This window comes from Chryseomicrobium aureum (assembly GCF_016909155.1).
Lineage (GTDB): Bacteria > Bacillota > Bacilli > Bacillales_A > Planococcaceae > Chryseomicrobium > Chryseomicrobium aureum.
On record NZ_JAFBFG010000003.1, the window covers coordinates 1 to 115,343 of the forward strand.

At 42.2% G+C, this 115,343-nt stretch carries 120 protein-coding genes, 6 pseudogenes and 1 riboswitch; of the genes and pseudogenes, 31 read left to right on the forward strand and 95 right to left on the reverse strand.

The features are described from left to right. Positions 1–107: 107 nt before the first annotated feature. The 5 genes and pseudogenes from JOD03_RS04185 to JOD03_RS04200 all read right to left on the reverse strand — a co-directional run bounded on the left by JOD03_RS04185 (position 108) and on the right by JOD03_RS04200 (position 5,838). The gene (locus JOD03_RS04185; RefSeq protein WP_204589585.1) at positions 108–1,721 is read right to left on the reverse strand and encodes a M20/M25/M40 family metallo-hydrolase; all 1,614 of its coding nucleotides are present in this window, start codon (positions 1,719–1,721) and stop codon (positions 108–110) included. 197 nt (positions 1,722–1,918) lie between these two features. Then, positions 1,919–2,677, reverse strand: a pseudogene (locus JOD03_RS13745) (endonuclease I family protein); the annotation flags it as partial. A 159-nt stretch (positions 2,678–2,836) separates the two neighbouring features. Further along, positions 2,837–3,247, reverse strand: a pseudogene (locus JOD03_RS13750) (lamin tail domain-containing protein); the annotation flags it as partial. Between the two features lie 248 nt (positions 3,248–3,495). Next, complete coding sequence (locus tag JOD03_RS04195) at positions 3,496–4,470, reverse strand: ornithine cyclodeaminase family protein (protein WP_204589587.1); 975 nt, start codon at positions 4,468–4,470, stop codon at positions 3,496–3,498. Positions 4,471–4,560: 90 nt separating this feature from the next. Beyond that, on the reverse strand, positions 4,561–5,838 hold the full coding sequence (locus JOD03_RS04200; RefSeq protein ID WP_204589588.1) for an MFS transporter: 1,278 nt from the start codon (positions 5,836–5,838) through the stop codon (positions 4,561–4,563). Between the two features lie 136 nt (positions 5,839–5,974). Here JOD03_RS04200 and JOD03_RS04205 point away from each other — a divergent pair, with 136 nt between their 5' ends. After that, positions 5,975–6,463, forward strand: coding sequence for a helix-turn-helix domain-containing protein (locus JOD03_RS04205; RefSeq protein WP_275580366.1), 489 nt, complete (start codon positions 5,975–5,977; stop codon positions 6,461–6,463). A gap of 823 nt (positions 6,464–7,286) precedes the next feature. Here JOD03_RS04205 and JOD03_RS04210 read toward each other — a convergent pair. The 3 genes and pseudogenes from JOD03_RS04210 to JOD03_RS04220 form a co-directional block, all read right to left on the reverse strand. After that, on the reverse strand, positions 7,287–8,234 hold the full coding sequence (locus tag JOD03_RS04210) for a coiled-coil domain-containing protein (RefSeq protein WP_204589589.1): 948 nt from the start codon (positions 8,232–8,234) through the stop codon (positions 7,287–7,289). A gap of 97 nt (positions 8,235–8,331) precedes the next feature. After that, entirely contained in the window at positions 8,332–9,462 is a 1,131-nt protein-coding gene (locus tag JOD03_RS04215) for an SEC-C metal-binding domain-containing protein (RefSeq protein ID WP_204589590.1), read from the reverse strand. Between the two features lie 126 nt (positions 9,463–9,588). Beyond that, a pseudogene (locus JOD03_RS04220) lies at positions 9,589–10,725 on the reverse strand (DegT/DnrJ/EryC1/StrS family aminotransferase); the annotation flags it as partial. A gap of 310 nt (positions 10,726–11,035) precedes the next feature. Between JOD03_RS04220 and JOD03_RS04225 the strand changes: the two are divergent. Next, positions 11,036–11,377 carry a hypothetical protein gene (locus JOD03_RS04225; RefSeq protein WP_204589592.1) on the forward strand — a complete coding sequence of 114 codons (342 nt, stop codon included), beginning with the start codon at positions 11,036–11,038 and terminating at the stop codon, positions 11,375–11,377. A 253-nt stretch (positions 11,378–11,630) separates the two neighbouring features. Here the strand turns inward: JOD03_RS04225 and JOD03_RS04230 are convergent, their stop codons facing one another. The 27 genes and pseudogenes from JOD03_RS04230 to flgB form a co-directional block, all read right to left on the reverse strand. Next, positions 11,631–12,263 carry a response regulator gene (locus JOD03_RS04230; RefSeq protein WP_204589593.1) on the reverse strand — a complete coding sequence of 211 codons (633 nt, stop codon included), beginning with the start codon at positions 12,261–12,263 and terminating at the stop codon, positions 11,631–11,633. A gap of 299 nt (positions 12,264–12,562) precedes the next feature. Continuing rightward, positions 12,563–12,922 carry a PilZ domain-containing protein gene (locus JOD03_RS04235; RefSeq protein ID WP_204589594.1) on the reverse strand — a complete coding sequence of 120 codons (360 nt, stop codon included), beginning with the start codon at positions 12,920–12,922 and terminating at the stop codon, positions 12,563–12,565. 2 nt (positions 12,923–12,924) lie between these two features. Beyond that, the gene (locus JOD03_RS04240) at positions 12,925–13,353 is read right to left on the reverse strand and encodes a YaaR family protein (protein ID WP_204589595.1); all 429 of its coding nucleotides are present in this window, start codon (positions 13,351–13,353) and stop codon (positions 12,925–12,927) included. Further along, positions 13,350–13,718, reverse strand: coding sequence for a hypothetical protein (locus JOD03_RS04245; protein WP_204589596.1), 369 nt, complete (start codon positions 13,716–13,718; stop codon positions 13,350–13,352). The genes JOD03_RS04240 and JOD03_RS04245 overlap by 4 nt, the downstream gene beginning before the upstream one ends. A gap of 15 nt (positions 13,719–13,733) precedes the next feature. Continuing rightward, the gene (locus JOD03_RS04250; RefSeq protein WP_239584830.1) at positions 13,734–14,480 is read right to left on the reverse strand and encodes a FliA/WhiG family RNA polymerase sigma factor; all 747 of its coding nucleotides are present in this window, start codon (positions 14,478–14,480) and stop codon (positions 13,734–13,736) included. A gap of 12 nt (positions 14,481–14,492) precedes the next feature. After that, a complete protein-coding gene (locus JOD03_RS04255) occupies positions 14,493–15,344 on the reverse strand; it encodes a MinD/ParA family protein (RefSeq protein ID WP_204589598.1) in 852 nt (283 codons plus the stop codon). After that, entirely contained in the window at positions 15,319–16,437 is a 1,119-nt protein-coding gene (flhF, locus tag JOD03_RS04260; RefSeq protein WP_204589599.1) for a flagellar biosynthesis GTPase FlhF, read from the reverse strand. The genes JOD03_RS04255 and flhF overlap by 26 nt, the downstream gene beginning before the upstream one ends. Then, a complete protein-coding gene (gene flhA / locus JOD03_RS04265; protein WP_204589600.1) occupies positions 16,438–18,486 on the reverse strand; it encodes a flagellar biosynthesis protein FlhA in 2,049 nt (682 codons plus the stop codon). Between the two features lie 4 nt (positions 18,487–18,490). Next, positions 18,491–19,585, reverse strand: a complete 1,095-nt coding sequence (gene flhB, locus JOD03_RS04270; protein ID WP_204589601.1) for a flagellar biosynthesis protein FlhB — start codon at positions 19,583–19,585, stop codon at positions 18,491–18,493. A 4-nt stretch (positions 19,586–19,589) separates the two neighbouring features. Then, a complete protein-coding gene (fliR, locus tag JOD03_RS04275; protein WP_204589602.1) occupies positions 19,590–20,372 on the reverse strand; it encodes a flagellar biosynthetic protein FliR in 783 nt (260 codons plus the stop codon). Further along, complete coding sequence (gene fliQ, locus JOD03_RS04280; RefSeq protein ID WP_204589603.1) at positions 20,369–20,638, reverse strand: flagellar biosynthesis protein FliQ; 270 nt, start codon at positions 20,636–20,638, stop codon at positions 20,369–20,371. The genes fliR and fliQ overlap by 4 nt, the downstream gene beginning before the upstream one ends. 14 nt (positions 20,639–20,652) lie before the next feature. Continuing rightward, a complete protein-coding gene (fliP, locus tag JOD03_RS04285) occupies positions 20,653–21,333 on the reverse strand; it encodes a flagellar type III secretion system pore protein FliP (RefSeq protein WP_338032434.1) in 681 nt (226 codons plus the stop codon). After that, positions 21,333–21,878 (reverse strand): flagellar biosynthetic protein FliO, encoded by a 546-nt coding sequence (locus tag JOD03_RS04290; protein WP_204589605.1) that lies wholly within the window; start codon positions 21,876–21,878, stop codon positions 21,333–21,335. The genes fliP and JOD03_RS04290 overlap by 1 nt, the downstream gene beginning before the upstream one ends. 16 nt (positions 21,879–21,894) lie before the next feature. After that, a pseudogene (gene fliN, locus JOD03_RS04295) lies at positions 21,895–22,209 on the reverse strand (flagellar motor switch protein FliN); the annotation flags it as partial. 554 nt (positions 22,210–22,763) lie between these two features. Further along, on the reverse strand, positions 22,764–23,654 hold the full coding sequence (locus JOD03_RS04300) for a flagellar motor switch protein FliM (RefSeq protein ID WP_204589606.1): 891 nt from the start codon (positions 23,652–23,654) through the stop codon (positions 22,764–22,766). 18 nt (positions 23,655–23,672) lie between these two features. After that, positions 23,673–23,882, reverse strand: coding sequence for a flagellar FlbD family protein (locus JOD03_RS04305; protein ID WP_204589607.1), 210 nt, complete (start codon positions 23,880–23,882; stop codon positions 23,673–23,675). Between the two features lie 9 nt (positions 23,883–23,891). Then, positions 23,892–24,710, reverse strand: a complete 819-nt coding sequence (locus JOD03_RS04310; RefSeq protein ID WP_204589608.1) for a flagellar hook-basal body complex protein — start codon at positions 24,708–24,710, stop codon at positions 23,892–23,894. A gap of 15 nt (positions 24,711–24,725) precedes the next feature. After that, complete coding sequence (locus JOD03_RS04315) at positions 24,726–25,175, reverse strand: flagellar hook capping FlgD N-terminal domain-containing protein (protein ID WP_204589609.1); 450 nt, start codon at positions 25,173–25,175, stop codon at positions 24,726–24,728. Between the two features lie 12 nt (positions 25,176–25,187). After that, positions 25,188–26,453 carry a flagellar hook-length control protein FliK gene (locus JOD03_RS04320; RefSeq protein ID WP_204589610.1) on the reverse strand — a complete coding sequence of 422 codons (1,266 nt, stop codon included), beginning with the start codon at positions 26,451–26,453 and terminating at the stop codon, positions 25,188–25,190. Then, complete coding sequence (locus tag JOD03_RS04325; protein WP_204589611.1) at positions 26,410–26,856, reverse strand: flagellar FliJ family protein; 447 nt, start codon at positions 26,854–26,856, stop codon at positions 26,410–26,412. Before JOD03_RS04325 ends, JOD03_RS04320 begins: the two co-directional genes overlap by 44 nt. Before the next feature lie 2 nt (positions 26,857–26,858). Further along, on the reverse strand, positions 26,859–28,178 hold the full coding sequence (locus JOD03_RS04330) for a FliI/YscN family ATPase (RefSeq protein ID WP_204589612.1): 1,320 nt from the start codon (positions 28,176–28,178) through the stop codon (positions 26,859–26,861). Next, positions 28,147–28,887 (reverse strand): FliH/SctL family protein, encoded by a 741-nt coding sequence (locus tag JOD03_RS04335; protein ID WP_204589613.1) that lies wholly within the window; start codon positions 28,885–28,887, stop codon positions 28,147–28,149. The genes JOD03_RS04330 and JOD03_RS04335 overlap by 32 nt, the downstream gene beginning before the upstream one ends. Next, positions 28,880–29,902 (reverse strand): flagellar motor switch protein FliG, encoded by a 1,023-nt coding sequence (gene fliG, locus JOD03_RS04340; RefSeq protein WP_204589614.1) that lies wholly within the window; start codon positions 29,900–29,902, stop codon positions 28,880–28,882. The genes JOD03_RS04335 and fliG overlap by 8 nt, the downstream gene beginning before the upstream one ends. A gap of 11 nt (positions 29,903–29,913) precedes the next feature. Continuing rightward, on the reverse strand, positions 29,914–31,530 hold the full coding sequence (fliF, locus tag JOD03_RS04345; RefSeq protein ID WP_204589615.1) for a flagellar basal-body MS-ring/collar protein FliF: 1,617 nt from the start codon (positions 31,528–31,530) through the stop codon (positions 29,914–29,916). Between the two features lie 24 nt (positions 31,531–31,554). Next, entirely contained in the window at positions 31,555–31,854 is a 300-nt protein-coding gene (gene fliE / locus JOD03_RS04350; protein ID WP_204589616.1) for a flagellar hook-basal body complex protein FliE, read from the reverse strand. Positions 31,855–31,866: 12 nt separating this feature from the next. Next, positions 31,867–32,304: a flagellar basal body rod protein FlgC gene (gene flgC / locus JOD03_RS04355; RefSeq protein WP_204589617.1), complete on the reverse strand. Its 438-nt coding sequence runs from the start codon at positions 32,302–32,304 to the stop codon at positions 31,867–31,869. 5 nt (positions 32,305–32,309) lie between these two features. Then, positions 32,310–32,708: a flagellar basal body rod protein FlgB gene (flgB, locus tag JOD03_RS04360; RefSeq protein WP_204589618.1), complete on the reverse strand. Its 399-nt coding sequence runs from the start codon at positions 32,706–32,708 to the stop codon at positions 32,310–32,312. Positions 32,709–32,957: 249 nt separating this feature from the next. Between flgB and JOD03_RS04365 the strand changes: the two genes are divergently transcribed. Continuing rightward, positions 32,958–33,782, forward strand: a complete 825-nt coding sequence (locus JOD03_RS04365) for a flagellar hook-basal body protein (protein ID WP_204589619.1) — start codon at positions 32,958–32,960, stop codon at positions 33,780–33,782. A 15-nt stretch (positions 33,783–33,797) separates the two neighbouring features. Beyond that, the gene (locus tag JOD03_RS04370; protein WP_204589620.1) at positions 33,798–34,625 is read left to right on the forward strand and encodes a flagellar hook-basal body protein; all 828 of its coding nucleotides are present in this window, start codon (positions 33,798–33,800) and stop codon (positions 34,623–34,625) included. A gap of 45 nt (positions 34,626–34,670) precedes the next feature. On the opposite strand, the gene JOD03_RS04375 is transcribed toward JOD03_RS04370, so the two are convergent. The 23 genes and pseudogenes from JOD03_RS04375 to JOD03_RS04480 all read right to left on the reverse strand — a co-directional run bounded on the left by JOD03_RS04375 (position 34,671) and on the right by JOD03_RS04480 (position 51,309). Then, positions 34,671–35,474, reverse strand: coding sequence for a flagellin N-terminal helical domain-containing protein (locus tag JOD03_RS04375; protein ID WP_204589621.1), 804 nt, complete (start codon positions 35,472–35,474; stop codon positions 34,671–34,673). Between the two features lie 15 nt (positions 35,475–35,489). Continuing rightward, positions 35,490–35,642: pseudogene (locus JOD03_RS13905) on the reverse strand (flagellar basal body rod C-terminal domain-containing protein); the annotation flags it as partial. Between the two features lie 234 nt (positions 35,643–35,876). Then, positions 35,877–36,650, reverse strand: a pseudogene (flgK, locus tag JOD03_RS13755) (flagellar hook-associated protein FlgK); the annotation flags it as partial. A gap of 14 nt (positions 36,651–36,664) precedes the next feature. Next, complete coding sequence (locus JOD03_RS04385; protein ID WP_204589622.1) at positions 36,665–37,045, reverse strand: hypothetical protein; 381 nt, start codon at positions 37,043–37,045, stop codon at positions 36,665–36,667. Further along, a complete protein-coding gene (flgM, locus tag JOD03_RS04390; protein WP_204589623.1) occupies positions 37,042–37,326 on the reverse strand; it encodes a flagellar biosynthesis anti-sigma factor FlgM in 285 nt (94 codons plus the stop codon). Before flgM ends, JOD03_RS04385 begins: the two co-directional genes overlap by 4 nt. Before the next feature lie 53 nt (positions 37,327–37,379). Beyond that, on the reverse strand, positions 37,380–37,796 hold the full coding sequence (locus JOD03_RS04395; protein ID WP_204589624.1) for a flagellar basal body-associated FliL family protein: 417 nt from the start codon (positions 37,794–37,796) through the stop codon (positions 37,380–37,382). 4 nt (positions 37,797–37,800) lie between these two features. Beyond that, positions 37,801–38,637 (reverse strand): flagellar motor protein MotB, encoded by an 837-nt coding sequence (locus tag JOD03_RS04400; protein ID WP_338032429.1) that lies wholly within the window; start codon positions 38,635–38,637, stop codon positions 37,801–37,803. After that, positions 38,618–39,421, reverse strand: a complete 804-nt coding sequence (gene motA, locus JOD03_RS04405) for a flagellar motor stator protein MotA (protein WP_204589626.1) — start codon at positions 39,419–39,421, stop codon at positions 38,618–38,620. The genes JOD03_RS04400 and motA overlap by 20 nt, the downstream gene beginning before the upstream one ends. A 16-nt stretch (positions 39,422–39,437) precedes the next feature. Then, the gene (fliS, locus tag JOD03_RS04410; protein WP_204589627.1) at positions 39,438–39,809 is read right to left on the reverse strand and encodes a flagellar export chaperone FliS; all 372 of its coding nucleotides are present in this window, start codon (positions 39,807–39,809) and stop codon (positions 39,438–39,440) included. A 15-nt stretch (positions 39,810–39,824) separates the two neighbouring features. Beyond that, a complete protein-coding gene (locus tag JOD03_RS04415; RefSeq protein ID WP_204589628.1) occupies positions 39,825–40,184 on the reverse strand; it encodes a hypothetical protein in 360 nt (119 codons plus the stop codon). A gap of 1 nt (position 40,185) precedes the next feature. Beyond that, positions 40,186–41,679, reverse strand: coding sequence for a flagellar filament capping protein FliD (gene fliD / locus JOD03_RS04420; protein ID WP_204589629.1), 1,494 nt, complete (start codon positions 41,677–41,679; stop codon positions 40,186–40,188). A gap of 16 nt (positions 41,680–41,695) precedes the next feature. After that, positions 41,696–42,022: a flagellar protein FlaG gene (locus JOD03_RS04425; RefSeq protein ID WP_204589630.1), complete on the reverse strand. Its 327-nt coding sequence runs from the start codon at positions 42,020–42,022 to the stop codon at positions 41,696–41,698. Between the two features lie 98 nt (positions 42,023–42,120). Continuing rightward, complete coding sequence (locus JOD03_RS04430) at positions 42,121–42,813, reverse strand: glucosaminidase domain-containing protein (RefSeq protein ID WP_204589631.1); 693 nt, start codon at positions 42,811–42,813, stop codon at positions 42,121–42,123. Positions 42,814–42,928: 115 nt separating this feature from the next. Continuing rightward, positions 42,929–43,777, reverse strand: a complete 849-nt coding sequence (locus JOD03_RS04435) for a flagellin N-terminal helical domain-containing protein (RefSeq protein WP_204589632.1) — start codon at positions 43,775–43,777, stop codon at positions 42,929–42,931. A gap of 107 nt (positions 43,778–43,884) precedes the next feature. Next, positions 43,885–44,097 carry a carbon storage regulator CsrA gene (gene csrA / locus JOD03_RS04440; RefSeq protein WP_204589633.1) on the reverse strand — a complete coding sequence of 71 codons (213 nt, stop codon included), beginning with the start codon at positions 44,095–44,097 and terminating at the stop codon, positions 43,885–43,887. Further along, positions 44,098–44,487, reverse strand: coding sequence for a flagellar assembly protein FliW (fliW, locus tag JOD03_RS04445; protein ID WP_204589634.1), 390 nt, complete (start codon positions 44,485–44,487; stop codon positions 44,098–44,100). Between the two features lie 11 nt (positions 44,488–44,498). Then, positions 44,499–45,497: an HD-GYP domain-containing protein gene (locus JOD03_RS04450; protein ID WP_204589635.1), complete on the reverse strand. Its 999-nt coding sequence runs from the start codon at positions 45,495–45,497 to the stop codon at positions 44,499–44,501. Positions 45,498–45,686: 189 nt separating this feature from the next. Beyond that, positions 45,687–46,610 (reverse strand): ribose ABC transporter substrate-binding protein RbsB, encoded by a 924-nt coding sequence (gene rbsB / locus JOD03_RS04455; protein WP_204589636.1) that lies wholly within the window; start codon positions 46,608–46,610, stop codon positions 45,687–45,689. 14 nt (positions 46,611–46,624) lie between these two features. Then, complete coding sequence (locus JOD03_RS04460; protein ID WP_338032430.1) at positions 46,625–47,572, reverse strand: ABC transporter permease subunit; 948 nt, start codon at positions 47,570–47,572, stop codon at positions 46,625–46,627. Further along, a complete protein-coding gene (locus tag JOD03_RS04465; RefSeq protein WP_204589638.1) occupies positions 47,565–49,055 on the reverse strand; it encodes a sugar ABC transporter ATP-binding protein in 1,491 nt (496 codons plus the stop codon). The genes JOD03_RS04460 and JOD03_RS04465 overlap by 8 nt, the downstream gene beginning before the upstream one ends. 15 nt (positions 49,056–49,070) lie before the next feature. Continuing rightward, the gene (gene rbsD, locus JOD03_RS04470; protein WP_204589639.1) at positions 49,071–49,457 is read right to left on the reverse strand and encodes a D-ribose pyranase; all 387 of its coding nucleotides are present in this window, start codon (positions 49,455–49,457) and stop codon (positions 49,071–49,073) included. Beyond that, positions 49,454–50,326 carry a ribokinase gene (gene rbsK / locus JOD03_RS04475; protein WP_204589640.1) on the reverse strand — a complete coding sequence of 291 codons (873 nt, stop codon included), beginning with the start codon at positions 50,324–50,326 and terminating at the stop codon, positions 49,454–49,456. The genes rbsD and rbsK overlap by 4 nt, the downstream gene beginning before the upstream one ends. Beyond that, a complete protein-coding gene (locus JOD03_RS04480; protein WP_204589641.1) occupies positions 50,323–51,309 on the reverse strand; it encodes a LacI family DNA-binding transcriptional regulator in 987 nt (328 codons plus the stop codon). Before JOD03_RS04480 ends, rbsK begins: the two co-directional genes overlap by 4 nt. 161 nt (positions 51,310–51,470) lie before the next feature. On the opposite strand from JOD03_RS04480, the gene JOD03_RS04485 reads away from it, so the two are divergent. Next, positions 51,471–52,007: a histidine phosphatase family protein gene (locus tag JOD03_RS04485; RefSeq protein ID WP_204589642.1), complete on the forward strand. Its 537-nt coding sequence runs from the start codon at positions 51,471–51,473 to the stop codon at positions 52,005–52,007. Positions 52,008–52,034: 27 nt separating this feature from the next. Here the strand turns inward: JOD03_RS04485 and JOD03_RS04490 are convergent, their stop codons facing one another. From JOD03_RS04490 to JOD03_RS04505, 4 genes are all read right to left on the reverse strand, one after another. Further along, positions 52,035–52,724: a MerR family transcriptional regulator gene (locus JOD03_RS04490; RefSeq protein WP_204589643.1), complete on the reverse strand. Its 690-nt coding sequence runs from the start codon at positions 52,722–52,724 to the stop codon at positions 52,035–52,037. Between the two features lie 202 nt (positions 52,725–52,926). Further along, a complete protein-coding gene (locus JOD03_RS04495; protein WP_204589644.1) occupies positions 52,927–53,733 on the reverse strand; it encodes a nitrilase-related carbon-nitrogen hydrolase in 807 nt (268 codons plus the stop codon). An 80-nt stretch (positions 53,734–53,813) separates the two neighbouring features. Then, a complete protein-coding gene (locus tag JOD03_RS04500) occupies positions 53,814–54,047 on the reverse strand; it encodes a hypothetical protein (protein WP_204589645.1) in 234 nt (77 codons plus the stop codon). Between the two features lie 51 nt (positions 54,048–54,098). After that, complete coding sequence (locus JOD03_RS04505; protein WP_204589646.1) at positions 54,099–54,260, reverse strand: cupin domain-containing protein; 162 nt, start codon at positions 54,258–54,260, stop codon at positions 54,099–54,101. Between the two features lie 128 nt (positions 54,261–54,388). Here JOD03_RS04505 and JOD03_RS04510 point away from each other — a divergent pair, with 128 nt between their 5' ends. The 3 genes from JOD03_RS04510 (at position 54,389) to JOD03_RS04520 (ending at position 56,967) form a co-directional block, all read left to right on the forward strand. Continuing rightward, positions 54,389–55,060, forward strand: a complete 672-nt coding sequence (locus JOD03_RS04510) for a serine/threonine protein kinase (RefSeq protein WP_204589647.1) — start codon at positions 54,389–54,391, stop codon at positions 55,058–55,060. Between the two features lie 119 nt (positions 55,061–55,179). Further along, positions 55,180–55,358, forward strand: a riboswitch (cobalamin riboswitch). Positions 55,359–55,492: 134 nt separating this feature from the next. Then, positions 55,493–56,023 (forward strand): hypothetical protein, encoded by a 531-nt coding sequence (locus JOD03_RS04515; RefSeq protein WP_239584833.1) that lies wholly within the window; start codon positions 55,493–55,495, stop codon positions 56,021–56,023. 8 nt (positions 56,024–56,031) lie between these two features. Further along, positions 56,032–56,967, forward strand: a complete 936-nt coding sequence (locus JOD03_RS04520) for an ABC transporter substrate-binding protein (protein ID WP_204589649.1) — start codon at positions 56,032–56,034, stop codon at positions 56,965–56,967. Here JOD03_RS04520 and JOD03_RS04525 read toward each other — a convergent pair. Next, the gene (locus JOD03_RS04525) at positions 56,885–58,336 is read right to left on the reverse strand and encodes a bifunctional metallophosphatase/5'-nucleotidase (protein WP_204589650.1); all 1,452 of its coding nucleotides are present in this window, start codon (positions 58,334–58,336) and stop codon (positions 56,885–56,887) included. The two genes, JOD03_RS04520 and JOD03_RS04525, sit on opposite strands and share 83 nt — an antisense overlap. 49 nt (positions 58,337–58,385) lie before the next feature. Here JOD03_RS04525 and JOD03_RS04530 point away from each other — a divergent pair, with 49 nt between their 5' ends. From JOD03_RS04530 to JOD03_RS04555, 6 genes are read left to right on the forward strand one after another with little or no spacing between them, the layout of a single operon-like run. Next, entirely contained in the window at positions 58,386–58,964 is a 579-nt protein-coding gene (locus JOD03_RS04530; RefSeq protein ID WP_204589651.1) for a bifunctional adenosylcobinamide kinase/adenosylcobinamide-phosphate guanylyltransferase, read from the forward strand. Further along, positions 58,918–59,664 (forward strand): adenosylcobinamide-GDP ribazoletransferase, encoded by a 747-nt coding sequence (cobS, locus tag JOD03_RS04535; protein WP_204589652.1) that lies wholly within the window; start codon positions 58,918–58,920, stop codon positions 59,662–59,664. The genes JOD03_RS04530 and cobS overlap by 47 nt, the downstream gene beginning before the upstream one ends. Continuing rightward, positions 59,637–60,245, forward strand: a complete 609-nt coding sequence (locus tag JOD03_RS04540; RefSeq protein ID WP_204589653.1) for a histidine phosphatase family protein — start codon at positions 59,637–59,639, stop codon at positions 60,243–60,245. Before cobS ends, JOD03_RS04540 begins: the two co-directional genes overlap by 28 nt. Next, positions 60,170–60,574 (forward strand): bifunctional adenosylcobinamide kinase/adenosylcobinamide-phosphate guanylyltransferase, encoded by a 405-nt coding sequence (locus JOD03_RS04545; RefSeq protein ID WP_204589654.1) that lies wholly within the window; start codon positions 60,170–60,172, stop codon positions 60,572–60,574. The genes JOD03_RS04540 and JOD03_RS04545 overlap by 76 nt, the downstream gene beginning before the upstream one ends. Next, positions 60,565–61,047: an ECF transporter S component gene (locus JOD03_RS04550; RefSeq protein ID WP_204589655.1), complete on the forward strand. Its 483-nt coding sequence runs from the start codon at positions 60,565–60,567 to the stop codon at positions 61,045–61,047. Before JOD03_RS04545 ends, JOD03_RS04550 begins: the two co-directional genes overlap by 10 nt. Next, positions 61,044–61,727, forward strand: coding sequence for a hypothetical protein (locus JOD03_RS04555; RefSeq protein ID WP_204589656.1), 684 nt, complete (start codon positions 61,044–61,046; stop codon positions 61,725–61,727). The genes JOD03_RS04550 and JOD03_RS04555 overlap by 4 nt, the downstream gene beginning before the upstream one ends. A gap of 49 nt (positions 61,728–61,776) precedes the next feature. Here JOD03_RS04555 and pdxT read toward each other — a convergent pair whose 3' ends face one another. Continuing rightward, positions 61,777–62,361 carry a pyridoxal 5'-phosphate synthase glutaminase subunit PdxT gene (gene pdxT, locus JOD03_RS04560; protein WP_275580368.1) on the reverse strand — a complete coding sequence of 195 codons (585 nt, stop codon included), beginning with the start codon at positions 62,359–62,361 and terminating at the stop codon, positions 61,777–61,779. 4 nt (positions 62,362–62,365) lie between these two features. Beyond that, positions 62,366–63,256, reverse strand: a complete 891-nt coding sequence (gene pdxS / locus JOD03_RS04565) for a pyridoxal 5'-phosphate synthase lyase subunit PdxS (protein ID WP_204589658.1) — start codon at positions 63,254–63,256, stop codon at positions 62,366–62,368. Positions 63,257–63,621: 365 nt separating this feature from the next. Between pdxS and JOD03_RS04570 the strand changes: the two genes are divergently transcribed. Genes JOD03_RS04570 through JOD03_RS04605 form a run of 8 tightly spaced genes read left to right on the forward strand, consistent with a single transcriptional unit; the run spans position 63,622 to position 75,414 of the window. Then, positions 63,622–66,048: a hypothetical protein gene (locus JOD03_RS04570; protein ID WP_204589659.1), complete on the forward strand. Its 2,427-nt coding sequence runs from the start codon at positions 63,622–63,624 to the stop codon at positions 66,046–66,048. Next, on the forward strand, positions 66,045–66,980 hold the full coding sequence (locus JOD03_RS04575; protein WP_204589660.1) for an ABC transporter ATP-binding protein: 936 nt from the start codon (positions 66,045–66,047) through the stop codon (positions 66,978–66,980). The genes JOD03_RS04570 and JOD03_RS04575 overlap by 4 nt, the downstream gene beginning before the upstream one ends. After that, a complete protein-coding gene (locus JOD03_RS04580; protein WP_204589661.1) occupies positions 66,977–67,822 on the forward strand; it encodes an ABC transporter permease in 846 nt (281 codons plus the stop codon). Before JOD03_RS04575 ends, JOD03_RS04580 begins: the two co-directional genes overlap by 4 nt. Before the next feature lie 12 nt (positions 67,823–67,834). Continuing rightward, positions 67,835–69,196, forward strand: coding sequence for a hypothetical protein (locus JOD03_RS04585; RefSeq protein WP_204589662.1), 1,362 nt, complete (start codon positions 67,835–67,837; stop codon positions 69,194–69,196). Positions 69,197–69,206: 10 nt separating this feature from the next. Then, positions 69,207–70,190, forward strand: coding sequence for an AAA family ATPase (locus tag JOD03_RS04590; protein WP_204589663.1), 984 nt, complete (start codon positions 69,207–69,209; stop codon positions 70,188–70,190). Positions 70,191–70,202: 12 nt separating this feature from the next. Beyond that, positions 70,203–71,069, forward strand: a complete 867-nt coding sequence (locus JOD03_RS04595; protein ID WP_204589664.1) for a DUF58 domain-containing protein — start codon at positions 70,203–70,205, stop codon at positions 71,067–71,069. A gap of 9 nt (positions 71,070–71,078) precedes the next feature. Continuing rightward, positions 71,079–72,827: a vWA domain-containing protein gene (locus JOD03_RS04600; RefSeq protein WP_204589665.1), complete on the forward strand. Its 1,749-nt coding sequence runs from the start codon at positions 71,079–71,081 to the stop codon at positions 72,825–72,827. Continuing rightward, positions 72,811–75,414 (forward strand): VWA domain-containing protein, encoded by a 2,604-nt coding sequence (locus JOD03_RS04605; protein WP_204589666.1) that lies wholly within the window; start codon positions 72,811–72,813, stop codon positions 75,412–75,414. The genes JOD03_RS04600 and JOD03_RS04605 overlap by 17 nt, the downstream gene beginning before the upstream one ends. Before the next feature lie 75 nt (positions 75,415–75,489). On the opposite strand, the gene JOD03_RS04610 is transcribed toward JOD03_RS04605, so the two are convergent. The 3 genes from JOD03_RS04610 to JOD03_RS04620 all read right to left on the reverse strand — a co-directional run bounded on the left by JOD03_RS04610 (position 75,490) and on the right by JOD03_RS04620 (position 79,145). Next, complete coding sequence (locus JOD03_RS04610; RefSeq protein ID WP_204589667.1) at positions 75,490–76,803, reverse strand: CitMHS family transporter; 1,314 nt, start codon at positions 76,801–76,803, stop codon at positions 75,490–75,492. 94 nt (positions 76,804–76,897) lie between these two features. Beyond that, positions 76,898–77,587 (reverse strand): response regulator, encoded by a 690-nt coding sequence (locus JOD03_RS04615; protein WP_204589668.1) that lies wholly within the window; start codon positions 77,585–77,587, stop codon positions 76,898–76,900. 4 nt (positions 77,588–77,591) lie between these two features. After that, positions 77,592–79,145 (reverse strand): ATP-binding protein, encoded by a 1,554-nt coding sequence (locus JOD03_RS04620; RefSeq protein WP_338032431.1) that lies wholly within the window; start codon positions 79,143–79,145, stop codon positions 77,592–77,594. 296 nt (positions 79,146–79,441) lie between these two features. Between JOD03_RS04620 and arr the strand changes: the two genes are divergently transcribed. Together arr and JOD03_RS04630 are read left to right on the forward strand one after the other, a co-directional pair. Beyond that, positions 79,442–79,855: an NAD(+)--rifampin ADP-ribosyltransferase gene (arr, locus tag JOD03_RS04625; protein ID WP_204589669.1), complete on the forward strand. Its 414-nt coding sequence runs from the start codon at positions 79,442–79,444 to the stop codon at positions 79,853–79,855. A gap of 163 nt (positions 79,856–80,018) precedes the next feature. Then, positions 80,019–80,324, forward strand: a complete 306-nt coding sequence (locus tag JOD03_RS04630) for a hypothetical protein (protein WP_204589670.1) — start codon at positions 80,019–80,021, stop codon at positions 80,322–80,324. Between the two features lie 9 nt (positions 80,325–80,333). Here the strand turns inward: JOD03_RS04630 and JOD03_RS04635 are convergent, their stop codons facing one another. Further along, positions 80,334–80,879: a GNAT family N-acetyltransferase gene (locus tag JOD03_RS04635; protein WP_204589671.1), complete on the reverse strand. Its 546-nt coding sequence runs from the start codon at positions 80,877–80,879 to the stop codon at positions 80,334–80,336. A 280-nt stretch (positions 80,880–81,159) separates the two neighbouring features. On the opposite strand from JOD03_RS04635, the gene JOD03_RS04640 reads away from it, so the two are divergent. From JOD03_RS04640 to JOD03_RS04650, 3 genes are all read left to right on the forward strand, one after another. After that, positions 81,160–81,747 carry an HRDC domain-containing protein gene (locus JOD03_RS04640; RefSeq protein ID WP_204589672.1) on the forward strand — a complete coding sequence of 196 codons (588 nt, stop codon included), beginning with the start codon at positions 81,160–81,162 and terminating at the stop codon, positions 81,745–81,747. A 197-nt stretch (positions 81,748–81,944) separates the two neighbouring features. Next, positions 81,945–82,583: a transposase gene (locus tag JOD03_RS04645; protein ID WP_239584834.1), complete on the forward strand. Its 639-nt coding sequence runs from the start codon at positions 81,945–81,947 to the stop codon at positions 82,581–82,583. Positions 82,584–82,784: 201 nt separating this feature from the next. Beyond that, positions 82,785–83,795, forward strand: a complete 1,011-nt coding sequence (locus JOD03_RS04650) for a diguanylate cyclase domain-containing protein (protein WP_204589673.1) — start codon at positions 82,785–82,787, stop codon at positions 83,793–83,795. Positions 83,796–83,959: 164 nt separating this feature from the next. On the opposite strand, the gene JOD03_RS04655 is transcribed toward JOD03_RS04650, so the two are convergent. After that, entirely contained in the window at positions 83,960–84,409 is a 450-nt protein-coding gene (locus tag JOD03_RS04655; protein ID WP_204589674.1) for a HEAT repeat domain-containing protein, read from the reverse strand. A 241-nt stretch (positions 84,410–84,650) separates the two neighbouring features. Beyond that, the gene (locus JOD03_RS04660) at positions 84,651–85,832 is read right to left on the reverse strand and encodes a M20 family metallopeptidase (protein WP_204589675.1); all 1,182 of its coding nucleotides are present in this window, start codon (positions 85,830–85,832) and stop codon (positions 84,651–84,653) included. Positions 85,833–86,086: 254 nt separating this feature from the next. On the opposite strand from JOD03_RS04660, the gene JOD03_RS04665 reads away from it, so the two are divergent. Beyond that, positions 86,087–86,923, forward strand: coding sequence for an STAS domain-containing protein (locus JOD03_RS04665; RefSeq protein WP_204589676.1), 837 nt, complete (start codon positions 86,087–86,089; stop codon positions 86,921–86,923). Between the two features lie 303 nt (positions 86,924–87,226). On the opposite strand, the gene hxlA is transcribed toward JOD03_RS04665, so the two are convergent. The 15 genes from hxlA to JOD03_RS04740 all read right to left on the reverse strand — a co-directional run bounded on the left by hxlA (position 87,227) and on the right by JOD03_RS04740 (position 102,153). After that, positions 87,227–87,859 (reverse strand): 3-hexulose-6-phosphate synthase, encoded by a 633-nt coding sequence (hxlA, locus tag JOD03_RS04670; protein ID WP_204589677.1) that lies wholly within the window; start codon positions 87,857–87,859, stop codon positions 87,227–87,229. Between the two features lie 2 nt (positions 87,860–87,861). Beyond that, positions 87,862–88,695: an SDR family oxidoreductase gene (locus JOD03_RS04675; protein WP_204589678.1), complete on the reverse strand. Its 834-nt coding sequence runs from the start codon at positions 88,693–88,695 to the stop codon at positions 87,862–87,864. A gap of 5 nt (positions 88,696–88,700) precedes the next feature. Beyond that, positions 88,701–89,771 carry a mannonate dehydratase gene (gene uxuA / locus JOD03_RS04680; protein WP_204589679.1) on the reverse strand — a complete coding sequence of 357 codons (1,071 nt, stop codon included), beginning with the start codon at positions 89,769–89,771 and terminating at the stop codon, positions 88,701–88,703. A gap of 4 nt (positions 89,772–89,775) precedes the next feature. Further along, positions 89,776–90,408, reverse strand: coding sequence for a bifunctional 2-keto-4-hydroxyglutarate aldolase/2-keto-3-deoxy-6-phosphogluconate aldolase (locus JOD03_RS04685; protein ID WP_204589680.1), 633 nt, complete (start codon positions 90,406–90,408; stop codon positions 89,776–89,778). 15 nt (positions 90,409–90,423) lie between these two features. After that, positions 90,424–91,443: a zinc-binding alcohol dehydrogenase family protein gene (locus tag JOD03_RS04690; protein WP_204589681.1), complete on the reverse strand. Its 1,020-nt coding sequence runs from the start codon at positions 91,441–91,443 to the stop codon at positions 90,424–90,426. Positions 91,444–91,458: 15 nt separating this feature from the next. Beyond that, on the reverse strand, positions 91,459–92,730 hold the full coding sequence (locus JOD03_RS04695) for a TRAP transporter large permease (protein WP_204589682.1): 1,272 nt from the start codon (positions 92,728–92,730) through the stop codon (positions 91,459–91,461). Then, the gene (locus JOD03_RS04700; protein WP_204589683.1) at positions 92,730–93,224 is read right to left on the reverse strand and encodes a TRAP transporter small permease; all 495 of its coding nucleotides are present in this window, start codon (positions 93,222–93,224) and stop codon (positions 92,730–92,732) included. Before JOD03_RS04700 ends, JOD03_RS04695 begins: the two co-directional genes overlap by 1 nt. Positions 93,225–93,295: 71 nt before the next feature. Then, a complete protein-coding gene (locus JOD03_RS04705) occupies positions 93,296–94,294 on the reverse strand; it encodes a TRAP transporter substrate-binding protein (RefSeq protein ID WP_204589684.1) in 999 nt (332 codons plus the stop codon). Between the two features lie 54 nt (positions 94,295–94,348). Continuing rightward, on the reverse strand, positions 94,349–95,362 hold the full coding sequence (gene allD / locus JOD03_RS04710; RefSeq protein ID WP_204589685.1) for an ureidoglycolate dehydrogenase: 1,014 nt from the start codon (positions 95,360–95,362) through the stop codon (positions 94,349–94,351). 12 nt (positions 95,363–95,374) lie between these two features. Next, positions 95,375–95,917: a 6-phospho-3-hexuloisomerase gene (gene hxlB / locus JOD03_RS04715; protein WP_204589686.1), complete on the reverse strand. Its 543-nt coding sequence runs from the start codon at positions 95,915–95,917 to the stop codon at positions 95,375–95,377. An 8-nt stretch (positions 95,918–95,925) separates the two neighbouring features. Further along, positions 95,926–96,882, reverse strand: coding sequence for a sugar kinase (locus JOD03_RS04720; RefSeq protein ID WP_204589687.1), 957 nt, complete (start codon positions 96,880–96,882; stop codon positions 95,926–95,928). Continuing rightward, on the reverse strand, positions 96,883–97,902 hold the full coding sequence (locus JOD03_RS04725) for a LacI family DNA-binding transcriptional regulator (RefSeq protein ID WP_204589688.1): 1,020 nt from the start codon (positions 97,900–97,902) through the stop codon (positions 96,883–96,885). Between the two features lie 214 nt (positions 97,903–98,116). Next, complete coding sequence (locus JOD03_RS04730) at positions 98,117–100,360, reverse strand: DEAD/DEAH box helicase (protein ID WP_204589689.1); 2,244 nt, start codon at positions 100,358–100,360, stop codon at positions 98,117–98,119. A gap of 211 nt (positions 100,361–100,571) precedes the next feature. After that, the gene (locus JOD03_RS04735) at positions 100,572–101,003 is read right to left on the reverse strand and encodes a hypothetical protein (RefSeq protein ID WP_204589690.1); all 432 of its coding nucleotides are present in this window, start codon (positions 101,001–101,003) and stop codon (positions 100,572–100,574) included. Beyond that, positions 100,972–102,153 carry a phospholipase D family protein gene (locus tag JOD03_RS04740; RefSeq protein ID WP_204589691.1) on the reverse strand — a complete coding sequence of 394 codons (1,182 nt, stop codon included), beginning with the start codon at positions 102,151–102,153 and terminating at the stop codon, positions 100,972–100,974. The genes JOD03_RS04735 and JOD03_RS04740 overlap by 32 nt, the downstream gene beginning before the upstream one ends. A gap of 390 nt (positions 102,154–102,543) precedes the next feature. On the opposite strand from JOD03_RS04740, the gene JOD03_RS04745 reads away from it, so the two are divergent. Continuing rightward, positions 102,544–103,266: a DUF6904 family protein gene (locus JOD03_RS04745; RefSeq protein WP_204589692.1), complete on the forward strand. Its 723-nt coding sequence runs from the start codon at positions 102,544–102,546 to the stop codon at positions 103,264–103,266. 229 nt (positions 103,267–103,495) lie between these two features. Here JOD03_RS04745 and JOD03_RS04750 read toward each other — a convergent pair whose 3' ends face one another. Next, positions 103,496–103,876, reverse strand: a complete 381-nt coding sequence (locus JOD03_RS04750; protein WP_204589693.1) for a Fic family protein — start codon at positions 103,874–103,876, stop codon at positions 103,496–103,498. Beyond that, positions 103,873–105,414 carry a YifB family Mg chelatase-like AAA ATPase gene (locus JOD03_RS04755; protein ID WP_204589694.1) on the reverse strand — a complete coding sequence of 514 codons (1,542 nt, stop codon included), beginning with the start codon at positions 105,412–105,414 and terminating at the stop codon, positions 103,873–103,875. The genes JOD03_RS04750 and JOD03_RS04755 overlap by 4 nt, the downstream gene beginning before the upstream one ends. Positions 105,415–105,915: 501 nt before the next feature. Here JOD03_RS04755 and JOD03_RS04760 point away from each other — a divergent pair. Beyond that, the gene (locus JOD03_RS04760; protein WP_239584835.1) at positions 105,916–106,596 is read left to right on the forward strand and encodes a transposase; all 681 of its coding nucleotides are present in this window, start codon (positions 105,916–105,918) and stop codon (positions 106,594–106,596) included. Positions 106,597–107,174: 578 nt separating this feature from the next. On the opposite strand, the gene JOD03_RS04765 is transcribed toward JOD03_RS04760, so the two are convergent. The 6 genes from JOD03_RS04765 to JOD03_RS04790 form a co-directional block, all read right to left on the reverse strand. Beyond that, entirely contained in the window at positions 107,175–108,344 is a 1,170-nt protein-coding gene (locus JOD03_RS04765) for a type I restriction enzyme HsdR N-terminal domain-containing protein (protein ID WP_204589695.1), read from the reverse strand. After that, the gene (locus JOD03_RS04770) at positions 108,331–108,630 is read right to left on the reverse strand and encodes a hypothetical protein (RefSeq protein WP_204589696.1); all 300 of its coding nucleotides are present in this window, start codon (positions 108,628–108,630) and stop codon (positions 108,331–108,333) included. The genes JOD03_RS04765 and JOD03_RS04770 overlap by 14 nt, the downstream gene beginning before the upstream one ends. 196 nt (positions 108,631–108,826) lie before the next feature. Beyond that, positions 108,827–109,066, reverse strand: a complete 240-nt coding sequence (locus JOD03_RS04775; protein WP_204589697.1) for a hypothetical protein — start codon at positions 109,064–109,066, stop codon at positions 108,827–108,829. Positions 109,067–109,270: 204 nt separating this feature from the next. Continuing rightward, positions 109,271–110,629, reverse strand: a complete 1,359-nt coding sequence (locus tag JOD03_RS04780; RefSeq protein WP_204589698.1) for a hypothetical protein — start codon at positions 110,627–110,629, stop codon at positions 109,271–109,273. Between the two features lie 3 nt (positions 110,630–110,632). Further along, on the reverse strand, positions 110,633–111,649 hold the full coding sequence (locus JOD03_RS04785) for a hypothetical protein (protein ID WP_204589699.1): 1,017 nt from the start codon (positions 111,647–111,649) through the stop codon (positions 110,633–110,635). Between the two features lie 543 nt (positions 111,650–112,192). Further along, on the reverse strand, positions 112,193–112,504 hold the full coding sequence (locus JOD03_RS04790; protein WP_239584836.1) for a hypothetical protein: 312 nt from the start codon (positions 112,502–112,504) through the stop codon (positions 112,193–112,195). Between the two features lie 322 nt (positions 112,505–112,826). Here JOD03_RS04790 and JOD03_RS04795 point away from each other — a divergent pair, with 322 nt between their 5' ends. Next, positions 112,827–113,186, forward strand: a complete 360-nt coding sequence (locus JOD03_RS04795) for a hypothetical protein (RefSeq protein WP_204589700.1) — start codon at positions 112,827–112,829, stop codon at positions 113,184–113,186. A 481-nt stretch (positions 113,187–113,667) separates the two neighbouring features. Here JOD03_RS04795 and JOD03_RS04800 read toward each other — a convergent pair whose 3' ends face one another. Beyond that, positions 113,668–114,807: an SEC-C metal-binding domain-containing protein gene (locus tag JOD03_RS04800; RefSeq protein ID WP_204589701.1), complete on the reverse strand. Its 1,140-nt coding sequence runs from the start codon at positions 114,805–114,807 to the stop codon at positions 113,668–113,670. Between the last annotated feature and the right edge of the window lie 536 nt (positions 114,808–115,343).

Here is a 115,343-nt window from a genome sequence, read left to right on the forward strand (position 1 = left end):
AAGTTGTCCTTATTTTTGTACACAAAAAGCGCGCACCGCAGAATTTTCTGCGGTGCGCGCTTTTTCAATTAGAGTCTAGGTTTTGTCCCAGCCTCCCTTCTCTATCTTCAGATAACTTCTGCACTTTCCATTACAGTGCGAATCACTTGCTCCACAAACACTGGCGTTTCCACAAAAGCACTTTGAATATGAAGTCGCTCCGTACGTTTATGGGCGTCTTTTCCAAATGGTCCCACATTCAATACTGGTGCCTGCAACTGCTCCATTTCTTTAAATGGAATAGAGTAGGTGACATCCCATACCGGCGTGTTCGCTTCATAGATCTCCCAGCCCGTTGAATCCCCTTCGTAATTGACATAACTCAAGTCAGATATTCCGTTGAAATAATGTACTTGATGAACAGTTAAATCAAATTGATTTTTTGCTAAAGTTTGAATCCTGGATATACACGCTTTAACCAACTCATCCTCTGAAGAATTCACTGCTGGGTAGTAAGGTGGTGTGAACAGCAGCACGATCGCTGGAGCAAGCTCTGGAAAACGCGTGAGTAATTCTTTCGTGAGTTGGAGTGCAATCTCTCGGTCATCATGACCATCTAAGGACATACACTTTTTCTTGATTGCATTGAGTACATCTTTTCCCAAACGCTCTACTGCATACTTTTCTAGTGCTTCGTAGCGCAAGACTTGAACTTTACCTAAAGGACTTCCGCCTTGTCTTTCACATACTTTTGTATACCATTCATCAATTTCATTCGTAGCAAGTTTTGCCACTTCTTCAAACTCATTGAACACATCTGCTGCGCTTTGCTTCATCGTAAATACGTTATAAAGCGCGGACGATAAGAACGGAGTCTGGGTGGAATAACTTTCCCGTAAGTCTTTTTGATGTAGCGTTACAGGAAGCGGTGTCACTTCTCCGTGGACAACTTCTTCAAACAGCGGATTCATTTCCATTCTGCGCGTCATCATGGAAGCTAACAAACTTGATGTCATTCCGCTCAGCGGTTCTCCCACGTGCGTTTCTTTTCCGTAAAATAAAGCAGAGGGCATGATTTTCCCTATGGAACCTGAATAAACTTTGTACTCCGTGTCGGTCGGATTCATAGAAAATACGGGTTCCCCATTTAAAAACAAAGCGTAGTCGAGCTTCTTCTCTTCTTTCCACTCAGCCAATAGCTTTACGGCTGCTCTCATACCTGCAGAGTTCACTTCTTCGTCAGGAACGGTGAGCAATACTAAATTGATCGGCCACTCCTCTAGTAATGCTTTTTCAACGGTCGCCATATGAATCGCAAGGCCTGCTTTCATGTCCATCGTCCCGCGGCCCCACAAATAGTCGCCTGATTCTAGGTCTTCTCTAGCTACTTCTGACAAAGATTCTTTATGCGCATGAAATGCTTCTGCAAGTTCGCTTGGAGAGTACGCATATGGTGCAAGTTCACCATATTCTTCAATGCCCACTGTATCGAAGTGACTAATTAATACAATCGTTTTTTTCGCTTTCGGATGTGTTGTAAGAGCAGCAACGAATTGACGTCCATCCCCAGCATCTCCTAAAACAAGATTCTCGGAATTTGTATGGAAGTAAGATAGTTTTTTTAGTTGTGTCGCAAGCTTTTTAGAAAATTGTTGTTCCCCAGCAGTCGTGCTGCGGCTATCCCAACCGACAAGTTCTACGAGGAGATCTTGTAGGTGGTATGGTGTCTGCCATAATGCCATGAGTTGTTCTTCCTTTCACGTTCAAGTTCTTTTTCAAGCTTACCTTCTAGAGGTGGAGAACGCTAGTCTTAAAACTGAGCGGTCGTTCTTCTACCGAAATTCTGGAGATGGTGACAGGCACCAAATGGGAGTGACTTCCAAATGGTGACAGGCACCCCCAACAAAAAAAGCCTATCCGAAGATAGACTCTTGAAAAATCAGTTCCCAAAAATCGAATTAACCCACTGTGGATTGTCGATGAATGGATTGCGGTTACCTTGACGCTCGAAAATACGTTGATTGCGTCGCTGCTCGACAGCATCTACAGGGTCTTGTGCATGCCATTGCAGCAACACAGATAACTTTCCGTGGTACGGCGCAGTTCCGTTATTCACTTGATTATTCAGCTCTAAGTCTAGCTGGTCCCCCACTTCGTAACGAGTCGCCATATAGAACAACATACGTGCAACGTCACCTTTCACACGGTTTGGCGGCTCAAATGAATCACCATCTTTTTTACAATCAAAACAATTGATAACACTCGTCCCACCGATATCAAAATCAAGATTGCCACGCGCGCCATTCACTTGAACATCTGTCGCACGAAGGTGATGAAGATCTGTTCCCGCACCTGTCGTTGTACCAAAATCACCATGGGACTTTGCCCAGACGTGCTCACGATTCCAATTTCCTAAATTGCCACCGTTTAGTGACTTCGAACGTGAGATTCCCGTATAGAACATTGTCACATTTGCCGTGTTGTTCGGGTCTTCATCCGTGTACTTTAGCGCTTCCCAAACCGCATCATAGGAAAGCTTTGTATGGTCATCGATAATATCGTTAAGACGGGATTTCAATGCAATTCCTGTTAGCCCAGAAACATTCGTGTAATAGCCACCTGGATTGTTGATTGTTCCGGATGGAGGCGGCGTGACAGTCCCACCACTTCCTTGATGGGAGCCAAGATATGTAAATGTATCCACTGGATAAGCCGTCCATTGTGCAGATGGATCAAACGAATTGGTTGCATTCGTATCACCGATTGTGACTGTAGATTTTCTAACAAGCGTTTTATCGACTGATGAAACTCCATTGACTGTCCAAGCCGTACCGGGATCAAAACCAATTTGACCGAACGAATCAATGATTGTGCCATTCTTTTTTAAGACAATCGTATCGTCTCCATTATGTTGAATGACAGTTGACGCGATATCTCCTTTAGAGACAATGCCACTTGCAGAAGACGGATTGTATACAACCACCACATCACCGGCAGCAACTGTTCCAGAAAGATTTACAGTTCCCGATACCGTTGTGGAACCATTTTGATGATAGGCTACTTGATAACCGGATAAGTTGATAGATTGTCCGGTACCATTATATAGTTCGATGGCTTTGTTGTTTCCAGACCCTTCAATGTACTCGGAAATTAATAGATCCGATGATTGTGCGGAAACGGGCTGAGACGTCGGTGCGATAGGTACAAGAAGAGCTGCGGCAGCGACTGTTAGGACGCTGCGCTTGATCCATTTTGAGAAACCATTCATTTCTTTTCTGCCTCCCCTGGCAAGTGAAATTGGCCTTGCTAAAATCGCGATTTGATTTCAGTATAACTACCTTTTGTAAAGAGTCTATAAAGCTTAAAAAAAATGCGGAAGATGGCATGGGAAAGTGAGAAATTGCTGATAATCAAGGACTACCTTGCAAAAATATGGTCATTTATTTATGTCGCTACAGGCATAGTTTTCTCGGTTATTTGGAAAATAATCCATAAAAAAAGAAGGCCTCTGCCTTCTCAAAATTTGATACAGTCTCCTATATTTAAAACACGTGCCTTTTTATAGACACCTTTGGCAACAGCCAAGTCAAAATGAGCGGCACCAACAGATTTGAAGATTGTAATGGCATTTTTATTTCTTTCGTATCCATTCGCAATCAACTCCGCTAAAGTCCCGGTCACTTGATCAAAACTCCATTTCCCGAAAGCTTCTGCTGCCAGTAATTCGCCTGCTTCTGCTCGAACCCCTTCTAAATCATCCACGAAAACCGCGTCTGCTTGTGGAATCAATTCGACTGGAATCTCGCGCATTTCGGGAAGGTAACTCCCTACCCCCATAATGTGCGTGCCTGGTTTGACCATATCTGCAGAAAAAACATCTTCTTTAGAGCGAGTAGCACAACAAACAACATCGGCTTGTTCTACGGCTCTTCTAACATCAGACTCCACAACAATTTTCGCGCTCACACCGAACTGCATCAAGCGCTCTGCAAATCGAATAGCTTTTTCTGTAGTTCGATTCACAAGAATTATATCTTCTATTGGAAGGACTTCTACAATCCCTAAGATTTGTTCAAATGCCATAGCACCTGTTCCAATCACGGTTAGAATTCTACTCTCAGGCCGTGCAAGATGTCTTGCAGATAAGGCGCTAAGTGCACCTGTTCGAAGGCGTGTCAGATAAGAACCCGAAATCATCCCGACATGTTTCCCTGTCTCTAACTCCGTCAACAGGATGGCTCCTTGTGTCGTTGCCAAAGCTTTCGACGGATTTTCAGGAAAAATTGATACTACCTTCACAGCGGCAATCTCGTCTCCATCCGAACTTGGCATATAAAGTACCGAACCATTTTTCTCCGGAACATCGATGACCGTGCGGTGTGGGTTGATGGATTCTCCTTTATGAATCGAAACTAGCATAGTTTCAACATCTCGTAAGGCATCACTCATATGATAGAATGTCTGGATAGTTTCGTCGTTGATGATACGCATGGTTCACCTCCTAATCGGTGCCTGTCACTAATTGGAAACCACTCCCAAAACGTGACAGGCACCGCTAATTGTAGAGATTTCTTTTCAAAATTATTGAATTGCCGGTTGTTGAATACGGCCTTTGACTGCCCAAATCGCAATTAATGAAATAGCCGCTGTGAACATGATATATAGCGCGACTGGCACATATGAATTTTCAAATGTCGCTAATAGAGCTGTTGCTACTAATGGCGCCGTTCCTCCAGCCACTGCTGCCCCGACTTGGTACCCGAGAGTAACACCTGTATAACGCACTTTCGCATCGAAAATTTCAGAGAACATTGTACCAAGCACTGCTGTAATCGGAGCCCAAATGATTCCAAGCCCAATTACTGTCGCAATGACCAATAAAGCTACGCTTCCTTGGTGAATCATCCAGAAATACGGGAAGGCAAATGCCATCATCGCAACAGTTCCGGCTATGTACATTTTCTTTCGGCCGACACGGTCAGATAAGCTTCCCATGATTGGAATCAAAATCGTCGTCACAACTGTTGCAATCATCACTGCTCCAAGTGTTGCAGAGCGTGAGAATCCTAAGTTTGTAGTTGCATACGACACAATGAATGTACTGAAAATATAGAATGGTGCAGTTTCCACGACTTTCGCACCGATTGTAATCAAAACTTCTCTCCAGTAAAAACGCAAGGTTTCAACGATTGGCAATTTCGGTACTTCTCCACTAGCTTGAACAGCTTTAAATTCAGGTGTCTCATCGATACCTTTACGTATCCAAAGACCAAACACGACAAGTAAAGCACTAAAAACAAACGGCACTCGCCAGCCCCAAGACATGAATGCTGCTTCAGGTAACAAACTCATGATCCAAAGAGCGAGTGTCCCCATCACCATACCAATCGTGACACCCATTTGAGGAATTGAACCAAAAAGTCCTCGGTGTTCTGGAGGTGCATATTCTGTAGCGAGTAATAGTGCTCCTCCCCATTCTCCACCAATTCCAAGCCCTTGAATCAGACGAAGAGTGATTAAGATAATGGGTGCTGCCACGCCGATAGCTTGATACGTCGGCAAAATACCCATTGCAAATGTAGCGGCTCCCATTAGACTCAACGTTAGAACTAATGTTTTCTTTCTTCCGATCCGGTCACCAATATGGCTAAAGATCACACCACCGAATGGTCGAATAAAGAATGATAGAGCGAATGAAGCGTATGCAAGTAATAGACCTACTGTAGGATCCTCACTCACAAAGAAAAGTTGATTGAATACGAGCGCCGCCATAGTGCCGTACAAGAAGTAGTCGAACCATTCAATTGAGCTACCTACTAGACTGGCAATTAATACGCGTCGGTTTGTTTTATTAATCATAGTGTTACCCCTTCCATCCCCAAAATTGAAGTGATACTTCAATAAGAGTTTAGACAAGAGATAATATTCTGTCAATATGTTTTTTATTGACAGCGCTTCCTCTTGACCAGGACAATGGGTAAAAGGGGGGATTTCATTGATCGGCTCGCGTTTAAAAGAAATTCGCAAACAACAAAAGATGACATTGAAAGAACTTGCGGAAGGAGCCAATGTGTCCATCAGCTTTCTTTCACAAGTAGAGCGCGGAAAGTCTAGCGTAACGCTAGAATCTCTCCGTAAAATTTCAGAAGTTCTCGGCGTAAACCCAAGTGTGTTTTTTGCTGGACAGGAAAATCGCCGCGATGAAGCAGCGTTTTATTATAAAGATTTGGCAGAAGGATTTCAAAATCCGGAGTTCCACCCGATCCTTGTGACGCTCCAGCCTCAAGAAAGCGATGGTCAGCCATTTACACATACTGGGCACGAATTTGTCTATGTAGTAGAGGGATCATTGACTTTAAAGGTTGGTGACGAAGAACTAGTTCTCGGGCCAAACGAGTCGCATTTTTATTCAGCTGACCGACACCATTATTGGTACAACTATACGGATCAACCGATTCGTTTTTTAGCTGTTTCTTCGAGATGATTCTATTTAGATGTGGAGAACGCCGCTCAAGAAACTCCGAGGAAATCAGACGTGCCCATGAAGGCGTACTTCAGCCTTTGTGGGTGCGGCTGATTCCGGAGCGTGTTTCTGGCGTTCGGAACTCGATTACATTCGAAGTCAAAACCACAATAAAACGTTGAGTTCCGCTACGGGGCTGCTTTCCGAGGGCGCTGCGTGAGCTTCCTCGTCGCAGGCTCCTGCGGGATCTCACGGCAGACTGGAATCCCACTGGAGTCAACCCCTCCACTGCACTCAACTTTAGTTTTGACAAGTGCGATGATGCGTCTTCAAAATCTGGTTATCTAGCAGCAAATTACAAAAGTACATCAGCAATATCTAAAAGTGGCACACAAAAAATAGAAAGTTGCTCATAAAAAACAAATGCTAGCAGCAAATCACAAAAGTGCATCAGCAATATCTAAAAGTTGCTCATAAAAAGTAGAAAGTTGCTCATAAAAAACAAATGCCAGCAGCAAACTACAAAAGTACATCAGCACTATCTAAAAGTTGCTCATAAAAAGTAGAAAGTTGCACACAAAAAGTAGAAAGTTGCTCATAAAAAACAATTGCCAGCAGCAAATCAAAAAAATTGCAAATGGTCAGGAACTCACTACCTCCACTTGTCGATTGAATCAGCTCTATTATCCAAAAATAATTTGGTGGCTGGCACCGACTCGCATTAGTACAATGCCTAAAATAACTATTTTACAGCGCATGTGGTTACCAATATGTTCTGGGAGCTATTGGTAAATGGTGACAGGCACCTAAAAAGGCACCTAAAAAAGACTGAGAAATCTCAGTCTTAGTAAACCTCTACAGCCTCTTCATAGGCAGATTTTGCTTTCTCGAGACCTTGTTCAATTTGCCCTCGTTGGAGTTGCAGATTGCCAAGAACCCGCGCAAGCTTTGATTTTGTATTTTCAACTTTGCTCAATGAATCATCGATACGGTTGTGTATCGACCATTCCGAGAAAATATCGTCGAAAAAATAATCTGCAAACGTCACAAATGAACCACGCTCTACAATCAACTCATCGATTGCACCGTTCTGTACGTCTGATAATTCTGCTTCAAATCGCTCTAAATTTAATTGCGCTTCGTGCAGAGCACTCTCAGATTTATCAAGATCATCATGCTTCATCATAGTTACAATAAGACCTCCACCAAGGAAGGTATCCCATGTTGACATACCGTGGGCTTCTTTGAGTTTTTTTAGAGCTTTTTCGAGAGAACGATCGGCTGCGCGACCAGCGTACAAAGCTTCATCAATCTCTTTTAAAAGAGATTGGAACTCGGAAACACGTTGCAGTTTTTCGTCAAATTGTTTAGAAGCTTCTCGATCTGCTTGCTTGACCCAAGCTTCCTTCTGTTGCAAGAAGTCCTGCCAATTTGTTTCTGCATCACGCAGCTCCCTCAATTTAGATTGCAATTCTTTACTATCTTTCCGCAAATCATGGACCATCGCTTCATGTTCGTTCAATTTCAATTCTGCTAATGCAGCCTCTTCAAATTCTTTTTCTCGCAATTCCTCATGAGTACCTCGCCACTTGCGCACGACATTCACGAGAGAAAATCGATCCTTTCGGTGCAAGTCTAGCTGTTCTTTTGACAATGTCTGTTCCAGGTCAGCTTGGCGCTTTTCATGCTCTGCGAGTTTTTTCTCCAAAACATGTAGTGTTCGTTCCAAACGTGACTTTTCATCTAGTTGTGCACGTAACTCTAATTGACGTGCCGCCAGTTTTTGTTCCATTGGTTCATCTCCCTGCTTCACTTTCTATTTTATACGGAAGAAGTTATAAAAAGTTCCAATAGAAAAAACCGAGAGACGCTTTGTCTCTCGGCTCATTTTACTTTCCACAACACTTTTTATATTTCTTTCCGCTTCCGCATGGGCATGGTTCATTTCGCCCTACTACTTTCACAGTAGATGGTGCAGCTTCTACTGGCGTAGTAGAGATGTCGTTTGGCGCATGTCCTTTTAACAGCCAACGAGGAATACTATTCACAAGTTTTGTTACATAACTCGTAAATTCTGCAGCCTGCGCTTTGGAAGAGAACTCAAAGTTTTGCACGATTCCTTGCATCACTTCATGGAAACTTAGTTCATTACGAATATCTGGAATCATTTGAGCAATTAACTCTTCACTCGTCTCACGATCCACTCGGAATGTCTTATTCAAATACTTCTCAAATTTTTCAAACTCACGGTTTTTTGGAAGCTCTCCCAATCTGCCAAGCTCGATCATTTCTTCGCGCTTAACAGGAACTGGTTCGATTTCAGTACGACGCTCAATCGCTTGTAGCATATCTTCTGGATGATCGAGTAAGAGGTCCGCTACCCACTCTTTTGTCATTTCGAAATAATATTCATAATCATTGTATTCTTGTAAAAGAAGCACGATCTCATCAAACTCTAAACGCTTAGTGGTCAATCGCAAGCTTTCGAGTTTTGTAAATAGATCTGTCCAACGCAACACACCAAAGGTTTCAATTAAACCACGCGTCGCAAAAATTACATCTTCGTTCTCAATCACAACCTGTTTGAACAGCTGGTCACGCTCAGTATCAAGTAGAAGCGGCTTAAACTCTTCTGGCATCACTACCACAAACTTTTTATTGATGGATCCAGGAATCAATAGTCCTGTCTTTTTAAACCAATTCAAACTAAACGCATCTGTTGGTATGAACTCTTGTGGTCCTTGTAGTGCTGCTTGTTTTAAAAAGTCAAAACGCTCTTTATCTAAATAGGCCAGTGCCTTCTCGAAAATCAAAGTATGATTTTCAACCAATACTTCAATTAACTGAGGCTTTGCTAGTTTACTAACACCTTTTAATTTTATAAAGCGACGAATGGTGTCTAATTCTACTTTCGTTAAGCGAGCCAGTGCATCTGCAAATGATACCTTAGATGAAATTGGTGCCCACTGTTTTTCTTTTAAATATGCTTTGTGTTTCTCATGAAAATTATGCTTTGTCATTTCAATCATCCTATTCTTTACTGATTCCGCTGTTTCTCCACCCTTTAGTATACTTGATTTTGAGAGGTCTGACATTTCGATTATATGACAATAAAAAAGGAGCCCATTAGACTCCTTGTAATAAACTTATTTATAAAACTCTTTGATAGCCTCACAAACTTTAGCGATTTCTTCTTCTGTGAGATATGGATGCATAGGCAATGATAAAACAGTATCACTCAATTTATTTGTAACTTCAAAGTCTGATTCATCAAACTTCAGATGAGAGAATGCAGTTTGCTTATGCATTGGTTTGATATAATACACCATAGTCGGGATACCTAAATCTTTTAAATGACTTTGTAGATTATTTCTTTCTTCAAGAGAATCTGTTTTGATAGTATATTGAGCAAAGCTAGAATAATAGCCTTCTGGAATAACTGGAGTAGGTACCACGTCTTTTAAATGATTTGTGTAAGACGTGTAGACACGGTTCACTTCGTCCAACTCATAATTTTTAAATGCTTTCAATTTCACTTGTAAAATAGCTGCTTGAATCGTGTCTAAACGCGAATTTACTCCGATACGAACGTTATCATATTTATCGGTTCCTTTTCCATGAACTTTTAAAGATTCAAGTAAGGCAGCTAGTTCATCGTTATTCGTAAAAATAGCTCCCCCATCACCGTAACACCCTAGTGGTTTAGCTGGGAAGAAAGATGTTGTTGCTGCATCACCAAAACTTCCCGCACGCTTCCCATTAATTGCACCTCCAAAGCCTTGCGCACTATCTTCAAGAATTAGGAGGTTGAATTCAGATGCAATCTCTTGGATCTGCGGGTAGTCTGCTGGTAAACCAAATAAATCCACAGGCATGATAACCTTAGGTGTTAATAACCCTTCTGCCACTACTTTTTCTATTGCCACTTTTAATTTTGTTGGATCCATATTAAACGTAGATGGGTCAACATCCACGAAAATTGGTGTTGCGCCATTAAAGGACACTACTTCTCCACTAGCGAAGAAAGTAAAATCTGGTACGAATACAGCATCGCCTTCTTTTACATCCCAAGCCATCAAAACTAGCGATAATGCTTCAGTACCATTAGCGCATGAAATACAATGCTTAACGCCAACAAATTCAGACAACTGCTCTTCTAGCTTTTTGACTTGAGGTCCTCCGATATAATAGGCAGACTCCATCGCTTCTAATACAGCTATATCAATTTCTTCTTTTAATGTTGCATATTGAGTCTTTAAATCTCTAAATTCCATTTTGTATTCTCCCTTACATAACTAATAGTATTTGCAAATTTCGATTTTCTTAGAGGAAAGTTGCTACTTACAACCTTAGTTTACAACTTCCTGATTTCGTGAATCAAGTTACTTGTTAACTAAACTTGACCAAACTGCGCATAATTTAAACAAATTTGATCTTACATATACACTTTAACACTTTTCTCTACTAGAGTGACAAAGTTAGACAAAAGCCCTATATTATTTTTATAGTTGGTTGTCCGAATTTGCCCTCGTCAAACACACTTGTTACCCACGTATCGGAAATTGATTTTCCTAAAGGGGAAAGGAGCGGCTTATGAATTCACATGAGTTGAAGGAATGGATGGACACGCCCAACATTGTTAACCGCACGATTACTGGATTTTGGAATTATTTGTACTCGTATCAAAATGATGATCCTATCAATTTTGCATTGAAGTATCCTTGTATTGAAATTGCAGAACTAGAGCCGTTGCTCAGTACAGTCTCCTACACTTTGAACTTTCAATATGGAGATACACTTGAAATGGTCACTTGCAGCTTGAGCATCCATCAAAATGAAATAAAAATTGGTGTCTACGAATCGTTATACAATAGTTCTGGTGAAGATTTAGATGATTTTTTGACTCTCTCACCATCTAAAAAAGTGTCTGCTTAAAAAAATCGTCGCATGTTCTGAGGGTATAAGTTTCAGTGCATGCGACTTCTTATTTATGATAGTTTACGCGATTTCTCGATTAGATTAGGTTCATTACATGACGCGAATTCCATCAGGGATACTGACATTTTTTTCTATCACAAGTTAAATTAATTTAATTTACAACCACTCTAGTATATTTTACTATTGTTCTATAATAACATTTATTAATAGACAACGCTGATTAACATAAAAAATCAGCATTCTCTCAGCTTTAATGAACCGCATAAGTGACAATCCTCATAGCATTTGCATATAGAGCTGCTTGTGTACGATCGGGTAAATCGAGTTTAGATAATATCTGATTAACATGCTTTTTAACCGTATACTCTGAAATATACAAGTTTTCTGCGATTACTTTATTGTTATTTCCTTTTCCAAATTCAATCAATACTTCTAATTCCTTAGCGGTTAGTTGATTCACAAAATGAGTATCATTAACCCCATGATTATTTAGCTCTATAACATCGGGATCATAATATTTTCTTCCCCGTTTAATAATTTGGAGTGCATGTAAGAACTCTTCAGGTAGAACATTTTTTAATATGTAGCCATCGACTTCTAATCTCTGCGCTTCTGAAAATTCTTGGTACTTTAAAGAGGCTGTAAATACGATGAATTTGCATTCGGTGTTTATTTTTCTCGCCTGTCTAATAAATTCAAATCCACTTTTTTCTCCTAACGTTACATCTACAATAACGATATCAATCATTTCCTTCACAATTAATTCTGATCCCATAGAAAAATTAGTAGCTTCAACTATCCACTCACAACTCGGTTGTTCTTCTAACAAAGATACAACACCTCGCTGTATGAATGGATGATCATTCATAATCAACACTCGCATTCGTCTACCACCTCGACATAGTTTAGGTAAATAGAGATGCTCACCTCTAGATGAAAAAAACCACTGATTCCATTACTGGTTCACTAGATTGGCTGCACCACTTTCTCCACATTTTTCAGGTGCCCAAATAAGAGAGATGATTCATCACTTCCACTATTTATAGTACCTTTATTCTAAGGTAATTATTGGTGATTAACAACCATTTTATTCCTCCAAAACATTACATTTGTATGATATAAATAAACAAGATTAGTTATTTTCCCACAAAAAAAGAAGCACCACCAGGTACTTCAATGATTTTAGTCTTCTAACAAGTAAGGTTTTGCTTTTCGAATTTTATATGTATTTAACTCTCTAAAGAGCTTTTGAAATTGTTGCTTGTCCTCGCTAAAGAGGATTCCATATTGAAAATAATCAGGATATACGACCTTACGGATAACTGATCCGGGAACCGAAAAGGGATTTGAATTAATTTTAAAGTCAAGAAAAACCTTGGATTTCGATGAAATGTCAAAATCTGTCTCAACCAATGCACCTTGCGAACTTATATCAAGTATCTTCACTGTGACTCCCCCTTCGCCAAGAAGAGTCATTGTACCCCATACAGTTTCCTTAAATACAACTCTAAACAGCTCACGTCTTTCTTCTTTCCTTTGCACAATTATCCTCTCCTATCAACAAGAATACCTTTCAATTCACCAATCATGTTTAACACATCTAATTGATGGGTCTCGTCTGACAGGATTTTTTGATAGAGTTCAGCTAATTTTAGATCTACAATGCGCACTGTTTGCTGCATCACTCCTGTTCGTGTACTAGTCTTTTCTGACACTTGATATGTTTGTCGAGATAATTCATCAAGTAGTTCACGGACAGCTTTCTTATAGCGATAAAATGTCTCCATCGTTTTCCGCTCAGTTAGTTGGCTACCACAATTGTCCATCTCTGCAAACAAACTGTCAAGGATGTTTTCATTTGTTTTCGTTTGTTTTGTTGTCAGAATACGGCTAAAAGTGCTAATAGAAGGGGACGGTTGATTTTTTTTTTCAATTAATGTTGTAGGATTAGAAGGGAGCGAAGTAATCTTCATTCATTTCTTTCCTCTCTTGATAAAAATGTAAGTAATTGAACTTCATGCACTGGTTTCGCTAACTTTTCTGCAATGGCGTTCTCAGAGACTCCCTGTTGACGTAACGCGGAAATTTGCTTTAGCTGATTATCTACCGACTTCTCCTTAGGAATGATTGTCCCACTACTAGTTTGACCATTAGTTCTAGAGATACGCTCATCCACAATATCAAGGAGCTCTTGATTTTTGATGTCCAGTTCCTCTATATACTTTACTATTTGTTCTTCGAGAGCTTGCTTGTCTTTTTTTATAACACGGACTTGTTGCATGACATAGAGTTGGAAAACAATTAAACAAATAAGCAGAACATAAATAAGTAGGTTCAATTTATCAGTACTCCTCTATAAACTGTCTATAAGTGCACGGCGGATTTTTGACATTGCTTTAGAATGTAGTTGGGAGATGCGTGAGACGCTAACCTCTAGAATCTCTGCTATTTCAGTGAATTTTAATTCATCTTGATAAGCGAGTGAAACTACAAGCTTTTCTCTCTCAGGTAACAGATGTATTGCTTCTTCAATTTGAGAGAGTAACACTGCTCGTTCTACTTGAAATTCTGGATTTATAGGTGATTGTAATAAACCCTCACTATCTATAGTCGCCTCGTGAAAGGATTCTTGATGAATGCTGCTCACTACTGCTAATGATGAATGGCGTACAATTCGCTTGACTTCTGCTACGTGCATATCTAAATGCTCTGCAACTTCTTCATCAGTAGCTTCCCTTTGAAGTTGTTGTTGTAATAAAAGGACTGCTTGATCAATCTTTTTTACTTGTTCACGAATTCCCCTGGGCAACCAATCTAATTTCCTTAATCCGTCTAATATAGACCCTTTAATTCGCCAAATTGCATACGTTTCAAATTTTGTAGCATGTGTCGTCTCAAATTTACTAAAAGCATCTAGAAGGCCTTCGAATGCAAGACTCTTTATTTCATCCTTATCTGCTGTTTTTGGTAACTGTAAAATCATGCGGTGTGTTACATAGTCTACTAAAGGTAAATAGCGTTCTACAAGTTCATTTCCTACGTCTGGATCTTGAGTCGTTTGCCAATCAATCAGTAGTTGAGTTTCCTGTTGTATCGCCATCATCACACCTCCTTAACGAAAAGTCATCCATCGACTAATAAAGCCCACTACCCCTTTTTTGTCTCTCGGTTCAAACCCTCTCAATTTAAAAGCTAATCGCTCTATTGAGCGTGCTGCACTACCTTTTGGAGCGTATAAAAAATAAGGTATTTGTTTTTTTACAGCTACTGAAATATCGGCATCCTTCATGATAAACCCTGCAATTTCTACCTCACTATTTAGAAATTCCGCACAAACTTGTTCAAATTGCTTAGCTGACTGAGTTCCTTCTACTAATGAACTGCACTGATTGACTATCAATTGAAATGAGAAATCAGGGGATGTTGCGGACATTAATTTTACTAATGAGTAAGCGTCAGTCATAGCTGGTGGTTCAGGTGTTGTGACAACAAATGTCTGGTCTACCGCTAGTAAAATTGTCCGTTGCATATCAGTAAGACCTGCACCCGTGTCAAATAAGATGACGTCATACGATACATCCATGCGTGCTACTTCTGTTAAAAATCTGTTCACTTCTTCCTTGTGCCACTCTGTAATCGTAGATAACCCGCTTCCGCCTGCAAGTATATGAATACCATAAGGGCCTTCTAAAAAGGCTTCTTTTAATGACACGACTCCTTCTTTTACATCATTCATTGAATACTTTGCATTTGCTCCAAGTAATGTTTCAAGATTGCCAAATCCTATATCTAAATCGAATATAGCCACCCTGCTTCCAGCTTTAGCCAACGCGACTCCTAAGTTGAGTGTTAGTGTAGATTTACCTACTCCTCCCTTACCACTTGCAACAGCGATTAAAGTAGGTTTAGGAGAATACGAATCCGGTTCTTTCATAAGTTTACGAAGTTGAGAGGCTTGATCCATCTACTAATGCCTCCCCTAAAAGAATGTGTCTCATTACTTCAGGACCAAAAAACACCATATCTTGAGGAACATGTTGGCCTGTAGTGACTGCAGAAATTGGACACGGCGCATCATAATAGAGGTTTAGAACATGACCTGGTTGTGATGTTTCGTCTAATTTTGTTAGGACTACACCACTAATTCCAATAGGTTTAAATTTAGCAAGGAGCATCTGACAATCTGCATAGCTCGCTGTGAGCGACAACACAAGTTGTATATCACACTGATTTTGCCCGCTCACTTGCTTGATTTCTTCGATATAAGCTTCTTGTTGATAATTTCGTCCTGCAGTATCAATCAAGATGCGGTCACAGTCTTTTAATTTTTCAAGTGCTATGTGAATCTCTTTCGGATTTGTCACGATTTCAAAGGGAGCTTTTAGAATGGTTGCATAGGTACGTAATTGTTCAATTGCACCAATTCTAAATGTATCGGTTGTTATCAGTCCTACTTTTCGCTTATTATGAACAATTTCCTGAGTAGCCCACTTAGCAATCGTTGTTGTTTTCCCAACACCAGTCGGACCTGCAAAACATAAAATTTTAGTAGTAGGTGGAGTTGTAAAGTCAAGAGCTTCTACTGCCTTTGATACACTAGCAATTAATGCACTAGCTGTAACTCGTTTCTCCCCATGTTGGAGTTGTACCTCGGATAAAAAGCTGTGCCTTGCTTCTGCATGTACCCCTCGTTGTTTTAAATCCGAATCTAATTCTCCTAATAACTTAGGTAATTTAGGAGCCTTTGCATTCTCGTAAAGCATTTGTTTAAGTTCACGCATCTCCATCAAAACTTTATCATAGCGCAAATCACGGACTGGTTGTTCTACAACAGTTTCGGTTACTTGATATTGCTCGTTCTCTGCTACCTGGGTTGCTTGCTGTACTGATGGTTCTAGCGCTGCTACTACCTCGTGTTGTGGCCTTTTAAACCAGCTTAACCACTGTGTTGATCGAACTTTTCGAGTTTGAACAATTACTGCTTCAGATCCCAATTCATTTCTAACTTGCTCTAGTGCTTCATCTAAGGTTGGCGCAGTATACGTCTTTAGTTTCACTTAAACATTCACTCCATTCCACTGAACAACCCCTATACTTTGAACTTCAAGTTGAGGTTCAAGTTCGTTGTATGATATGACAGGTATGTCTGCTGAAAATCGTTCTAAGAATTGACGCATATATGGGCGAATTCCAGGCGTTGTAAGAAGCACCGGTTGAATGCCTTGTCCTTGAACTACACGCACTTGATCTAAAAGTGCTTCATAAATTTGTTGCGTTGACTCAGCGTCTAAAGATAGAAAACTTCCGTGCTCTGATCGTTGAATTGAATTGGCGAACTTCTTTTCAACAGAAGCACCTACAGTCAAAACCTTTAAAGCTTCCCCTTGAGGAGAGAATTGTTGTGTGATCTGCCGTGACAACGATTGTCGCACATACTCCGTTAGAATTTCGGGATCTTTCGTCGAAGGAGCAAAATCAGAAAGAGTCTCAAGAATTGTCACTAAATTCCGAATCGAAATTTTTTCTTTTAAAAGCTTTGCTAATACTTTTTGCACCTCTCCAAGAGTTAGTTGTTGAGGGATTAATTCTTCTACCACTGCAGGTGAAGATTCACGCATATGATCAACAAGTGCTTTCACTTCTTCACGGCCAATTAACTCATGTGCATGGCGCTTGATCACTTCAGTCAAATGAGTCGAGACCACGGATGGTGGATCAATAATGACATACCCATAAAGTTCAGCTTCTTCTCTTGTTAATTCATCTATCCATAATGCCGGCATACCAAAAGCAGGTTCCACTGTTTCAATTCCTGTGATTAATACATCATCATCCGACTTCAAAGCCAAGTAATGATCTAGCATCAATTGACCTCGTGCTACTTCGTTACCTTTGATTTTTATAGCATAATCATTCGGTCCAAGCTGCACATTATCACGGATTCGTATGACAGGAACTACCACTCCTAGCTCCAGTGCACATTGTCTTCGAATCATAATGACACGATCAAGCAAGTCTCCTCCTTGCTTTTTGTCTGCAAGAGGAATAAGCCCGTACCCAAACTCGAACTCTATTGCATCGACATGAAGTAAATCCAGCACACTCTCGGGGCTTTTCATAGATTCAACTTCTTGTTGCTCTTGTGATTCGGGAACTAGTTGTGCCTCTTCTTTATCAAGGTTGCGTTGTAACACGAAGCCAAGTACTGCTAGACCAAAAGCCACAGGTAAGATGAGCCACTTGCTGATTGGTGTAAATACGCCAATCATAAATAGGGTTCCAGCAACCACGTACATCATTTTAGGATAAGCAAACAATTGCTTTGTAATGTCGGATCCTAAATTTCCATCTGAAGCAGCACGTGTCACAATAATACCCATTGCAGTAGAAATCAATAATGCTGGAATTTGCGAGACTAAACCATCTCCGATGGACAACAAGGTAAATGTAGTGGCAGAATCTGAAACACTCATACCGTGTACGAGCATCCCGATAATGAATCCACCAATAATATTGATCAATGTAATGACAATTCCGGCGATTGCATCCCCTTTGACGAACTTACTCGCCCCATCCATCGCCCCGTAAAAATCTGCTTCTCGACTAATTTTTTCGCGGCGCGTTCGTGCTTCATGCTCGCTGATCATCCCGGCGCCTAAGTCAGCATCGATACTCATCTGCTTACCAGGCATAGAATCTAAAGTAAATCGTGCAGCCACTTCAGCAACACGCTCTGACCCTTTTGTGATGACTAAAAACTGAATGATGACTAAAATCAAGAACACTAAAATACCAATAACAGCGCTTCCACCCACGACAAAATTCCCGAACGTTTCAATGACTTGACCACCAGTCCGTTCCGATAATATCGAACGTGTCGTCGAGACATTGAGTGCTAGACGAAAAAGTGTGGTGAGCAGGAGAAGTGTTGGAAAGATTGAGAACTGCAAAGGCTCTTTCGTATTCATCGCGACAAGCAAAATAGTAATGGCTAAACTCAAGTTAACCATGATTAACAAATCCAGAAGTAGTGGCGGGAGTGGAATGACCATCATGACAACAATCATGATAACGGATACTAAAATAGCAAAGTCACGTATTTTCATTTGGTCAATTCCCTCCTTTTAATCGTCCGTTGATGCGGTATACGTACGCTAAGATTTCTGCAACCGCTCCAAATAACTCTTCTGGAACCGGGTCACCGATATCTGTCTGATCATACAGTGCACGCGCAAGCGGTTTGTTCTCAACAATGGTGACACGAAACTCTTTAGCCTTCTCACGAAGTTTTAACGCTTGAAAATCCATTCCCATAGCAATAACAGTTGGGGCTTCCATCGTCTTATCATCATAAGCAAGCGCTACAGCGAAATGAGTCGGGTTTGTAATCAAGACGTCTGCTCGTGGAAGGTCTTGAATCATACGGTTCAAACTCATTTGTCGCTGTTTTTCTTTAACCTTTGATTTAATCAACGGATCCCCTTCTGTCTTTTTAAACTCATCTTTTAAATCTTGTTTTGACATACGAATCTGCTTTTCAAATTCATATTTCTGATACATATAGTCAGCAACTGCAAGAACGACTAATATGATAGCCACCGTCACGAACAACTGAAAAGTCAGTTGCCCAATTGCCGCTGTCGATTGCCGAATCGGAAGATGAGACAGTCCCATCAATGTATCCCGATTGGTCCATAAGATAATCCCTGCTGCTGTGGCGATAACGACTACCTTCAAAATCGACTTCACTAGCTCGACCAGAGCACGTAATGAAAAAATACGTTTGGCACCACTAATTGGATTGATACGACTTAGTTTTGCAAACACAGCCTCTGGAGCAAATAGAAATCCAATTTGAACAAATGTGCCGCCAATGCCAAAAATAATGGCAATAACAAATAGTGGTGTTGCTAAGATGACCATTTCAATTAGCAGTTGATTCACAAGCTCAGGTAAGTTTTGAATAGTTATTGTCGTGAGCAATAGGTCTTGATAAACAAACTGAAATAACGCTAAAATCCTCTCTAAGTACCAGCCACCCAGTAAGTAAAGTGCGAGGGCACTCCCAAACAAGATAAAGGCTGAAGGAACTTCTTGTGACTTTGCAACTTCCCCTTTCTTTCGGGATTCAAGTCGCTTTTGTGGTGTCGCTTTTTCTGTCTTTTCACCTGCAAAATATTGAAGGTCTAAGCGTAGATGTGTCATTGAGTTACCCTCCCAAAATACGCATCAAATCATTCATCAACACGCCTATCCGTTCAACAATTCTTTGGAGTAGAAAGAAAAAAGAAGGCATCAGAATAAGTAATAAGATAAAACCGACACCTATTTTCAAAGGAAAACCAACTGCAAAGATATTCATTTGTGGCACCGTTTTAGCAAGCAATCCAAGTGCAGCATCCACCAAAAATAAGGATCCGACAATCGGTAACGCAAGCTGGAATGCAATGACAAACATCGCGGCAAAAACCGTAACAAAGAATTCTGAAAGATCTGCTGCAGAAAACAACCAATTTCGTGTGCCCACAGGGACAAGAGCTACACTGTGTAACATTCCATTTATCAATAAATGATGGCCATTGATAGCTAGCAGAAATAAAATTGCTAATATGTATTTAAACTGGCCGATTATAGGGACTTGAGATCCCGTTTGAGGATCTATTACATTTGCGAGTGCAAAGCCCATCTGAAAATCAATAAATGCCCCTGCAACTTGCACCATATATAAAATCATGGCAGCTAAAAAACCTAGACTCAGCCCAATGACCAATTCCTTGAAGATTAATACCGTGTAATAGCCATCCAGTTTAAACGGCTCTGTAGTAGGTACAACTGTAGTCGTAAGTAACGCTAGGAAAACCGCAAGACCAATCTTAAGTTGAGTCGGTATGTTTCGTTGCGAAAAAATCGGTGCAATTAAAAAAAATGCACTCATCCGAATCAACACGAGTAGGAAATAGGGAAAACTAGCAATTGCTTCGTCCCACGTCATCCGATCAACATCGGCAGTTCTCGGAATAGATTGCGTGTAAAGTCAACAATCGTCGTCAACATCCACGGTCCGAACAACACAAGAGATAAAAACACTGCGAGAATTTTTGGAATAAATGAGAGTGTCTGCTCTTGGATTTGCGTCATAGCTTGAAAAATACTAACTAGCAAACCAACTCCAAGTGCCACGAGCAAGAGAGGAGCAGAGAGCATGATGACTGTATAGACCGACTGTTCGGCAAGTTTGATTACTGCATCTGGCGTCATAAAACCTCTCCTCTCTAGAAACTCATGAGTAGCGACTCGACAATTAAGTTCCAGCCATCTACCAAGATGAATAATAAGATTTTGAATGGCAATGAAATCATAACTGGAGGAAGCATCATCATCCCCATCGCCATTAATGTACTTGCTACGACCATATCAATAATTAGAAATGGAATGAAAATAATAAATCCAATTTGAAAGGCTGTCTTCAGCTCACTAATTGCAAATGCAGGAATGAGCGAGGTCAATGGAATCTCATCAACCGAGTTTGGTTTATCAAGCCCTTGGTAACTATAAAATAAAGCAAGGTCTTTCTCACGTGTATGTTTCGCCATGAACTCCTTCATTGGGCTTGCTGCACGATCTAAGGCTTCTTGTTGTGTAATTTCTTCCTCAAGATAGGGCTGCAGTGCCGTGTCATTGATTTCTGTCAGTACAGGGCTCATTACAAAGAATGTTAAGAACAAAGCGAGACCAACTAACACTTGATTTGGTGGCATGCTCTGCGTTCCTAGACCCGTTCGCACAAAGGACAATACAATGATGATTCGTGTAAAGCTTGTAAGCATAATTAAAATCGCAGGTGCTAAAGACAAGATGGTGAGCAGCAACAACAGCTGTAAAGTCGTTGAAACGTCTCCTGTTGCTTCTGTTCCCACTGAGATTCCAGGTATGGAGATAGACAAAAGTGATATCACGTCTTGTCACCTCGTGTCATCCATTCTTCTTTTTTCTCAAGAAGTCGTTTACGCTGATTTTCTAAGCTTGTTTGAAACACTTGTTGAAAGGGTGTTCTATGTATGTTTTCTTTGTTCGAAAGCACTAATTTTTGCTTTTGTTGTTCATCCGTGATTTCCGTCAATAGCGTAACGTTTTCCCCGACACCAACGATTAAAACTTGATCTCCCACCTGAACAACTTGGACTGATTTCTGTTGTCCGACAGAACTTGCCCCTAGGACTCGAATCACTTGACTAGCAGGTAGAGCATTTTGTCGAGCAGCTAAAAACTTAATCAACCCATAAATCAATCCAACAATCAATAGTGTGTAAAGAACCAATGAGCCAAGTACTGAAAATAAGCTTCGCTCTTCGATTTCAGTAGTCACTGTTGACTGTTCTTCGGAAGATGGATTTTTTTGTATGGATTCAAATACAGAAGGATCGGATGCTGCTTCTACTGAATAACCAGTTAGCCCAAAGAAAACTAAGGTCAACATAATCATGATGCGTATGTTCAACTTCAGTACCCCATTCCTAGCGAAGCTTGGCAAGGCGATCTGCTTGGCTACTGATGTCCGTCACACGAATTCCAAATTGTTCATCGATGACCACCACTTCTCCAACAGCAATCAATTTTTGGTTGACCAAAATATCAACTGGTTCTCCAGCTAATTTATCTAGTTCGATAATTGACCCTTGCGAAATTTCCAATATTTCTTTTACTGTTTTACGCGTTCTTCCAAGTTCAACAGTGACATTCAGTGGGATATCCAGAAGCATATCCAAATTCGTTTTATTCTCACCAGTCGGTTTAACTTGCTCAAAGGAAGAGAATTGCGCTCGTTGAATGCTGGGTTCATTGTTTTGAGGAGGTTGCTCTGACATATGCGATTCTCCTTTCGATTGATTATTTGGTGAAGAAGTAGCTAGGTACGGCCACATTATTCTAAATACTACATAATTTGAGTTATATTCAGCTTCAAACTTTGCTTCAATCCATTTAGAAGTATCTCCTATCAAATGCCACTCAACCGTAGAATGATCCTGAAGAGTATCTTGGCTAATCACTGTGAATTGCCCAAAAGGTTTGGAGAAGAGTTCAGAAAATCTACTTGTTTCGAGAGGGAACTTTTCATCTATTGGAATCACTAGTAGTAATGGTGAAGCATTTTCATTTTCAAGGCGGATTAATTGATTCCTTGCCGGAACTACAAGATGTGGCTTATCGATGATACCTAGTTCAATCAGTTGTAGGGTTATCTCATATCCTTCACTATGGAAGGCTTCTTCACATAAAGGAATATTTACTTTCAATGTATTTTCAAACTTCTCCATTGATTCATCTACCGGAACCAGAGCCAACAGTTGATTCAATTCTTCAGGTGTCAGTTCTTCAAAATTTGTCATCTGATATCCTCCTGTTCCACTATTTGAATAGCTCGTTTTCCTCGATGTAGTCCAACCTGTCCTCTATAAACAACTTTTTGATCGATGTATACAGGGATGAAATCGTCAATAGCTGTAGATAATCTTAGGGTATCACCAGTTTGCAATGACAAAAGGTCTTTTACATCCAACGTACATTCACCTAAAACAGCCTGTAAGGTTAAATCTGTGTCATAGACGCCACTTTGTAGTAGCTCTCGAGATGCAAGTGTTGATTCATCATTTTGAGAGACAGGAGATTCAGAAAGAGACAGATAAGGTACCAATTCTTCAAGTGCCGTCACTGGGATAACCAATTCCACTGATTCCTCAAGTGCACCAATCTGAATTAAAGACTCTACAATCATGACACGCTCGCGCAAATGAATTGGAAAATTAAAGTCTTGAGCCAACTCAATACGTTCAAGCTTTGCTGAAATTGGGGTTAAAAATGAAAAAGATTCTGCATAGAGTTGCAACCATTCTTCTGCTAATGGTCCAATTAATACTCGGTCAATTTCTGTCAATGGTTTCTCTTCTATGGGCACCTCATGTCCACCGAGCAAAAATTCTGTACAGGCATGGATTAATCGATTAGAGACAATTAGTTGAAATTCTCCCTTTAGTGGTGGAAAGGTGGCCGTTATAACAATTGCCAAAGGGCTTAAATTTTGCGTGAAATCCTCATAGCTTTCTTGGCGAATTGAACCAGGAAAACCTGTAGTAAACTTATCTAGTCGAAGGCTCAATTGATTTCCGAGCTGTCGTGATACCTTCTCACTAACTCGCAGGAAGGAACGGACATGTCCTGGTGAGAGCTTACTAGCCCTTCTGAAATCATAGCTGATAGGCTCTTGACGTTGTTTCATCACGACAACTCCTTTCCATTAATTTGAAGACTTATGTTGTGCAGAAAATAATCCTATTTGTTGATAAAATGCCGTTACGCGATTCACAACATCTTGTTTTGACTCCAGTACATGAAGAGTTTTACCCGTAGTAAATGTGATGTATGTGTCAGGAGTCTCTTCAATCCGCTCAATTAACAACGCATTGATTGTCAACGGTGTACGATTTAATTTTGTGACCTCAATCATAATTTCACCCTATCGCTTTAAGTTTACGAGTTCTTGCAGGATTTCATCTGACGTAGTAATCATCTTCGAGTTCGCTTGGAATCCGCGCTGTGCAATAATCATTTCAGTAAATTCTTCTGTTAACTCGACGTTTGACATCTCAAGCATTCCCGATTGGATTTTAGAAACGTTTTCTTCTTCAACTCCAAAATTGATAGTTCCATTTGGACCTGCAGCAGTTGTCATCTCATAAAGTGACCCACCAACTTTTCGAAGACCTGCTGGATTCGCCGGAGCAAAAATTGCGATTTGTTGTCCAGCTAAGGCTTCTTCATTCCCTGTGTTTTTGTTCATTCCATATACTTGCCCATCGTCTTTAATTGCAAACGAGCTATACTCTTCAGGATTAATTCGAATTTTCTCTTGGTTTTTATTTAGTAAATAATGTCCTTGAGAAGTTCTAAGCGACCCGAACTCATCCACTACAAAGTTTCCTGTGCGAGTTAAATAATAACTTTGATTAACAGTAGGATTGTCAAATGCATCTGTTAGCGGATCTCCAACAATAAAGAATCCTTCTCCCATAATGGCAAGGTCTGTTCCCACTCCTGTCATCATTCCCGAACCTGGGTTATGATTTTGTTGAATACTTGCTGCTGATGACCCTAGTCCAACCTGTGCTGGGTTTACGCCAACGCTTGATACTGTTTGGCTTAGCATATCTTGAAACACGACAGAACTTTTCTTAAATCCTACTGTATTGACATTGGCGATATTGTTCCCGATTACATCTAGCTTAGTTTGAAAACCTTTCATTCCTGAAACTCCTGAATACATTGAACGAATCATACGTCATTTCCCCTTTTATGTAGTAGTGTCCGTGATAGGAGCGGCTTGAAGTAATGTAACAGTGGATAAATCAATGCGTGCATCGCCTTCTAACAATGTTGCATAGAACTTCCCTTCATCTTTGACAATAGACTGAACGACGCCACTTTCAACTTGAGAAGTGTCGGCATTTTTCCATGAAATCTGTTTGCCAATCATCTCTGCATAGTCCGCCATAGTCCCACCAGACATTTTTTCTGTATAAGATGTCATGGTTTTATTTAACGCAGTTAGCTGCTCTAAGCTTGTGAATTGTGCCATCTGGGCAATAAATTCAGCGTCTTTCATTGGCTCGAGAGGATTCTGATTACGTAACTGGGCAATCAAAATTTTCATAAATGCATCTTGCCCTAACCCTTGAGTACCACTAGTTTTTGTGTCTGTTGCTTGGTAAGTCGTTGTCCCGTTTACAGTCGTAATATTCATCTCGTCACCCCCTTACACGCTATAATCAATTCCGGATGATTCTTCATGTTGTGATGTTTTCGTGTTGTCTACTTCTTCACGATGTACTAGTGATTGTTCCTGACCCGTTGATGATTCCCTCTGGTGAGAATTTTGTTTGGTAGACTCTTTTTCTGAACGCCATTCAATATCGATACTTTCGACTAAAACTCCTTGATCGAAAAGTGCTTGTCTTAGTTGAGGTAACTGGTGTTCAATTGCTTCCTTTGCATGTAGTGATGAGGCAGCTAACTGCACGCGCACTGCCCCCTCTTCAACGGACACCAATAAATCAATATGTCCAAGGTGTTCAGGGAAGACTTGAACTCTAAGAGAACTCACCGAAGTAATTGAATCTCGAATTGGTGACATTAGGAATCTTGTTAGCTCTGTTCGCAGCGGTTCAAACTCTTTCGACTGAACAGACGACTTTCCGCTAAGTCTTTCAACCAGTTTTGTAGATTCAGGAGACAATACTAGTGAAATATCTTTCTTACTTTCTACCAAATGCTCCGAATTACTATCACCAAGTGAAGTTGGCTCTTCAAAAATTTCTGAGCTTTCACTGATTGCATGCTTACTCACAAGTTCTTGCTGTGAGCTTATTTTAAAATCATCAGGTGCTACAGTCTTCTTAGGAGGAAATGGAATGCCAGCTACTTCTTTTAAAATGCCTGAAAGCGGTTGACCATTTACTCGTTCAAGTGTTGACTGCATTTCACTGCCTGGGTCTTCGATTTTAAATAAACCCTCACTATCCACCAATGAATCCGCTCTACTTTTTGGTAACATTATAGGAATTGACTTAAAGTCATCTTCAACTGCACCTAATGCTTTTGGAATTGGATTTTTCGGCAATGTTATGAGCCCTTTGGGTAGCCAAGGCATAGTTTGAATGGGCATTGATATCGCTTGTTGACGACTTTCATATAAGGGAGTTTCGAGTAAAGGTCGCTCCTCTATAGTGGGTAAATCTTCTAACAGTTCGGCAACTTCTGTATGAACTTCCCTACTCACTTTCACTGAAAGAGTAGATTTGATTTCATCATCTAAAATTTCATTCTTCAATTCCTCAAGAACCCCCTCATTTTGTTGAAGAGCTTCGAATAATTGATGAAATGGACTAGATGGTGTGCAAGAAGTTTTCAAACTCACTATTTTGGGTTCAGATGCAGAAAACATGAATTCCGTTTGCAGAACTTTCATTTCATTCCTCCTACTTAGTTCCAGATAGTTGAAAACGAGTTGTTGTAAGTTCATCTAACGCTTTCTGTTCAAGTTGTTTTTGATGTTCACTATGAGTGGCGTATGCATTTTCTTTAAGACGGTCCCACTTTTTTGTTTCCTGAGAAACGGTGAGAAGCCTTTCTTCTTTTAAAACTAATTGATTTTTTAACTGGTCAGAGCTATTTTGAGTAACCTTTAGTTTATTAGAAATGTAAAGCTGATAAGCTTCATAATTTTGAAGCTCTTGTACACGAATGCCCATTAATTGTTTTTGCTCTTTTTCGTTGTAAAGCGTATGCAAGTCATCAATAATTTCTTGTTTACTCAATTCAACTGCTGAAAGTTGTGTACGTGATTCATGTACTTCAAGTTCAACTGCCTTTTGTTGAACTTCTCTTATATCTACAATTCTTTGATACTTATAGGAAAAAGTCACAATCAATTCCCTCCAAATTGTAAAATTAAGTTATCCACCGTTTCATTGAAAGCAGATGGTTGATGCCGATCTTGTAATTGAAATTCTTTAATTGATGGATAAAGAGCTATAGCATCATCTAATTCAGGCTGTCCACCAGGCTTATATGCACCAATGGCTAGCAAATCTTCCGCCTCTTGATAAATAGATAAAAACCTCTTTAATTTTTGAGCAGCCAATTGGTGCGATTTGTCGGTGATTTCATCCATTAAACGACTCACACTCGCTGTCACATCTATTGCAGGAAATAATCCTTTTTGAGCAATTTTTCTACTTAAGATGATATGTCCATCTAAAATTCCACGCACAGCATCTGCGATCGGTTCATTGAAATCATCCCCATCAACCAAAACTGTATAAATTGCTGTGATTGTTCCGTTCTCTGCCGTTCCTGACCTCTCAAGTAATTGAGGCAGTTTTGTAAAAACACTTGGTGTATATCCTTTTGTTGTGGGTGGCTCTCCAATTGCCAATCCAAGCTCCCTCTGTGCCATAGCAAATCGCGTAACGCTATCCATTAACAATAATACTTGGTGGCCTTGATCCCGAAAATATTCTGCAATGGCTGTTGCAGTTTGGGCACCTTTTATCCTATGAAGTGGAGATTGATCGGACGTTACTGCAACCACAACTGATTTTTCTCGCATCTCTTTACTTAAATCACGTTCAATAAATTCACGAACTTCTCGTCCTCGCTCACCGATTAGGCCAATAATAATAATTTCAGCTTCTGTTTGCCGAGCTATCATACCTAGCAGTGTGCTTTTGCCTACTCCACTTCCTGCAAAAAGACCAATGCGTTGACCTTTACCAACTGTTAATAATCCATCTATCGCCTTTACACCTAACTCTAAAGGTTTATCTATTCTAGGTCGTGTGAGTGGAGAAGGAGGCATTCTGTCAGTCTGTGTATAAACCAAACCTGCCATTGGACGAGAGCTTTCTAAAGGTCTTCCAAAACCATCAATTACAGCACCTAAAAGTCCTCGTCCCACTGGTATTTCAAGTGTTCGGTGTGTCGACACTACAAGGGAACCTGGACCAATTTGGGATAGGTCACCGTATGGCATGAGCATCAATCGATTTTCTCTAAAGCCTACAACTTCTGCTTCTACAGGTGTTGCAAATTCGCTCGGATATATGAGACAAACCTCACCTATCGTGGCATGTGGACCTAATGACTCTACAGTCAAACCTATTACCTGAACGACTTTCCCTTGCTTTGTTGTGGGTTGAATGGACTGTAATGCATCAAGATAGAGTGTTGGATTCCATGTACTCATAGGCATTCTCCTCACTTAGTTTCACTAAATGATTTTTAATCTCCGCTAACTGGCTATCGATTCGTGCATCATAACGGCTCGCTTGCGTATGAATAATGACGTCTCCACTCGATAATTCCTTCACTGGTAGAATTACTAGTGGCGTGAACGGCGGAAGAATACTCTCTAATTCCTCTCTTTGTAATTGGATAGCATTAAAATCTTCCAATGAAACATGTATGGTAATCTCTTGCGTATCTTCAACTCTTTGTAGATGTTGTTTCACTACGTGTACAACATTAGAAGAAGATGCACTCAGATAATTCGCAACGAGTTTATTTGAAACCGATAGAGCAAGTTCAATAAGTTGCCGCTCAGCACTAACAATGTAGCGTTTTCTTTCACTTAAAATCGTTCTTTGAAGCTCAGCTAAGTTATTCGCTTGTTCTTTTAGAAGTGTGTCTGCATTTTGCTTAGCTTGATTCATCCCGGAGGCAAACCCTTCTTCCCAAGCACTTTTTTTAATCTGTTCACATTGCTCTTCCGCTTCACGCAACGCTTCAGCGAGTATCCTTTTTTTTTCTTCCTCTAATGATTCAAGAAACTCTTGTCTTTCTTTATCCACGCTAATTGTTTGATCAAGTGGAGAAGTAGCGCTTTGGTTCTGCCATGGAACAGGGATTGGACGAGAAAGTTCTGGGGTAGAAGGTAGTCGAATGAAGTTAGCCAATGACTTCATCTCCTTCAGGTCTTGTAATCGTGATTTCTCCACTCTGCTCCAATTGTCGTACAATCGCTACAATGGCTCCTTGAGCTTCTTCTACTTCTTTTAACTTTATTGGTCCAGTCATTTCTAATTCCTCGAGAACAGTTTCTGCCCGTCGAGTTGAAATAGATTTTAGTAATACTTCACGAATCTCTTCTTCAGTAACTTTTAATGCTTTAATAAGATCTTCATCTTGAACATTTTGCATAACACGTTGAAGAGACCTGGCATCTAAGAGTGGTAAATTTTCAAATATGAACATCTTCTGACGTATTTTTGTGACTAAGAGTGGATCTTGTACTTCAAGGCTTTCAAGAATTGATCGCTCAGTTGCGCGATCCACTTGATTTAGCATTGTCACAATTGAATCCACACCATCATAATCTCTCATCTTGCCTAGGCTAGTTGTGGATAATTTCGCTTCAATTACACGTTCAATTTCTTCAATAATTTCATATGCTGGGGGTGTCAGTGTTGCAACACGCTTTGCAACCTCAGAACGCTTTGGATTATCTAGTAGTGATAAAATCGCTGACGCCTTTAAAGTTTCTAGTTGAGATAGCACCACTGCAATTGTCTGGGGATGCTCGTCCCGAAGTGCTATGAAAAGACTATGTGTATCAACCGTTCGCGCAAATTGGAAAGGTTTTGGTCGCGATTTAGTCGTAATTCGTGTAATAACTTCTTTTGCCTTCTCACTACCAAGTGCTTTCTCTAAAACTTCGTGAGCGTAGTCTATTCCGCCCTCGTCCATATAGTCTTGAGCTATCATAATTTCATAGAATTCATCAATCACATGTCGTGTTTGACTACTTCTCAAATGTCGAACTTTAGCAATTTCAATGGATAGTAAATCAATCTCTGCTTCAGAAAGATGTTTAAATATTTCAGCAGATGAGTCTGGCCCTAATCCGACCATTAAGATAGCAGCCTTCTGAATTCCTTTTAATTGTTTGGTCGTTGGCGATGGTGTGGTCATAAAATCACTCCCTACTTATCTGTCATCCATGCTCTTAATAATTTCGCAAAGTCTTCTGGTTGTGTAGTTGCCAGTTTTTCAATCATGTCACGCTTCGGATTCACACGTGTTTCCACTGCCAACTCTTCAGCAACTTTTGTTTCAAGCTGTACTAAAGCCTCTTGTTCCATCTCATCAAAGAACTCTTCCTCTTTACGTTTGCGTATACGAGCTATAACAATGAACGCCACAACAACTAATGCAAATAATAAAACGCCACCTACGATAAATACATACGGATTTTGTAGAAGTCTAGATAGAGTGAGTGGGTTTTCCTCCACTGCAACCTCTTGTTTTCCTAAGAACTCAGTTGCAAAAACTGTCACACGCTCGTCTACATTAAGTTCTTCTGGTGGTATTTCGTTTAGGCTTAGAGAGGCTGCTACCACATTAGAAACAATCCCTCGAACTTCACCTACAAGTTCCGGTGAAAGACTTGTAGGGTCATTGGCAATCGGTGGTTCTATGCCCACATTGATTGTTAAATCGTCGATGATATATGGATTTTTTTCAATTTGTCTTTGAATGCGATTAATTTCACGATTGATTCGTTCTTCTGTTCTTTCAGAATCACTTGTTTCCGCACCGTCAACTCCTGGAAAATTAGGAATTTCCCCTTCCCCAGTACCTGTTGCATCCTCATCGAGTCCTGATTCGCCTGTGTAAGACTCCACAATGCGTTCAACACTTATATCTAAACCTTCATTTGTTTCTTCAATAGGAGCTTGTACTAAATTTTCTTCTCTTCTCTCCGTTGTAAAATCTACACTTGCAGTTACAGAGACAATCACTTTGTCTTGTCCCATTAGCATACTTAGCATTTGTTGAATTTCACGTTGGATATCTGTTTCAATACCTTTTCGTACTTCCCTTTGCTGCTGATAAATAGATAAGGTTGTATTCGCTTGCCCCTCATTTTGAACTTCATAGACTTGTCCATTTTGATCCATAATCACAATTTCTTCAGCAGGAAGGTTTGGAACACTTTTGCTAATTAAGTGGTAGAGACCATTCACTTGGCTCTGCTCTAAATAAAAACCAGGGCTACTACGTAATACTACAGATGCACTAGCGGTCTTCGTCTCTTCAGTAATCCAAATTGACTCTTTTGGAAGCGTAATCATTACATTTGCATCTTGTACACCATCAATTTGTCTTATAAGTGTAGAGATTTCTGTTTGCATGGCATCTCGCTCAACTACATCAAAATGGCGATCTGTCATTCCCATGCCCATATTTTCACTGAAGATACTGTAATTCACACTACCATTTCTAGGAATTCCTTCAGCAGCAAGAGCTAATTTCAATTCATTCACTTGTTCACGTGGGACGCTCAATGAAGTTCCATCAGCTGCTACCTCTACTTGAATCCCTCTTTGTTCGATTGCAGCTTTCACTTCTCCAGCCTCAGCAGGAGTCAAATTATTATAAAGTACTGTCATGGATGTTCTTGTTAGAAAAAATAACACGACCGATAAAAGTAATAAGGAGATTAAAAATGTGATGATTCCTAACTTTTTCGTTCTCGGAGGAATCGCATTCCAACTTTCTCGTGCCTTTAGTTGAATTTGTGCAAATTGTTCTTTCATATGTATGTCACGACCTACCTTTGTCTAGACTTGCATTCTCATCACTTCTTGATAGGCCTCTACCATTTTGTTTCGGACTTGCATTGTAAGGTCCAATGAAAGACTGGCTTTTTGAGCAGCTATCATTACTTCATGAACATTCTCAACTCGGCCACTAATTAGGCCTGCTGTCATCTGATCCGAAACTTTTTGTGCCTGATCTACCTGTTGAATGGATTGTTGCAAGAAAGCTTGAAAACCAGCACCAGCGATTTTCGCTTCTGCTGGTTTAAAAAAAGTTGGATTTAAAAATGTGGTTTCAGTGGTCCCTGTTAGTGGATTCATTTATGTATCTCCTCATTTGCCAATTTCTAAGGCTTTCATAAACATACTTTTAGAAGCATTAAACGCTGTAACGTTTGCCTCATATGAGCGAGTGGCAGACATTAAATCTACCATTTCTTTTAATGGATCAACATTTGGTAAAAGTACATATCCCGCTTCATTTGCCTCTGGATGTTCTGGATCAAAGATTTGTTGGAATGGACTCTCATCATTTTTTATTCGATCGACAGTCACACCTGTTGTAACCGACCTCCCATTGAGGGCAGTTGAAAACTGCTGATGAAAACTTTGTAATTCAACAATTTTTCTTCTATACGGTACCCATTCTCCATCTACAATACTGCCTCTAGTCGTTTCCGCATTTGCAATATTCGAGGATACAACATCCATTCGCAAGCGATTTACTGTTAATCCCGATGCACTTGCATTCATACCACTAAATAAGCTCAACTAATTCACTTCCCATCATTTATCACAGATCGCAGACTTGAAAACTTCCCATTAATCCGTTCTGTCAGCGCGTTATACCACAATTGATTTTTCGCAATTTCAGCCATTTCAACATCGATATCGACATTATTTCCGTTAGGTTGTCGCTGTGTACTTTGATTTATCTCTACTTTCAAACCATTCGCTAGTTCATTTGAGAAAGAGAGGTGTTGAGAGTTTGTTCGAATTGCTGTTAATTGATTTGATTGAAGGTGTTGATCTAGATTAGTCTTAAATGACACTTTTTGTGCTTTGTAATTAGGTGTATCGACATTGGCAATATTAGAGGCATGGGTTTTTTGTTTTAATGCAGCAGTATGTATTCCGTTCTCCAATTGACTGACTATAGGTGAAAAAAGGTTCATTCAAATCGATCCTTTCTACGCTTTTTTAGAAAAAGTCCTATTTTTGTAATTCTATGTTGTCGATTTTTAATTTATTTGTAACATTGCAAGATGAATAGTAACATAAATAATTTAAAATTAGTTTAGGACTATTATCACAAAAATTAGGTTTGTGTGAAAAAAAGCCTATTTTTGCAGATTATTTGTGCTATTATTTGGTCTATAGAGTTCGAAAATTGTAAATGTATAGGATTATGGAGGGGATTGAGTATGTTTCGAGGTTTGTATGCCGCTACTTCAGGTATGATGGCCTATAATCGACAACAACAAATATTGACAAATAATTTGTCGAATGCTGTTACCCCAGGATTCAAGAGTGATATCACGACCTTTCGAACCTTCCCGCAACAGTTGATTGAAAAAATGGGCGGTCCAAATTCAAATGCGAATTATGCTGGAACGTTGAGTGTTGGCACTTATGCCCAAGAGGCTATCCCACAATTTACGCAAGGTATTTTAAAACAAACTGCAAATACTACTGATTTTGCATTACAAAGTTCTTTTCTTCCTCAGGATTCCCAGACAAATCAAAGGAGAACTCTTGTATTTCAAGTGCAAACTGCAAATAATGAAATTCGCTATACCCAAAATGGTCAGTTCGTCGTTGATCAAACTGGGGTTTTAAGAACAGCAGCTGGTGATCGAGTTTTAAATCGAGCTGGAGAGCAGATTCAATTATCGTCATTAGATTTTAAAGTGGACGATCAAGGTTTGTTAGAAATCGATGGAGTTATTTCTGACTCTCTTTGGATTGGATACGCTTCAGATCCTCTTTCTTTTGTTAAAGAAGGATCTGGTCTACTGCGTTATGAAGGGGCTGCTGAAAATGCACCAGTACTGGCTAGCACTTCAGCAATCGCTGGTACAGGAAGTCCGTTAGTGTCACAAGGATTTCTTGAACAATCCAACGTGGACATGACACGAATTATGACGGATATGCTGAAAACATATCGAGGATTCGAATCGAATCAAAAAGTAATACAAGCATATGATCAAAGCATGCAAAAAGCAGTGACGGAAATCGGACGTGTATAAGGGAGCTAGCAGACAATGATTCAATTACATACTGCAACGTCATCGTTAAAACAACTTACTCAAAAAATGGATACGATTGCACATAATATGTCGAACCTAGATACAACAGCATACAAACGACAAGATGTACTCTTCTCTGATGCGCTAACAAGTGCCATGACTATGCAAGCAGGTCGGTATGAGACTGGGCGTGCTACTCCAAATGGTCTTCGTTTAGGTAATGGCGTTGTACATATGGGAACAACTACATTAAGTGAACAGGGTAGTATTAAGACTACAAATCGTCAATATGACATCGCTTTAATGCAGAAGAATACATTTTTCAGTGTAGGCGCTGGAGATACTTCTTATTATTCTCGAAGCGGAAATCTAGATGTCGCTTTCAATCCACAAGATGGATTTAACTACTTAGTAACAGGCTCAGGTGATCGTTTACTTGATATATCATGGCAACCTTTGCGGTTTGATGAAGATTTAGATTCTCTACAAATCACAGATCAAGGGCAAGTAATAGCAAGGTTTAAGAATCAGGCAAAGCCAGCTGTTACCTATACTCTTGAGCTAACGCAAATTGACCGTCCTTCTACTATCGTTGAGAATGGCGTGAATCGTTACTCATTTATAGGAAATTTACAGCAGATGACGGCTGATGGTAGTTTTACTCGTCTAAATGGGAATGCCCGTGCAGGACTAGTAACACAAGGCGCTCTAGAACAATCCAATGTTGACATGACTTCGGAAACTACGGAAATGATTGCAACGCAACGATTGATACAATCTACTAGTCGCGCAATCTCATTTGCAGATGATATGCGGGGTCTTATCAATACAATAAATAAATAAAATAAGCCGAATTGCAAGTAAGCAATTCGGCCTTTTTATTTGATGTTATTTTAAATAATCCACTAGTGATGCCGAGTACAAACGACTTGTTGCTGCTAATCCTGCTTGGTAAGTAGCTTCTTCACTCTTCAGACGTGTTAGCACTTCCGCCATATCGACACCTTCAATGGATGAAAGTTTTTTCGTTTGTTCAAGTTTCGTGTCTTCTAAACGATTTTGAATAGATTCCAGACGATTTTTCCTGGCGCCTGCCACTGCTAAAACGTCTGTGATTTGGTCAGTTGCAGCTTTCAATGCATCAAGATCAATATACTGATTAGAAGATAAATTACTTTTCATATCAGCAAGCGTAGTAAATAAATCTCCAATTGCATTATCTACTGGTAAAGTCACCTCTAATGATGTTCCCTTCGCCACTTGAATGACCTTTGGCTGATCTTTTGTAAATAAAGCTTCGCCGTTAACTTCAAAGTTTACAATAGACTGTAGTTCAGTTGTGAGCTCAGTCAATTCATTGTTTATAATATCTCGCTCACCTTTAAACAAAGCATCATTGTTTGCTTGAATACCTAGTTCGTTGATACGTTGCATAATGCCCGACATGGATTGAAGTTTATTATCGACTTCATCTAGAAAGAGTTCCGCTTGGCCTTGATTTTTTTTATACTGCTCTAAATCAGCAAGCTGATGCTTCAATTTCATCGATTGGACAGTTTCACCAGGTGCATCTGAGGGACGCTGACTCTTTTTCCCACTTGAAGCTTGTGCAAAGGTTTCCGTCATTCTCACCATATTCTGTTGAATACGCTGTGTTGATTGGTTATGTAACATTTGATGACTTATTCTCATGCTAAATACTCCTCACTATACGCCCATTCGATTAATAATTGTATCAAGAAGCTGATCGGTTGTTGAGACTAATCGAGCCGCTGCATTATAGGCATGCTGATACTTTATCAAGTTAGACATTTCTTCATCTAGAGAAACACCCATAACCGATTGACGATCTTGTTCTGTTCCATTTTTTGCAAGAATCGCAGTATCTCGTGCACGATTTAAGCTATTTGTTCTTGTTCCAAGTTCGCCAATCATTCCTTGCCATAGTTGATGGTGCTTCTCTTTTTGCTCTTCTACCCTAGTTGAACTTTGACTAGAAAGTGGATTTGATGCTGCTGTAAAGCTAACATTTAATTCTTGTAAATTGTTTTTAAATGCAGCGATAGTTTCTTTTACTTTACTAATTCCTGCTAGAGCTCCAGAATCAACTTGGGTAGTAGATGTAAATGAATTGAGGATTTCTTTGCCAGCAATCAATCCAATCCCATTTTGCAGTTGGAGTGAAATCATTCCTTTTTCACCAGGAGTTACTCGAAGTCCAACTAATCCAGATAATTGATCAATCAATCGATCTCGTTGATCCATCGCATCGTTATCTTTTCCTCCTGAACGATAAATCACATCATTTAACCCAGAAATTGAGATGAGTAAAGAATTTGCTTGCTCCCGTGTAACAACTTCCTGTTCATTTAATCTTGATTCAATTGCATTTATTTCATTTTCTAGATGTGAAGCAGTTTCTACAAAACTTTTAAATCGCTCATTCAGTACTGCCTTAGAACCTGAGTCATTGGGATTTGTAATGACAGTCTCCCAGGCATCCCAAACATCTTGCATGGCTTTTTGCATGTTTCCATCATTTGAGCCTTGCATTAGCTTTTCAAGCTCACCTAATGCGGATGCTTGCATTGATAAGTCCCCTGCTTGTGCAGATTGCCCCCAGAACTTACTATCAAGAAATTGATCACGTAATCTAGTGATGGAATCCGTTAATACACCAGTGCCTAATTGGCCATTAGGTGATTGAGTAGTGAAAACTTGGGTAGGCGTCGAAGAAGTAGCACCTACACTTTGTCTAGAATAGCCAGGAGTAGCAGCGTTCGTCATATTGTGACCCGTTGTATTTAATTGTGTTTGGGCAGTCGTAATGCCACGCTTTCCAACTTCAAGTCCGTGAAACGTAGACATCTTTTGTCCTCCTACTAGGCTTTAAAATCAAATGCAACTGAACGTCCTGGAGTTGCTTGATTGCCTGGTTGATACGATTGGGATTCATTCTGTTCTGTAATTTGTCCAAGTAAATACCGGGTAAATTGCAGCGCATCTTCTAATAATTGCTGATTAGTTTTTAACTGCTCTCGAAGCTGTTTCTGAAAACGTTGCATTTCTACTATAACTTCATCTGGCTGAGGAAGAATTTGCTGTTTTTCTAGTGTAGAAAGTTCTTTAAGAATAGTAAGTTCTTGTTTATTTAAGGTTTCTAACCTCTCTAATTCTCTTGTGGTTATCGCCTGTTCTTTTTCAATGGCTAATTCTACTAATTGTTTCACAAGAGCAAGTAATTGATTTCCTACATCACTCATTTTGATTCTCCTTGTTTTCCAAACCAAAAATCACTTATATCTGTAGCAATCTTCTTTGTGTCGATTTTGTAGGTTCCCTCTTCAATTTGTTGTTTAATCATAGTAACCTTCTCTTGTCGAACAGCTGCCTGCGAAACTTTATGAAACATCTCCTGTGCTTGGCTAGAAATCTGAACGTGATCTTCACCAGTTGTCGCCAAGGTCGGTTTTACCTGCTGAACTTTTTGCGCCTTATTATATGATTGAACTTGGGGAAAATTCCCGGTTTTCTCTACATTCATTTCCTTCACCACCTTACTTAAAGTATCGGCTGATTCACCAGTTTGTTTAGCTTTTATTGTACTTTAAATTCTGTCACCATGACACGAACAACTTTTTCGCTTGGTATAATCTCTTGCACGGCTTCTTTCATCCGGCTCTCAAGTGTTTCAAGCCCTTGCTCTCCCTGCAGTTCTTGTCTCTCGAGACTTGTCATAGTAGAGATAACTGCGGCTCGCACTTCAGGAGCATAGTTATCCAATACTTCCCTACCTTCAACTTTGTCTAATTCAATTGCGAACTGAACTACCGCAAACTCATTAGAAGCAAGGTTTGTTGTAATTGTGTCAGTCAAAAAACGCTTTAGCGCGATTTCTTCAATCTCTTTTGCTGCTTTCGCTTCAACTTGCTTCTCTTGATAGTAGCCATATCCAAAGTATCCACCAATAGGCAGGGCTAATGCGATAAGAACTACTAGTATTATTTTTTTCATTATTCTACTCCCCTGCAGTTTGCTCTACAAATCGAGAAATTACAATTTCTACTCTGCGATTTTCATTTCGTCCAGCTTCTGTATCATTTGAAGCAATTGGTCGGTATTCTCCATACCCTGTAGCGCTAAAGAGTCTTGGATCTAAGTCTTTATTTTCCAAAACAATTTTCATGAAATTAATGGCACGAGCTGAACTTAATTCCCAGTTCGTTGCATATTGCCTTTTGTCTGTTGGAATATTATCAGTGTGCCCCTCAATGTAGACAGTACGCGAAACTTCCGACTCAAACATTTGCGATAGCTCTCTAGCAATTGTCGCAGCAGGGGAACTTAAATCAGCACTACCCGATTCGAATAATATTCCTTCTCCAATCTTCACAATCAATCCTCTATCATCGATTTCAGTTGTAAGCGGTGGGTTTAAGTCTGCTTCATCCGCAAAATTAAGCAGAGCTTGTTCCATCTCTTCAAGTTCTTGCTGATCTTGTACAGCCGAGAACAAATCTTCTCCTTCTAGCTCCGTATCAGAAGTTCCACCTGCACCGGGCTCAGTTTCTGTATCATCTTCTATAGCTTCCTCATCAACGATTGAAGGAATCTCAGAGGACGTTCCATCATCTTCTGAATCAGTTGGTGAATTCGAATCTAAAATTCCAGTTCCTCCACTAAGTTCACTAGCAAATGACTCTGCAACTGCTTCAAACTTCTTCGCATCGATTTGACTTGAAGCAAAGAGAACAATAAATAGGGCAAGTAGGAGAGTCAAAATATCCGCGTAAGGAATGAGCCAAGATTCATCTATATGTTCATCATGTTTCTTTTTACGCTTCAACTTCTTCACCTACTTTGGCTTTTCCTTCCACTTTCAAATCGCGCTCTTTAGAAGGCAAGTAAGTCTTTAGCTTTTCTTCGACAACGCGAGCAGGTAGCCCCTCTTGAACCGCAAGTATACCTTCTATCATGATTTGCTTAATCTGAGCTTCCTTTGCTGTCTTCTGTTTTAGTTTATTAGCAAATGGATGCCACATGACATAACCAGAGAAAATACCGAACAGTGTTGCAATAAAGGCTGCTGAAATAGACTTTCCTAATAACGCTACATCTTCTAGGTGACTCAGCGCTGCAACAAGTCCGATAACAGCTCCTAGTACACCGAGTGTTGGCGCATATGTACCAGCTTGAGTAAAGATTTTAGCCCCAACTGCATGACGTTCTTCCATCGCCGCGATGTCTTCTTCAAGTAAATCTCGTATCATATCCTGTGACTCTCCATCGACTACCATACGAAGCCCTCGCTTCAAGAACTCATCGTCAGTCTCCTCACTTGCATTCTCAAGCGCTAAAAGACCTTCACGACGGGCTATAACAGTCCATTGAGAAAATAGTGGAATTAATTCTCTTACAGAGTATGTAGAGGATTCTTTAAAAATAATTCCGAACAATTTCGGGATTTTTTTGAATTCATCCATGGGAAATGCAATTAAAATACAAGCAAGTGTCCCAGCAAATATGATGACAAGCGCTGCTCCATTCAATAAAACTGCAGGACTTGAACCTTTCAATATCAATCCACCGACTAAGACAACAAAGGCAAATATAAAACCAAACCATGATGTGCGATCCATTGCTGACACCTCTTTCTTAAACGGTAACTGTTCCAGTCATCATTGTTTTCCATGTATCTCGTAATTCGCGTACTAAGTCTTCTGCGAGCGCTAGAGTCTCTTGATTATTCGTCGTATTCGCTTCTATCAATTTTTCGTTTATAAACATATACAATGCATCTAAATCTTTAGAGATTGGAATATCCATATCCAATGTGATTCGAAACTGTGTGATAATAGCCTGTGCCTTTACTAGGTGAATATGTTTTTGCTCAATATTCTTTTCTTCAAGTGCACGTGAGGCTAATTTTATAAATTTCAAACATCCGTTATAAAGCATCAACGATAATTCTTGTGGTGAGGCTGTTTGAACAGCGTTGGTTTGATAAATCTGAGAAGCATTATACACGCTGGCTTCCTCCTTTTAATTTCTACTATCTATATAAGACCCATGGTGATCAGGTGCAGGACGATATGCTTGAGATACTCGCTTTTTTGAACGAATCATCTGGACATTCGTTTGTATCATTCCAAAAATAGACGTCATTTTTCCTTGAACTACTTTATCAAGTTCAACTAACTCCGGTTGTTTTAGAATTGCTCTTTCCTCCGGATGAAGTTGAGAGAGTTCGTTTAAAATTAATTGACGCTGTTCCAATAATTGATCGATTCTTTCTATCCCACTTTCGCCAACAACATCTGAAGGCGTCGTCTCAAGCATAGAATCACAGAGCGTGTTAAGCTCCCACGTGAGGGTGACAAGTCGCTCTATTTGATGCATCATCTTAGAAACCACCCATCATATTTTGTTGTATCCAACTACTTTGTTGATTCATCTGATTCATTGCGCGTTCCATTGCTGAGAACTGCTTCCAATAGCGCTCTTCTATACCTACAAGGCGATCTTGCCAGACACGAATTTGAGTGTCCATCGTTTTTAAACGCTGAGTGAGAATACTGTTATCTGTAGTTGAAGTTGGAGAGCCTGCCCGAGAACTCAATTTTCGAATTGAATCATTTACTTCTTTATACACACGCTCAGCTACACCTGTAGCGCCTGTTTTTGTAGTGAACAATTGCATCACTTCTTCAGGTTTTTCAGCTAGTGCTGCTCTTAGCTTTGTTTCATCTATATTGAGTTTTCCACCTTCTCGGAAATTACCTGTAGTGATTCCGATAGAAGATAAAGTAGTTAGACTACCCGTCGGAAGTCCTGTCACAGGATCTGCAAATGCGCGGCGTAGTTTGGTGAGTGTATCCCTCAAAATGGGATCTGCTCGTAACAGCCCACTTTTAGCTTTTTCATCCCAAAGTTTTGCTTCTGTCTCTGTCAGGTCTTTTCTCTGTTCATCCGTTAAAGGTGGGAAGTCACGATACTTTGTTTCCGCCACTTGTTTTTCAAACTTCTCAATCATTTCATTGTAGGCAGTAATGGCTTTTTTAATTGCTTGGAAAGGAGCTTCTGTATCAGTAGAAACAGTAATCGTTGAGTTGCCTATAGCTTTTAGTTCGATTGTCACTCCATTTATAGTAGCTGTGTTTGTCGAGAGATTTGTGACTGGAATACCATCATACGTGAAACTACCATTTGTAGCCTTTCCAACATTTGAGGATGAGCTTGTTGCTGTATTGATAGATGAAATTGATTCTCCTGTAATCCGTTCTCCTAATTCCGTACTACTAAATTCTAGGGAAAAGTTCTGTGCCTCGCCCATCCCTTTCGTTGAAATAAAGAAACGTGAAGTAGTCGTATCAAATCCTGCACGAAGTTCTGTAGTCTTTCCTGAAGTAGTAGATTGAAGTCTTGAAGCGACATCTGCCATTGTCATCGTTTCGGTTACTTCAATTGGATCCCCTACTGCATTACCAGCTGCATCTTTAATAACGATGGTTCCTGCTGTCCCAATTTGAGAAGTAGAGAGCGTCTTTGTTCCATCGGCTTGTTTTAAGTCTGTGGCACTATGTAGTTTTGCCCCTTGAGCTAAAGATTGAACAGTGACTTGATAGCTTCCTGCAACTGCACCACTCGATGCTTTTGCGGTTGCAGAAGTCCCAGTTGTGGTAGCACTAAATGCATTAAACGCACTACTAAAGCGAAGTCCTTCAAAAGCAGACCTGAAACTTGCTAGTGCTAAGTTCGTTTCACGATAGGCATCTTTTTGCCACTCGGTCCAAATTTTTGTTTGTTTTAATTTATCGAGCGGCAATTTTTCAGCCGTCATCATTTCTTTCACCATATAATCAATATCCATGCCGGACCCTAAACCAGTTATACGCATGTAACTACCTCCTTGCTCATAATCGTTTGTCGACCATTAACCCTAGTCGTTGAAGAATGGCGGCTTGATAATCGAGAATTTTTTTACTTGGAATTTCGCGGATCACTTCATCAGACTCTGCATTTACGACCTGTACATAATAATCATTCAAGTCTTCATGGTAGTGAAAGCGGACTTGAGTTGTGTGAGGCTCTAACCATTTAGCAAATTGATTTACTTTTTCTCTCACTTCATCTCTTGTTAGCTCTGCCTTATCAGTGTTTGAAAACTGTATCTGCTTTTCTGTTTTCGCTTCTTTTTGAATTACTGTCTTTTCAGGAAAACTAACTGCTTGGATATCCATGAGTCCATCCGCTCCTTTGTAGCTCATTACTAGTTCTATCGGCTAAATTTGAAAAAAGTTTAGATAAAAAAAGAAGGATGAATGAATCATCCCTCTTGTTAAATAAAATTTGCCATTTTTTTTGTAACGCCAGTTACCCAATAGTTGTTTAAACCAGTTGGATCATTGCTTGCTCCAACCGGTGCATACTTCGCACCGATTTGAGAAATTGTTGTAAGCCCTTGATTTAAATAGTTTCGACGTAGATTACTTGCCATCGCTTCAATACTTTCTTGAAGTGTTGAATAGGTGCGTAACCCGTTCGGTCCCATCATTCCAGCAACATTATTTTTTTCATGAATTGCTCGCGATGTCCCATTTCCGGTTTCATGTTGAGCAATTGAAGCTAAAAACTTTGGGTTTAAATCATACTTCTTTCCTGCTGCAATAAAGTCTTTAGCAGTGCCAGACAATTTCCCGCTTAGTTTACTCTCCATATCTAGCAAACTAATAGCTTGAAAAGATAATGGAGTGCTTCCATTTGATGGTGAAGTGACTTGTTCAGTTGGTGAAAGTGTTGGAACTTCTGGTCCAAGAGTACTCCAGTAAACGGGAGAATCTTTTTGAACTTGATTGGAAGCAAGAGATACCCAGTTCGCTGTCGGATCTGAAGACATGACGGAGTTAAGCATTGTCGAGAACAAAGCTGTCTGGGTTTGTCCATTTTTCTGTGAAGAAACTATTTGACGTGGTTGTGATAAAGTTTGCATGGTCTTTAAATAGAACCAGTTGGAATCAATGAGCGACGTCATAGGAGACTCCTTTCTCGTAGTGTTTCTTTTATCATACGGAATCTAGCTCATGGTTGCGAGGATTTTTTGACTTTCCCAATAAAAAAAGCCTCCCGAAGGAGACTTGTTTTAGAAATTAACGAAGTAATTGAAGTACTGCTTGTGGCTGTTGGTTAGCTTGTGCAAGCATCGCTTGAGAAGCTTGAGTCAAGATGTTGTTCTTAGTGAACTCCATCATTTCTTTAGCCATATCTACGTCACGGATACGTGATTCAGCAGCAGTCACGTTCTCAGAAGCTGAAGCCAAGTTATTTGTTGTGTGGTTCAAACGGTTTTGGTAGGCACCTAATGTAGAACGACCAGTAGAAACTAAATTAATTTGTGTATCGATAGTTCCAATAAGTGTAGAAGCTGTAGCCGAATCCGTTACGCTTGCAGCAGTAAGTGACCCTACAGCAGTTTCAACAGCTGTTAAATCGATACCAGATGTTGCAAAGTTTAATGTCATTACTTCAGATGCATCAGCACCGTTTTGAATCGAAACAGATCCAGCACCACCGCTACCAGCTGTTGCATCAAGTAAATTTTGACCATTGAACTTTGTATTATCCTTAATTGTAGTAATTTCAGAACCTAATTGCGCCAACTCTCCACCAATCGCATTGCGCTCATCAGCACTGTTTGTATCATTTGATGCTTGTACTGCTAGTTCACGCATACGTTGAAGAATTTCGTGAACTTCACTTAAAGCTCCGTCAGCTGTTTGAATCATCGATACGCCATCTTGTGCATTACGTTGCGCTTGCTCAAGACCACGGATTTGGTTGCGCATTTTCTCAGAGATTGAAAGACCAGCTGCGTCGTCTGCACCTTTGTTGATACGTTGACCAGAAGATAATTTCTCCATTGAGTTTTGTGCTGCGCCAGATACTTGGCCCATTTGGCGGTGCGTGTTAAGTGCTGCTAAGTTGTTATTGATAATCATGATTTCTACCTCCATGTAGATGTAATGTTAGGGTTCGACATCCTTGTCTTTTCACCCTACATACCTTTTATCGGAAGATAAAAAAAAATGTTTAGTTATTTTTCGAATTATTTTTTCAAGTGCTTTAATAGGTCCATCGAAATACGAGCTGCTTGATTTTCTTTTCGGATTTCTTCATAGATTTCTTGGCGATGAACAGCAACTGTTTTAGGGGCATTTATTCCAACTTTTATTGTTTCTCCTTCAAGTGCAGTGATGATGACTTCAATATCATTGCCAATTCGAATGCTTTCTCCAACTTTTCTTCCTAGAACTAACATTTAAGCATCCCCTTTCAAGGGATGCTTAACAGATAATGTTGGATCTTTTTGTATGTATTGAAGTGCTTTTTTTGATTTTAAATTTAAGAGTAAGGGTGCCTTCAAATTTGTGGTTGAGGTCTCAAGACTTTGTTTAAGCGTTACAAGTGTTAACAGAATGACATCTTCAGACGATTCTACACTTAACTTGTCCTGAATCGTCGCTTCAATATGAACCGAGTATTCCGGAACCAGTTTAAATGGATCAATAGCTAAAAATCCGACTTCGCCACGTGGTGATTGCAGTTCGTAAAAAGTAGCATTAAAAGGGAGATCTAAGGGTGTTAAAGTAAGCTCTCTCAAATCTTCAAAGCCTAATAAACCCTCTGGAAATTCAAAAGTTTCGTTCATTATTATACTCCTCACATTGAGACAACGTTCCGCATCTCAGGTAGTTTCTTTTGCATGATTGTCGTAAAAGCAGTAACAAGCTTCGGATCAAATTGCGTCCCAGCATTTTCTTTAATTATACGTAAAGCTTCCTCCGGTGAACGCTTGCGCTGATACACCCTATTAGTTGTCATGGCGTCATACGTATCAGCAATTGCCATTATTCGTGCAGACAAGGGTATTTCTTCTCCAATCAGTCCGGTTGGATAGCCATTCCCATCAAAGCGCTCATGATGGTATAAAATTGCATCTCGAATCGTTTGATTTCTCATTACCGGTGCGTGTTGTAATAAATCCATACCAAGTTGAGGGTGCTTCTTAATTTCACTGTACTCCTGCACAGTTAAAGAATCTGGTTTGATTAAAATAGCATCGGGAATAGCAATTTTTCCAATATCGTGTAATAGACCAGCTACGTATAGGTTTTGCTGAAATTCAGCATATAAATTTAGCTCTTTCGCTATCCAAACTGATTTTTCAGCTACATTTCTCGAATGTTGCGCAGTATAGTGATCTCGCATTTGAATAGTCTGAAGTAGTGAATAAATACTTTTCATTTCAGTACTTCGTGCTTCTTGCAGTATTTTTAATGCAGACAACGAGAAGATTCCAATTCCAATATAAAGTGCACTAATTACTGCGAGCATTGACCAATTATGTGAGGTGAATGCCTCTGAATACGTATAATAACGCAGTCCTATAAAAATAACCGCCATTAAAAAAATATAAATCCTTCGGTTAAACAACAAACTATAGCCGAATATCAGTACATAATATAATTCTGGCCCCATATGATTGGGAATAAGAACATGCTCCACCCAGAAAACAATAGGTGTAAACAAAACCATTAGAAAAGTTAAAAGTTCTTTTCGTTCTGCAAACGATAAGATGGCATCTATTAACACTACTCCATAACGAGGAGCAGCAATTTTTTCAACTTCGAGATCAGTGCGCGAAACAAAACTGTTCATGGGCTCCTCCGAGAAAATAGACCTTTGTATACGTATTATCGGATAATTCTATAAATAGTTTAGTATTTTTTTAATCTTAACTTGTTTTTATCAAACATTAAATAATTCTAAAAATAAAATATTGTAAATAAATAAATAGAACCCGAAGCAAGATGCCCCGGGTTCTGTACCACGCTCATTTATTTTATTTTAGTCTTGTCCAATCAATTCAAGTTCCACTGGGATATTTGCTTCTACTTCTTCCCCAGCTAACACTTTCATTGCTGTTTCGACACCAATCTCACCAATCATCGCTGGTTGTTGTGCGATTGTTCCTGCTAGACGACCATCTTCTACTGAAGCGACTGCATCATCTGTAGCGTCAAAGCCTACAACGACGATGTCTTTACCAGCTGCTTCGATTGCTTCAAGTGCTCCAAGTGCCATTTCATCGTTGTGTGCGAACACACCCGTGATGTCAGGGTTAGATTGCAAGATGTTTTCCATTACAGATAAACCTTCTGCACGGTTGAAGTTCGCTGTTTGTTTTGCAACGACATCTAGTTGGTCTGCTGCTACTGAGTTAAATCCTTCTCCACGCTCACGTGCTGCAGAAGAACCTGGTACACCTTCAAGCTCTGCTACTTGTGCGCCTTCACCAACTAGAGATACCAAGTATTCTCCAGCCATTTGGCCACCTGCTGCGTTATCAGATGCTACGTGTGCAACAACTTCTCCACCTTCAGCAGAACGATCAAGCGTGATTACTGGAATACCTGCTGCGTTTGCAGATTCAACTGCCGCTGCTACTGCTGCAGAATCCACTGGGTTGATCAAAATAAAATCAACGCCTTGTTGAATCAAGTCTTCCACGTCAGAGGCTTGCTTCGAAGCATTGTCTTGTGCGTCTACCACTGTCATTTCCGCTCCAAGTTCTTCTGCTTTTGCTTCAGCGCCATCTGTTAACGTGACGAAGAATGGGTTATTCAATGTAGATACTGAGAAACCAATCGTTGGTGTTTCATTCGTTGATTCTGTGTCTCCTGATTCGTTCGACGATGTTGGTGAATCCAATGAACATGCTGCAAGGAATAAGACTGCTGCAAGACTTACTAGTACCCAAATTTTCTTCATAGTGTTCTCTCCCCTTAAATAAGTTTTTTGCGATCAATCAAGACCGCGAATAGTATGACAAGTCCTTTTACAACTTGCTGGAAAAAGGACGAAACCCCAATAAGATTTAACCCGTTGTTTAGAACACCAATGATCAGTGCTCCGATTAATGTACCGACGATCCAACCACGCCCGCCTGTTAGACTTGTGCCTCCAAGAACGACTGCTGCGATTGCATCAAGTTCAAACATTTGTCCGGCTGTTGGCTGTGCAGAGTTTAGACGTGACGTCAAAATAAGGGCTGCGAGTGCCGATAAGAAACCTGTTAAAGAATAAACATAAATTTTGATACGACCTGTTTTAATTCCTGATAGTTTTGATGCCTCTTCGTTTCCACCAACTGCATAGACGCGGCGACCGAATGTTGTTTTCTTTAAAATGAAGTAAAGTATTCCAAAGCTGATCAACATTGTGACGACTGGTACAGGAATTCCTAAGAAATAGCCTTTCCCAAGCATTTGGAATGTCAATGAATCACCCAATCCTGAAATTGGACGACCTTCTGTATACACAAGTGTCAACCCACGATAGATGGTCATCGTTGCAAGTGTTGCGATAAAGGGTGCGACATTCCCTTTTGCAATTAATACACCGTTCACTGCACCGAGTAGTGCACCTAGAATCAATCCGAGTAACATTGCTAAGATTGGGTCCGTTCCACCTGCCATCATTCCAGCAGTCACTGCGCCTGTTAGGGCTAAAATCGAACCGACCGATAAATCAATACCACCAGTCAAAATAACAAATGTCATCCCAAACGCGATAATCGCATTGATTGATACTTGGCGAAGAACGTTCAATAAGTTGCTCACTGACAAGAAGTCAGGATTTAAAATCGTGATAATGGTAACAATCAAAAACAGTCCAAGGAACGGAACCAATTTTTGAATCAACCCTTGTTTCGATGCGGTTGTACTAGACACGTGTTCCACCTCCTGTTGCGTAATTCATAATCGTTTCTTGCGTCAGGTCTTTGTTGTCGAGCTGCGCTGTGAGTTTGCCTTCATGCATGACGAGCACACGGTCCGCCATTCCAAGAACTTCCGGAAGTTCGGAGGAAATCATGACAATCGCGACTCCCTTTTCAGCAAGTTCATTCATAATCGAATAAATTTCTTTCTTCGCCCCGACATCCACACCTCGTGTTGGTTCATCCAAAATTAAAATAGAAGGATTCGTCCCTAACCATTTCGAGAGAACAACTTTTTGTTGGTTCCCCCCACTGAGTGACTTCACAGGCAGTTCCGGGCTTGATGTGCGAATACCCAACCGTTCTTTCATTCGATCAAACAGTGCACGCTCTTTTTTCGCCGACATCAATCCATTTGAAGAAAGGGTGGGAAAATTCGAAAGACTAATGTTTTGTTCCACGCTAAAATCGAGAATCAAGCCTTCACTTTTCCGGTCTTCAGTCACGTACGCGAGCCCGTGTCCAATTGCATCATGCGGTGTTCGAATTTTGACGGACTTGCCGTTGATTTTGACTTTTCCAGCCGTCGCTTTTTTGTAGCCAAACAAAGATTGGACGATTTCTGTGCGACCTGCTCCCATAAGACCAGCAAGTGCGACAATCTCTCCTTGTTTCACTTCAAAACTCACGTCTCTAAAATACGGATCTCGAGTCAGTCCACTTACTTCTAAAATTGTGTCACCTAGAGTTGCAGCACGTTCTGGAAAACGATCCCCTAGGGCACGGCCGACCATCATCTGAACAATTTCATCGAAGTTTGTCTCCGCAATTCGTTTCACGCCAACCCACTGGCCATCACGAAGAACTGTGATGCGGTCACAAATCGCAAAGATTTCTTCCATGCGGTGGGAGATATAGATGAATGCGACACCTTTGTCTTTTAGTGCGCGCACGGTTTTAAAGAGTTGTTCAATCTCACGGTCTGTAAGTGCTGCTGTCGGTTCATCCATGATGATGACTTCTGCATTTGAAGACAGCGCACGGGCGATTTCCACGATTTGCTGCTGACCAACGGACAATGTCGCTGCTTCAGCAGATGGATCAATGTTTAGACCGAGCTCAGCAAGACGTTGCTTCGCTTCTGTTTCCATCTTCTTCGTCTTCAAGATGCCTGTTTTCCCTAGTGTTTCTTCTTTTCCTAAAAACAAGTTTTCAGCAATGGATAGATAAGGCAAGATGTTAAGTTCTTGGTGAATAACTGCGATGCCTGCCTCTTCTGCTTCTTGAGGCGATTTGAAAGCAACTTCTTGGCCCTTCCACGTAATCGCTCCCTCATCTTTAGGGTGAATGCCTGTCAACACCTTCATCATCGTCGACTTCCCAGCCCCGTTTTCTCCCATCAGTGCGTGGATTTCTCCAGGCTCAAGGTCGAACTCGACATCTCGCAAAACGGTGTTGCCGTTAAACGCTTTTGTGATTCCCTTCATGTGAAGCATACTGTTCACCTCCGCTTAAAAAATGACTCCGGACTGTAAAATGATATTGGCATACGGCGTTGCTTCGCCGGTGCGAATAATGACTTTGGCGTGTTTGGTTTGTTCTTTAAATGCTTCATGCGAAACGTATGTTAATTCAAATTGACTGTTTAGTACGTGAAATACATCCTCATTGAATTGAGGTAGCTCATTTGCCACTATGGCTTTTTCAGTTTGGAAGTCTTCAGTGACCGCTTTCACGATATCAAGAAACGCTGGTTTTCCAAGCGTGTAGGAAAGGTCAATACACTTCACACCATCTGGAATGGGTAGGCCACAGTCTGCGATAACGAGTTGATCCGTATGTCCCATCTGCGCTAACATTCCAGCTAGCTCACGGTTTAAAATTCCTTGCTTCTTCATCGTGTCATCCTTTCATCTACAGCGGCTCGTTTTGGCATTCCTGTTTGTGCACCAAGCGCTTCAACCGAAAGTGAGGCAGCTGCGTTTGCGAATTCGATGGATTTGGCGAGTTCCCAGTTTTGACTCAGTCCATATGCAAGTGCTCCATTAAACGTATCCCCTGCTCCGGTCGTATCAACCACTTCGACTGGGTAACCGGTTACATATACAGCATCCGACTCCCCAGGATACATTGCCCCGTCTTTCCCAAGTGTTACAATGACTTGGTTTTGGAAGGATTGGATTGCTTTTTTCCACTCTGCTCCCCAAATAGTTTCAGCTTCTGATTCATTTGGTGTAAGTAGAGCTCCGTACTGTAGTAAACCTTCATGAAAGTCGTCAGTTGGTGCTGGGTTTAAAATCGCTTGGACGTTATGTTCTTTGCAGATAGCAAGACCTTTTTCCACCATTCCCACTGGAATCTCTAATTGGAAGACAACCACTTTGCTTTGAGGAATGATTCGTTCCATCTCTAGGACCATTTCTTGTTCCCATTCGTGATTCGCTCCAGGTACTACGATGATGCGGTTGTCTTGATCAGAAACTAAGATGTTTGCAATGCCTGTTGGCTTGTCGACACGTTTAATAGAAGCAGTATGAATACCTTCGTTTTGAAGATTCTCTGTTAGTTCCCTGCCAAATGCATCATTCCCCACAACACCGAGCATCGTTACGTCTGCTCCAAGCCTTGCTGCTGCCACTGCTTGATTCGCACCTTTCCCTCCTGGAATCGTTGCAAACAAATCACCGAGACGCGTTTCGCCTTGTTTTGGAAAATTATCTGTGCGGACAACGAGATCCATATTAATGCTTCCAATGACTGTAATCATGATGTCTCACTCCTTGTTGTTCCGCGGTGAACAATTTCAACCGGAACTTCGTAATACATTTTTTCGAGTGGTTCGTTTTCCACTTGTTTAATCAGTATCCGAGCAGCCATCGCGCCAAGTTTATAAATATCTTGTCTGACAGTCGAAAGCGGCGGGGACAACATTTCGCCCAGTTGAATACCATCAAATCCAATAATCTGAATATCCGAAGGAATGTGTAGCCCAAGTTCCGTACACGCTCGAATAGCTCCAAGTGCTGCTACATCACTACTTGTGACAATCCCATCCACTTCTTTATGCGGTGTTAGATAGGCTTTCACTTTCTCATAGGACTCATCAAAATGGAAGTTTGCTTGAATATGGTGATGCGCAACATCTGTCACACCGAGCATCGCTTCTTCAAATCCTTGTTTTCGTTCACTCGCAGATTGAATGTGGTCTGGCCCTTCTACAAAAAGAAGCTCTTTGCAACCGGAAGCAATCAAGCTTTTCGTGCTATCTTTTACTCCTTGGCGGTTACTAGAGATGACACATGGAATCGAAGCATCAATCGGGCGATCGAGTGCGACCATTGGTTTTTTTAATTTCATGTAGAGGTCACGGTTTTGCTGACTTGATGTCACAATGAAACCCGCAACATACTTTTTTTCTAGCGTTTCGATATAATTGCGTTCTTTTACTGGGTTTTCATCTGAGTTACATAATACGACTGTGTAGCCATAAGTAAGTGCAACGTCTTCTACTGCTCGCGCGAGTTCTGGGAAGAACGGGTTAGTAATGTCAGGTAAGATCAAACCAATCAGGTTGGATTGTTTTGTCGTCAAGCTTCGTGCAACCGCATTCATTTCATAGTTCAGTTCGCTGATCGCTTTTTGAACCGCTTGTGCCGTTTCGACGCTGACGTATCCTTTTGCATTTAAGTAGCGAGAAACCGTGGCGACAGATACCCCCGCATGTTTTGCTACGTCTCGTATAGTCGCCATTTGGTTGCCTCCTTCTAAAATCACTGTATGTGTAACCGGTTACACATAGAATAAAGCGTCCCATCTTACGTGTCAAGAGGAGAAAATTCTGGATATAATGGAAGTTGAACAAAGTAAGAGGACTACCTGAAGGAATCTCATGAAGTTTGAAAGGAGTTTTCATGACTAACTTACTTTTAATTAGACACTGCTCAGCAACAGGGCAACAATCTGATGCTCCACTGACTGTTGAAGGTTTTCAACAAGCAAAAGAACTTAGCCAGCATCTTGAAAGCTATTCGGTTTCGAAAATCATTTCTAGTCCGTACCTTAGAGCTGTTCAAACGATTGAACCGTTTGCGAAACATTTTGATATTCCTATTCACCTCGACGCTCGTCTACAAGAAAGAATTTTGAGCTCATCAGATTTACCAGATTGGATGGAAAAACTGGAAGAGACATTCAATAATTTTAACTTAAAATTTGAAGGCGGAGAGTCTAGTGCTGAAGCTTTAAATCGTATTGAACAATGCTTGAAGGAAATCAAAGTGGAAGATAATAGCTTCGTAGTAGTTGTTACTCACGGAAATCTAGCATCCCTCTTACTCACTTCACTCGATACGAACTTTGGTTTTGAAGGATGGCGTAATATGCCTAACCCTGCCATTTATAAACTAAGCCAAGGAAGTAGCTCTAAAGTACATTTAGCTACAAAATGAGACAACCACTGGGGTTGTCTCATCAATTCACTCTGCCCAACGAACAATGCTGGCACGTAAAAACTCCGCAGCTCCTGGTGCATGTTGATTATAATAGGAAGCAAACCGTTCATCTGCCACATACATTTCACCTAAGCCTTTATGGGCATCGGCTGTATACTGTGGCCATGTATAACTGAGCCAGGATTTGTGAAGTGCAACCAGTTCCTTTGCATCCTCAGATTCGACAGTGTGATTGTTAGCTGCTCGTTTTAGTGTCTCAAAAATCTTTTGCTCCACTGCTTGCATCTCTGCAAACGATTCTTCTGATAAGCCCATCACCTTCGCATTACTCGCATCCACCAGCTCATCGCCATACTTTTCTCGAATTTCTTCCCCATAGTGGTGTTCATTGTCTTCAAGTAAACTCTTTTTCAACCCTGTGAATTTTTCACCGTTCGTCATACTCGTTCCTCCTCGTTTCGCTTCGATTGTTTTATCAAGAGTTTCAAGCACTTCCGCGATTCTTTGCTGTTTTTTCAAAAGCAACTCCCTATGACCTTCAAATGCTGAAAGGTCATCAAACTCTGGAGAATTTACTAGCTCAGCAATCACTTGTAGCGGAAATTCAAGTTCTCGAAAAAACAGAATTTGCTGAAGGCGATCCACTTCGAAATTTGAATATAGACGATAGCCAGCTTCTGAAACCGTCGCTGGCTTTAACAACCCGTGAAACATACCAACATTAAAAGTTTACTATACCATGGCCCTCCCACTTCAAGAACAAAAAGTCCAGGAAATGATGAACCACCTACTAAAAAACCAATTACGAACACTACCAATAAAAATAATTGCACAATAGAACTCCTCTGTTTGTGATGAAATAAATGTGTACTCTTATTCTACCGTGCGATTTCTATCTAGACCAGTATTCATATAATCAATAGACATCGTTTCTAATATGCGTCAGTGCTGGGATGTTTGTCCGTGCAGACTCAACGAGTTCCGATTTTAGGTCGGCAATCGTAACACCTTCTCCTTCGGAAGCCCTTGCCACCACTACTCCCCACGGATCGATAATCATACTATTACCAAAACACTCTTTCCCAGGATGATACGTCCCGTGCTGACCCGCCGCAATTACATAGCATTGATTTTCAATAGCGCGGGCACGAAGAAGTGATTCCCAGTGAAGCATGCCCGTGTAACGTGTGAAAGCTGCGGGAACAAATAAAATCTTTGCCCCCTGTTTCACATACTGCCGGTAGAGTTCCGGAAAACGAAGGTCATAACAGATACTTAGGCCAGCTTTGCCAAAAGGAAGTTCCACAGTTTCAAGAGTTGATCCTGCCTCAAAAAAATCTGACTCTTTGTGTGTAGATACACCTGGAATATCAATATCGAACAAATGAATCTTTCGGTAGCGCCTCGAAAGTTCTCCGTCCGGAAAAACAACATAACTTGTATTATAGGACTTCGTATCAGAATAGGTTTCGGTTATACTGCCGACATGAATGAAAAGGTTCAACTCTTTTGCGAGCTGTTGAAACAACTGGGTTGTTTGCCCAGTAGGTATCTCTTCTGCTGAATGAATCTTTTCAGCATCTTGCCCTAAGAAATTGCAATTTTCGGGAAGAGATACGAGTTCTGCTCCAGCGGTTGCTGCTTCTCGAATGAATCTCTCAATTTTTTTTAAATTGTGTTGTTTATCTTGTCTCGAATTCAATTGGATGACTGCTACTTTCACCAACTCACACCTTTCCATTCTATTTCGTCACACTATGCCATCGGTCGAGGGGTTCGAATCTCTCCAGGGTCGTAATTCTATTACAGCTTATCTTGGTTTCTCTGATAAGGCTCTGCTATTTCGATTGATTCTTCATACGGCGTTGAATGTCGCGTGTCTTCAAGCGGAAATTTTTGATCCACATCGGGTTTGATGCCCATCGTGAACTCATCGACAGGTGAGAACGTGCTTGGTGGAACAGATTTTTTGATAAGAACTTTGTACAAAATATAACCGACTAGTCCAAATACTACGAGTGCATAGATAGCGCCCATTTGCCTTCTCCCCTTTACAGAATATGGTGCTTTAAGTTTATCATATTTGCTTTATGAAATAACCCCTGGGGTTGTCTCACATACCGGAATACTCATCACTGTCAGCTGTAAATAATGGCCCGTCCATATCATGGTTCGAAACGTCTTATTCTCAAGAGTGGCTTCTTCAATGTTTAACACAAGTGGCTCAGGACATGAGTTATAATGGTGCATCAAGTCATTCCTTTCATGTATCATTAGTGTAGTGTATGCAGATGCATAGTTTGTGTCAGGGCACTTGCAACATTTCACGGATTTCGTCGTCTAAATTTCACATCACGAAAAAGGAAGGTGCTTGTGTTATGAATGAAAACTTGGAGTCTACTCTTGACGCGCTTTCCACAATTCAAATAACAGCCAACCCAAATAATGAGCCTGTTACAGTTCTTGGATTCGCTGAGGGCATGCGATGCATTGGCGTGGGAACAGACGCAGCTGTCTTTCATTCTTCTGAGACACCGGAATATGCGTTTAAAGTGTATGCGAACGAAAAGAGGGAAAAAATCGCTGTGGAAGCTGAGGTCTATAAACAACTTGGCGATTCTCCGTATTTTCCGACGTGCTACGCCGCCACTGCCTCTGTCTTAATAGTAAGTTATGAACCAGGCATCACGTTTTTTGACTGTATTCTGCAAGGTATTTCGATTCCTAAAGAAGCAGTTGAGGATGTAGAGAAGGCACGAGAGTATGTTCGGAGCAAAGGTCTAAACCCTCGAGATATCCATCTTAAAAATGTTTTATTACAAGACGGCCGCGCAAAAATAATTGATGTATCGGAGTATGTGCTACCTGGTAATGACAATCGGTGGGAAGATTTGAAGCGTGGTTATGAAGACTATTATCATCTTTTTGAGGGCCGTGCAGTGCCGTTTTGGATGGTAGAGACGGTTCGAAAATGGTACAACAACCGTTCTGAAGGGTTTTCATATGAGGACTTTGCGAACAAAGTAATGCGATTTTTTATCAAAAAATAAGTGTAGTAGAGCCTTCCATCTCGAACTTTGATGGAAGGTTTTTTCATTCATATAAAAAAGCATAGTGACAGTTAATTCAGCCTAGTGCTATACTTATCCTCGAGTTACTAATTCAATATTTTGTGGATGTTTTGTTCAGGTACTACAACATGTAGTTTAAAAGGGAAGTTAGTGAAAATCTAACGCTGTCCCCGCAACTGTGATGCTGACGAAAGCTCAATAACCACTGTGCACGTGCATGGGAAGGGAGCCAGAGGATGACGCAAGCCAGAAGACCTGCCGAACAAAACCGATTCAGACGTTTCTTCGGGGATTGGGAAATGGAGACTTTCTTCATTTCTTTTTTGTGAAACGTTTCCATTTCTCAGCTGTCTCTTCGGAGGCAGCTTTTTTGTTTATAAGGAACGTCTACCCAAAATGGAAAGGAGATTTATGACCAAAACTACATCAAAAGCCCGCTACTCGTGCTATCCATTTATGCGTGAAAAGAGCTGCCTTGTTGATTACGAGATTCGTACAGACTCTCTGACAACTCGAATTGGGGAGGCTCTTGCTAGTCTTCGCATTGAAAAACAACGCGAGGAAATCGCAATTTTAGAACGCCTCCAACCGCTTGCCTACCACCTGAACGGATCAGTTCGAGGTCGCATGGCTATCACCGAACAAGACCTTGCGTGGTTGGATGACATTTATGATCGGTATATCACACGTCGTGATGACTGGAAGAACTTCTACCTTCCACAAGGTACACAGGGTGCCGCGCTGCTTCATGTTTGCAGAAGTGAAGCAAAAAAGTCCTATCGTGCATTGCATATGGTGTCACAAGAACGTCCTGTCGATGAATTGTTATTTTCCTTTCTTGGATTACTCGCGAACGTCTTCTTCGTGCTAGCCGTCGCCGTAAACCAGAACCAAGGAATCGAAGAAATCGTCTTTCACTCAAAATCATATGGAAAAGGATGAATACTCACATGAAAAAATGGCTTTCTGCAGCAGCATTTCTCACACTTGTTTTAGCTGGCTGCCAACAACAAGCTTCAGATGCAACTGAAACACCAAACGAACAAACAGAGGAAACTACTGAATACACCGTGACAGATGACCGTGGCGAAGATATTATACTTCCAGAAGTACCTGAAACCATCGTCTCTCTTCAACCAAGTAATACAGAAATCCTTTTTGACCTAGGAGTTGGTGAAAAAGTGATTGGTGTAACGGAGTTTGATACATACCCGGAAGAAGCAGCAGACATCGAGCGCATCTCCGACTCGATGACGATTAATGCCGAGCGCATCATTGAAATGGATCCAGACGTTGTCATTGCGTATACAATTGGCGATGACTTGCAAATCGCTCCACTCGAAGAAGCAGGCATTCCAGTGGTTGTTATCGAAACCGCTTCTACTTTTGAAGATGTTTACGGAGACATCGAACAAATTGCAACTGTAGTGGGCGCTGAAGAACGTGGTGAAGAATTAATAGAAGAAATCAAAGCACAAATTGCAGGCGTGAAAAAAAAAGTAGCAACCCTCGACACACCAAAACGCGTGTACTTTGAAATTTCTCCTGCTCCAGATATCTGGTCAACTGGAGAAGGTTCATTCCAACAAGAGATTTTAAAAGCTGCTGGAATTGAAAACATCTTTGCAGATCAAACTGGCTGGTTCAATGTCTCGAGCGAAAGTATTATTGAAAAAGATCCAGAAGTTATTTTGACGACGGTCAACTATGTGGACGACCCAATTGGTGAATTGATGAGTCGCCCAGCATGGGAATCTATCACTGCTGTAAAGAACGAAGCCATCTATCAAGTAGATAGCGATATTATGAGTCGCCCTGCAACTCGGATCGGTGAGGCTGTTGAGCTTGCTGCCCAAACGGTGTATCCAGAGTTGTTTGCGCAATAAAATCAAGTAAGATTTCCGGAATCGTACGGTTCGTTGATCGAACTACCTGAGCAGTTGTATATAGAGGAAAATCATAGCCAGTTAGACGATAGCGACTGATGGCGACTTCAAAGCGCTCATCACCAAAAACATCTCGCCCTCCAATTTGGAGCTGTGTGATACGTTTGCTAACAGGACGTGTGATATCTACCGTATAATCGATTCCACCCCACACATCGTGTACATACGGAGCGGGTGCTAGTTCTCTGATTTCAGATGAAAAACAGGGCACACCCGTTTTTGGATGAACAGTAAATACAGCGGCACTTTCTTCAAGTAAAGTTTTGACCTGACTTCCCGTCAATTCGATGATCTGGAGAGGTGCTGCATGTGGTGTGTGACGCAAGACATCCCTGCGCGTAATAGAACCAAAGAACCCGCCATTTTCTAGATAGGGCATTTCAAATACGGTCAACTGAGCACCTGTCGCTAGTTGAAAGACTTCATGCATCAAGTCATGAAATCTGTGCCTATGCAGTCTGGATGAAAGCATTCCGGAAAACCGAGTATCCTGTGGCCACTCGGCAATGACTGTATCAAGCCATTCATCTGCTTCCGTCGGCTCGTTCAAGTTGTTTTCAATTGTACGAAACGCACTGGAGAACTGATTCGATGCAGTTTCTGTGTCAATCATCACTTCGGTATAGCCAATTGCGTGAGATCCCGGTTGAACAATGTGTACACCATTGACCTCAGTATTCATTCGCAGATGCTGATGACCTGTGATCAATAGATCAATTTCAGGGAAAGCGTGCGCGATTCGGAGCGCCTCATTTTCACTCTCAGCACCGTGAAATGGCCAGTCACTATCTGGATCTCGTTCAAAACCACCGTGATAGCTAACGATTAGTAGATCAGGTGACTCACTAGCTAAAATAGAAGGTATCCATTTTTTCAAAGCTTCCACCGGGTTACGAATGTCAAGGTGACTAAGCTCACTAGTCTCGTCCCACTCCCGAATAAGTGGCGTCGTTAGTCCAATAATCACGAGTTTTATCCCTTTGATATGTTTGACTACATAGGGTATAAAGCCAGATACGTTGGCACAAATCCACTCATAGGGCATATCATTTTGTGCTGTTTTGAATGTTCGATAGGAATGTGTGAATTCATGATTTCCAGGAACAGCAACAGAAATCAATTCTTTTGCTAGATCCAAAATTGGTGGCCGTTTCTTCATCATCTCGTAATAAAAAGCTTCCGGACTTCCATAGAAAAAGTCTCCATTGTCGATAATGAGATCCGGTTGTTTTTCTTCCAGTTCATGGGCAAGACGCTTAAACTGTCGCTCTTCACCATGTACATCACTAATCACTGCAATCTTGATCATTTCAACACCTCTTTGACGAGTAGTATACAAAACCACAGGAGGAATCTCTATGCTTATTTTTGTTTCAGGCGGCGCACGCAGTGGAAAAAGTCAGTTTGCAGAAAAACTGGCCACTTCCCTCATAACCACCTATCCCCCTCTTTATATCGCTTCTGGACAAGCAACCGACTCCGAGATGATGGAACGCATTCAACATCACCAGCGGCTCCGAACGTCAAGTGGGGTCGCATGGGAAACTATCGAAGTCCGCGATGCCCTCACGCCACTCGAGCGACCGTTTCCAACTGAACAGCCGATTTTGTGGGATTGCTTGACGACATGGCTCGGCAATTTTTGGTTTGAGAATGTCGACAAAATAACACTAGTTGCTTCATTGAAACAACAAATTTCGATGTGGAAAAAGACTGGGACCCCTGTCATTTTAGTGTCGAACGAGGTATTTGACGAGCCCACATCCGTATACCCGGAGACGGAGGAATACAGAAAGTGGCTCGGCGAACTTCATCAATGGATTGTAGCCGAGTCAGATTGCAGCATAGAAGTGACGTTTGGAATCCCAAAGGTCTGGAAGGAGCCTCAAGATGAAAGAACTACTCAGTGGCTTGCCACTTGCCTTACAGTTTTTTAGTAGCGTTCCTGTTAAAGCCACCTTGCCGATGACAAAACGGTCCATCACTTCAATGTTCGCCGTTTTTCCTCTCATCGGATTACTTGAAGGAACACTTCTTTTCGGACTTTATACACTCTTATCGAATGAGTTTCATGTCGTACTCCTTGCAGCTTTATTGGTTGCAGCACATCTTGCCTTTACAGGTGGTCTCCATTTAGATGGTCTGACAGATACTGCAGACGCTTATTTTTCTTATAAAGACCAGGCAAAACGTCAGGAAATATTAAAAGACCCTCGTGTGGGAGCGTTTGGTGCGATGACAGTTGGCGTCTCTTTACTGATGCGGTTCGGAATTTACGTGCAGTTGATAAGCTTAGAGCTTTCCATACTTTACTGGCTAGTGATTCCGATTTTAATTCGGTGTGGAATGGTGTTGTATTTAGTTGGAACAAATCCATCTAAAGAACACGGCATGGCACATTTTTTTAGACAGCATTTCTCATTCCTTCCCCTGACATTTATCCAACTCTTTATTCTGGCTACTTTGATTGTACTGCTTCCAGTTAGCAGTGGCCCTGTTGCGGTTCTTTTCATTGGGATTTGGTACTTCAAAATCTGGACGAGAAAGCATTTTGGAGGGGCATCCGGTGATATGTGCGGAGCATTTATAGAAGGAGGCGAATTAGTCGTATGGCTCGTCTTATTGATCTTATTATAATGCGACATCTACCAACTTATGGAAATCAACAAAAACAGTATATCGGGTGGACAAATCAAGAAATTTTGGATGCAGAAGTTCCTCCACTCACTAATCAGGAGATTCAGGTCTATTCTAGCGACTTGATTCGATGCATTCAAACCTCAACACTTTATTTTCCAAGAAGCACGGTACATACAGATGCAAGCTTCCGGGAGTTGCATTTTGGTGACTGGGAAGAAAAGACGTATGCAGATTTGCAGTTCGATACAGCTTATAGAAACTGGATTGATCGACCACTTGAATCCACACCACCAAAGGGTGAATCGTTTAGCGAGTTTGAAACACGCGTACATCAAGCTTTGTTTAATTTACTAGACACTTCAGATAGTCCATTGATTTTAGTAGTCCACGGTGGTGTGATTCGATTAATAAAGTCTTGGTTTACTTTAACGCCCTTCCAGCAAGCAGCTGCAGGGCACAACACAGTTTTTCACTTCACATTAGAAAAAAAGGAGAGCTGGTCATGCATATCGTATTCGGAGGTGCCTATCACGGCAAGCGAGCCTTTGTTCACGCGTATCTTGAAAGAAACGATGTAACAGTTCAATGGATTCATGCAGATGAAACAGAATTCGATCATACAAAAGATGTACTTGTCTTTGATGGTATCCAAGCGGCGTTATTTCCTCTTACAAAAGAACAGAGATCCGAATGGCTAGATACGTTACAATCTGCTGCTTCGAACCAAACAATCATCTGGATTGTTGAAGATATTTCCCGGGGAATAGTCCCTTTGCAAAAAGAAGATCGTGTATTGCGTGATGAATCAGGGCGAATCACACAATACCTTGTCGCAGAGGCCACTTCTGTGACACAAATCTGGTACGGACTACATGAAATGAAGAAAGGAGTGTCGATATGGGCATGACAAAAAAACTTACTCTAGCCGCACTTTTTGTGGCTCTTTGCGGAATCGGTGCACTTATTAAGTTACCTGGTCCATTCAGTAGCGTTGCCCTTGATTTGACCCCTGCACTTTTAAGTGTGGTATTTCTTGGTCCTTTATGGGCAGGAGCGATTGCAGGCATCGGTCACATCGTGTCAGCACTCAGTGGCGGCCTTCCACTTGGGCCGTTTCATTTCATCGTAGCACTCGAAATGGTAGGAATAGTCCTGATATTCGGATGGTTTATCCGACGAAACCGACAATTACTCGGGTATATATGGGTTACGTTGGCTACAGGCCTTCTTGCGCCTCTTCCATTCTACTTTCTGATCAGTCCCGCTCTTTATAGCGCTTTGGCTCCTCTTCTTTTAGTAGCTACAGCAATCAACTGCTTGCTTGCCTCTATTGCGTCACCTTTAGTAAAACGTGCAGGGCGACAGGAGTTGATTCGGTGAGAGATGCTATTTTTTTAGGCAACGAGTTGTGGATGGGTGTTGATAATTCTGCGGGAATTGGTGAAAAACCTGGAGATGTACTAAGTGCGAGTGAGAGTTTAGTCGCGGAAATGGCAGCAAGAGTAGCTTTATTAGAATTATGGTGTGTTGAGGCAGAAGCGCAGCAAATTGTCGTAATCAATTTTACGGGAAATGCTGCTTGGAATTTCTATAAACTCGGTATCGAACGATTATTCCAAAACATTGGGCTAGACTGCCCTCCTATTGCCGGATCAACAGAGTCGAACATGACCACATTACAGTCAGGAATTTCCGTACAAATTATTGGAAGCCGCCAGAAAAAATGTTGGTATCAGACAAAGAAAAAACTGACACCTGCCGAGCAACCAGGCAACTGGTTTCTAATTGGAAAACCCTTGGTTGGCCAAGCGGTTTTAAACACCCCAACTGAAGTTGTTGCACTAAAAGAGCTTTATTTGGCACGACTTTCGGATTCCATTTCGTATTGTCATCCGTGTGGTTCTTCTGGTGTCGATGCAGAACTGTCTCGTTTAGGAGTTCGTGCATCTAATCCTATTCCACCCGGAAGCGCAGGGCCATCAACCTGTGTACTTGTAAAGTCGCCATTATCTTTAGATGCGTTGCAACGACTATTCACTGCAAGTGTGCTGGAGATTTGAGTTAGGTGAGATAACCCCCGGGGTTATCTCACTTAAAAGTTCACTTCTATTACGAGACAACCCCTGGGGTTGTCTCACTAACAAGTTTCACGAAATAGCGCATGAGACGGTGATCCTCGGTTAATTCGGGATGGAATGAACAGCCGAGGAAGTTGCCGTCACGTGCAAGTACGATACGGCCGTCGTGTTTTGCTAACACTTCAACAGACTTTCCTACTTCCACAATATGAGGTGCTCGAATAAACACAGCAGGAAATGATTCTCCAAAACCTACGATATAAAGATCTATCTCAAAACTATCGACTTGTCGACCGAATGAATTTCTCTCGACCGTCACGTCCATCACACCCAAATGACTCTCTTGTCCTACGACATTGCGTGCCAGCAGGATTAAACCTGCACACGTGCCGAACATCGGAATACCCTCTTCCGCAAGTTTACGAATCGGCTCAAGTAATTCGTAGCGATCGAGTAACTTGCGCATTGTCGTACTTTCCCCACCTGGCAATACGAGAGCATCGAGTCCTTCGAGGTCTTCAAGCCGTTTCACTTGAACAGCAGTTGCTCCACTTTCTTCTATAGAAAGAACATGTTCACGGACGGCACCTTGTAAAGCGAGAACACCAATTCTCAACATTTCACAGCACCCGGTCCTGCATCCGGTCACTTGCTTCTAAACGACCAATCTCAATACCTTTCATCGGAACCCCTAGGTCTTTTGAAATTTCAACGAGTAGTTTGTAATCTTGGTAATGTGTCGTGGCTTCCACAATCGCGCGGGCGAAACGTTCTGGATTGTCCGATTTGAAAATACCAGAACCGACAAATACTCCGTCTGCGCCAAGTTCCATCATAAGAGCTGCATCCGCAGGTGTCGCAATGCCTCCTGCAGCAAAATTCACAACAGGTAAGCGCCCTAAATGTTTGATTTCCAGTAATACATGATAAGGTGCACCTAAGTTTTTCGCTTCCGTCATCAATTCATCGTCGTTCATATGAATGATTTTTCGAACTTGGGCATTTAATTTACGTAAGTGACGAACCGCTTCTACGATATTCCCTGTCCCCGGTTCTCCCTTTGTGCGGAGCATGGATGCGCCTTCTCCAATTCGGCGAGCCGCTTCACCTAAATCTTTATTTCCGCAAACAAACGGCACCGTGAAGTCGCTTTTGATTAAATGAAACTCTTCATCTGCTGGTGTTAATACTTCAGATTCATCGATGTAATCGACACCCATAGCCTCAAGCATCCGCGCTTCCGAAATATGACCGATGCGCGCTTTTGCCATGACCGGAATTGTCACGGCCTGCATCACTTCTTCTGTAATGCGTGGGTCAGCCATACGCGCAACGCCGCCCGCAGCACGAATATCCGATGGTACACGCTCTAACGCCATAACGGCCACAGCTCCAGCTGCTTCTGCAATGCGGGCTTGCTCTGCATTGACGACGTCCATAATGACGCCACCTTTTTGCATTTCCGCCATTCCTCGTTTCACTCGATCTGTTCCAGTAAATTGTTTCGTCATTCAATTCAACCTCCAGTACTAGTATAGATAGAGGATACTATGAATCTGACATCTACAAAATAGTCAGTTTCTTATAAATTCGAGTGGTCAGGAGAATCATTTATATCCAATTAGTTTCCATAATATGAATTCGGTAGAATAAATCCCATTTACTGTAGAAGAAATTCGAATTTGGGTTCAATAAATCGGGTTTAGTGTTCAAGAAAACGCCTCTTCGTCCGATGAACGACTGCTCAGCGCCACGAGTTGATCTCCTCCACGCCTTTGACCAGAAAAACATTTTGAAAATTAGTGAAACAAAACATCTCCTAATACGTTACCATTAATTAGATAGAAATAATTAGAAAATTTAGGGGGAACAATTGATGAAAAAAGTACTAGGTACACTCGGGCTATTCACAGTCCTTGTGTTGACAGTGCTCCTTATTCCGACCGCGGCTTTTGCGAAATCAGACATTACAATTAAAGCGACCGCGGGTTACGACAATAAGGTGCTCTATGGAAGTGGCGTGCCTATAACGCTCACACTTCAAAATAACGGAGATGACTTCTCTGGTGATATCGTGATTGATGCGCCGGAATCCTATGAAGTCGGCTCTGCTCGCGCATTACCTTTAACACTCGCTGCCGGTGAGACCAAAACCCTTACACTCCGCTTATCGGCGCTTTCAGAGGACTATATGTACTCAGGTACGAGCATGCAAATGTTTTATTTATATGAAGGCGGCTGGGAAAAAGGAAAAGAAGTCACCTATAAAGGCGACAAAGCCGTTCGCCCTAGCTTCTTCATGGGAGACTCGGTATTTGTATTCACATTGACAGAATCGACGGACCGTCTGACAGCACTTCGTAACATTAAATTCAATCAAGGCCTTCGTGCTGAAGTCATTTCATTGAATCATTTAAAAAATGGAGTTTTACCTGCTACAAAGCAAGACTGGGAAATGGCCAGCATTGTTGTGGTCGATGAATCTTCTATTGCAGACTGGCCAGACGCTCAGCAACAAGCATTAGTCGACTGGCTACACGCTGGTGGAACAGTGCTTGCAGGAGCGACTTCAAAAGGCGACGCGGAATTTGGTATGCTCGCGGACTACCTGCCTTTAAAAGCAACGAACGAAACAATGACTATCACACCTGAACAAGCGCAGGACTATGCCAAAACTTCTGACCTTCCAAACGCAATTTCCGTACAAAAAAGTACATTAGCAGAAGGTGCGACAAGTGTTTGGAGCTTAAACAACACGCCTGTAACCGCAATGAAAAAAGTAGGAAGCGGAACCATCATGCAAACTGCGTTTTCACTTGGGGATCAACCGCTCTCTGCAGAAAAAGGTTATGACGAACTGCTTTCTGTATTGATCAAAGATGCAAAAGTAATCGACACGGGCTCTCAAATTTATTACGGTGGACCATCGACTTTAGACTCTATTGGCTACGAATCTGTATCAATCAATGAATTGTTCCCGTCATTTGAAGTATCTGTTCTCGGTATTGGATTTATTATCTTTATCTACTTTTTATTAGTCGGACCACTTCTTTACTTCGCGCTCAAGCGCAAAGACAAACGGGAATATTCGTGGTGGATCATACCTTCGATTGCCATTTTAACGTCTGTTGCGATTTTCGCATATGGAGCACGTGACCGCTTGGCCAAACCACAAGTCCACCAAATGAGTTTTTATGAAATGCAGGAAGATGGCATGATGAACGGTTACTTTGTCGAGACACTCCTCTCAAACCGCAGTGGCGATTACAAGCTAGTGGCTGGTGAAGGGACCACCTTGTCTTCTTGGACAGGACAAAGTTTCTCTGGTAATCAAATGGATACTCGTATGAAAGCGATCATTGAAGGAGAGCCAGAAAACCCAACCATGACATTGCGTAACGTCGGCTATTGGTCAACAGCTAGCATTATCGGACAATCTACTGTGGAAGCGACTGGAAAGCTCCTTGTCAACATTGAAAACAATTCGGAACTGATCAGTGGAACTATCGAAAACACTTTCCCATTCCCACTGACAAATGTTCAGATTTGGACAGGTGCGAAACAAATTGATCTTGGTGATCTCGATGCAGGTGAAACCCTTCAAGTCAATGAACAGCATAAAGCAGGCATCTTGCTTCCTGCGAAATCGACTATGGGTGGTTCAGGTGGTTACTACGGTGGTACACCTACGGGGATAACTTCTGAAAAGCTTCCGGAAGAACGCAAACGTGCCATCAAACAGGCATTTGATATGTATTTAATGAATCAACCACTAAAGACACCGGTTGTTATTGCGATTTCGAAAGAGCCAATCGTGCCAATCACGGTAGAGGGTGAGCGTGCGGAACTGGATGCAACGAACTTACTCATTCAACCGTTTGAGTCCTCTACATTATTTAAAGGAGAATTCACTCTCCCGTTCGATTCATTCGAACTTGAAGTGTATTCTGATAAAGGATTGTATTCCGAACGCACACCAGGACAGGTGAATGAGTGGTATATGGAAAACGGTGAATTCATCTATCTCGCAACGATTCCGCAAAATATTACGGATGAGCCCCCTGTTTGGAAAGAACTCGCTATTAAAAATACCGTCGCAAATGTCATGACCTACGAGATTTTAAACCAAAAAACTGGTGAATTTGAGCCTGTCACAGATTCGCCTGCCTCTTTCACTGAAAACATCGCGGACTATATCTCGAAAGAACAAACGATTGAATTACGCATCAACAAACAAGACAGCACAGGCAACGATTACACAAAAGTTCCTGAAGTCGAATTGACTGGGGAGGCAGCTCAATGATTGAAATCAAAGGACTGACAAAACGATACGGTAATTTTTATGCATTGAAAGATTTGAATTTGACGATCGGAGAAGGCGTTGTATTTGGTTTTGTGGGAGCAAACGGAGCTGGGAAATCGACGACATTCTCCATCTTGTCCACTCTCCTTCAACCGACAAGTGGGGAAGCATTCATCAATGGTAAGTCTGTACGTAGACAGCCTCATGAAGTACGAAAACAGATTGGCTACATGCCGGACTTTTTCGGAGTGTATGATCAATTAAAAGCAGACGAGTACCTCGATTTCTACGGTGCGAGTTACGGAATACCTGCTGAAGAACGTGAAAAGCTAATTCCTGAACTTTTGGAACTCGTGAACTTATCCCACAAACGGTATGAATACGTGGACTTGCTATCGCGCGGGATGAAGCAGCGCCTTTGCTTGGCACGGTCACTGATCCATGATCCAGCCGTATTAATTCTCGACGAACCTGCGTCTGGACTCGATCCACGTGCACGTATCGAGATGCGCGATATTTTGAAACATTTAAAAGGCATGGGCAAGACGATTTTGATTTCGTCGCATATTCTTCCAGAGCTTGCAGAGATGTGTGATGAGATCGGTGTCTTAGACGGAGGACAATTAGTCGCCCACGGTAGCGTGGCTGACATTCATGAAAAATTGCAAAACGAGCGTCCGGTAACTGTCCACCTGCTCGGAAGCCTTCCAGAGTTTGTGGCATTTATCGAAGAACAACCGTTTGTGTCAACGGTTGAAACGGATGAGAAGCGTAACCTTGTAACATTCTCATATCGTGGTACGAATGAGCAGCAGCGTGAACTGTTAAAAACAGCAGTTTTAAAAGACCTACCGATTATCACATTCTCACAGACGGAAACAGATCTTGAAGATGTCTTCATGGAAATCACGAAAGGAGTGGAGACAGTATGAAAGCACTCCTCTACAATCCGGTACTCATTAAAGAATTAAAATTACGCTTTCGTAGTGTGAAAAGCTCTGTCGGTTTGTTGTTTTATCTATTGGCCTTAAGTGTATTTGTGTTCGGTATGATTTTCATTGCTACAAACTTTACTGGGACAGGCTTCTTCCGACCAGAAGAAAGCTATTATATGTTTATCGTATTGACGTATATCCAGCTCGGACTGATCTTATTTATCACGCCTGGTCTAACAGCTGGGACTATCAGTACGGAACGGGAGAAACAAACGTTGACCATTCTTTTAACGACCTCTCAAAAGTCTTGGCAGATCATCTTTGGAAAACTGGCGTCTTCTCTTGCTTTTTTAGTGTTGATGCTGATTTCTGGTCTTCCAATTTATAGTTTAGTTTTCTTATTTGGCGGAGTTTCACCCATCCAACTCGTTCAGATTTTCTTGTTTTTCCTACTGACGGTTCTTGCAATCGGTAGTCTTGGAATCATGTTCTCGACGATTACGAAAAAGACGATTGTTTCGATGATTGCGACGTACGGTTCAATGATGTTCTTAGCAGGCGTCACAGCATTTTTCATGATTTTAGCAATTCAAGCAAGCTACGGATTCGGGATGGGAGCCCCATCTCCATCTTTCATGGCTCACTTCTGGGCAAGTATTAACCCAGGAATTATGGTGTTCTCACTTGTCAGCCCGGACGGCATGGTATTTTTAAAAGACATGACACAGCTGGACTTCCCCATCTGGATCACATACGTTAGCTTTTACATCTTATTGACTGCATTTGCATTGTTTATTGCAATCAAGAAACTGCGTGTCAACATGGGCAAAATGCGCTAAAGGAGGATTTGTATGACCCACTCTAAATGGCAACCGATGATACGACGGGCTCACCAGCGCGTCGTTCGCGTGTTTGCTGTCGAGCAATTGCAACAAGCACTGGTCGCTGCTGCCATCACATGGTTCTCTCTTCTCCTGGTATCGCGTTTCTTTGTTCTTCTTTATTTTCAGTGGATTGCAGTAGGGGCTGCGCTTTTGGTAGGAACCGGGTATTTCGTGTACTTGATGCGCAAACGGCCGACACAGCTTGAGTCATTGCGTCTATACGATGCAGCATTCCCAGAAAATGAATTTATCACAGTAGCTCAAGCTACGACCCCTTCCCCACTTCTTGAGCATTTAGAGAACAAAGTCACACCACTTGTTCCGTCTGCGACTGAGCGGTTTAAAAAAGCCGTTCGTGTGAAATGGTCCATGCGTAGCTTGCTCCTGGCACTAGTATTTCTTGTATTAGGATTTGTCAGCGTGATGATTCCATCGGATGATCAGATTGCGGCAAAAGATGCAGAAGTAGAAAAAGCAGTGGTTGCTGAGCTTGAGAAAGAAGTTAAGAAATTAGAGCAGCAAGCGAAAAAGCCAGATGTGAAAAAGAAAGTGGCAGAACTTGAGCAAGAGCTAAAGAAAGCGGATACTGCGAAAAAAGCGTGGGAAGACGTCACGAAAACGAAAAAAGAGCTTGAGCTACAAAAAGCGCAACTTGTGAAAAAACAACAACTTGCAGAAAATGATACAACCAAGTCTGGGCTTACAGCAGAAGAAAAAGAGAAACTTGAAGAGCTGACAGCATCGATTGAAGGACTCAATGAACAGATGAAGTCCGCCCAGGCAGCGATGGCGAAAATCGGTCAGCCGCTCTCCACACCGACGCAACTGGCAACAACGAGTCAAAATCAAACAGCTACTGGGCAAAACCAGTCTGGACAGCAAAATCAACAAGGGCAAAACGGACAAGATCAAGGACAAGGCCAGGGGCAAGGGCAAGGCCAAGGTCAAGGTCAAGGCCAGGGGCAAGGACAAGGTCAAGGCCAAGGACAAGGCCAAGGCCAAGGGCAAGGTCAAGGTTCGGGGCAAGGCGGTGGTCAAGGCGGTACACAAGGTGGAAAAGGCCAAGGTGACCGCTCTCTTATCGCTACACCTAAACGAATCGGCACGCCGGGTGCTTCCACAACAGATGGTGGTCAACTTGGCGAGGGGCAAGCGATTGGAGAACAGACCGGCGAGACGCCTGTAACTAAAGGAACCGTTCGACCGTATCAAGATGCTGTTGGCGACTATGCTCCGCTCTATCGTGACAGCGTCGACCGACTGCAACTCCCTTCTGACCTGCAAAACTATGTACAGTCTTATTTTTCATCCATCCAAACAACAGATTAGTGGAGGCATTATGAACTATACACCAGAACATTTCGAACAGATGAGTGCAAAATTTGCACAAGCAAAACAAGAGATCAGCACGTTTATCGTCGGGCAGCATGAAGCTATCGATTACACCCTTCTTGCAATGGTTGCAGGGGGGCACACACTTCTCGAAGGACTTCCAGGTCTCGGGAAGACGATGCTCATCCGCACGATCGGAGAAGTATGTGATTTGTCATTTTCTCGTATTCAATTCACACCGGACTTGATGCCTGCTGATATTACAGGAACGAGCATGATTGAGCGCAGTGAAGACGGAAAGACCGATTTTGTGTTTAAAAAAGGACCGATCTTCCATCAACTTGTACTTGCCGATGAGATCAACCGCGCGACTCCGAAGACGCAAAGTGCGTTACTCGAAGCGATGGGTGAACACACGGTAACCGTGCTCGGTGAAACACGCAAAATGGAAGAACCGTTCTTCGTTCTAGCAACGCAAAACCCGATTGAAATGGAAGGAACGTATCCTCTTCCTGAGGCACAAGTTGACCGTTTCTTATGTAAAGTCGTGTTACCGTATCCTTCGAAATCTGAACTGAAAGAAATCATGGTGCGTACGACAGGTACCACTTCGCATGACTTACAACAAGTCCTTTCCGCACAGGAAATTCGCGAAGCGCAGGCGATGGTGAAACACGTGTTAGTGGCAGATGATTTGATGGACTACGCAATCACGTTGATTACGTCCACGCATCCCGAGAGCTCAACACTCGAACCGATTACACGCTTCGTTCAGTTCGGAAGTGGTCCACGCGGGTTGCAGAGTTTGATTCGAATCGCTAAAGCGCGCGCATTTTTAGCAGGTCGCCTGCATGTATCGATTGCAGATTTAAAACAATCTGTTAAACCCGTACTCCGTCACCGCATTCGCCTAAACTACGAAGCGGAAGCACTTGGCTACACACCAGACTATGTACTCGACTTGATGATCGAAGAACTTGCAAAAGCGTAAGGAGGAAACACTATGCCGTTACTGACGACATCGACTATGAATAAACTTGCTAACTACCGCATCGTCAGTCGCAAGCGGCAAGCAAACGGTCGGCGTGGCACACATGCTTCCCAACGTTTTGGCTCATCGCTTGATTTCTCTGACTTTCGTGTGTACGAACCAGGAGATGATGTACGACAGATCGACTGGAACGTGTATGCTCGAACGGATAAACTATTTATCAAGCGCTTCTTAGACGAACAAGAGATGCGTGTACATATTGTACTCGATACGACGCCGTCTATGAACGACGGGGACAAATGGCTTCACGCGCAACAAGTAGCCGCTCTCTTCGGCTACCTCGTACTGACGCATGACGACTCATTGTCGTTTACTGCCAAGCAACCCGAGCGACTCCATACGTTTCGTAAAAAAGGGACCATGTACCGGCACGTATTCCAAGCCAAAGTTGAAGAACTCGAGATGACGAAAGCCGATGAACCATTTCTAAGCACCATCGCTTCACAGATTCCAAAAGACGCAAACAGCGTGTTCGTTGTAACTGACGGGCTTGAAGCACTAAGTGAATTTGAAAAAACGTGTCAACTTTTAGCTCGCCGTCCACGAGACATTCGGTTCATCATTGTCTCGTCCGAACAAGAAGAGAACCCCGATTACTTCGGAGATTATTTGCTTGTCGATCGGGAATCGTCCGAAAGTTTAAATGTGACCGTTACACCCGCTATGATCAAACGATATGAAACAACACGGAAACACCATTTTGAACAACTGGAGAACCTTGCAGCCCGCTATGGCCACAGCCTCGTCTTCGTGCCGAGCCAGCCGGATTTCTTAAGTGCCGCTCTTCACCAGTTCGTTCGTTTTCAATGGATACGATGAGGTGAGTAGATGAGTTTTTTACAATGGACAAACAGTTGGACGCTTATCTTCCCTCTTGCTGTCCTTCTTTATTATTTCTTCCGCAAACGCTATACACCAATGACGATTTCCTCCACACTGTTTTGGGAATCGTTCATGAACGAAACGAAAGCTTCTCCGTATTTTGAGAAGCTCCAAAAGAACGCTTTACTTTTCTTGCAATTACTCGCCCTCTTTTTATTTGTAATGCTTGTTATGAAGCCCTACTCTCCGGCGACGACTGCTACAGGACAAGACATTTGGCTCGTATTAGATACGTCCGCTTCAATGGAAACACGTGAAGGCGATACTACATGGTTTGAAACACAAAAAACGCGTATGAGGGCTCTTGTCGATTCACATGAAGGCGCAACATTCACTGTGGTCACGACTGGGGATACGCCCACGTTTGTTGTACAGAATAGTACGAACACATCTGCAGTGAACGCTGCCATCACAGCGATTCCTCTTCAGTATGAAGCGGAGCAGTTGAAGAAGACGGTGGAGTTTGTGAAAGCCGGTCTTCCGAAATCTGGTGCGCACGTGTATGTTTTGACGGATGCTGCCCCTCGAGACTTGATTACGTTTGATCAAGAGAATGTTGCATGGCGCGTTGAGAACCGCCCAACTGAGCTCGGCAACATTGCCATCAAGCAGTTCGGGGTCTCACAACTAGAAGACGAGACAAATGCGATTGTTGAGATTCAAAACGACACAAAAGAAGTGGCAACTGGCACACTGGAATTTCTTGATTTGGACGGACAGTCGTTAGGTACAACAGAGTATGAAGTGCCTGCAAACGAACGCCAAATCGTTTCTGCTAAACTTCCAGCAACAGGTTCGTTCTACGAAGCTGTATTGTCGAGTGAGGATGCGTTTGAAGCCGACAACCGGATGACCGCAACCCTCTACCGTCCGGTGTTGAAAGTCGCAGTCGATGATCAGATTCACCCTACAATCCAAAAAGCGTTAACGGCAATTGGTGCGGACGTCGTCACTGTACCAACGGATGACCTAGCCCTTCGACCAGAAGGAGAATTATTGATTACAAGCAATGAAGAATTGCTTGATGATACAGCACACCCTATTTTATTGGTTGGGCGTGGTGAGAACGAACAACTTGAAGCTGCAGGCGTTATCGAACAAAAAAAGCCGTTTTCCAATTACGTCGATTTATCCGACGTGTATGTTCAAGCGGTGTATGAACCGTTTCCTGAAGCCACGACGATTGCAGCAATCGGCGAGCAACCGTTCATCCAGCAATTCGAAAACGGCAATCTAGCCGTTCTTGCCAGTATCGATCAGACGGACTGGCCGCTCCACCCTTCCTATCCACTGTTCTTATGGGCAGCGATGGAACAGTTCTCAGAAGATGCGGAGACTACAGGTAGCTATTTTCCGAACGACCGTGTAACCCTAGCAAGTCAATACGGAGAGTGGAGCATCTATGACCGAGATGGCGAATTCATTTCGGACGTGGCATCCGACAGTACGATGACGGCTCCGCCTGCCCCTGGCTTTTATCAGCTAACAGACGGGGACGCATCCAAACACTTTACAGTCATGCTCGAACAACAAGAAAAACAACTCGGCTTTGAGAAGAGCTATGAAATCGGTACGTATGAAGCAGAAGGCACTGCAGAAGTAGATCGTTCACTCGTGCCGATTGGTGCTGTGCTGTTACTACTAGTGTTACTTACAGAATGGGAGGTGCAACGACGTCGTGGATTTACAACTTGAGAACCCCCTATGGCTTCTACTCGGCTTGTTGCCCCTCGTCTATTTTTTGTGGGCACGAAACCAATCAAAAGCACCAAAATCAGCCACTGAAAAAACGGCGTTTGTGCTGCGTATTGTTGCAGTTCTCTCCCTCTTACTCGCCCTTGCTTCCCCGCGCCTCTTGTGGCCGGTCAATGATGAACAGATTTTATTTCTCGTTGATCAGTCGGCGTCGATGCAAAATCAGTGGGACGCACAACAAACTATTTTGCGTGAAGCAATTGGCTCAAAAAAAGCAAATCAATCCGTTGGAATCTATTCGTTTTCGAATGGCTTCCAAACCGATCAAGTCCTTTCCAATACGGTGGATGCGGTTCCTGAAATTTCACAGATGGCAAGTGGGGATCAGACAGACATTGAAAATGCGGTAAAACTTGCGCTTGGTTTGTCGGATTCGGACGTAGCGACGCGCGTGGTTGTTTTGACAGATGGCAATGAGACGAATGGCTCGCTGAAATCGTTCGAGACAGAATTGCGTGACCGTGGAGTGGAACTCGATACGGTCCTTCTTTCCGGTCAGGATGAAAAAGATGTAGCGATCGTCGACTTCCAAACGCCTACGACTGCATTTGAAGGCGAGTCGCATACGCTCCAAGTGACCGTACAATCTGCTGTAGAAGGACCAGCAACCCTTTCTATTCAGTTGAATGACACGCAAATTCTTTCAGAAGACGTGACACTCACGGAAGGTGACAATGTATTCTCGTTCGCAAACCCAACGGAAGAAAAAGGTCCACTCGTCTACGAAGCTACGATCCAGCGTGCAAATGACGCGGTCATTCAAAACAATGCACTGACCAGTTTGACGATGGTCGAAGATACACCACACGTACTCATCGTGTCACCTGAAGGCGATAGCCCTGTGCCGACATTCATCGATCAAGCAGGCCTTGTCGTCGACTCGATTGATGCGGCTTCCCTTCCAAGTGAACTGGCTTCTTACGCCGGCTACAACGCCATCATTTTTGATAACGTTCCAGGCCATATCGTCGGTGAAGCAAAAATGGCAATCATCGAGCAAGCCGTCAAACAGTTTGGGACCGGCTTTATGATGGTTGGAGGCGAGACGAGTTTTGGACTCGGAGGCTATTTCCAGACACCAATCGAAAAATTGCTTCCGGTTGAAATGGATGTGAAAGGCAAGCATCAATTACCTTCTCTTGCGCTCATGATTGTTTTAGACCGCTCGGGAAGTATGATGGGTGGCAAGATGGAACTGGCAAAAGAAGCAGCTGCCCGTTCGATTGAGATGCTTCGGCCGGAAGACCAGTTTGGTTTGATTGCCTTTGACGACCGACCGTGGGAAATCATCGAACCCGGTGTCATCGATGACCGTGATGAAACGATTAATAAAGTACTGAGCATCACGCCGGGTGGTGGAACTGAAATCTATTCCAGCCTAAACACAGCGTATAACAAGCTTGAAAAAATCGGTGTACAACGCAAACACATCATCCTCCTTACAGATGGCCAGTCGTCAACGTCGAGTGATTACGAGTCACTGATTGAGGATGGTTTGAAGGACAATATCACCTTGTCCACAGTGTCTATTGGACAAGATGCTGATAAGGTGCTGCTTGAATCCCTCGCTGAGTACGGAACCGGACGTTACTATGATGTAGTCGATGAGACTGCGATTCCGTCGATTTTATCTCGTGAGACTGCGATGACGACGAAAACGTATATCGAAGACGAACCATTCTTTCCAACAGTATACTCCGCTCCAGGTTGGGATCCTGTCTTTAACGAAGGCGTCCCGCAGTTGAACGCATACATCGCAACGACATTGAAACCGCAAGCGACTCTGGTGGCCGAGAGCACAAAAGAAGATCCGGTACTTGCGGAGTGGATGTACGGCTTAGGTCGAACGATTGCGTATACGTCTGATTCTCGAGGAGCATGGAGCGGTGACTTTGCCCTTTATGAGAAGTGGCCGCTCTTTTGGAACACGGTAATCAATCGACTCCTTCCTTCTATTGAAACGGAACCTTTTTCAGTGGAACGTGAAGAAGAAGGTGTTTACATCTTGTCGGACCCGAGTGGAAGCTCACAGTTCTTTGACGTGCAGGCGACGACAAATAGTGGCGAGGAATTGATTGTAGAATCGGAACCGATCGAACCAGGAAAAGCCCGCGTTACACTCGACACAGATCCAGGCATCGTATTCTTTACCGTACAAAATGATCAACAAAGTGTATTCCAAGCAGGCGTATCCATCCCGTACTCACAAGAGTATGCGAAACTTGGAAGTAATCAAGAATTGATGGCCAGTGTGTCAGAGACGACGGGTGGACAAGTCATTGAATCGGGCAGCGACGCAATGCGCGGATTGGCGTCTGGCAGTTGGAACCAACAGAGTTTTGTGTTCCCGCTGATTTGGCTAGCTTTGATCTTGTTCTTCCTCGACATTACCATTCGCCGCTTCGGCTTGCCGTCACGCCGCCGTTTGCAATCGTTGTTTTCGCGACGTGAAGCAATTCCTGCCAGCACCTCTGGCACGTCCATCTCCTCGATGCTCGAGAAGACGCGGACGAAGCGGGAGAATTAGAAAAGAAAAAAAGAAAAAAAGGTGACAGGCACCAAATGGGAGCTACTCCCAAATGGTGCCTGTCACCTTTTGTTTTTATATCTGGATAACTCCAAGCAATACAGCAATCACTAACAACGTGATGCTCAGCCCCCACATCCAAAAGAACGAGAACCGTAGATGCTTGCCCATTTCAAGCCCTGACAAACCTAAAGCGAGCCAAACTGCTGGTGCTAGTGGTGATACAAACGTGCCCACGATATTCCCGATAATCATCGCATACGCTGTCGACATCGATTCAATGCCATATGTCAACGCGATTTGATCCACGACTGGAAACAGAGCAAAGTAGTATGCATCCGTACTTAACAACAAATCAAACGGTACTCCGAGAACTCCGATAATAATATGCAAATACTGCGCCATAAACGCCGGCAAGATATTCACGGCATTGCCAGCAATCGCTGTAAGCATCCCCGTCCCATTTAAAATGCCGAGGAATAAGCCGGCTGCGATGATGATGGAAGCCATCGTCAACGCATTCGATGCATGTGCTTGAATACGTCCCATCTGTTCTTTAGGTGTACGATAATTCAGCGGTAACGCAATTGCTACCCCTATCAAGAATGCAAGTCCAGCGGGAAGGAGACCTGACATTAATACGCCAATGACGCCAACCGCTAAAATTCCATTCGCCCAAAGTAATTTCGGACGCTTTAACGTATCATCGACTTCATTATTTAAAATACTGTTGCTCAAATCATAATTCAGTGGTGTTCCAGTTGCTTCTCGTTTCGCAATTAAACGCTTTTCCCGGAAGCCCATGAATACAGCAATGACCAGCATCAATGCGATACCAATCACTTGAATTTGAATGAGTGGATGCCACAACTCCGTTACATCTGTATCAAGAACCGAAGCCACACGTCCGAGCGGTCCCGCCCATGGAAGCATATTCATAATTGCGGCCGAACCACTGATCAGCAATAACAATAAATAAGGATTCATGCCAAGTCGCACATAAAGAGGCAACAGCGCTGTAATCGTGATCAAGAATGTTGAAGCGCCAGAACCGTCGAGTTGGGCAATTCCCGCAACTGCTACAGTCACAAGGGCTACGAGCACCACGTTCCCTTTTGAGAGCGCTACCATTTTATTGATCACTGGTTCAAACAGGCCCACGTCCTGCATAATTCCAAAGAAAATAATTGCAAAAATAAACATCACAGCAACACTAATGACCGAACTAATGCCGTCTGAGAAAAACCTACCTAAATCATCAAAAGAAAACCCGGCTATAAACATCGCCACAATTGGCGGAAGAACCATTGCGACTAGTGGCGATACACGTCCACTGATCAATAACCCGACAATCACAAGAATCGTTACAATTCCAATTACACTTAACATACCGATGTCCCCCTTGTTGAAGCTTGTCCTAATAGTAAGACAATTCACAACACGGAGGAAGAATACGGTCATTCGTTCAGTAAGCTACATTAAATCAATTTTGTTCATAAGTTTCACGCATCACATAACTACGCTCCGGCCGTCCCACAGTTCCGTAGAGAAGCTTCGTCTCCAACCTACCTGCTTCCACAAGATGCTCCAAATACCTACGAGCTGTCGAACGGCTCGTTCCAATGAGTTCACTGACTTCTGTCGCTGTCAATGTCGAATGTCCTTGCCGTCCAAATAACTGCATCACCTTATCTAAAGTTAACGCATCAATGCCTTTAGGAAATTCCTTTTCCCCCGAAGAAGAAGTGGCTGAAACGAACAGGGTATCTAACGTATTTTGAGAAACACTCGATTCCCCTTCTAAAGCCTTCTCGATTCGCTCGAATTTTTGGAATGTGAGCGTTAGTCTTGCCTCATCAAATGGTTTCACGATGTAATCGAACACGCCGTACGAATAAAGTGTTGTGACGTCACGGTGGGCGTTCGCAGCAGTTACCATGACCACCCGAACCTCTGGAAAGTTTGTTCGAATCTCGCGCACGAGCGTGTACCCTTCCACGTCAGGAATATAAAGATCCATGAATAAAATATGGGGCTGCTCAAAACGAAGCGCCTCTAGCAGGCTTGCCCCATTCAAAAATTGGCGCATGTCTGCCTCCGGTTTGAGCGACTGGATATAATCTGCATGTAAAGCTGCAATCCGGAAATCATCTTCAAGTATCCAAGTCTTCATTTGTTCACGTCCTTTTAAGTGTTAGTAGGAAACATGCACCGCCCAGATGGCTCTCTTCTACTAAAATGGTGCCGCCCTCTTTTTGGAGTGCTTGCACACTCAACGCGAGGCCATATCCATGGTCGTAGCCATCCTTTGTTGTATACCCGAGTGTAAAGATATGCGCGGCCGTCTCCTCGTCGATTCCCGGTCCGTTATCATGCACTTCAATGAGCAATTCGTGCTTATACTGCTGGATGACAACATGGATTTTTTTGTCTGTTTGCTCCACTTTTTGCAATACATCGATTGCATTTTGCATGACATTCCCGAGTGCTGTCACAAGGGCATCTACTTGTTGTTCCGGATACTGATCTAGCTCATTCTCAGCATCCACTGTGACCACGATTCCCCGTTCTTTTGCTTCCGAAATCTTCCCTTCTAAAAGCGCTTGAATGAGAACCGGCGCTTGTTTGCCAAGCATCGTCAGTTCTGCCGTTGAGTCGTGCTGCTCATCACGAATAAAAGTAATGGCTTGTTCTACTTGCTTACGTTTCAACAGACCGAGCAACACGTGCAGTTTGTTTGAAAACTCATGGGTCTTCGCGCGTTGCATCTGCGCCTGTTGTTTGACGCGATTGAGCTCGTTCGTGAGCGCTTCGTACTCGAGCTTTGTTCGTAAAACGTACAAGTATCCTAATTTCTTGTCCCGTTCCAACGGGGCTTTCGACAAGATGATGTCTTGGTTTTGGAGAGGGATTTCAAGAGCTCGGATGGCCTCTTCTCTTACCAGTTTTTCTGGAAGAACGTGCTGAAGCAGTACGCCCTCTTTCAGTTGGGGAATCAACTCATGTGCACGCGCATTCGCAATGACTACTTTATGCGTCTCGGAAGCGAGCACAATCCCATCCGACGTTTCTTCTAAAATCGTATGGTACGCCGAGTACAATCCTGCGATTTCGGTTGGTTGCATACCAAGAAGTTGGCGCTTTACATATATGGCTACTAGGAATGCTGCTCCAATACCTACAGCCGCAACTAGGAGCGTCAGCTGAAGCCAGCTCTGGAATACAGCATTGATTGACTGTTGCACTTCTTCTGTCAAATAGCCGACCGAAATGATGCCGACCACTTCCCCGTCGACCATCACCGGTACTTTCCCGCGTATCGATTCACCAAGGGATCCGGTCGTGATGGACACAATCGCTTCCCCGTTCACAAGCGCAGAGTCGTTATCGCCACCTACCATGGACTGACCAATTTTTTCTGGGTCCGGATGCGTGTAGCGAATTCCTTGAGCATTTCCAATAACGACAAATGTCGCTTGTGTATCTTTGCGTATCTCTTCAGCAATCGGTTGCAATAGCTCGGAAGGATTCGGTTCAAAAAAAGCAGCGTGCACGTCGGGACGATCTGCAATTAAATAGGCACTGGTAAGCGCTTTTTCTCCCATCTCTTCTACAATCGAGTCTTGGAGGTAGTGATTGATCAAGATGAGAAACAATACACAGATGGTGAATATAATTATGCTCATCGTCACTAGTAATCGTGCTGTCAGGGAGTGTCTGAATCGTTGCACACGGGGTCCTCCTTCCGAATCGAAAAAAGCCCTTACAGTTGCAAGGGCACGTTCATCTCTCTACTTTAAGTGTAGCATGAAAAAAGGATGGGTGACAGGCACCAAATGGGAACTGGTAGAAAATAGTGACAGGCACCGTATGGAAACTATCCCCCAAATAAAAAAGCCCCTACAGTTGCAAGGGCGCGTTCATCTCTCTACTTTAAGTGTAGCATGAATAATGAATGACAAACAGACTACCTTTTGAGGGGATAGTCTCCTATACTAATTTACAAAACTAGAAGGAGTGATCAGCCTTGAACGAAAAGACGATTCTTGATGCAGGTCCATTTTTTCACGGAACGAAAGCAAAATTGGCGCTTGGTGAAGTCTTAACTCCGCAATTCCGGTCGAACTATCAAGATAGGAAGTCAAATTTCATTTATTTTACGGCAACACTGGACGCTGCAAAATGGGGAGCGGAACTCGCGCAAAACGGGGAAACAGAACGAATTTATATCGTTGAACCGACTGGTGACTTTGAGAATGATCCGAACCTGACGGACAAACGCTTCCCCGGGAACCCAACACGTTCTTATAGGTCTACTGCTCCACTGAAGATTGTTGGAGAACTCGCTACTTGGGAGCGCCATACAGATGAACAGGTTGCTGCGATGCGCGATGCACTGAAGAAGTTGGCGGATGAGGGGAAGAACGTGATTGAGGATTGATTAATTGGTGACAGGCACCAAATGGGAACTGGTGGAAATGGTGACCAGATGCACAATTTAGAAAAAAATCCCACCACAATGATTCACAAAAATAGGACATTCGGATAAACTGAAATTACCAGAAAACGTATGTCTAAACTGTGCTTAATAAGGAGGACAAGATGTGGAGTTTCTGATTTCTTTTGCAACTTTGGTTGGCTATTTCGTGTCAATTGCTCTTGTCTATTCGCTAGCAGAAAAAACTTTGAAAAATCGTGCAGATACGTTCGTACGTGTTATTCCAGTCGTTATTTATATGCTTTTGACTAGTTATTTCTTAAATCAACTGACGGGCTCAAAAGTAATTTATGGATCTATCGCATTTATTGCCGGTATTCATCTGCTTTATCTCATTGCACTTACTACTGTTTATAAACACCTTCGTCCTGACAAGTATGCAAAACTAGTAGAGAAAAATAGTATATATTAACAGCCACCCTCATTTGAGAGCGGCTGTTTTTTTCATATCAATCCAGTAACGCCTCGTCAACTCACCGTCACCTGGATCTACGCGCTTATCTTCTAGAACGCCTCCATTTTTCTCGATGACACCGGCAGATCCTAAGTTGTCATCTGTACAAGTGATGAGCACTCGCTCAATTCCAAATTTCTCAGCATCTCTTAAAGCAAGGCGCAACATCTCACTCCCAAGCCCTTCTCTTCTACGTAAAGACGAAATTGAATACCCAATGTGGCCAGCGTAGTTATATAAGTACTCATTCAAAGCTCTTCTGAAATTCAACATACCCACAACTTCGCCGGTCCTTGAATCGACTGCAACATATTGTTCGGTATGGACCCAACCTTTTTGGACGGTTTCCTCATAGCGATCTTTCTCCACTTGGTCGAGCCATAGCTCTAAACTTTCTGCTTTGACAAGTTGCGAACTCCCATGAATACCATTCGGACTCTCTGGAAAGAGGTCGCGAAATGCTTCAATTGCAGGAATATGTTCTTTTGTAGGAATTATTAACTCAATGGTCATTGGCATTCTCTCTTTCTGGGAAAAATGGATTTTTACTAGTTTATCAGTAGTCACGTGATGTGTCACTAGAGGTTTTTTCTTTTATCTGGTAGCTAATTTCCATTTGGTGCCTGTCACCATTTACCATCTGTTTCCATATGGTGCCTGTCACCCTGTTATTTCACAGAATAGTTTGTATATATCATCTGAATACGCTACACTTTAATTGGAATCATTTGGTTCCACTATCCCCTACACTGGCGAACTCCTTCCCCTAAACCACTTAGAAAGAAGGAATCCCATGTTGACCTCACCAGCTTCATCCACTGCAAATGACGAAGAACTTCGTATGATTTTGCGCGCCTTTCGTTACCACTTCGCCCAACAAGATGCTCGAAAAGTAACTCGCGTTTATTCGAATGCTACTCTGGAATACCTTACAATTCACAAACCGAAAACACTCCTCGAACTTTTGCGTGTTCCTGGCATCACTCTGAACAAAGCCGAAGAATTTGGAGAAGACTTGTTGGAAGTCATTCATCGGCATATGACCAGGCAACTTCCTCTCATTGATCTGACGCATATCCCACGGACAGCTTCCTTTTCATCACCACTCCTCGAGACAGTGTTGGACGAAACGAGTGAAAATGTGAAGCGCGCTTTACGTGAGTTTCGTAATAGCGAATCAAAAGCGAATGGCCAGCCTGCATACATTATTTTCACTAATCAAACACTTATAGACATTGCCATTCAAAAGCCCACGACACTAGAGGAATTAGGAACTATTTATGGCATCGGCCCTCGAAAAATTCAGGATTATGGCGAAGCGATTTTAGCCATTGTTCAAAAAGCAGCGGTGGAGTCAGAAGTAGAACCTGCAAAAGCCTAGCAAGCATCCCATCCCTTGAATGATTCAGGGATGGGTTTTCTACTTTTCAAGAAACTTGATGGTGCCTGTCACCATTTACCAGCAGTTCCCATTTGGTGCCTGTCACCCCTATAGACTCAGAGATCAAAAATGCGTTATTCCCAATTGATTCCATACTGTGGTAATGTGAATGCATTCTATTTGAAAGGAGGGGCTATATGCCTCGAAAAAAAAGAGCATTTCAACCCAATCATTTTTATCATTGTATTATGCGCGGAAACAACCGCCACAACGTTTATCCAACAGAGCTGGATATGCTGGAGCTCACTCGATCCTTTGAACTTGCACATGAACGTTATCCTTTTCAAATTGTTGCATACTGTTTCATGTCAAATCATTACCACATTCTGATTCGTGAAGAACACGGTAATCTCTCTAAAATAATGGCGCTTGTCAATAAACGCTATAGCGATCATTACCGAAAACGCTATGACTTTATCGGTCGTATTTATCAGCAAAGATTTTGGGCGTTTGCAGTGCGTACTCCTCGCAAAGTTTTGGAAACTAGTGCCTACATTCACCGAAACCCGATTCAGACCCAAGTACCAATGGTTGAGGATTTGAAAGACTATCCCCACAGCAGTTTTCCTCATTATGTTTCTTCAGAAAAGAAAGCTCCTAAATTCTTAGACCTTACCTACTTACCCAACTTACTGTATTATCCTTTTGAAAAGACAACTACTAGTTATGTTGATTTTGTTTTACATCGAACCTTTTTTGCAATTGAAAATGGAGTGGAATTAGAAGAGTATGATTCTCGTCAACTACTTCCTTTTGTTAGTTTAGAGAAAAAGTAACTAGGTGACAGGCACCATTTACCATCAGTTTCCATTTGGTGCCTGTCACCATATCTTAAACCCAAAACTGTATCTTATAACCCATTTTTACTGTATAATTCTTTAGACATATATAGTTCTATAAACAACTAGAAACATTCCATATACCTCCATTTCAACTGATTTTTTGAACTGTTTGTCTGACGGAAAGGATGATTGATGATGAACCCTGACATGCAAGATTGGAACAGTGGCCTTATTATTTTGATCGGTATAAGTATACTTTTGCTCGTTGCCCTTATTTTTAGTTTAAAACATCAACGAAAGCTACATAATCAACTCGACGATTCGGAAGTTCGCTTTCAAGCTCTGATTGAATCGGCCCACGACGCCATTATCGTCACGGACATAGATGGGGCGGTTGTACAATGGAACAGAGGTGCTGAACGACTTTTCGGTTATACAAAGTCCACGATGATTGGCACACCCATTTTCACTGTCGTCCCGAAACAAATTCAACCTTCCTACAAACAAGCCATCACAGAATTTTTAAAGCTCGAAGACTCATCAAATTTTGATCGTATGATTGAAACACTTGGCCTCACAAATAAAGGGCGGGAGTTTCCCATTGAGGTCAGTATTGGAACATGGACCATTCGAGAAGGTCGTTTTATCAGTTTCATCTTAAGAGATATCACGGATCGCAAGCTTGAAGAAGCACAGTTAAAGGACCTCATTTATTTGGACGATCTGACAGGGCTTCCTAACCGCCGTATGTTCACAAATCGCTTGCACTCCTTATTAGCGCGTTCGGAAAAACGGAACACTTCATTTGCTCTTCTGTATTTGGATTTAGACAACTTCAAACAAGTGAACGATCAGCATGGTCATCTTGTTGGTGACGAACTTCTTATTCAACTCAGCACGCGTATTTACAAAAAGCTCGGTCTATATGACACGCTCGCTCGGACCGGGGGCGATGAGTTCCTATTTCTTCTAGCGGATAAAGATGAACAGGAAACCAAACAATTTGTTGAGTGGCTTAGTTCAAGTTTTGAAACACCTTTCGAAGTGGAGGGTAAGCATTTTACAATCACCTGCTCGATTGGTATAAGCATGTACCCTAAAGACGGGATTGATGCAGACCGACTTCTTCGCAATGCAGACACGGCACTTTATCAAGTGAAAGCAAAAGATAAAAATGGTTATCGATTTTATTCGAGAGTAAATTAGACGAATGAAAAGGAAACCTCTCGTCCTGAGAACCGGAAATCGGAACATGTGACTGGGTGACAGGCACCATCTGGGAACTGGTGGAAAATGGTGACAGGCACCGCACAAAACTCAAAATAAAAACCGTATCCAAAACCTTTCAAAGGTTTCGGATACGGATTTTTTTATTTCTTCGGCAAGTTCATGTATTTGTTTTCAATCCACGTATCGAACTTCTCTCCATGCTCGTAGTGCATCGTGTCATACATTTCAGGGTTTGCGGATTGGAAAGCTTCTTTGAAGGCATCGAGTTCAAACTCATCCATTTCCGTTTCACGCTTCACTTGATGGAACACTTTTGTGAAATCACTGTTTTTGTATTTCGTGTTCTTTTTGGAAAGTGTGATCTTCTGGCCATCTTTTTTCAAGTTTAAGCGGTTTGCGATGTTCACTGCTTCTTCTTTCACCGCATAAACGCGGTCATGTAGCGCTAAGCTGATAATTGTATCGTGCGCTTTTGGTGTGTCATATTTCTCTAATTCTTTCACTGCGTTCAGACGTGTTTCCCAGCTCGAGCGGTCGCGTGCTTGGCCAATCCATTCAGAAACAGTTTGTTCATTGGTGTTTTCAGTCATGGTAATCTCTCCTCATTCGAAACTGGAAGGGGTTTTTTCTCGATCCCAGTAGTGTCCATTAAGTATAGTCGTTTGCAGCGTTTGATACAAATGACTGAAAATAGTGTGATTGATGATTGGGTTTCACTTCCAAATAGGGACAGGCACTATTTGGAAGCAGGTGGAAAATAGGGACAGGCACTATTTGGATATTGCCCCGCAAAAAGAGCTGAAATCAAATTGATTTCAACTCCTCGTTTATTTAGGCAAACTGCTTTGAATTCTCTTTCGCACTCGCAACTTTACGCTCATTTTGACGAGACAATTCTCGGATTGTTTCGGCTAGAAGTAACGTTCGTTCTGGTAGGGATTCAACTAAAACATTTTCGCCCTCGTTGTGCATTTTGTCTCCAATAGGGCCCATCCCATCGATCGTCGCTACACCAAGGTAAGACGGGAATGAAGCGTCTGAGCCACCACCCGTATGTGTATCCGTCACTGTGATACCGTGTTTTTCTCCAACACTTTTTACAATGGCCAATAGCTCTTGGTTTTTCTCATCGAATTCCATCGGTGGACGATTGATTCCGCCTTCTAAATCGATGCTCGTACCTTCCACATCCGATTCCGCACAAATGGTCTCAATCTGTTCCGTGACATCGCGCCCCTGCTTTTTGTTCCGAACGCGCACATCCACGTACCCCACCGCAGAGTCTGGAATGACACTTGTGGAGCGCCCACCTTCAATCTTCCCAACGTTGATTGAGACTCCATTGTCATGGTCAGAAAGCTGGTGGAGTTTTGTAATTTTGTAGGCAAGTTCTTGAATCGCACTTACGCCTTCTTTTGGCGCAACACCGGAATGGGCCGCTTTTCCGCGTACGCGCATAATGTAGCGCCCCCCACCTCGGCGTGACGACACAACTGAACCATCTTTTCGAGCGGGTTCCATAACAAGCGCATAATCAACTAGTCGACTGTAGTGTTCGATTAATTTACGTGACGCGCGAGAGCCGATCTCTTCATCCGCATTTAAGATGATGACGACATTTTTTAAAGCATCCGGGTCCAAAGACTGCAGATATTTCATTGCGTATAAAAGGCTGATTTGGCTTGCTTTCATATCAGCAACTCCAGGACCATAAGCATATCCATTTTCAATTCGGAATGGGCGTTCTTTTGCTGTACCTTCTGGGAACACCGTGTCCATATGGGCAATAACTAAAATTTTGGGGTCTTTTACAGATTTGTGTTTCAACACTAAGTTGTTACCCAGTGTTTTATTTTCATGAATCTTTACTGTGAAACCAATCTTTTTGTATTCACGGGCTAGACGGTCGCCCACTTCATCGACTCCAGCTTTAAACCTGGAACCACTATCAATATTTACGATTTCTTCGAGTTTAGTGAGCATCTCTGGCAACTGTGTCCTGAAATAATGCATCCTTTATCTCTCCTTGTTTTGGTAAATCTATAATCTCTAGCTTAACATATAAACGAATTCTTATTTCTTTATGTTCCCAGATTTCACACCAAAAAAACTTTTTTTGATACTTTTTTGTTCTTTATGGTAGTAAGAAGGGGTGACAGGCACCAAATGGGAGCTACTTCCAAATGGTGACAGGCACCAAAACTATCATTTAATGATAACATAGTAGTTATTGAATTTAATGATTACCTAATTAGTGGAGGGAATGTATGAGGAAGAACCAAGAGCTTTATGAATTTATTCGTGATCGCGCGGACGATCTGACCGAAAACTGGTACAATTCGCTCGATAAGGACCGAAATGGCGTGTATGGCACTCAAAACCCCGATGAAATCAAGTTATTGAAAGCTCAAAACAAGTCTTTTCATCTATTATTTGCAAAGTTATTTGATCCTGAAATGATAAATTATGACGAAGAAGTGCATCGGTGGGTAGACAGTATTTCCAAAGATACAGCCCATCAAATGACACCGCTAGAAGACATCATCGCGGAATTTTTCCGAATCGAGACGCAATACATGCAGTTGATTGAGAAATATGTCATAGCCAACGCGGACCAATTTTCTGCAATCGAGGTCATGAAGTGGTCGAAAGGTGTAACAGACTCTGTAAACGGAATTATTTTAGAGTTCACACATAAGCATACGGAAGCTGCAGAAAAGCGCTTGAATGCGCAACAAGAAATGATTGTGGAAATGAGTGCGCCTGTCATCCGGTTGACTGACAACATCGGCTTACTCCCATTAATCGGAGAAATCACAACATATCGTGCGCAAGTCATTTTCGAGAAAGCATTGACGCAATGTGCGGAAAAGAAATTCGAGCGACTGTTCATTGATTTATCAGGCGTACCTATTATCGATACAATGGTTGCCCATCAAATCTTCCAACTGATCAAGGGACTGCGCTTGATCGGTGTGCAGACCTCACTTTCTGGAATGAGCCCTGAAATTGCGCAGACCGCTGTGCACCTAGGGTTGGATTTTAAAGACATCAAAATGCACAGTTCACTTTCACGTGCGTTAGAGTTATATATACACGATTAAATGAAACTAGAGTAGCCAACTGAGGTTGCTCTAGTTTTTTTGGAATGTATCCCCAATTGGTGACAGGCACCAATTGGGAACTGGTGGAAAATGGTGACAGGCACCCCCAAAAAGTTTCATTCAACTATTCAAACTCTAAAAACTCACCTCTTGTAGATAACCTTCTAAATGCCAAAAGCACCTCCGCCACAGCGGAGGTGCTTCCTTGACTCTAAAATTGGATGTAATATCCCAGATAGTGCCTGTCACTAAATGGGAGTGATTCCCATTTGGTGACAGGCACCCATTAAGTACTCTAATCATTTACGATTTGCTCATCAATACACTACGGATTGCCTGTGCCTCGATCCGTGGGGTATTGTTAGCAGTTATACCGCTCCCAACTATTGCTACATCAATGCGTGTAGCGTCCAAATAGTGAGCACGCTCTAAGTTGATACCCCCTGCGATGTAGATGGTTACGTTATCTAAACCACTCACTAAATTGATGTGTGTAAGAACGGAAGTGTCCCCTTTTGATTGCATATCTTTGCCGATATGAAGACAGAAATGACGTGCACCGAGCTCATAAAGTGCTCGAACTTTTGCGGGGTCTGAACAATTTAACAGGTCGATCACGATCTCGCCCTCAAACTCCTTCGCAACTAGTAACATATCTTGAATCGTTTGATCCGCGGCAAATGCCATTGCAGTAACGTAGCTAGCACCCGCTTCAAAAGCTTGATAGGCTTCGTGTCTACCTGCATCACACGTTTTCATGTCAACAAAAAGAGATTTATCCGGAAATTGCTTATGAATGTCTCGCACAATTGCCATCCCGTATTCTTTGATGACACCAGTTCCAATTTCAACAATATCCACGAACTCAGCAGTTTCTTCAATCAATGAAAAGCACTCTTCACGTGTCAGGCGATCTAGAGCCAATTGTAGTTTCATAATCAGACTCCTGAATAGGCCATGAACCCGCCATCGACAGGTACAGTCACTCCTGTGACAAAGCCTGAATAGCGCTCGTCAACGAGCCAAAGCATGGTACCAAGTAAGTCTTCAGGTTTACCGAAACGACGCATTGGTGTATGTGTCATGATTTTGTGTGAGCGATCTGTCAGACTTCCATCTTCATTCGTTAATAGTTTACGATTTTGCTCAGTTAGGAAAAACCCTGGTGCTAATGCGTTGACACGCAAACCAGCCTCTGCAAAATGAACAGCCATCCACATCGTAAAATTGTTGATGGATGCTTTTGCAGCGCTATAAGCAGGAACTTTTGTCATAGGTGAGTAAGCACTCATCGATGAAATATTCAAAATGACAGGATTCTTAGATTTTAACAACTCTTTTCCAAACACTTGAGAAGTCAAAAATGTTCCCGTGAAATTCAAGTCAAACACTTTAGAGAAAGCTTGAGCATCCATATCGAAAAATGTTTGCGACGCGTCCCCTTCTCCAAATACTTCGTTTGTAGTCGTAGCCCCAGGTTGATTCCCGCCTGCTCCTGTAATTAAAATATCTACTTGTCCAAAAGAAGCAATTATCTGGTCACGAACCTGTTCAAGTGATGGACGGTCGAGAACGTCAGCTGAGTAAGCGACCGCTTCCCCTCCCAGTGCTCGAATCTCATCTACGATGATTTGACCTTTTTCAAGTGTGCGATTGATGAGTGCGATACGTACGCCCTGTTTTGCTAATTCCTTTGCCATAGCGGAACACAATACGCCGCTTCCACCTGTAATGACAGCAGCTCGCCCTCTTAAGTTCTCATGTGTATACATGGTGTTTAGACCTCCTGCTTCCGCGCTTGAAATGCGTCCCAGAGACCATTTAAGTACATAACTCCTAGAGCTCGGTCATATAATCCGTATCCTGGACGGCCTTCCTCGTTCCACAAATGACGCCCATGATCAGGACGAACATAACCTGTGAAACCTTGATCCGCCATTTCACGTACAACATTTGTTAAGTCAACAGAGCCGTCTGATGTAAAATGAGACGTTTCGATAAAATCCCCGTTTTCAAAAATCTTGACGTTGCGTAGATGAGAAAACGGTGATCGATCTAAGAATTGATGCGCGAGAGCGACCATATCGTTAGTAGGATTCGCACCAAGTGAACCCGTGCAGAATGTGATTCCATTTGCTTTTGAATCAGAGATTTCAAGTAAACGCTTTAAACTTTCACCATTTGTCATGATGCGTGGTAACCCGAAAATCGACCATGGTGGATCATCCGGATGAATCGCCATTTGAATATCTTCCTCTTCACATACAGGAAGAATTGCATTCAAGAAGTAGGCTAAGTTTTCCCATAAATCATCTTCTGTGACGTTTGCATACGCCTCAAACAATTCTTGAATTTTTGAAAGTCTTTCCGGTTCCCAGCCTGGCATCGTCATTGTTGTTGAGCTTGCAATTTTCTCAATCAATTCTGCTGGCTCGATATCATCTACTTTGTTTTTTTCATAAAAAAGTGCAGTAGAGCCGTCCGGCAGTGGATGATACAAATCCGTACGTGTCCAGTCGAACACGGGCATAAAATTGTAACAAATAACTTTTACCCCTACTTGTCCAAGGTGACGAATGGTTTGTTTGTAATTTTCAATGTAGGTATCTCTATCTGATGACCCCATCTTTATAGCATCGTGGATATTCACGCTCTCTACAACGTCAGCGTGGAATCCGTGTGAACGAATGTAGTCAACTTCACTTTTGATTTCTTCAAGTGGCCATACTTCCCCAGCCGCTTTACCATGAAGTGCCCACACAATGCCTTTTACGTTTGGAATTTGTTTGATGTGCTCTAAAGTGATCTGATCGTTACCACGACCATACCAGCGCCATGTCATATTCATCGTGTCATTCACTCTCCTTTGAAGTTGCTGCCATGTACTCTTTTGCTAGGTCGGTAACTGCCTGTGCACCACCTGATCGATAAGCTTTTGTTAAGTCACTTCCAACCCCTACAGCAAAAGCTCCTGCATCTAGCCATGAGCGCGCGGTTGCTAAGTTGACGCCACCTGTCGGCATAATCTGTAAGTGTGGAAGTGGACCGTTAACAGCACCAATAAAAGAAGGCTCGAAATTATTTGCTGGGAACAGCTTGATGACATCATGTCCACACTCAGCTGCTTCCACCATTTCTTTGATTGTTAGGCAACCAGGCAAATAAGGGATTGCATACCGGTTACAGACTGTACTAATTTCGGGGTTAAAATGAGGACTCACCACAAACTGTGCACCATGGAGGATCGCATGGCGTGCCGTTTCAGAATCCAGCACAGTACCTGCACCAATCAAACAGTCCTCTTTTTGAAGAGCTCGAAATGCTTCAGCTACTTCAGGTGTTGTATATGTCACTTCAATTGCTTTTAAACCACCTGCTATGGCTGCGCGTGATACATCGATTGCTTCTTGATACGATGCACCTCGAATTACGGCAACAACTCTCAACTCTTGTAATCTTATTAATGTCTCATACTTTGTTGTCATGGTCTGCCCCTTTCCTTACGAAAATTCAATCAAAGCTTTTCGAACTGTATCTGGATTCTGTTCTACAAAGGTGAATGCCTCTTGCGCTTGGTCGATTGTAAATCGATGTGTAATTAATCCATTTTCTTTCAGTTTGCCTTCATTTAATAATTGAACCACTTTAGCGAATTGGTTTGTCTGCAAACGAGACCCAACAATCGTCAATTCTTTCTTCGTAATCGGTAGTTGCGGAATCTGAGAAAAACGTTCATCAAATCCTAAAATTACAATCGTCCCCGCTACCGATGCCATCTGAATAGACTGTTCGAAAGTTTGTGGTAAACAAACAGCATCAATGACGACGTTTGCTCCTTCTCCGTTTGTCACATCTAGTAATTTCGACAGAACATCTTCTTCTAGTGGGGAGACCACAAAATCCGCACCGTTCGCTTTTGCAAACGCAAGACGTTCTGGTTTAAGATCAGACATCATGACAGTCGCACCTGCAAGCTTTGCCATCTTTAAAATACAAATCCCAATTGGTCCGCATCCATGGATGAAGACAAAGTCACCACTCTCGACTTTGCCTCTCCAGACGGCCTGAGCTCCGATTGAATACGGCTCGGCAAGAACAACTTCTTCCCACGGCAAGCCTGCATTCACTTTATGGAGCTGGCGGGCAGGAAGGACGAAAAACTCGCGCATCCCACCGTCTTCATGGACACCAAACACCGACAACTCCTTACACACATTCGGACGTCCTTTGCGGCAAGCATAGCATGTTCCGCAATAACGGATCGGCTCAACGACTACGTGGTCACCAGCAACTAATCCAGCTACATCTGATCCTACTTCGACGACTTCCCCAGCAATTTCATGACCTAAAATACGTGGATATGTAGCAAGCGGGTTTGTTCCGTGATAAATATGCATATCCGACCCACAAATCCCAGCTAGTTTCACTTTCACTACAACATCAGTTGGATTTTTTAATGTAGGCATTTCTAATTGCGCTACGCGAAGATCATGCGCTTCTTTTACTTGAATAGCGTTCATACGCGAGTATCCTCCTTATTCAAATAGACCTGGCAAGAACAACGTGACTTGCGGTACAAATGCCACAATTAATAACACAATGACGCTGACTAAGAGGAATGGCAATAACTCCCGTGTGGCATGTCCCATCGAGACGTTTCCTATCTGGGATGCGACAAACAGACAGACCCCTACTGGTGGCGTCACTACTCCAATTATCATTGCAAGAACCATTGTAACCCCGAACTGGATCGGGTCCATTCCAACTTCCATGGCAACAGGTAGTAATACCGGGAACAAGATGACAAGACCTGCAATCGTCTCCATGAACGTCCCTACAAACAACAGCAAGACGATGATTAGAAGAATTACGACTACACCATTTGTAGAGATACCTAGAATCGCGTCTGCGACCATTTGTGGAATCCGTTCAGCAACCATGATCCACCCAAAGAGATTGGCAAATCCAACGAGTAGCATGATGGCAGCAGTAGAAGTCATCGTTGATAGCATGATTTCTGGGATTTTTTTAATCGGTAGTTCTTTGTATACAAAAATTCCAATGATAAACGCATAAATAACAGCAACAATTGCAGCTTCTGTCGGTGTAAAGTATCCACCTAAGATCCCCCATAAAATAATGAAGGTCATAAATAGTGCCCAAAATGCACCTGTAAAGCTTTTCCATACTTCTTTGAATGACTTTTTCTCACCCTTTGGATAATTGCGCTTCACCGAGATTATGTACGTTGGAATCATTAAACCTAATCCAAGTAAAATTCCAGGAATCGTCCCAGCTAGGAATAAATCTCCGATCGATAAAGAAGCGAGTGTTCCGACAATAATCATTGGAAGAGAAGGTGGAATGATAGCTCCGATTGTTGATGAAGAAGCAGTAACGGCTACAGAGAATCCAGCACCATATCCTTGCTTTTTCATGGCTGGAATTAGGATTGAACCAATACTCGCGGTATCAGCAAGTGCTGTACCTGAAATTCCTGCAAACCCCATGGAAGCTCCAACATTCGCAAGCCCAAGACCTCCGCGTACACGACCTAGCAAATTATCGGCAAACCCAATGATTCTGTCTGTGATCCCGCCTGCATTCATCAGATTTCCAGCTAAAATGAAGCCAGGGATACAGAGTAGAACAAATGAGTTCAACCCACCAAACATTCGTTGGGGAAGAATGGTTAGTGGAATGTCAGCGACAATTAAATAGAGAACAGAAGACAAACCTAGACTAAAAGCAATTGGAACACCTAAGAATATCAAAATGATAAAACTTCCGAATAACAATAGTGCCATTACAGTTCCCCTCCATACGTCGTCTCAAATGGATTCTTCTTATTTTTGAAGAGAAATCCGATGCGCACTAATGACATGATTAGTAAAAAAACACCCATAATGAAGAGTGAGGCATGGATCACTGACATTGAAAACGGCATAGTGGCTGACATTTGTGCCCGACCGATTTCAATAAATGTCCATCCTTCTTTAATTAAAATTGCGCTGATGAGAGCTATCAATACATAAACGCCGATGTCATAGTACCGGCGGAACGTCTCTGGAAAACGGTTAACAATCAGATCGACGTTGATGTATTCATTTCGAAGAAGTGCTAGAGGTGCTGCAAATCCAATGGCATATAAGAAAAGGTAGCGAGTTAGTTCTTCAGTCCAAACATACGATAATGGTAAATACCGTGATAAAATTTGCATGGATACTACAATGATTAACCCTGTCAGACAGAGGATGGATAAAAGTCCTAGTATACGACTGATAATTTTTAATACGCCCATAGGGGAGTACCTCCTTAAAATATAAAGGGAAAGGCACAGGACAATCGTCCAAAGTGCCTTTAGATTCCCTATTATTCAGTTTCTAAAATACGGTTGTATAGATCTAACTGCTCTTCGCTTAAGAAGCTTTCAACTGCTGGAACCATTGCTTCGCGGAACGCATCTTGGTCCACATCAACAAACTCCATGCCTTCTTCTTCTAAAGCTGCTTCAATTTTGGAGATTTCCTCTGTGTAGAGTGCTTCCCCAAAAGCTTGTGCTTCAGCAGCTGCTTCTTCGACTGCTGCACGTTGCTCATCTGAAATTGCTTCCCACTGTGCATTCCCAACAAGTACATAAATCCAAGAGTAAACGTGCTCTGTGCGGTTTACAAAGTTTTGTACTTCATAAAGTGCTCCACTTTGAATCAAATCAACTGGATTTTCTTGACCATTGATGACGCCTTGCTGAATGCCTGTGAATACTTCATTGAAGTCCATTACTTGTGGCTTAGCTCCAGCTGCTTCCCAAGCATTCAAGAACAATGGAACGTTTGGAACACGCATTGAGAATCCAGCCAAATCTGCAGGCGTTTCAATTTTTTCAGTTGAAGTCAAGTTACGTGGTGCACGTGTATGGTAATAAAGTGGTGTTAAGCCGGCTTTTTCATTGATTTCATCTGCAATTTCTTGTCCGATTTCCCCTTCAACTACTGCTTGTACGTGCTCTAAGTCGCGGAATGCATAAGGTGTCGCCATTAACGCTGCTTTAGGCGCCCAGTTTTGTAGTGTTTCACCAGAGATGACCATATCTGCTGTTCCTGCAGAAATAGCATTGATTGTATCAGTTTCTCCACCTAATGAGTTACTTGGGTAGATATTGATTGTGATTGATCCGTCTGTCTTCTCTTCTACTAAAGAAGCAAACTCTTCAGCTGTCTTGTGCCAAATATGATTCTCATCGGCTAAGTGACCAAGTTTCCATGTTACAGATTCTACTCCTTCTTCCCCTGAAGAACTGCTGTCTGATCCACAAGCCCCTAAAAATAGTGCAGAAGCTGCGAGTACGGATACCCAACGTAATTTTTTCATGTGTAAATCCCCCTTAAAGTGTAAGTTATATACTAAAATCTTTAGTACCGTTAGTTAAGGCGTTGCTAAAAACTTGTAAACTGAAGATGCAATCGTAATACCTTCTTGTAAACTCCGCTCTTCATTTTGTTGCTCAATTTCTCCTGGGACAAGAACTTGTGAAAAGCCTGCTGCCGGTTCCACTTGACGAAGCTCATCCATCATCTGATCCATAGAGTCAAGGAAGCCATCAAGTGATGTGAAGAAGGATGGATTGATTACACAGACATAATGGCCGAGTTTACGTGGCTGGTCCAACCCTTCATACATTGGTGCGATGTGCGGACCGAATGCAGCGCCGGCAAGTAAGCCAGAAAAGATATCGACAATGACCGATAATCCGTAGCCTTTTGGACCGCCAAATGGTGTCAATGCTTTCACCGCATGAGGATCTGTCACTGCATTCCCTTGTTCATCAACACCCCAACCGACGGGAATTTCTTTTCCAAGCTCTCGATGTTGAAGAATTTTTCCGAGCGCCACTGTGGACGTTGCCATGTCAAGAATGAATGGTTTGTTGTCTCGTGCCGGAATACCGTAAGCGATTGGGTTTGTCCCTAAGAACGCTTCTCGGCCACCAAAAGGCACCATGATTTTATCGGTATGGGTCATAGCCATCCCAATCAAGTTTTCCTTTGCGGCTTTTTCCACAAAATAGCTAAGTGCGCCGCAGTGACTGCTATTATTGACCGTCACCATGCCCACTCCAGCTGTTTTCGCCATGTTGATTGCGTGGTCCATGGCGATGTCTGCGTTGACATGCCCGAATCCATCATTGCCGTCGACTGTCCCTGTAACAGGGCCAGAAGCGGTAAAGAGTGGTTTGGCCGACGGATTTATGCCGCCTGCTTTGATTCGGTTGACATAGTGCTCGGTGCGCAACACACCGTGCGAGTTGACACCTCGGAGGTCGGCATGAATCAATACGTCCGCTACTTTTTCAGCATGCTCGGCAGAAACACCTGCTGCTACGAATTTAGAAATCGCTAGCTCCTTCACTTCTTGATGCGGTTTAGTTACGGTTGTCATATGTTGTCTCTCCTATTCCAGATTCGCATGGTTGTCTTTTAGCGAATCGTAAGATGTTCCTTCAATTGCATCGATAATGGCAGCATCTAAAAGTAAGTGTGCTGCTTGGTCAAACTGGTTGCCTAATGGTTGGATCGTTTTACGATGTGCGTGTTTTTTAGACTTGGTTGCAGCCGGGAGTACGAGACCTTGAAGAAAAGGTGCTGTTCCTAGTACATCTTCATCTGCCGTTACTAAAAACACGGTGGCTCCAGAATTGCTGGCTTGAGTGGCACTATGGACACTTGATGAGGTAGTGCCGGAACCTGATAACACAATAAGTGCATCTCCAGTCCGAATCGCAGGAGTAATCGTTTCACCCACGACATACACTTGTTTCTCAGCATGCATCATCCGCATCGCAACCGCTTTCATAATAAATCCAGAACGACCTTCTCCTGTAAAAAAGAAGCGTCTGTCTTGCTGTAATAGTTCGACTAGTTGGTGATACTGCTGTGAGTGAACCTCAGAAAGGACTTTTTTCATTTCATCAACAATGGTCTGGATTGTCTTCATGTAAACACCTACCGTTCAATTGTCGATTCATTTTTAATAAACCGGTTTAGTTCAGCCAGATAAGGGAGTCCCTCATTATCTCCTGACACAGTTGTAACTAGCGCTCCGGCACCATTTGCCACTCGGAGTCTTTCAGATGCGGGAATATTTTGCAGAGAGGCATAAATATAGGCTGCATCAAATCCGTCCCCTGCGCCGACTGTATCGATTGGTGTAACAGGAAATGCTTCTGCAGTTACCCATTTCCCTTCTGAATAAAGAAGTGAACCGTTTGCTCCGTCTTTGATCACGAAATCTTGAATATGGTGTTGGTCACTGAAAGTCGCTAAACTTCCTTGGTCACTGTAACCGAGCACTAATTCGATTTCATCTAATCCCGTTAAGACAATATCTATGTATGGCCATAAAAGTGTAAAAGCTTCTCTTGCTTCTTCAATCGTCCAAAGCTTTAAACGCAGATTTGGATCGAATGACACCGTCACTCCCCACTCTTTCGCAAGTTTCACAAGGTGTTGGATCAGTAGTACATTCTGTGGGTCGATCGCCATGAATACGCCTGAAATATGGAAGACGTCGATCCCTGCAAACAACTCTTTTGTAAACTGCTCTTTTGTGAAAGTCAGTACAGGTGAGTTCGTGCGGTAATAAAATGTCTTCCCAGAGCCGTCTTCACGAATCTCTTTGAAGTTTACTGATGTCGGATGACCTTCAACAAATTCCACATGCGACATTTGTACGCCTTCTCCTCGTGCAAAGTTGTAGATGACACGGCCAAACTCATCATTTCCTAAACGACTGACCCATGTTGTATCTACCCCAAGGCGTGCACAGCCGATTGCAAAGTTTAACTCTGCACCACCGACTTTTCGCTCGAACGTCGACACATACCGTAGTGGTCCGGTCGTTTTTGGGTTCATCGTAATCATTGCGTCCCCAATCGTGAGGACTTTCTTTTCCTTTGGCATTTACATTCGCTCCATTTGAATGGATTCCCGTTTAATCAGCGTTGGCGCATAGCGTTTCGCGTCATATTCTTCTTTGAAGATTGGGTGTTTAATTAGTTTTAGTAAAACGAGCGCTGCTTCTTTGCCCATCTCAAAAGTGGGCTGCTTGACTACTGTGATAGACGGCGTGAATGCATCGAGGTACGGGGAATCATCAATGGTCACTACACGCAAATCTTCGGGTATCCGTAAATTATTTTGTTTTGTAAACTTTAGTAATTCGATGAGAGATAAGTCATTTCCCGTAAAGAATGCATCCGGGAAGTTTCCGGCTTCAAAAAGTGCTACGAGTTGTTGTCGGATATTTTCTCCTTTTCCTTGGACAATCCACTCTTCATTCACTTCTAATCCACTCAGCATCAACGTGTGGCGATAGCCTTCTAAACGCTCCATCCGAGGAGTTACTTGAGGAAGGATTGTTGAACTGATGAAACCGATTTTTTTGTTTCCTGTTTGAATCAATTGCGAAACTGCCATGTCTGCCGCTGCATGGTTATCCAGTAGAAGTGTAGGATACAGCGTCGGATGAATCTTTCTATCCATAAAAACGATAGGGAAGCTCATTTTTTTCAGCGAGCAGTACAGGTCGATATTGCCGCCCGTCGGTAAGATAATAAGTCCATCAACTTGCTTAGCTAGAAGCATTTCGATGTAGTCTTTTTCTTTTTCAGGATTATCGTCCGCGTTACAGACAAATACATGCACGTGGTGTTCTCCAGCTACATCTTCAATAGCACGAATGATTTCAGTGGAAAACGCGTGTAATATATTTGCAACGATTACGCCAATGGTCGATGTCTTTTTTTGTTTGAGGCTTTTTGCAATGAAGTTTGGAATATAGCCCAGGTCTTTGATCGCTTGTCCGATACGCTCTCTTGTTTCTTGAGACATGTATTCATAGCGATTGTTTATATATTGCGAAACCGTACTTTTGGATACGCCTGCTTCTTTTGCTACATCCATCATTGTGACTTTCTTCATGTGCGCCTTCCTCCAATTAGACTAAAACGATTTACTAAACCGGTTTAGTTACTTGCTTAATTGCTAGTATAAATGAAAGGGTTTTCATTTTGCAAGAGTTTTTTAAAAATTTGTTTTATTTAATTTAAAAGGTGACAGGCACCAAATGGAAGTTGATGGTAAAAGGTGACAGGCACCAAATAGGAGCAACCTCCTAAATGGTGCCTGTCACCTTTTAAAACAACCGCAACTGACTCTTCTCCTTCTTCGCTTCCTCAACTGTTGAATAGCCAAGTGATTTGTACCCTTTCAAGCGCTTTTCATACATCTTCAAGAACGCTTCATCTTTATGGTCTACATAATCGTATACTTCTACAGATTCCTTGCCTTCGTATGCTCGGTGGAGTCGACCAACGTATTGCGCAAGTGTACCTTTCCAAGAAACTGGCATCGTTAAGAAAATGGTGTCTAAGCGTGGATTGTCAAACCCTTCCCCTGCATATTTACCTGTAGCGAGAATGATACGTTCTTCGTAATCCGGTAGTTGAGCAAGCTTTTCAAATTGCTGCTTCAGTTCTTTTTTACTGAGTGCACCTGTTAAGATAATGATATTTTTCGTAAACGATTTGAGTTTATCTCCTAAGATATGAAGATGTTCAACTCGTTCTGTCAGAACTAGAGGATTTCGTTTTTGATCCAGCGCCTTCAGAATGTCATTGAAAATCATGTCGTTGCGGCCTTCATCGTGTACTAACTGTTCCAAAATATCCTTTCCTTCTACAGCCTTAAAGTTCGTCATTTTCGGATGAAGAATATGATGGAACTGACGGATGGTCGCTTGTTGTTTTGCATCGATTTTATATACTATCTGCCCACATTGCATGTACATTAAAGCGTGCAATTTATCTTTTCGCGTTGGTGTCGCGGTCAACCCGTGAACGTATGCACTTCGCTGTCTCTTTAAGATTTCTTCGAATGAATAGGCGGAAATATGATGACACTCGTCCACAATAATCTGGCCATATGGATATTCAAGCCCTCTCGTGCGAATGCTTTGAATGGTGGCAATATCGATTTGTCCCGTCGGCTTACTTTTCCCACCGCCAATTTGGCCAATTTCTTTACTCTCAATAGAAAGAAATGCTGTGAGTGCCGTCTTCCATTGTTCAATCAGCTGGTTACGATGCACTAAAATCAGAGTGCTCACTTTGCGTTCTGCGATAAGAGCTGCTGCTACAACCGTCTTTCCAAATCCAGTCGTTGCTGATAAAACGCCGCAGTTCATTTCTTTAAGGTGGTCAAGTGCTTCTTGCTGTTGCGGAAATAGGTTTGCGAGAAATTCTACTTCTAAGGGATTTCCGTATTCTCTCAAGTCTTTTACGGTCACTTGCATCTCGATTTCTTTTAGAATTTCATCCACCTTTCCTCTTGGAAACACGAATGTAGTTGGACTTTCCATATACGCTTTGATACTTGAGGGAATTCGGTCTGTCGGTAATCGTTGAGACTTCGCTTTGAAATACTCCGGGTTGCTGACAGTGCATAGTGTCGTCAACTTTTCGGTAAGTGTTGTTGTTAGGAAATGTTTCGGGATATGTAATCCTTCACGGAGGACTAGTTCTGTATTCTCTTGAATTATTTCCGGTTGATTTGTGGGAAGTTGTTGATTTAGTATGTTTTGGATTTGTTGTCGGGAATAGCAGGTGATTTTTTCTAGCTGCCGCCACTGGTTCTCAATGATTTGAAAGTACTTGTCTACAAAAACAGTTTTCCCCGTTTTGCGTTTTTCACCTTGTAAAGGAAGGGCAATGAGATTCCCAAGGCCATTTTCAGTTAGCACATCTTGAGTTGGAAACATTCTATCAAACGATGAAAGGGAAGTCTTCTGCCTTAGAAAAGCTGCTTCCTTAAGCAACTTGCCCCCTAACTTGCGAGCAAGTGTTGCTGGAACTCGTTCGGAAAAGAATAGCCAGATATGACAACCTTGTCCTGATTGAGAGATTTCAACTAAAGTATGTAATTGGTAATTCCTCGTTACTTGTATGAATGATATGACATCCTCTTTCCAGTCTTTCTTATCAAAATCAAACGCCAGAAAGAAACAACTGTTGTCTGGAAGCATCGGATAAATGCCGACTGTCAGTTTGCCTGAAAGATGGTCATAAAGCACATCTTTTGTTAGGGGTAAGAGCTGTCCCTTTGAACTCTTCGCCGGAGAATAGCCGGCTTTTCCAGCTCCAATCCAACGCAGGGCGAATACGTCTTGACGTCCTCTAAATAGTTTTTGATAGATAGCGAGACGTTGGGTGATGACCTCATGTTTGGACAGAGTGGTAGTGGACTCATGGCTGTTGATTTTAGTTACAGTATCGATAGACAACAAATTGTTTTGTTGTAAGATCTGCCTGTACTGTTCGAGTTGTAGTTTCAATTGTTTATTTTCTTTAAGAAGGGCTTGATACTTTTTTTCATAGTCCATTGTGTCACCTCGTGTCTGAGGATTTGTTGTGAATAGTATACCTATTGAGTTCGCAAAAGCCAGTACATAAAAGAGTTCATATTGAGCAGGAAATCTTGAAAGTGCAGCAGTAAATTATAAAAGTACAACATAATACGAGGAAAGGGTGGAAGGTGACAGGCACCAATTGGAAACTGATGGTAAATGGTGCCTGTCACCTTTTAATATTTTCTTACCTCCCTACCCACCTCCGCCAAAACCCCCTTAGCGGTTTCTCTCCGATAAAGTCCATAAAGATTTTTTTGTCGAGAATCAGTACAGTATTGTCTTCTAGGATGCTCTCTGTTGGTAAATAGTTATTGATTTCTTCTCGCTCACGCTTTGTTTTCTTTCCTAATACCTCCGTGCGGACGTAGATGGTATTGTCGTTTCGGACATCAAAGGCATCTCGGTTGCTGATAAAAAGTTCTCTCCAGATTTTTTTACCACGCTCGTTGTAATCATCGAAACGATGTTCTGAAAACCATTTTGGAATCTCGAGGTTGCATTCTGTGTGATAGTCCCGGAAGATTTCACGTGCGACTTTTAAGTAGTCGTCAGGTGAATAGAATTCTTCGTCGTGTTGTATTCGCTCAGATATACGCAGTGTAAAATCTTGATACAAAGTGATCTCTCACCTTCCACATATGGGAAGACATAAATGTATACAAGATGGCCTCAAAGATACGCATTTTTGTCTTATTCGAGTTTTGTATCGTAAAGGTGTTATATGCATCGATAAATTGATGAATCAGCAGGAGCTGATTTTTAATCTCTTCAGGGCTTGCTCGATTTGAAAACAGAAACATAGTCTCTTCATCCGATTTTTTATAAAGCATATGATTGGATTCGTTATATTCAACAAACCCTCGTGTATCCACTTCTTCTGTCTTTTTATTCAGGCGCGACAATTTACTTTTGATTGACTGTGTCTTCTTTTCTAGTTGAGCTTTAGGCAATAAGATGCGATTTCCTGTCTTTTTATCGAGTCTTGTCACGATTTCAATGATTTGCTTCACTTGTTCGACAGTTTCTTTTTGTGAGTGAGTTTTTTGAGCGGCCTCATTCAACTCTTCCATTTGTGCTTGTGTAAACTCTGCAGCAAACTTTCCAGAATAAATCTCTTCTTTCAACACATCTGTTAACTGTTCGAAATCTGCGATATTAATCTTCTCTCCAAGAAGTGTCCTCTTGAACGCTTCTGGAACGAAATCAACGGTTTCTGAATAGATTTCATTGAACCGAATCTGATAGATATCAAACAGTGGATCGTTATCCATCACTATGAGTTCTTCATATTGTTTTCGTTCAGTGAACGCTTGTTCCGTGAAGTTTGCGGAGCCAATCATCACTCGCGTATCTTCTTTGCCATCCAGCAAATAGATTTTCGAATGTATAGGGTCATTTCTTTTGGAATAGCGAATTTGGTACTTCTCTGTTTTGATTCGTTCTTGTATGGTTTCAGGAAGGTTTTGAACGAGCTGAATGCGTTCATCAATCGCAACTATTGCTTGCAGACCAGCTGTAAATGCTCCTGCCACCTGGCCGTCCTCAATACCGAACACCAGGTGTACTTCATCGAATTCTTTTGTCATAGTGAAAACGAATTTGGGAGATGCGACAAATGAAACCACACGAAGTCTAGAGAACCTTGTAGCATCAAATAATTCTTTTGGTGTTGAGTCTTTTACAACACCATTATGAACGACATGCAAATACCGTGTTGCTTGTTCTTCATCGGTAGCAAATAAATTGATTTGTTCATCTGGTTGCATTCGGGCACCTCCGTTTTTAGGTTCATGAATACGAATTCTTTCACCGTAAAATTGTAGCCCTAAATATTCCATCTCTTTAGCAGATATATTCAAGGTACATGTTATAAAATCCTTTATTTATAAGTTGTCAATGTAGGAAAATTAAATGGAAGCGACTTCCAAAAGGTACCTGGACCCCACACAATTTCAACACACTTTATGATTATCCATTTTCGAACGAAGAAATGCGGGTTCCCAGTGCATGCCCAGTGAATAGTCATGAATGTCTGAATTGTGTTTGGGACAGGTACTTAAAAGTAACAGGCACCATTTGGATTCTACTTCCAAATGGTGCCTGTCACCTACAAATAACTTTGCTATACTAAGTAAAAAACAGTGGGGGATTACATAATGCTTAGAATGGAAAGTACAGAACACCATGTAGGGATTAGGTTGGCTGGGGATTATGACGAGCTAGAGCGCCTCTATGAAGCGCTGCATGCTGTGGTGGGAACCGAATTTGAGTACGATGATTATGAGGCGAGTAGGCTCCGTGTGTTAGGGGTGTGTTATGATCTGCGCCATGCGATGATGGGCGATCGAGGGGCAGTGGCGCTCCCGAATGGGTACAGTCGCGACATCGGAGAATTTTTGAATGTGAGCGGTCCGGATAAGAATATGTACTTTACTTGTGAAGTGCTCTGGCCGGAAGCGATCTTTATTATGCTAGCTCTGGACGATTTTATTGATATGTACGAAAGAAAGATGAAATCCCATGTTTGGGATTTGACGGTGATCACAGTCCGGTCGTTCCAAAGCGCTATTGCGAACTGTTTAGAAAAAACAATTCCTGCAACTAAGTTCAACAATGCCAAACGTTATTTCAAGTCGTATGCACCAGGAAAATACAATCGATTCACGACCATGTATGTGGATGATTTGAATATCACACATTTAGAAATGACACCTGAGAAACGCGTCAATCAGTTGAGCATCCTTGTCAAACGACTAGCAGATTTTCCTGACGAGTATTATCACTTGCACCATCAGGTTCTCGAGTCGGCCAGAAGACATAACTGTCACCCTACTGACTTGCGGTATAATCGCGAATATCCGGAAGATTGGGAGTGGTGAATCTAAAGATATCCGGTATTCATGAAAGGTAGAGATGGAAGGAGTTCCCAAAAGGTGCCTGGACCCCACACAATTTCAACACACTTTATGATTATCTATTTTCGAACGAAGGAATGCGGGTTTGTGATGCATAGCGGATGAATAGTCACGAATGTCTGAATTGTATTTGGGACAGGTACTTAGAAAAGAAAAAAAGTAAAAATCACTTCAAAATCCACATAAAAATCCCTCACCGCGGCTTGGTGAGGGATTTGTTTAGGTAGTATTTTTGATTCGGACTTGTCGGTTTGTCCGGTAGTGTAAGATGCAGGACTTGTTTTTGTACGAGCGGCTTAAGGACGTGTTCCCGTAAATAGCGCGGGCTTTTGATGTTTGTGAAGTTTTGGATTTCCGCCCTTGTCCTTGGTGTTCGGCAATAGTCTGCTACTTTTTGTTGCACGGGTGTCAGACCTGCTAGGTAGCCTTCTTTTTGTTCGTTGGCATAGTCACTAGCTTGGTCACCCTCTTGGTCACTAGCTTGGTCACTCTTTGGTTTTTGCAACGGAATGATGGTCTGGAAGATGTCGCCTTCAATTTTGAGATCTGTCGGGAAAGAACGAGTCGATTTCACACCTCCACTTCCCCACCTTCTTCCGCGACATTGGAGTCTGATGCGACGGGCATAAGTGTGCGGTAATGAATGGCGAATGCGATGGCTCGGTCGGACAGGTGGTCGATGCCTTCGAGATCAGAGATGGTGCGGGCGATGCGGATGAGTTTGAGTTGGGTACGGTTGGACCATTTGTTGTCAAAGCATGCCTGGTTGATGGTGTCGAGTTGCGTCTCGGTGGCACGGCAGTTCTCGAGGATGAGTTTAGAAGGGGCGTTGCCGTTCAGATAGCGCCCGTTGTAGCGTTCGTGCTGGATGATGCGGGCTCCGGATGTCCGTTCACGAATGGTTTTCGAGTCTTCTCCTGACGCCTCTTCCTGGATGCCGGTGCTCTTAAGGGCCATGATGAAATCGAGCCGGTCGTTCAGTGGACCGGATGCTTTCAGTTGGTAGTTGCGGACCTGGTTCGCACTGCAACTGCAGTAGCGCTGACGGGAACCATGGTAGCCACACGGGCATGGATTGGTCGCAGAGATCAGGATGAAGCTTGCCGGATAGCGGACGGCCTGTTTGACACGGGAGATCTCGACTTCCCCGCTCTCCATCGGTTGCCGCAGCATGTCGAGTGTCTTTCGTGAGAATTCACCGAGTTCATCAAGGAACAGCACGCCTCTGTCCGCGAGTGAGATCTCGCCGGGTTTTGGGTAGGTGCCGCCTCCTATCAAGGACATGGCGGATGCGGAATGGTGTGGGTGTCTGTAAGGCGGTCGCTTGGAGATCGGTCTGTGGTGTTTGGCGAGAAGATAGGTGTTGTGTACATCGAGCACTTCTTGGTCGGTGAGGTCTGGCAAGATGGTATGGAACGCATCTGCGAGCATCGTCTTGCCACACCCCGGAGGACCTGTGAACAACACGTGATGACCACCGGCCGCTGCGATCTCGAGTACTTTTTTCGCTTCAGAGTGGCCACGGATCGCTGAAAAATCGACGGAATGGGTCTCGTCCTCTGTCATTTCCGGGAGCGGTTCGGTCTCGGTCAGACGCATGATCGGTTGGCCCTCGAGATACTGGAGGGTCTGGCTGATCGTCTCGAGTTCAACCAGTTCGATGTCATCTTTCGGTAGTAACGCATAGTTGGGTCCAGCGGGAACGAGTATACGTGTGAAACCGAGCTTTCGTGCTTGGTTGATACATGGGAGCAGCCCATGGAAGGGCATCAGGTCGCCGTACAGGTTGATGGATGCGAGCACGCATGTCTCTTTGCCGATGCGGAGTGGGCGTTTCTTCATCCGGTCGATGACAGCGAGTGCAATGGCGAGGTCGAATCCGGTGCCTTGTTTTTGGCGATCGGATGGGAACAGCTGGATGGTCACTTTGGTCGATGACAGGTTGAGATTCAATGCATTCAGGGCGCTGGATACGCGTTCGCGGGATTCTTTCAAGATGGCGTCTGGCAGGCCGACGATGACGAGGTTCTCTTTTTCTTCGCGGATCCGTGCTTCAATGGTGACGATGTGTCCTTGGGATCCTTCGAGGCCGACTGAATAGATGGCACGCATGGGCGTTCCTCCTTAAGGGTGGCTGTTTTGGAAAGTGTAGCACATGAAGCGGTGGCTGCCTATTGCTAGTAAGAGCAGTGCTGCTTATAACGCAGTTTTGGGAAAATGAAGTTTTCTCAGAACCGCACACAATTCATCACACAACCTAGACAGGGCCATGGTCTTTGAATTGTGTATGGACTGGATACAAATAGATAGTTGTCATAGCGGACGACTTTGCAGCAAAAACTTCTTAAGAACGATGAGTTGTTGGCATGTGTGCAAAACAGAGTTTTCCTGTTCGGTTTAGTGGCATGCATTTACGCGGTGGCTTCTAGCGAAGAAAAATTTTCGCTCGTGACCGCTCGCACACAATTTCAGTTTGCGCATGTTTTGGGTTTCAAAATGAAGTTTTCATAGCGGTTTTTGCTGTCTTCCTGCCTCAAATCCAAGTTTTCACGTCCTGCGCTCAATTCTCGGGTGTGCTACAGTCGCAGTACATCTGACGAGAGGAGTGGTGAGATGCCACGGAAGAAGAGAGACTACAACCCAAATAGTTTTTATCATTGCATTTTACGGGGGAACAACCAGCACAATGTGTACCCGACGGATGAGGATATGCATGAGTTGCTGCGGGCGTTCGAGCTTGCCTATGACCGCTATCCGTTCCAGGTCGTCGCGTTCTGTTTTATGTCGAACCATTATCATGTATTGATCCGTTCTGCTGGAGATGACCTTGCGAACATCATGCGTATCACCAATAAACGGTACAGCGATTCCTATCATGACCGGTACGGGTTCACTGGCCGCATCTATCAGGGGCGGTATTGGGCGAAGGGTGCCCAGACCGTCGTCGACCTGTTGCACACGAGCGGCTACATTCACCGCAACCCGATAGAGACAGCCATCCCGATGGTCACGGACCTCCACGACTACCCCTATAGTTCATTCCCCTATTATGCGGGTACTCGGACAGACCTGCCCCGATTCTTGGATATCGACCTCCTCCCTCGACTCATGCCCTATCCGTATCCACCGAACCATGCCGGCTACTGTCAGTTCGTTCTCGGCAACCGCTTCTTAGCGGAAGAGGATGCACACGAGGAGGACGACGAGCGGACAGATACGCTTTTCGGTCAGGAACGATTTGTCTGGCGGACGGAGTGGATCGCGTCAGAATCAGAGAAACCTGGTATGGACTGACGATTACAGGAGAGAACTTTTTTAGAATTCTGTTCTGAGTTATCTGTTTACAGACTTCCAGAATTCCCCTCTGAGGTACCTGTGCACCACACTACTCTGTCTATTCACTACAATTCTATAAACATGAAGAAAGAACCCAGTAATAGCAAGGGCCCTCCTCCTTTTATGCAAATTGTGTTGAATTGTTTCGTGCACAGGTACCGATTTTCAACGCTTACTTCTATACGGTTGTGTTCGTTTTCTTCATTTCTATCGTGGCATCTGAAAAAAATTCGGCAGTTGGTGGACACCTTCATCCATCAACTCCCAGATCCTCTAAGCACTTCTTTTAAACTGACTGTCCTTCCTGACAACCTTTTCACTACAACTGGAAGCGGCTACCAAAAGGTACCTGGACCCCACACAACTTCAACACAATTTATGTTTATCCAGTTTTTAACACAGGAATGTGGGTTCATTTTGTATAGTCAATGAATAATCTTCATTGTCCGAATTGTTTTTGGGACAGGTACCTATTTTGAAGATAAAAATTTCATCTTCGTTTTTGTTACAAGGTTATTGCCACCAATAATACCCATTCATAACTTTATGATTTTCTTATTTTGAAATCTTCTTTTTTTCTTCTTCATCATATTCCTACAAGCTGCGTATGCTAACAACCTTTCTATCATATCTGATCCTTCAGTTTCACTGATTGACCTTCCTATTGGCAGTTTTCCTAAATAAATCTTACCGTCAAGTAGCAATTTAGGTTCGTTTTGAATGACACTTTGTATGACGTCTTCATTTTTAAAACCGTTTCTTCTACCACTATGAAAGATATCATACGAACCGTCTACTACATTCTCCACTAAGAATTTATCAAGGTTTAATTGCAAAACATTTGTAGAAATACCTCCCATCTCGACTGCTACCGTTAAATACGTGTTTCCATTTCTATTTCCATACACAGGATCATTTTGTAAGCTCGGAGTACCAAAAATACCAATACGAAAAATTGTATAATTTTCTTTAGGTGATTGAACTAGAAAACTTCGATAATAACCTGCAAAGTTGCCTCCACTTGGATTTCCGGAGTTAAATATTCCGTATGAATAATCTTTAATAATCTTATGATTGAATCGTCCAGTTGGATTAATATCGCCACATAATATATAATTTTGAAGTTCTGCAATTAGAGTATGTAATTCTGACTGAGTACCTTCGCCAATATATTCAGTCCCTTTAATGAAATCCATATATTTCTTGTAGGAAATCAACTCATACGGCAATCTTCGCATTCGTACTACCTGTTGATAATGTACTTCACCGCTAATCAAATTTTTATAGGTATAAAAATCAGTAGTAAGCAATTTCAAACCATCCTCTGAGCACTCATAAAATTGTGTTTCTTTACCATTTGAAACCCCTACATATTTGGCTTTAAGAATCCTATTATATTTTTCCACTTGTACAAGTGTTTCTTCTGTTAAAGAAATGTGACTTGCTTTAATTTCTAGTACAAGAAAAGGATATTTCTTCTGGTTTGAATCTATTTTCCAAACAATAATGTCTGCTCTCATATTTGAAGTAGATTTGATAGTATTTAAAGGAAATTCTAGGGAGATGCATTCCTCTGGAACTCCCATCTCATCAAGTAAGAAATCAACTACTTTTTGTCTAACAATCTCTTCTGGAGTTCTTTGAAGAAGAATTTTCCGATTCCTACACTCTATCAACTTCTTAGTTCCCCTTTTATAAATTGTCATATGTCCTTACCTCACTTCTTAAATACAACGCTAAAGGATAACGATCGACAATACCTAAATCAATATATTCAAAAATTCCATTGACTAAGGACTCTAAATCCGTTGATAATAGACTCCCTTTTGTATTATTAGTTAGATCATAAAGCAATACTTCTTCTTCGAATTCATTAGAATACAGAGCTAAAAATAAACTTAACTCCGATTGTTCATCCACTTGAATTCCTTCATCAATTGCAACGATTATCTTATACGGATTATCTAGAAGATAAGTTTTTAGTTCATTCACAGTCTATATTACTCCAAGCTTTAGTAATTCATCCTTATTTAACAACAATCTAGATTTAAAGATTTTTGCCTGCTTACTCATAGAATTCGCCTCCAACAATGATCGATATCTTATTTGAATCTTGGTCTGCAGAAAACTGGAATGTATAAGCGGAGTCCAAATAGTCACTGATAAAATGATTTTCCTCTACTTGTAGTTAAAGACCTTCCATCTTGCCCGCAATCCCAATCTCTTGTCCAATCTTATACTCTGTCTTTCCATTGTAGAGAAGTATAACGTTTCCGGAATAATAGTCTTGATAATACTCATCCCAAATCGTTGCCAATACCAGAATTGTTTTGCCGTTGTATTCCATGATATCTATGATTTCTTCCCAAAAACCCAAAGTCTGGCTTTTATAGTCTTGGTGACGCTTAACAACTTCATAATACTCCATGTAGGAAACTGAACTCCAATAGAGCTCTTCTTTCATTCTGAGGTACCTGTGCACCACACTACTCAGTCTATTCACTACAATTCTATAAATATTCAGGAGGAACCCAACAATAGCAAGGTCCTCCTCCGTTTATGCAAATTGTGTTGAATTATTTTGAGCACAGGTACCGATTTAATCAAAGCAAAATTGTATTGTTCACTATAATCATAAAATAAGTGAGTCGTCACTATTCATGAAATCAGAAAATGAAGCCAATGTTGGATATTTAAACTCAATATTTAATTTTGTTGCAATTGTGGTAAGCGCCGTTTCTGTCCAAGAGTCCTGTCGGATAGCTAATTCTACTATTGTATCTAATTCTACCAGAGTTTCTCCATACTCTTTATAGTAGTTGAGAATTAACTTTTCTTGTTCCCGAATTTCGCCGATTACTAATACAGCCAACTCTTCTGCTTTTTTTCTTTCCTCAATGGACAATTGAAGGTCTTTCTGTGACGTCACAAAGGCTTTATAAAGTTGCTTCATTCCAATAAGTGCAACCGGTCCAGCGATGGCTGCTCCGACGGGTCCAAATAAAGCCGCTCCTGCTGCTGTCATCACAATCCCAGAGAAGCAAGATACAGAATTTGAGCCTAAACCTAGAAGATATTCTTCAGTTGAAATCTGATTCCGAATGTACTTATTAGTAAGTTCTGAAATATTGACTGCTGAACTTGCAAGTGAAGCAACTACATTTCCATTCATGATTGGGTTGTTTTTCCCTACATACTTCAACCCATAGGCAACTCCACTAATAACACTACTTCTAACTGCGCTATTTAAAGCAGCCTTGGAAGTTTCTTTAACGCAGAATTCTTTTGCATAACCACTTTGAATACCTTGTACTGCTCCACCTAAAAAAGCTCCCGCTAATGCTCCAGAAATCATGGCTGATGATAGACCATCCATCAACTCCAAATGATTTAGACAATCGGCAACTTCTTCTGGATTCTTTGCAGCATCCATAGCCTCAGAATATTTGGTACCTCCGGAACTAATAGTTTTATACTTTAGTTCACCCTGTAAATGTTCTTTAGCCACTTGGTAATCTTTAGCATATATCCCCTCCTTACTAATACGTTTTTCTAAAAGCTCGTCTACTTTAAGCACTTTATCGGAATTGACAAGCCGGTCCATTCCCACATAATTTTCTTTTGCAATTGAACGGGTTAGAGTAGCCGCACTCGCTGATGACTTTGCTTGAATCTCTTTCAATATGTCACCCTGTGGATTTCTAATCCAAACATCCGCAGCAGCATGAGGATACCCTAATTGATCCGTAGTAACGGCTCTTAATAAATCTCCTCCTTTTGCAGCAGATACATTGAATTTCGTGACTTCCAAAACTTCAAATAAACGCCCTTGTGTTAACTTAGGGTCACAATTGATATATTGGAGTGCCACCTTTTTTAATTGCTCCGTACCCGATACAGTTTCTATCAACGCATTGCCTTGACGCTCTATAGTCTCACTAACGAGTTGAGTAGCTACAAAATCAAGGTCGGATTGACGAATGGCTACCATAAGTTACCCTTCTAGTTCTTTCATGGAACTTTTAAGCTCTTTAATTTTCGCCTTTACAGATGGAATTAACGTACCTTCACTATCAAGTAAAGTCGTATTTAAAATCTCCTTCACAACAACTGCTGCTTTGTAATTTATATATATCAGTTGTTGTTCTTCAAATGAATACTTAGAGAAATCTGTTCCCTTATGTTTGATAAGATTCTTCATTTGAACTATCTTTATATCGAATAAGTTTTGCAATTTCGTTGCCAGACGCATTAATGAATTTGTTGTTTTTTTAATTGCTTGCATAGCATTAGTAGCTGATTTCAATTTTTCAATATCCACCTCCACCTCCGCTTTCCGTTCGTACATCTCATTTAGTTTCTTTTCAGTAGAAGCTGAAAAGATGAGACTTCCTATGGCCAAGGCAGGGGCTAATGCAATACCTCCCAACACCATAGTACCTCCAGCAATACCAAATCCTCCAGCAGCTAAAGATCCACCACCTAGAAAAGCCAGAGTTGCATTCTGTGCAGCAATACCACTTAGTGTAGCAATAGTAGTACCTGTTGAGGCAGCAGCGAATGTAGTAGTGGCGCCTAGTGCTCCCATGGCTGCTAATCCCCCACTTGCAAGAGATGCAATGCCTGCTTTTAATACTTGCCCTGCTTCTACAACTTGTTTCTCCATAACGACTAACAATTGCTCTATATCTTGATCAGCTACAAACTCTTCTGTAATAGCCTGACCATCAAAAGATACATTTTTTATCTGTTGAAACGTTTCAACAAACTGATGCATAGTCGTGTCCAAAATGTTGAGCTTTAACTCTCCATAGTATTCTAATGATAAATTTGTAGCAACCTTTTGAGACTCAAATTTCTCGTAAGCAGCAGAGTAAGCTTTTTCTAAATCTTTAGCAATTTCTTTGGTCTCTTTCATATTGCGATAAGAATCTGTGCCTTTCTTTGCTGCTATAGCTGTCGAAACGACAGATGCACCTGCTACAATTATAGGTATCAAGGGTAGTGGCATAATTATACCTGCTCTCTGATTTGTAATATATTTCTATATTCAATGTACCTTATAGGAAACTAAAATTCCACTGAAACTCCACAAATAACAAAATATTCTATCAATAAATTTAAAGAAATAAGTTCTTATTCAACCCTTCTATATTAATATTGTAACCGCCAAATAAAGTGAACAGTTTTTGCTCATTTACGTTGCACACTTTTTATTCAACTATCTCATCCCTTTGACTATAGGTATCTGTCTCTAGGAGGAAGCAAATGGAGGAAAAACGTTTGATTTATATTGAAGTACATCAATTAAAGAAACAAGGTGTGAAGATAACTCAGATTTTTAGAAGGACGACGAACGAACAGATACGCTTTTCGGTCGAGAGCGCTTTAACTAGCGGGCGGAGTGACTCGCATCAGAATCAGACGAACTTGGTATATACTGATGATTACAGATCAGAACTTTTTCTTAAGAATTCCTCTCTGAGGGATCTGTGTAGAGATTTCCAGAATTCCCCTCTGAGGTACCTGTGCACCACACTACTCTGTCTATTCACTACAATTCAATACATATGAAGGAGGAACCTAGCAATAGCAAGGTCCCTCCTCCGTTTATGCAAATTGTGTTGAATTGTTTTGTGCACAGGTACCGATTTTCAACTAAAACATCAATACTGACAACTTTTACTTTTAATGCCTGATAGGCTTGGATTGCAATCGGCGCCACACCAAGAATGGATGCAATGATGAGCGACCAATTGAAAATGGCCATGTTGTCTAAGGAAAATCGTCCGAAGAATGCAAGTGCAATCAAAATTGCACTGATCAGTGTAATGGAATTCTTTTTACTTAATATATATCTTTGCATGTTGATTCCCTCCAATTTCATTTTCATTTGTATTCCTTGTTGATGACTCTAGTATAGGATGTTTCTATGAAATAAAAATTGATTCGAATCAAGTTCTATTGTAAAAGTGAAAAATTATAATAGAACAGCAAAACAAAACCAACTGTTTTACGGAATAACTCTTATATATTTTTGAAAAGGAATCTGGTATCCGCAGAAACTAGAGATGGAAACGACTACCAAAATGTACCTGGACCCCACACAACTTCAACACATTTTATGATTATCCAGTTTTTAACACAGGAATGCGGGTTCATTTTGTATATCCGGTGAATAGTCTTGATTGTCCGAATTGTTTTTGGGACAGGTACCTATTTTAATGGTCGAATCCCTTGAGGACTATCCTTACAGCAGCTTCCCCTATTATGCCTTCTCAGATCTCATTCCCCCGCGTTTTCTTGACACGACCTACCTCCCGAACTTGCTCCCCTATCCTTTTGCTCCGAACAAAGAAGGGTATTTGGCGTTTGTCTTGCACCGGACGTTCTTTGCGATCGAGGACGGGCGATACAAAGAAGAGGTGCATTCGCAGGCACTTGTTCCGTTCAAGGCTTTGGTGCTGCGTAATCGGAGGATCCGCGGCATGCGAACGATGGTGCCGGAAGATGAAAAAGGACAGCCCGTGGTGGACTGCCCTGAATGACAACTTAGTGGAGATCAAGTTTAAAACATGCGGAAAAAGCTAGTTTGAAATGCTAGTTTGTATGCGCAAAAATCAGATATGGAAGCAGCTCCCAAAAGGTACCTGGACCCCACACAACTTCAACACAATTTATGTTTATCCAGTTTTTAACATAGGAATGCGGGTTCCCAGTGCATAGCCAGTGAATAATCTTCATTGTCCGAATTGTTTTTTGGGACAGGTACCTTTTTTGTTAATGATGAATTAGTAGTGATCAACTTTAAAACATGCGGAAAAAGCTAGTTTGAAATGCTAGTTTGTATTCGCAAAAATCAGATATGGAAACAGCTCCCAAAAGGTACCTGGACCCCACACAACTTCAACACTATTTATGATTATTCACTTTCCAACGCAGGAATGCGGGTTCTTTTTGCATATCTCATGAATAATCTTGATTGTCCGAATTGTTTTTGGGACAGGTTTCTGTTTGGGTACCTATTTGTTACATACAACATTTCTTGTATTTCTTCCCGCTTCCACAGGGGCATTTGTCATTGCGCCCGATTTCTGTAGACGCACGGATTGTGGCTTGTGATTTCTGTTCTTGGAATAGTGACCCTGGTGTATGCCCTTTCAAGGCATAATGTGGTGTCACATCTTTTGCTGCCTTTGCAAGTCGGATTGTTTCCTGCATGATTTCAGGCGTCACTAGTTTTAGATTCCTGAATATTTCGTTTAGTAATTCATTGAAAGGCACTTGGTTGTTAAGCTGCACACCGAAATCGAACAGCATCCCTTCGACTTCGTCAGGCTCTAATTTTGTCACTTTCTCCAAATACAGCGCGAGTCTTTTGTATTCCGGAAAGTCGAGATAGTAGCTTTCGTATGCACGCTTCACCACTTCTGTCGGAGTCAATTCAACAGGTTTCAGATCACTGCGATCACTAAGCTGATCAAAGAGCGCATAGGGATTTTCGAGACCAGGCACGACAGCTAAATTCCCGTCGAGCAACAGTTCTTCATAAAAGTCTTGTTGCACCCACAGAAGATCTCGGACGTGCTGGTAGTCTTTAGGTCCTTCTATGACGCCAAATGCGCGCAACTTTGCGTATAGATCAGCTAGTCGAAGTACCCCATATGTATTCAATAAGCCACGTGTAAAGGCCAAGATGACTTTGTTCTGTTTGGCTCTTTCTTTCAACTCTCCCTCAAATAGTTCAATCACCTTGCTTTCCCGGACATCTTTTGGAATGAATAGAACAAGTTTGTCATCAATCGTTGCCGGAACGAGGAGTGTGGTTCGCCACCACCAGCCGACCTTTTGTGTCACGGGACTGTCAATCGGGATAGACCCTTGTTCTTTTACTTCCAAAAAGAGTTGCAACTGGGCGTCACTCAAGCGCTCTAAAAGATAGTGCATAGCCAGGTCTCGATGTGCCGCAAAGTCTTTGATCAAGTGGGGCTTCGTCATGCGGCGGATTCCTGACAGACGATAGTAATCCACCACTTCGACGAGCTCTTTCTTTAGATAGCGTTCCAGGGTCTCTTCGTAAGAACTATCGATCGTGACAGATTGCCGCCACCGTTTTTCTTGGCGCGCTGCTTCCCGCTCCATCTGCTCCCAACTAGTAGGTTTGCTCATTTTGGCCGCTCCTTCTCTTTCTGTTTTATTTAGTGTAGCAAGGATTTATTAATTGAGGGAGATTTTTTAAGGGTCGAGGAAGATTTGTTTTTTCAGATTTATTTTTATGGAATCTTTAAAAAGGAGTCGCGGATGGGTGTGTTTAGAGGGCAGGCAGGATAGGCAGATAGACTTTGTCCAACGTGGAAAAAAAGATGGAAGGGGTTGAGCAGTGGTGGATGGATAGTGTATACAACTATTTCTTTTTAGACAAAATCCCCGGCAGTTGGTGGACATTTCATCCAGCAACTCCCGGGGTCTATTAGATTTTCATTAAGTATTGCCTTTACTTCATCTCATTACAAATGGAAGTAGCTCCCAAAAGGTACCTGGACCCCACACAACTTCAACACAATTTATAATTACCCATTATCCAACGCAGGAATGCGGGTTCATTTTGCATATCTCATGAATAATCTTGATTGTCCGAATTGTTTTTGGGACAGGTACCTAATTTAAATCGGGGCTGAAAATAAGGATTTGAAAAAGTACTTACT

Coding starts and splice junctions, on each gene's coding strand:
- JOD03_RS04580 (WP_204589661.1), top strand. CDS start 66,977: ATGAAAGCACTCCTCTACAATCCGGTACTCATTAAAGAATTAAAATTA.
- JOD03_RS04330 (WP_204589612.1), bottom strand. CDS start 28,178: ATGAGTACATGGAATCCAACACTCTATCTTGATGCATTACAGTCCATT.
- JOD03_RS04595 (WP_204589664.1), top strand. CDS start 70,203: ATGCCGTTACTGACGACATCGACTATGAATAAACTTGCTAACTACCGC.
- JOD03_RS04395 (WP_204589624.1), bottom strand. CDS start 37,796: ATGAAAAAAATAATACTAGTAGTTCTTATCGCATTAGCCCTGCCTATT.
- JOD03_RS04505 (WP_204589646.1), bottom strand. CDS start 54,260: ATGCACCATTATAACTCATGTCCTGAGCCACTTGTGTTAAACATTGAA.
- JOD03_RS04215 (WP_204589590.1), bottom strand. CDS start 9,462: ATGACAAAGCATAATTTTCATGAGAAACACAAAGCATATTTAAAAGAA.
- JOD03_RS04515 (WP_239584833.1), top strand. CDS start 55,493: ATGACCAAAACTACATCAAAAGCCCGCTACTCGTGCTATCCATTTATG.
- rbsK (WP_204589640.1), bottom strand. CDS start 50,326: ATGATTACAGTCATTGGAAGCATTAATATGGATCTCGTTGTCCGCACA.
- JOD03_RS04525 (WP_204589650.1), bottom strand. CDS start 58,336: ATGATCAAGATTGCAGTGATTAGTGATGTACATGGTGAAGAGCGACAG.
- JOD03_RS04435 (WP_204589632.1), bottom strand. CDS start 43,777: ATGATTATCAATAACAACTTAGCAGCACTTAACACGCACCGCCAAATG.
- JOD03_RS04780 (WP_204589698.1), bottom strand. CDS start 110,629: ATGGTAGCCATTCGTCAATCCGACCTTGATTTTGTAGCTACTCAACTC.
- fliD (WP_204589629.1), bottom strand. CDS start 41,679: ATGCGTATAACTGGTTTAGGGTCCGGCATGGATATTGATTATATGGTG.
- flhA (WP_204589600.1), bottom strand. CDS start 18,486: ATGAAAATACGTGACTTTGCTATTTTAGTATCCGTTATCATGATTGTT.
- JOD03_RS04660 (WP_204589675.1), bottom strand. CDS start 85,832: ATGCATTATTTCAGGACACAGTTGCCAGAGATGCTCACTAAACTCGAA.
- JOD03_RS04600 (WP_204589665.1), top strand. CDS start 71,079: ATGAGTTTTTTACAATGGACAAACAGTTGGACGCTTATCTTCCCTCTT.
- JOD03_RS04695 (WP_204589682.1), bottom strand. CDS start 92,730: ATGGCACTATTGTTATTCGGAAGTTTTATCATTTTGATATTCTTAGGT.
- JOD03_RS04250 (WP_239584830.1), bottom strand. CDS start 14,480: ATGGCGATACAACAGGAAACTCAACTACTGATTGATTGGCAAACGACT.
- JOD03_RS04210 (WP_204589589.1), bottom strand. CDS start 8,234: ATGGAACAAAAACTGGCGGCACGTCAATTAGAGTTACGTGCACAACTA.
- JOD03_RS04485 (WP_204589642.1), top strand. CDS start 51,471: ATGACTAACTTACTTTTAATTAGACACTGCTCAGCAACAGGGCAACAA.
- JOD03_RS04315 (WP_204589609.1), bottom strand. CDS start 25,175: ATGAATATTACGACTGTAAACGGGACAACGACTTACCAAGCAACAGAC.
- pdxS (WP_204589658.1), bottom strand. CDS start 63,256: ATGACGAAACAATTTACTGGAACAGATCGAGTGAAACGAGGAATGGCG.
- fliF (WP_204589615.1), bottom strand. CDS start 31,530: ATGAAAGAACAATTTGCACAAATTCAACTAAAGGCACGAGAAAGTTGG.
- JOD03_RS04610 (WP_204589667.1), bottom strand. CDS start 76,803: ATGTTAAGTGTAATTGGAATTGTAACGATTCTTGTGATTGTCGGGTTA.
- rbsD (WP_204589639.1), bottom strand. CDS start 49,457: ATGAAGAAGCAAGGAATTTTAAACCGTGAGCTAGCTGGAATGTTAGCG.
- rbsB (WP_204589636.1), bottom strand. CDS start 46,610: ATGAAGAAAATTTGGGTACTAGTAAGTCTTGCAGCAGTCTTATTCCTT.
- JOD03_RS04720 (WP_204589687.1), bottom strand. CDS start 96,882: ATGCCAAAGGAAAAGAAAGTCCTCACGATTGGGGACGCAATGATTACG.
- allD (WP_204589685.1), bottom strand. CDS start 95,362: ATGACAACCGTAACTAAACCGCATCAAGAAGTGAAGGAGCTAGCGATT.
- JOD03_RS04415 (WP_204589628.1), bottom strand. CDS start 40,184: ATGATGCATCAAATAGAGCGACTTGTCACCCTCACGTGGGAGCTTAAC.
- flgM (WP_204589623.1), bottom strand. CDS start 37,326: ATGAATGTAGAGAAAACCGGGAATTTTCCCCAAGTTCAATCATATAAT.
- JOD03_RS04760 (WP_239584835.1), top strand. CDS start 105,916: ATGCCACGGAAGAAGAGAGACTACAACCCAAATAGTTTTTATCATTGC.
- JOD03_RS04665 (WP_204589676.1), top strand. CDS start 86,087: ATGAGGAAGAACCAAGAGCTTTATGAATTTATTCGTGATCGCGCGGAC.
- JOD03_RS04700 (WP_204589683.1), bottom strand. CDS start 93,224: ATGGGCGTATTAAAAATTATCAGTCGTATACTAGGACTTTTATCCATC.
- JOD03_RS04310 (WP_204589608.1), bottom strand. CDS start 24,710: ATGATTCGTTCAATGTATTCAGGAGTTTCAGGAATGAAAGGTTTTCAA.
- csrA (WP_204589633.1), bottom strand. CDS start 44,097: ATGTTAGTTCTAGGAAGAAAAGTTGGAGAAAGCATTCGAATTGGCAAT.
- JOD03_RS04615 (WP_204589668.1), bottom strand. CDS start 77,587: ATGAAGACTTGGATACTTGAAGATGATTTCCGGATTGCAGCTTTACAT.
- JOD03_RS04375 (WP_204589621.1), bottom strand. CDS start 35,474: ATGAGAATAAGTCATCAAATGTTACATAACCAATCAACACAGCGTATT.
- JOD03_RS04540 (WP_204589653.1), top strand. CDS start 59,637: ATGGCTCGTCTTATTGATCTTATTATAATGCGACATCTACCAACTTAT.
- JOD03_RS04575 (WP_204589660.1), top strand. CDS start 66,045: ATGATTGAAATCAAAGGACTGACAAAACGATACGGTAATTTTTATGCA.
- motA (WP_204589626.1), bottom strand. CDS start 39,421: ATGGATCGCACATCATGGTTTGGTTTTATATTTGCCTTTGTTGTCTTA.
- JOD03_RS04255 (WP_204589598.1), bottom strand. CDS start 15,344: ATGGATCAAGCCTCTCAACTTCGTAAACTTATGAAAGAACCGGATTCG.
- fliQ (WP_204589603.1), bottom strand. CDS start 20,638: ATGACGCCAGATGCAGTAATCAAACTTGCCGAACAGTCGGTCTATACA.
- JOD03_RS04685 (WP_204589680.1), bottom strand. CDS start 90,408: ATGACAACAAAGTATGAGACATTAATAAGATTACAAGAGTTGAGAGTT.
- JOD03_RS04320 (WP_204589610.1), bottom strand. CDS start 26,453: ATGAACTTACAACAACTCGTTTTCAACTATCTGGAACTAAGTAGGAGG.
- JOD03_RS04430 (WP_204589631.1), bottom strand. CDS start 42,813: ATGACGTCGCTCATTGATTCCAACTGGTTCTATTTAAAGACCATGCAA.
- JOD03_RS04690 (WP_204589681.1), bottom strand. CDS start 91,443: ATGAACGCTATTCAAGTAAAAGAAGCGCATGATCTTCGCGTAGCGCAA.
- JOD03_RS04480 (WP_204589641.1), bottom strand. CDS start 51,309: ATGGCGACTATACGAGACGTAGCAAAACATGCGGGGGTATCTGTCGCC.
- JOD03_RS04785 (WP_204589699.1), bottom strand. CDS start 111,649: ATGCCACTACCCTTGATACCTATAATTGTAGCAGGTGCATCTGTCGTT.
- fliE (WP_204589616.1), bottom strand. CDS start 31,854: ATGAATCCACTAACAGGGACCACTGAAACCACATTTTTAAATCCAACT.
- JOD03_RS04370 (WP_204589620.1), top strand. CDS start 33,798: ATGATTCAATTACATACTGCAACGTCATCGTTAAAACAACTTACTCAA.
- JOD03_RS04645 (WP_239584834.1), top strand. CDS start 81,945: ATGCCTCGAAAAAAAAGAGCATTTCAACCCAATCATTTTTATCATTGT.
- JOD03_RS04530 (WP_204589651.1), top strand. CDS start 58,386: ATGCTTATTTTTGTTTCAGGCGGCGCACGCAGTGGAAAAAGTCAGTTT.
- JOD03_RS04450 (WP_204589635.1), bottom strand. CDS start 45,497: ATGAACAGTTTTGTTTCGCGCACTGATCTCGAAGTTGAAAAAATTGCT.
- JOD03_RS04635 (WP_204589671.1), bottom strand. CDS start 80,879: ATGACCATTGAGTTAATAATTCCTACAAAAGAACATATTCCTGCAATT.
- JOD03_RS04585 (WP_204589662.1), top strand. CDS start 67,835: ATGACCCACTCTAAATGGCAACCGATGATACGACGGGCTCACCAGCGC.
- JOD03_RS04740 (WP_204589691.1), bottom strand. CDS start 102,153: ATGCAACCAGATGAACAAATCAATTTATTTGCTACCGATGAAGAACAA.
- fliR (WP_204589602.1), bottom strand. CDS start 20,372: ATGACGTGGGACGAAGCAATTGCTAGTTTTCCCTATTTCCTACTCGTG.
- JOD03_RS04300 (WP_204589606.1), bottom strand. CDS start 23,654: ATGAAACAACGTCAAGAGCCTATCAGCTATGATTTCAGAAGGGCTAGT.
- JOD03_RS04730 (WP_204589689.1), bottom strand. CDS start 100,360: ATGGACTATGAAAAAAAGTATCAAGCCCTTCTTAAAGAAAATAAACAA.
- JOD03_RS04755 (WP_204589694.1), bottom strand. CDS start 105,414: ATGCGTGCCATCTATTCAGTCGGCCTCGAAGGATCCCAAGGACACATC.
- JOD03_RS04640 (WP_204589672.1), top strand. CDS start 81,160: ATGTTGACCTCACCAGCTTCATCCACTGCAAATGACGAAGAACTTCGT.
- JOD03_RS04240 (WP_204589595.1), bottom strand. CDS start 13,353: ATGAAGATTACTTCGCTCCCTTCTAATCCTACAACATTAATTGAAAAA.
- fliG (WP_204589614.1), bottom strand. CDS start 29,902: ATGACCACACCATCGCCAACGACCAAACAATTAAAAGGAATTCAGAAG.
- JOD03_RS04185 (WP_204589585.1), bottom strand. CDS start 1,721: ATGGCATTATGGCAGACACCATACCACCTACAAGATCTCCTCGTAGAA.
- JOD03_RS04225 (WP_204589592.1), top strand. CDS start 11,036: ATGAATTCACATGAGTTGAAGGAATGGATGGACACGCCCAACATTGTT.
- JOD03_RS04200 (WP_204589588.1), bottom strand. CDS start 5,838: ATGATTAATAAAACAAACCGACGCGTATTAATTGCCAGTCTAGTAGGT.
- cobS (WP_204589652.1), top strand. CDS start 58,918: ATGAAAGAACTACTCAGTGGCTTGCCACTTGCCTTACAGTTTTTTAGT.
- JOD03_RS04570 (WP_204589659.1), top strand. CDS start 63,622: ATGAAAAAAGTACTAGGTACACTCGGGCTATTCACAGTCCTTGTGTTG.
- JOD03_RS04705 (WP_204589684.1), bottom strand. CDS start 94,294: ATGAAAAAATTACGTTGGGTATCCGTACTCGCAGCTTCTGCACTATTT.
- JOD03_RS04465 (WP_204589638.1), bottom strand. CDS start 49,055: ATGCTTCACATGAAGGGAATCACAAAAGCGTTTAACGGCAACACCGTT.
- JOD03_RS04195 (WP_204589587.1), bottom strand. CDS start 4,470: ATGCGTATCATCAACGACGAAACTATCCAGACATTCTATCATATGAGT.
- hxlA (WP_204589677.1), bottom strand. CDS start 87,859: ATGAAACTACAATTGGCTCTAGATCGCCTGACACGTGAAGAGTGCTTT.
- JOD03_RS04385 (WP_204589622.1), bottom strand. CDS start 37,045: ATGAGTGATGTAGGAAATCAATTACTTGCTCTTGTGAAACAATTAGTA.
- JOD03_RS04490 (WP_204589643.1), bottom strand. CDS start 52,724: ATGTTTCACGGGTTGTTAAAGCCAGCGACGGTTTCAGAAGCTGGCTAT.
- JOD03_RS04545 (WP_204589654.1), top strand. CDS start 60,170: ATGCATATCGTATTCGGAGGTGCCTATCACGGCAAGCGAGCCTTTGTT.
- JOD03_RS04305 (WP_204589607.1), bottom strand. CDS start 23,882: ATGATTGAGGTCACAAAATTAAATCGTACACCGTTGACAATCAATGCG.
- JOD03_RS04790 (WP_239584836.1), bottom strand. CDS start 112,504: ATGCAAAGATATATATTAAGTAAAAAGAATTCCATTACACTGATCAGT.
- hxlB (WP_204589686.1), bottom strand. CDS start 95,917: ATGAAGACAATCCAGACCATTGTTGATGAAATGAAAAAAGTCCTTTCT.
- flhB (WP_204589601.1), bottom strand. CDS start 19,585: ATGACACATCTACGCTTAGACCTTCAATATTTTGCAGGTGAAAAGACA.
- JOD03_RS04675 (WP_204589678.1), bottom strand. CDS start 88,695: ATGTATACACATGAGAACTTAAGAGGGCGAGCTGCTGTCATTACAGGT.
- JOD03_RS04775 (WP_204589697.1), bottom strand. CDS start 109,066: ATGGAGTATTATGAAGTTGTTAAGCGTCACCAAGACTATAAAAGCCAG.
- JOD03_RS04230 (WP_204589593.1), bottom strand. CDS start 12,263: ATGCGAGTGTTGATTATGAATGATCATCCATTCATACAGCGAGGTGTT.
- JOD03_RS04425 (WP_204589630.1), bottom strand. CDS start 42,022: ATGGATATCCAAGCAGTTAGTTTTCCTGAAAAGACAGTAATTCAAAAA.
- JOD03_RS04510 (WP_204589647.1), top strand. CDS start 54,389: ATGAATGAAAACTTGGAGTCTACTCTTGACGCGCTTTCCACAATTCAA.
- JOD03_RS04745 (WP_204589692.1), top strand. CDS start 102,544: ATGCTTAGAATGGAAAGTACAGAACACCATGTAGGGATTAGGTTGGCT.
- JOD03_RS04550 (WP_204589655.1), top strand. CDS start 60,565: ATGGGCATGACAAAAAAACTTACTCTAGCCGCACTTTTTGTGGCTCTT.
- JOD03_RS04590 (WP_204589663.1), top strand. CDS start 69,207: ATGAACTATACACCAGAACATTTCGAACAGATGAGTGCAAAATTTGCA.
- uxuA (WP_204589679.1), bottom strand. CDS start 89,771: ATGAATATGACATGGCGCTGGTATGGTCGTGGTAACGATCAGATCACT.
- fliW (WP_204589634.1), bottom strand. CDS start 44,487: ATGAACGAAACTTTTGAATTTCCAGAGGGTTTATTAGGCTTTGAAGAT.
- JOD03_RS04725 (WP_204589688.1), bottom strand. CDS start 97,902: ATGAAGAAAGTCACAATGATGGATGTAGCAAAAGAAGCAGGCGTATCC.
- flgB (WP_204589618.1), bottom strand. CDS start 32,708: ATGAACCTTTTTTCACCTATAGTCAGTCAATTGGAGAACGGAATACAT.
- JOD03_RS04500 (WP_204589645.1), bottom strand. CDS start 54,047: ATGGGCGCTATCTATGCACTCGTAGTATTTGGACTAGTCGGTTATATT.
- JOD03_RS04365 (WP_204589619.1), top strand. CDS start 32,958: ATGTTTCGAGGTTTGTATGCCGCTACTTCAGGTATGATGGCCTATAAT.
- JOD03_RS04520 (WP_204589649.1), top strand. CDS start 56,032: ATGAAAAAATGGCTTTCTGCAGCAGCATTTCTCACACTTGTTTTAGCT.
- JOD03_RS04765 (WP_204589695.1), bottom strand. CDS start 108,344: ATGACAATTTATAAAAGGGGAACTAAGAAGTTGATAGAGTGTAGGAAT.
- JOD03_RS04650 (WP_204589673.1), top strand. CDS start 82,785: ATGAACCCTGACATGCAAGATTGGAACAGTGGCCTTATTATTTTGATC.
- JOD03_RS04800 (WP_204589701.1), bottom strand. CDS start 114,807: ATGAGCAAACCTACTAGTTGGGAGCAGATGGAGCGGGAAGCAGCGCGC.
- JOD03_RS04655 (WP_204589674.1), bottom strand. CDS start 84,409: ATGACTGAAAACACCAATGAACAAACTGTTTCTGAATGGATTGGCCAA.